This is a genomic window from Neglectibacter timonensis (genome assembly GCF_900048895.1).
Taxonomy (GTDB): Bacteria; Bacillota; Clostridia; order Oscillospirales; family Acutalibacteraceae; genus Acutalibacter; species Acutalibacter timonensis.
The window spans coordinates 524,043-639,385 of record NZ_LT160639.1 but is presented as its reverse complement, the minus strand read 5'-3'; the positions used below and the strand labels follow the sequence as shown (position 1 = coordinate 639,385).

At 53.1% G+C, this 115,343-nt stretch carries 86 protein-coding genes, 2 tRNA genes and 1 pseudogene (2 of these 89 cut by a window edge); 56 read left to right on the top strand and 33 right to left on the bottom strand.

All coding sequences use genetic code 11. The annotated features are described in order from the left end of the window. The 4 genes in view from BN3911_RS07905 to BN3911_RS07890 are tightly spaced (at most 17 nt apart) and all read left to right on the top strand, a layout consistent with a single transcriptional unit that may run on beyond the window. A protein-coding gene (locus tag BN3911_RS07905) for a CocE/NonD family hydrolase (protein WP_066863710.1) crosses the window boundary here: on the top strand, positions 1-630 show its 3' portion. 1,017 nt of this gene lie to the left of the window's left edge; the window shows 630 of its 1,647 coding nt (coding positions 1,018-1,647); the start codon falls outside the window, past its left edge; its stop codon occupies positions 628-630. Between the two features lies 1 nt (position 631). Next, a complete protein-coding gene (locus tag BN3911_RS07900) occupies positions 632-1,975 on the top strand; it encodes an acyclic terpene utilization AtuA family protein (protein WP_066863707.1) in 1,344 nt (447 codons plus the stop codon). A gap of 17 nt (positions 1,976-1,992) precedes the next feature. Further along, the gene (locus BN3911_RS07895; RefSeq protein ID WP_066863702.1) at positions 1,993-2,298 is read left to right on the top strand and encodes an AtuA-related protein; all 306 of its coding nucleotides are present in this window, start codon (positions 1,993-1,995) and stop codon (positions 2,296-2,298) included. Continuing rightward, on the top strand, positions 2,295-3,239 hold the full coding sequence (locus tag BN3911_RS07890; RefSeq protein WP_074039126.1) for a 3-hydroxyacyl-CoA dehydrogenase family protein: 945 nt from the start codon (positions 2,295-2,297) through the stop codon (positions 3,237-3,239). Before BN3911_RS07895 ends, BN3911_RS07890 begins: the two co-directional genes overlap by 4 nt. Before the next feature lie 141 nt (positions 3,240-3,380). Here the strand turns inward: BN3911_RS07890 and BN3911_RS07885 are convergent, their stop codons facing one another. The 4 genes from BN3911_RS07885 to BN3911_RS07870 form a co-directional block, all read right to left on the bottom strand. After that, positions 3,381-5,252, bottom strand: a complete 1,872-nt coding sequence (locus tag BN3911_RS07885) for a DUF6259 domain-containing protein (protein WP_066863700.1) — start codon at positions 5,250-5,252, stop codon at positions 3,381-3,383. A gap of 108 nt (positions 5,253-5,360) precedes the next feature. Beyond that, the gene (locus tag BN3911_RS07880; RefSeq protein ID WP_187127707.1) at positions 5,361-6,914 is read right to left on the bottom strand and encodes an extracellular solute-binding protein; all 1,554 of its coding nucleotides are present in this window, start codon (positions 6,912-6,914) and stop codon (positions 5,361-5,363) included. A 58-nt stretch (positions 6,915-6,972) separates the two neighbouring features. Next, positions 6,973-7,671 carry a carbohydrate ABC transporter permease gene (locus BN3911_RS07875; protein WP_242871091.1) on the bottom strand — a complete coding sequence of 233 codons (699 nt, stop codon included), beginning with the start codon at positions 7,669-7,671 and terminating at the stop codon, positions 6,973-6,975. A 215-nt stretch (positions 7,672-7,886) separates the two neighbouring features. After that, the gene (locus BN3911_RS07870; RefSeq protein ID WP_207644508.1) at positions 7,887-8,816 is read right to left on the bottom strand and encodes an ABC transporter permease; all 930 of its coding nucleotides are present in this window, start codon (positions 8,814-8,816) and stop codon (positions 7,887-7,889) included. A gap of 238 nt (positions 8,817-9,054) precedes the next feature. Here BN3911_RS07870 and BN3911_RS07865 point away from each other — a divergent pair, with 238 nt between their 5' ends. The 3 genes from BN3911_RS07865 to BN3911_RS07855 all read left to right on the top strand — a co-directional run bounded on the left by BN3911_RS07865 (position 9,055) and on the right by BN3911_RS07855 (position 13,125). Continuing rightward, positions 9,055-11,376, top strand: a complete 2,322-nt coding sequence (locus tag BN3911_RS07865) for an AraC family transcriptional regulator (protein WP_066863696.1) — start codon at positions 9,055-9,057, stop codon at positions 11,374-11,376. 107 nt (positions 11,377-11,483) lie between these two features. Beyond that, the gene (locus BN3911_RS07860; protein WP_082942165.1) at positions 11,484-12,005 is read left to right on the top strand and encodes a GNAT family N-acetyltransferase; all 522 of its coding nucleotides are present in this window, start codon (positions 11,484-11,486) and stop codon (positions 12,003-12,005) included. After that, on the top strand, positions 11,998-13,125 hold the full coding sequence (locus BN3911_RS07855; RefSeq protein ID WP_066863691.1) for a Gfo/Idh/MocA family protein: 1,128 nt from the start codon (positions 11,998-12,000) through the stop codon (positions 13,123-13,125). Before BN3911_RS07860 ends, BN3911_RS07855 begins: the two co-directional genes overlap by 8 nt. Positions 13,126-13,416: 291 nt before the next feature. Here BN3911_RS07855 and BN3911_RS07850 read toward each other — a convergent pair whose 3' ends face one another. The 6 genes from BN3911_RS07850 to BN3911_RS07825 form a co-directional block, all read right to left on the bottom strand. Continuing rightward, on the bottom strand, positions 13,417-14,529 hold the full coding sequence (locus tag BN3911_RS07850) for an amidohydrolase family protein (RefSeq protein ID WP_066863689.1): 1,113 nt from the start codon (positions 14,527-14,529) through the stop codon (positions 13,417-13,419). A gap of 93 nt (positions 14,530-14,622) precedes the next feature. Then, positions 14,623-15,810: an MFS transporter gene (locus tag BN3911_RS07845; protein WP_066863685.1), complete on the bottom strand. Its 1,188-nt coding sequence runs from the start codon at positions 15,808-15,810 to the stop codon at positions 14,623-14,625. 28 nt (positions 15,811-15,838) lie between these two features. After that, on the bottom strand, positions 15,839-17,398 hold the full coding sequence (locus BN3911_RS07840; RefSeq protein ID WP_066863682.1) for a carboxylesterase/lipase family protein: 1,560 nt from the start codon (positions 17,396-17,398) through the stop codon (positions 15,839-15,841). 76 nt (positions 17,399-17,474) lie between these two features. Further along, positions 17,475-19,172 carry an extracellular solute-binding protein gene (locus BN3911_RS07835; protein WP_066863679.1) on the bottom strand — a complete coding sequence of 566 codons (1,698 nt, stop codon included), beginning with the start codon at positions 19,170-19,172 and terminating at the stop codon, positions 17,475-17,477. Positions 19,173-19,194: 22 nt separating this feature from the next. Next, positions 19,195-20,091 (bottom strand): carbohydrate ABC transporter permease, encoded by an 897-nt coding sequence (locus BN3911_RS07830; RefSeq protein ID WP_066863674.1) that lies wholly within the window; start codon positions 20,089-20,091, stop codon positions 19,195-19,197. A gap of 15 nt (positions 20,092-20,106) precedes the next feature. Next, a complete protein-coding gene (locus BN3911_RS07825) occupies positions 20,107-21,093 on the bottom strand; it encodes an ABC transporter permease (protein WP_082942163.1) in 987 nt (328 codons plus the stop codon). 227 nt (positions 21,094-21,320) lie between these two features. On the opposite strand from BN3911_RS07825, the gene BN3911_RS07820 reads away from it, so the two are divergent. Together BN3911_RS07820 and BN3911_RS07815 are read left to right on the top strand one after the other, a co-directional pair. Beyond that, the gene (locus tag BN3911_RS07820) at positions 21,321-22,964 is read left to right on the top strand and encodes a histidine kinase (RefSeq protein ID WP_066863671.1); all 1,644 of its coding nucleotides are present in this window, start codon (positions 21,321-21,323) and stop codon (positions 22,962-22,964) included. Then, positions 22,942-24,207, top strand: coding sequence for a response regulator transcription factor (locus BN3911_RS07815; RefSeq protein ID WP_066863668.1), 1,266 nt, complete (start codon positions 22,942-22,944; stop codon positions 24,205-24,207). The genes BN3911_RS07820 and BN3911_RS07815 overlap by 23 nt, the downstream gene beginning before the upstream one ends. A 40-nt stretch (positions 24,208-24,247) precedes the next feature. Here the strand turns inward: BN3911_RS07815 and BN3911_RS07810 are convergent, their stop codons facing one another. Together BN3911_RS07810 and BN3911_RS07805 are read right to left on the bottom strand one after the other, a co-directional pair. Continuing rightward, positions 24,248-25,117, bottom strand: coding sequence for an alpha/beta hydrolase (locus BN3911_RS07810; protein ID WP_066863665.1), 870 nt, complete (start codon positions 25,115-25,117; stop codon positions 24,248-24,250). A 303-nt stretch (positions 25,118-25,420) separates the two neighbouring features. Beyond that, positions 25,421-25,497, bottom strand: a tRNA-Val gene (locus BN3911_RS07805). Between the two features lie 354 nt (positions 25,498-25,851). Between BN3911_RS07805 and BN3911_RS07800 the strand changes: the two genes are divergently transcribed. The 4 genes from BN3911_RS07800 to BN3911_RS07785 all read left to right on the top strand — a co-directional run bounded on the left by BN3911_RS07800 (position 25,852) and on the right by BN3911_RS07785 (position 33,237). Further along, on the top strand, positions 25,852-27,114 hold the full coding sequence (locus BN3911_RS07800) for a glycosyltransferase family 2 protein (RefSeq protein ID WP_066863662.1): 1,263 nt from the start codon (positions 25,852-25,854) through the stop codon (positions 27,112-27,114). Between the two features lie 310 nt (positions 27,115-27,424). Beyond that, entirely contained in the window at positions 27,425-31,174 is a 3,750-nt protein-coding gene (locus tag BN3911_RS07795) for a phosphoribosylformylglycinamidine synthase (RefSeq protein WP_066863659.1), read from the top strand. A 347-nt stretch (positions 31,175-31,521) separates the two neighbouring features. Beyond that, positions 31,522-32,730 carry an alanine racemase gene (gene alr / locus BN3911_RS07790; RefSeq protein ID WP_066863656.1) on the top strand — a complete coding sequence of 403 codons (1,209 nt, stop codon included), beginning with the start codon at positions 31,522-31,524 and terminating at the stop codon, positions 32,728-32,730. Between the two features lie 33 nt (positions 32,731-32,763). After that, entirely contained in the window at positions 32,764-33,237 is a 474-nt protein-coding gene (locus BN3911_RS07785; protein ID WP_066863653.1) for a cupin domain-containing protein, read from the top strand. A 493-nt stretch (positions 33,238-33,730) separates the two neighbouring features. Here the strand turns inward: BN3911_RS07785 and rhaD are convergent, their stop codons facing one another. The 3 genes from rhaD to BN3911_RS07770 are packed head-to-tail and all read right to left on the bottom strand — an operon-like array spanning position 33,731 to position 38,574. Further along, on the bottom strand, positions 33,731-34,558 hold the full coding sequence (rhaD, locus tag BN3911_RS07780) for a rhamnulose-1-phosphate aldolase (RefSeq protein ID WP_066863650.1): 828 nt from the start codon (positions 34,556-34,558) through the stop codon (positions 33,731-33,733). Between the two features lie 51 nt (positions 34,559-34,609). Next, the gene (locus BN3911_RS07775; protein ID WP_066863648.1) at positions 34,610-35,434 is read right to left on the bottom strand and encodes a YhfC family glutamic-type intramembrane protease; all 825 of its coding nucleotides are present in this window, start codon (positions 35,432-35,434) and stop codon (positions 34,610-34,612) included. Positions 35,435-35,469: 35 nt separating this feature from the next. Then, the gene (locus BN3911_RS07770) at positions 35,470-38,574 is read right to left on the bottom strand and encodes a glycoside hydrolase family 2 TIM barrel-domain containing protein (protein ID WP_066863643.1); all 3,105 of its coding nucleotides are present in this window, start codon (positions 38,572-38,574) and stop codon (positions 35,470-35,472) included. Positions 38,575-38,750: 176 nt separating this feature from the next. On the opposite strand from BN3911_RS07770, the gene BN3911_RS07765 reads away from it, so the two are divergent. After that, positions 38,751-41,840, top strand: coding sequence for a glycosyltransferase family 39 protein (locus BN3911_RS07765; RefSeq protein WP_187127706.1), 3,090 nt, complete (start codon positions 38,751-38,753; stop codon positions 41,838-41,840). Between the two features lie 254 nt (positions 41,841-42,094). Here the strand turns inward: BN3911_RS07765 and BN3911_RS07760 are convergent, their stop codons facing one another. Continuing rightward, positions 42,095-42,835 (bottom strand): LytR/AlgR family response regulator transcription factor, encoded by a 741-nt coding sequence (locus BN3911_RS07760; protein WP_066863637.1) that lies wholly within the window; start codon positions 42,833-42,835, stop codon positions 42,095-42,097. Between the two features lie 268 nt (positions 42,836-43,103). Between BN3911_RS07760 and BN3911_RS07755 the strand changes: the two genes are divergently transcribed. From BN3911_RS07755 to BN3911_RS07740, 4 genes are all read left to right on the top strand, one after another. Next, positions 43,104-43,826 carry a LytR/AlgR family response regulator transcription factor gene (locus BN3911_RS07755; protein WP_066863634.1) on the top strand — a complete coding sequence of 241 codons (723 nt, stop codon included), beginning with the start codon at positions 43,104-43,106 and terminating at the stop codon, positions 43,824-43,826. A 114-nt stretch (positions 43,827-43,940) separates the two neighbouring features. Continuing rightward, positions 43,941-44,726, top strand: coding sequence for a nucleoside phosphorylase (locus BN3911_RS07750; protein ID WP_066863631.1), 786 nt, complete (start codon positions 43,941-43,943; stop codon positions 44,724-44,726). A 30-nt stretch (positions 44,727-44,756) separates the two neighbouring features. Next, positions 44,757-45,575, top strand: a complete 819-nt coding sequence (locus BN3911_RS07745) for a sugar phosphate isomerase/epimerase family protein (protein WP_066863628.1) — start codon at positions 44,757-44,759, stop codon at positions 45,573-45,575. A 145-nt stretch (positions 45,576-45,720) separates the two neighbouring features. Next, on the top strand, positions 45,721-47,106 hold the full coding sequence (locus BN3911_RS07740; protein WP_066863625.1) for an MATE family efflux transporter: 1,386 nt from the start codon (positions 45,721-45,723) through the stop codon (positions 47,104-47,106). A 9-nt stretch (positions 47,107-47,115) separates the two neighbouring features. Here BN3911_RS07740 and BN3911_RS07735 read toward each other — a convergent pair whose 3' ends face one another. From BN3911_RS07735 to BN3911_RS07715, 5 genes are all read right to left on the bottom strand, one after another. After that, complete coding sequence (locus tag BN3911_RS07735) at positions 47,116-47,709, bottom strand: GNAT family N-acetyltransferase (protein ID WP_066863622.1); 594 nt, start codon at positions 47,707-47,709, stop codon at positions 47,116-47,118. 263 nt (positions 47,710-47,972) lie between these two features. Beyond that, positions 47,973-48,647 carry an MIP/aquaporin family protein gene (locus tag BN3911_RS07730; protein ID WP_338086351.1) on the bottom strand — a complete coding sequence of 225 codons (675 nt, stop codon included), beginning with the start codon at positions 48,645-48,647 and terminating at the stop codon, positions 47,973-47,975. Between the two features lie 187 nt (positions 48,648-48,834). Continuing rightward, a complete protein-coding gene (locus BN3911_RS07725; RefSeq protein ID WP_066863619.1) occupies positions 48,835-49,422 on the bottom strand; it encodes a sortase in 588 nt (195 codons plus the stop codon). Then, complete coding sequence (locus BN3911_RS07720; RefSeq protein ID WP_066863616.1) at positions 49,412-53,974, bottom strand: SpaA isopeptide-forming pilin-related protein; 4,563 nt, start codon at positions 53,972-53,974, stop codon at positions 49,412-49,414. The genes BN3911_RS07725 and BN3911_RS07720 overlap by 11 nt, the downstream gene beginning before the upstream one ends. 259 nt (positions 53,975-54,233) lie before the next feature. Continuing rightward, positions 54,234-55,613, bottom strand: coding sequence for an MATE family efflux transporter (locus BN3911_RS07715; protein WP_066863613.1), 1,380 nt, complete (start codon positions 55,611-55,613; stop codon positions 54,234-54,236). A 458-nt stretch (positions 55,614-56,071) separates the two neighbouring features. On the opposite strand from BN3911_RS07715, the gene secA reads away from it, so the two are divergent. The 12 genes from secA (at position 56,072) to BN3911_RS07650 (ending at position 69,755) form a co-directional block, all read left to right on the top strand. Further along, a complete protein-coding gene (gene secA / locus BN3911_RS07705; RefSeq protein ID WP_066863607.1) occupies positions 56,072-58,822 on the top strand; it encodes a preprotein translocase subunit SecA in 2,751 nt (916 codons plus the stop codon). A gap of 24 nt (positions 58,823-58,846) precedes the next feature. Further along, positions 58,847-59,686 carry a hypothetical protein gene (locus tag BN3911_RS07700; protein WP_147578548.1) on the top strand — a complete coding sequence of 280 codons (840 nt, stop codon included), beginning with the start codon at positions 58,847-58,849 and terminating at the stop codon, positions 59,684-59,686. A gap of 169 nt (positions 59,687-59,855) precedes the next feature. Beyond that, complete coding sequence (locus BN3911_RS07695) at positions 59,856-60,527, top strand: acyltransferase (protein ID WP_066863601.1); 672 nt, start codon at positions 59,856-59,858, stop codon at positions 60,525-60,527. Positions 60,528-60,633: 106 nt separating this feature from the next. Beyond that, entirely contained in the window at positions 60,634-62,424 is a 1,791-nt protein-coding gene (locus BN3911_RS07690) for an FtsW/RodA/SpoVE family cell cycle protein (RefSeq protein ID WP_242871090.1), read from the top strand. After that, entirely contained in the window at positions 62,421-63,782 is a 1,362-nt protein-coding gene (locus BN3911_RS07685; protein WP_066863596.1) for a penicillin-binding transpeptidase domain-containing protein, read from the top strand. Before BN3911_RS07690 ends, BN3911_RS07685 begins: the two co-directional genes overlap by 4 nt. 409 nt (positions 63,783-64,191) lie before the next feature. Further along, entirely contained in the window at positions 64,192-65,157 is a 966-nt protein-coding gene (locus BN3911_RS07680; protein WP_066864320.1) for a type I phosphomannose isomerase catalytic subunit, read from the top strand. Between the two features lie 4 nt (positions 65,158-65,161). After that, on the top strand, positions 65,162-65,695 hold the full coding sequence (locus tag BN3911_RS07675; RefSeq protein WP_066863594.1) for a hypothetical protein: 534 nt from the start codon (positions 65,162-65,164) through the stop codon (positions 65,693-65,695). After that, on the top strand, positions 65,692-66,636 hold the full coding sequence (locus tag BN3911_RS07670; protein WP_066863591.1) for a sugar kinase: 945 nt from the start codon (positions 65,692-65,694) through the stop codon (positions 66,634-66,636). The genes BN3911_RS07675 and BN3911_RS07670 overlap by 4 nt, the downstream gene beginning before the upstream one ends. Before the next feature lie 96 nt (positions 66,637-66,732). Then, complete coding sequence (gene deoC, locus BN3911_RS17560; protein ID WP_066863588.1) at positions 66,733-67,401, top strand: deoxyribose-phosphate aldolase; 669 nt, start codon at positions 66,733-66,735, stop codon at positions 67,399-67,401. Between the two features lie 33 nt (positions 67,402-67,434). Continuing rightward, positions 67,435-67,866 carry a cytidine deaminase gene (locus BN3911_RS17555; protein WP_066863586.1) on the top strand — a complete coding sequence of 144 codons (432 nt, stop codon included), beginning with the start codon at positions 67,435-67,437 and terminating at the stop codon, positions 67,864-67,866. Then, entirely contained in the window at positions 67,863-68,414 is a 552-nt protein-coding gene (locus tag BN3911_RS07655) for a GNAT family N-acetyltransferase (protein ID WP_082942158.1), read from the top strand. Before BN3911_RS17555 ends, BN3911_RS07655 begins: the two co-directional genes overlap by 4 nt. A 33-nt stretch (positions 68,415-68,447) precedes the next feature. Then, entirely contained in the window at positions 68,448-69,755 is a 1,308-nt protein-coding gene (locus tag BN3911_RS07650) for a pyrimidine-nucleoside phosphorylase (protein WP_066863583.1), read from the top strand. 114 nt (positions 69,756-69,869) lie between these two features. Here BN3911_RS07650 and BN3911_RS07645 read toward each other — a convergent pair whose 3' ends face one another. Beyond that, positions 69,870-70,397: a peptidylprolyl isomerase gene (locus tag BN3911_RS07645; protein WP_066863581.1), complete on the bottom strand. Its 528-nt coding sequence runs from the start codon at positions 70,395-70,397 to the stop codon at positions 69,870-69,872. 200 nt (positions 70,398-70,597) lie between these two features. On the opposite strand from BN3911_RS07645, the gene BN3911_RS07640 reads away from it, so the two are divergent. The 9 genes from BN3911_RS07640 to BN3911_RS07605 all read left to right on the top strand — a co-directional run bounded on the left by BN3911_RS07640 (position 70,598) and on the right by BN3911_RS07605 (position 77,827). Then, the gene (locus BN3911_RS07640; protein WP_066864314.1) at positions 70,598-71,362 is read left to right on the top strand and encodes an exodeoxyribonuclease III; all 765 of its coding nucleotides are present in this window, start codon (positions 70,598-70,600) and stop codon (positions 71,360-71,362) included. Positions 71,363-71,375: 13 nt separating this feature from the next. Next, positions 71,376-72,104, top strand: coding sequence for an NAD-dependent protein deacylase (locus BN3911_RS07635; RefSeq protein WP_066863578.1), 729 nt, complete (start codon positions 71,376-71,378; stop codon positions 72,102-72,104). Positions 72,105-72,313: 209 nt separating this feature from the next. Next, positions 72,314-72,430 carry a ribbon-helix-helix protein, CopG family gene (locus BN3911_RS16810; RefSeq protein WP_308211524.1) on the top strand — a complete coding sequence of 39 codons (117 nt, stop codon included), beginning with the start codon at positions 72,314-72,316 and terminating at the stop codon, positions 72,428-72,430. A 143-nt stretch (positions 72,431-72,573) separates the two neighbouring features. Beyond that, positions 72,574-72,873 (top strand): DUF6809 family protein, encoded by a 300-nt coding sequence (locus tag BN3911_RS07630; protein WP_066863575.1) that lies wholly within the window; start codon positions 72,574-72,576, stop codon positions 72,871-72,873. After that, positions 72,874-73,143, top strand: a complete 270-nt coding sequence (locus BN3911_RS07625) for a DUF6809 family protein (RefSeq protein WP_066863572.1) — start codon at positions 72,874-72,876, stop codon at positions 73,141-73,143. A 477-nt stretch (positions 73,144-73,620) separates the two neighbouring features. Further along, positions 73,621-74,808, top strand: coding sequence for a DNA polymerase IV (gene dinB, locus BN3911_RS07620; RefSeq protein ID WP_066863569.1), 1,188 nt, complete (start codon positions 73,621-73,623; stop codon positions 74,806-74,808). 5 nt (positions 74,809-74,813) lie between these two features. Next, positions 74,814-76,112, top strand: a complete 1,299-nt coding sequence (locus BN3911_RS07615) for a putative DNA modification/repair radical SAM protein (protein ID WP_066863566.1) — start codon at positions 74,814-74,816, stop codon at positions 76,110-76,112. After that, positions 76,091-76,948: a TIGR03915 family putative DNA repair protein gene (locus BN3911_RS07610; RefSeq protein WP_066863563.1), complete on the top strand. Its 858-nt coding sequence runs from the start codon at positions 76,091-76,093 to the stop codon at positions 76,946-76,948. Before BN3911_RS07615 ends, BN3911_RS07610 begins: the two co-directional genes overlap by 22 nt. A 216-nt stretch (positions 76,949-77,164) precedes the next feature. Continuing rightward, entirely contained in the window at positions 77,165-77,827 is a 663-nt protein-coding gene (locus BN3911_RS07605; protein WP_066863560.1) for a TVP38/TMEM64 family protein, read from the top strand. Positions 77,828-77,980: 153 nt separating this feature from the next. Here the strand turns inward: BN3911_RS07605 and BN3911_RS07600 are convergent, their stop codons facing one another. The 5 genes from BN3911_RS07600 to BN3911_RS07580 form a co-directional block, all read right to left on the bottom strand. Then, on the bottom strand, positions 77,981-78,715 hold the full coding sequence (locus BN3911_RS07600) for an ABC transporter ATP-binding protein (RefSeq protein WP_066863557.1): 735 nt from the start codon (positions 78,713-78,715) through the stop codon (positions 77,981-77,983). A 33-nt stretch (positions 78,716-78,748) separates the two neighbouring features. Then, positions 78,749-81,475: an ABC transporter permease gene (locus BN3911_RS07595; protein ID WP_066863555.1), complete on the bottom strand. Its 2,727-nt coding sequence runs from the start codon at positions 81,473-81,475 to the stop codon at positions 78,749-78,751. A gap of 237 nt (positions 81,476-81,712) precedes the next feature. Beyond that, the gene (locus BN3911_RS07590; protein WP_066863552.1) at positions 81,713-83,458 is read right to left on the bottom strand and encodes an ABC transporter ATP-binding protein; all 1,746 of its coding nucleotides are present in this window, start codon (positions 83,456-83,458) and stop codon (positions 81,713-81,715) included. Between the two features lie 228 nt (positions 83,459-83,686). Continuing rightward, a complete protein-coding gene (locus BN3911_RS07585; protein WP_066863549.1) occupies positions 83,687-85,267 on the bottom strand; it encodes a response regulator transcription factor in 1,581 nt (526 codons plus the stop codon). Then, entirely contained in the window at positions 85,264-87,069 is a 1,806-nt protein-coding gene (locus BN3911_RS07580) for a sensor histidine kinase (RefSeq protein WP_066863546.1), read from the bottom strand. Before BN3911_RS07580 ends, BN3911_RS07585 begins: the two co-directional genes overlap by 4 nt. A gap of 292 nt (positions 87,070-87,361) precedes the next feature. On the opposite strand from BN3911_RS07580, the gene BN3911_RS07575 reads away from it, so the two are divergent. From BN3911_RS07575 to BN3911_RS07540, 8 genes are all read left to right on the top strand, one after another. Next, positions 87,362-88,732, top strand: coding sequence for an ABC transporter substrate-binding protein (locus BN3911_RS07575; RefSeq protein WP_066863543.1), 1,371 nt, complete (start codon positions 87,362-87,364; stop codon positions 88,730-88,732). A 130-nt stretch (positions 88,733-88,862) separates the two neighbouring features. Then, entirely contained in the window at positions 88,863-89,759 is an 897-nt protein-coding gene (locus BN3911_RS07570; RefSeq protein WP_066863540.1) for a carbohydrate ABC transporter permease, read from the top strand. Positions 89,760-89,773: 14 nt separating this feature from the next. Next, a complete protein-coding gene (locus tag BN3911_RS07565) occupies positions 89,774-90,640 on the top strand; it encodes a carbohydrate ABC transporter permease (protein ID WP_066863538.1) in 867 nt (288 codons plus the stop codon). 235 nt (positions 90,641-90,875) lie between these two features. After that, positions 90,876-92,009, top strand: a complete 1,134-nt coding sequence (locus BN3911_RS07560) for a glucosidase family protein (RefSeq protein WP_147578547.1) — start codon at positions 90,876-90,878, stop codon at positions 92,007-92,009. Between the two features lie 145 nt (positions 92,010-92,154). Then, positions 92,155-94,176: a TIM-barrel domain-containing protein gene (locus BN3911_RS07555; protein WP_066863532.1), complete on the top strand. Its 2,022-nt coding sequence runs from the start codon at positions 92,155-92,157 to the stop codon at positions 94,174-94,176. A gap of 196 nt (positions 94,177-94,372) precedes the next feature. After that, on the top strand, positions 94,373-95,446 hold the full coding sequence (locus tag BN3911_RS07550) for a Gfo/Idh/MocA family protein (protein WP_066863529.1): 1,074 nt from the start codon (positions 94,373-94,375) through the stop codon (positions 95,444-95,446). Between the two features lie 447 nt (positions 95,447-95,893). After that, positions 95,894-96,490 (top strand): ThuA domain-containing protein, encoded by a 597-nt coding sequence (locus tag BN3911_RS07545; protein WP_242871089.1) that lies wholly within the window; start codon positions 95,894-95,896, stop codon positions 96,488-96,490. Positions 96,491-96,794: 304 nt separating this feature from the next. Then, positions 96,795-98,774, top strand: coding sequence for a glycoside hydrolase family 31 protein (locus BN3911_RS07540; RefSeq protein WP_066864311.1), 1,980 nt, complete (start codon positions 96,795-96,797; stop codon positions 98,772-98,774). Positions 98,775-99,106: 332 nt separating this feature from the next. Here BN3911_RS07540 and BN3911_RS07535 read toward each other — a convergent pair whose 3' ends face one another. After that, positions 99,107-99,979 (bottom strand): LysR family transcriptional regulator, encoded by an 873-nt coding sequence (locus BN3911_RS07535; protein WP_066863526.1) that lies wholly within the window; start codon positions 99,977-99,979, stop codon positions 99,107-99,109. A gap of 430 nt (positions 99,980-100,409) precedes the next feature. Between BN3911_RS07535 and BN3911_RS07530 the strand changes: the two genes are divergently transcribed. Next, positions 100,410-100,646 carry a MerR family transcriptional regulator gene (locus tag BN3911_RS07530; protein WP_066863524.1) on the top strand — a complete coding sequence of 79 codons (237 nt, stop codon included), beginning with the start codon at positions 100,410-100,412 and terminating at the stop codon, positions 100,644-100,646. A 111-nt stretch (positions 100,647-100,757) separates the two neighbouring features. Here the strand turns inward: BN3911_RS07530 and BN3911_RS07525 are convergent, their stop codons facing one another. Then, a complete protein-coding gene (locus BN3911_RS07525; protein ID WP_066863521.1) occupies positions 100,758-102,122 on the bottom strand; it encodes a mandelate racemase/muconate lactonizing enzyme family protein in 1,365 nt (454 codons plus the stop codon). A 306-nt stretch (positions 102,123-102,428) separates the two neighbouring features. On the opposite strand from BN3911_RS07525, the gene BN3911_RS07520 reads away from it, so the two are divergent. The 3 genes and pseudogenes from BN3911_RS07520 to BN3911_RS07510 form a co-directional block, all read left to right on the top strand. Further along, on the top strand, positions 102,429-103,340 hold the full coding sequence (locus tag BN3911_RS07520; protein ID WP_066863518.1) for an RraA family protein: 912 nt from the start codon (positions 102,429-102,431) through the stop codon (positions 103,338-103,340). Between the two features lie 152 nt (positions 103,341-103,492). Next, entirely contained in the window at positions 103,493-105,367 is a 1,875-nt protein-coding gene (locus BN3911_RS07515) for an LTA synthase family protein (RefSeq protein ID WP_066863515.1), read from the top strand. A gap of 80 nt (positions 105,368-105,447) precedes the next feature. Continuing rightward, positions 105,448-105,639 (top strand): annotated as a pseudogene (locus BN3911_RS07510) (methionine aminopeptidase); the annotation flags it as partial. 78 nt (positions 105,640-105,717) lie between these two features. On the opposite strand, the gene BN3911_RS07505 reads toward BN3911_RS07510, so the two are convergent. The 3 genes from BN3911_RS07505 to BN3911_RS07495 are packed head-to-tail and all read right to left on the bottom strand — an operon-like array spanning position 105,718 to position 110,397. After that, a complete protein-coding gene (locus BN3911_RS07505; protein WP_066863509.1) occupies positions 105,718-108,255 on the bottom strand; it encodes a transglutaminase-like domain-containing protein in 2,538 nt (845 codons plus the stop codon). A 42-nt stretch (positions 108,256-108,297) separates the two neighbouring features. Next, positions 108,298-109,455, bottom strand: a complete 1,158-nt coding sequence (locus tag BN3911_RS07500) for a DUF58 domain-containing protein (protein ID WP_066863506.1) — start codon at positions 109,453-109,455, stop codon at positions 108,298-108,300. A gap of 9 nt (positions 109,456-109,464) precedes the next feature. Continuing rightward, positions 109,465-110,397, bottom strand: a complete 933-nt coding sequence (locus BN3911_RS07495) for an AAA family ATPase (RefSeq protein ID WP_066863503.1) — start codon at positions 110,395-110,397, stop codon at positions 109,465-109,467. Positions 110,398-110,590: 193 nt separating this feature from the next. Between BN3911_RS07495 and BN3911_RS07490 the strand changes: the two genes are divergently transcribed. From BN3911_RS07490 to BN3911_RS07470, 5 genes are all read left to right on the top strand, one after another. After that, a complete protein-coding gene (locus tag BN3911_RS07490; protein WP_066864308.1) occupies positions 110,591-111,589 on the top strand; it encodes an alpha/beta hydrolase in 999 nt (332 codons plus the stop codon). Next, positions 111,549-112,883: a hypothetical protein gene (locus tag BN3911_RS07485; protein ID WP_066863500.1), complete on the top strand. Its 1,335-nt coding sequence runs from the start codon at positions 111,549-111,551 to the stop codon at positions 112,881-112,883. Before BN3911_RS07490 ends, BN3911_RS07485 begins: the two co-directional genes overlap by 41 nt. Before the next feature lie 129 nt (positions 112,884-113,012). After that, complete coding sequence (locus BN3911_RS07480; protein ID WP_066863498.1) at positions 113,013-113,678, top strand: DUF6320 domain-containing protein; 666 nt, start codon at positions 113,013-113,015, stop codon at positions 113,676-113,678. Positions 113,679-114,101: 423 nt separating this feature from the next. Then, the gene (locus BN3911_RS07475; protein ID WP_147578546.1) at positions 114,102-114,311 is read left to right on the top strand and encodes a cold-shock protein; all 210 of its coding nucleotides are present in this window, start codon (positions 114,102-114,104) and stop codon (positions 114,309-114,311) included. Between the two features lie 136 nt (positions 114,312-114,447). Beyond that, positions 114,448-114,523 (top strand) — tRNA-Gly (locus tag BN3911_RS07470). A gap of 126 nt (positions 114,524-114,649) precedes the next feature. Here the strand turns inward: BN3911_RS07470 and BN3911_RS07465 are convergent. Further along, positions 114,650-115,343: the 3' portion of a Gfo/Idh/MocA family protein gene (locus tag BN3911_RS07465; RefSeq protein WP_066863495.1), read on the bottom strand. The gene runs 527 nt beyond the window's last position; 694 of the gene's 1,221 nt are visible here — the last part of the coding sequence; its start codon lies off the right edge, out of view — the gene reads right to left on this strand; it ends in the stop codon at positions 114,650-114,652.

Genomic DNA, 115,343 nt, shown 5'->3' with positions numbered 1-115,343 from the left:
CTCCCGAAGGGACAGGAAACTGAAAGTTTTTATCTGGATACGGAAGGGTTTTCTCTGATCCAGGAGCCCGGCAGGGAGGGCTCTCATTCTTATGTGTATGATCCGGAAAACCCCGTGCCTTCCCATGGAGCGGAATCCCTCTTTTCCACCTTTCAGGAGGTGGGCAGCCTGCTGCAGCCGGAGCCGGGATACCGGGAGGACGTGCTCAGCTTCCTCTCCGATCCGCTGCCGGAGGATCTCACAGTGCTGGGACAGGTGACGGCGGAGCTCTATGTGAAGAGCGAGGCAGAGGACACCGCCTTTACGGCCAAGCTGATGGAGGTTACGCCGGAGGGAAAATCCTATAATATCCGGGGGTCCATTGCGACGCTTGCTTATGAAGCTCCCTACCACCCCGGAGAGGTGAGAAAGCTCTGCATCCCCATGTGGGATGTGGCCTATCGGGTGAAAAAGGGTTCCCGCCTGCGTCTGGATATCTCCTCTTCGGATTTTCCCCAGTATGCGGTGCACAGCAATTTTCCTGGGATTTGGTCGGAACAGGAGCATACCCAAAAAGCGCGGCAGACGATATTGACTGGGGAGAACTGCCCCACGCGGATTGTACTGCCGGTGGAAAGAGGAGGGAATTGAAATGAAAACCATTCGAATCGGTTCCGGCGCGGGCTACGGCGGCGACCGTATTGAGCCTGCCATTGACCTTATCCGAAAAGGAAACCTGGATTATATTATTTTTGAATGTCTGGCGGAACGCACCATTGCCCTGGCCCAGCTGGAGCGGCTCGCCTGTCCCGAACAGGGATATAATCCGCTCTTTACCTACCGGATGGAGAGAATTCTGGACGCGCTGCGGGAAAACAGGGTCAGAGTGGTTACCAACATGGGTGCGGCCAATCCGGTGTCAGCGGCAAAAAAAGCCAGAGAAATGGCAGACGCTTTAGGTCTGCAGGAGCTGAAAATTGCGGCGGTGACCGGCGACGATGTGCTGGAAAAGCTTCCGGAATTTTTGGACTATCCCGTCATGGAGACAGGCAGGCCGCTGGGGGAACTTCAGGAGGATATTATTTCCGCCAATGCCTATATCGGCTGCGCGGGAATTGTTGAGGCACTGCAGCAGGGTGCGGATATTGTGATTACAGGGAGGGTTGCTGACCCTGCCTTGGTTCTGGGTCCCCTGGTTTATGAGTTCGGCTGGTCCATGGAGGACAGCGCCCTGCTGGGAAAGGGAACCATTGCCGGGCATCTGCTGGAATGTGCAGGCCAGGTGACCGGGGGTTATTTCTGTGATCCCGGCCGGAAGGACGTGCCAGACCTGTGGGATCTGGGCTTTCCCATTGCTGAGGTGAGTGAGGATGGCGGACTGGTGATTACCAAGCTTCCGGATAAGGGAGGGCTTGTGAGTGAGCAGACCTGCAAAGAACAGATACTTTATGAACTGCAGGATCCAGCCAATTATTTTACGCCGGACTGCACCGCGGATTTTCAAATGGTGAGCGTGCAGCAGGAAGGAAGGGACCGAGTGCGGGTGAGCGGAGCCTCCGGCAAGCCGGGAAATGGAAAACTGAAGGTCAGCGTGGGGTATCAGGATTGTTACATCGGAGAGGGGCAGATCAGCTACGGCGGCCACAACGCTCTGGGTCGGGCCCGTCTGGCGGGGGAGATCGTCAAAAAGCGCTTGGAACTCTGCGGTTGTGAATTTGAGGAACTGCGGGTGGACTGCATGGGTGTGGACTCCCTGTACCGGGAGGGAATTTCCCAGAGGCTTGGCTGCGGAGAACCGGTGGAGGTGCGCCTGCGGGTGGCGGCAAGAACCAGGGACAGGCACAATGCCGAACTGGTGGGCAATGAAGTGGAGGCCTTGTACACCAACGGCCCGGCAGGAGGCGGCGGCGTGGTGAAATCCACCCGGAAAATTGTGTCGGTGGCGTCGGTCCTGATTCCCAACACCTGGGCGCAGCCCCGTGTGGAATTGGTTTGAGAGAGGAGAGTGGCATATTGAAACTGTATGAAATCGCCCATTCCCGTACAGGGGATAAGGGAAACATCTCCGTAATCTCCCTGATCCCATTCCGGGAGGAGGATTATGAAATGCTGAAGAAGCAGGTCACCGCAGAGCGTGTAAAGGAGCATTTTTCAGAAATTGTGAAGGGAGGGGTAACCCGTTATGAGCTGCCGAACCTGCACGCCTTTAATTTCGTTCTGGAGGATGCCTTGGGGGGAGGCGTCACCCGCTCTTTGGCAGTGGATATGCACGGGAAAACTTTGGGATTTGCCCTTTTGGAAATGGAGGTGGAGATGTGAAGCCTGAAGCATTACAGAGTATCGTCATAGGTGGGGCCGGCCTGATGGGCGCCTCCATGGCTCAAGCCTTCGCACACTTTGGCTTTTCGGTGACTTTGTATGATATTTCAGAGGCCGCTTTGGAAAAGGGAAAAAAGCTTATTGCGCTCAATCAGAAAGATTGGGTGGAGCTGGGATTGATTGGGGAAGAGGCGTCGGGACAGCTGCAGGAAAGCCTGCGGTTTACAACGGATCGGTCCGCATTCCGGAACTGCGGGCTGGTGGTGGAATCCATCGTGGAGAGGCTGGAAGTCAAGCAGAGTTTTTGGCGGGAGGTTTCCGAGCTGGCGGGAAAGGACTGCGTTTTTGCCACCAACACTTCGGGGCTGTCCATCACGGCCATCGCCGAAGCGGTGAAAGGCCCGGAACGTTTTGCCGGTATGCACTGGTTCAATCCCTCTCATATTGTACCGCTGGTGGAGGTGATTCAGGGGGAGAAAACGGCGCCGGAAACGGCGGATTTCCTCTATGACCTGGCTCTCCGCATCGGAAAGAAGCCGGTGCGGGTCAATAAAGACGCAAAGGGTTTTTTGGCAAACCGGCTGCAGCTGGCCGTTCTGCGGGAGGCGCTGCACATCGTGGAGAGCGGCATTGGCTCTCCGGAAGATGTGGATGCCTGCATGAAGTATGGCCTGGGACTTCGCTATGCCGGCTTCGGCCCCTTTGAGGTTTGTGATTTTGGCGGGCTCGATACGTTTTATCATATCTCCGAATACCTGTTTCCAGACCTCAGCGATGCCAAGGAACCCTTTGGCCTGCTGCAGGACCGCTTTGAACGGGGGGAGTATGGCGTGAAAACCCAAAGGGGTTTCTACGTTTATGAGGACGGAAAAGCGGAGGCTGCCATTGCCCGCCGGGACAAGCTGCTGGCCGGAATTTCAGCTGCGGCAGAGCAGGGTTGAAAAGACTTCCAAAGATCACTGCGGGAGTCTATATGGAACAGGGGAGCCTGCCGGGACAAACTGCCCGACAGGCTCCTCTGTTCGTTCTTTTCAGGAAATTGGCAACATGATTTTACATGGCATGATTACGGTGCGGATGCGTTACTCCAAAATGAAATAGGTCAGTGCGCCCGTCCATGTTACCTCTGCCCAGCCGTTTTCATAGGTAAATTCGGTTTTGGAAAACGGAAGCGGCGAGAGCTGATGAACGCCGTCCGGCAGATATACTTTTGCACGGCATGACGTCTCTTCTGCCGCGCCGGGTTTCCAAAGGCATACCGCTGTGCTCCCGTTTCTTGCCCGCACGGCAAACAACCGGATTCCCTTTTCGTAGAGGAATCCTTCATCGTCCAAAAATTCTGCTTGGAAAAAATAGTCCGGATATTTTTTTCGTAAGGAAATATAACGTTTGACGAGAGGATGGTTGGAAGGGTCTGCCCGGCATTCCGACTTGATATCCAACGCTTTAAACTGCGCCATGGCATGGTACAACTGCTGCTTGTCGCCGCATATACCGGTGACGATCCGGTTTGGATAGGTATAGAGGAACTGTTCCGGCAAGGATCTGCCGATCTGCCAGGTGTATTCTTCTCCATGCCCTTGATTGACGTCGTAGAACTGTCCGAGCCGCTCGTGACAGCCCTCAGCAAAGGTATGAAAAGCTGGGTTTCTTTTGCGGGCAGCCCGGGTTAAGCCGGTCAGCTCTGTTTCTACCCCCGGTAAAAAATTATTGCTGGGCTTGGTGTGGCCATGGTCCGGGTTATAACAGAAGGGATCGAGATTACAGCTGATTTGGTCCACAAACATGCCGTCCGCTCCGTATTCCCCGCTGATACGTTCCGCGATCTCGGCCATGTGTTGGGCATATTCCGGGCAGCCGGGACAGGATACGGCATACAGGGATTCGGTATGATAATCTTCGTGATACTCCTTTCCGGTTTCGTCCAGGGAAACAGCGTTCTTCCCGCCCTCGCGGTAGAAATCTCCATAGATATCGATCAACCGTGCATTGGTGTAGAGAGAGACCCGGCCGCCGCGGCGATGGATGCTTTCAATCCCGGCACGGAGTTCCTCTGCAGTTCCCACCTGCTCACAGGGCAGATATCGGGGGAACTGCGTATCGTGCCCGTTGTCGTGCCATCCAACCAAAAACAGGTGGTTCATTCCCAGCGCTTCGCATTCCTTCTGATAGATCTCTTCCAGTTGGCTGAATTGTGCACGGGGGGCTTCTTTCTCATATTTTATTCCATATTCACACCAACCATGATATTCGCCGTCCAGCCATTCCGGAGTGTCCGGCGCCAGAAAACATTCGGCCATATGGCTGCGGTAAAGATCCGCTGCGCAGTGCCAGCCGCCCTCCAGGTTGGCTCTGCCACATTCCGGACTGACCCAGCGTTCTTTTTTCAAAAAAGGATAATGAGTTACGAATAACTCCAAACTGTATTTCCCCGTGGATTTTGCATGAAAGGTCATTGTTTCGTCAGCAGTGCTGTATGTAGCCAAGTAGCGGGTGCGTGCAGGATTGTACACCGTCATGTACTGCATGGCCATGATAGAGGGATAAAAGTAGATAATTTCATCCGGCCGGTAGCGGATGTAATCCTGATCGAAACGAATAGACGTACTGGTGGAAACATCGTGGATCGTTTTCGATGGTCGGGGAATGTCGTCCCCCCATGCGCTGGACATCAGCAGCCGGTCGAATGTGGCAAGCTCCCGATACTCCTCGATAGGGTACTGTACACTCCTCACACTGCCGGAACCATTATGCTGCACAGAGATGGTGGAAAGTGTTTCCGCTCCCTGAATCCGCTGTCTGATTTCCACAGAAAGGTCATGGCCATCCTGAATATGACAATATCGGATAAAGTTTTCGCTTTCCTCTGATATTGAGAAGTCAGCGGCGGTCAGCCAGATTGTTTGGGCCTCCTGCATCAACTCCAGGCGAAATTGCTTGACGGAATGCTCCATAGAGCAGCCTCCTTTATTAAAAATTGGGCGATGAACGCTTTCTTAGAACACGTTCACCGCCGATGTGTCTGTTCCTTTGGTCTGTTGATTTATCAGGTGGTCGAGCTGTTACTTATTGTTCTGCTTGCGCCATGCTTCGAACTGCGTTCTGTACTCTTCCACAACTTTGTCATAACCTGCAACTTTCATGGCTTCCAGGGATTTCTCGTATCCGTCCTCGTAGGGAACGACTCCATAACGAATGGGATATACGGAAGACTGGATTTCTGCAATGCAGGCAGCGTACTCGGCGGAAACAGAATCAGGATCGAATTTGAAGCCCACTACATTGGATACCCATGCGTCGGCGTTCATCTCCAGAGCCAGAGGAGCAAGCTCGGCGGGAGATCCAATAGGAAGCCGCACCAAATCCTTATGTCCCATTTCCCAATCTCCGAAGGTGTACGCGGAAAGCCCGTCCTCGTCGGTAATTGCCTCGTAGCGCCTGTCGCCGGCGTCCTTCCAATGTTTTCCTTCGATGCCGAAATTGAGCAGGTCGGAATTTGCTTGGTCAGAGTACAGCCAGTTGAAGAAAATCACGCCCGCTTCCGGGTTAGGACTGGTGGAAGAAATGCCGTTTGCGTTCATGATGGGATAATCTCCGGCGGAAAGGGGTTTTTCCGGTTCGATGGCATACATCTCGATTTCGTAATCCGGCTGGGTCTTGCGGATGGACTCCAATGCGTACAGATCCGCTACGAGATTCTTACCATTTTCCGTAAACTGGGAAATTTTTTCGTGGGGATAGGTGAGAATGTCGGGATGGATGACACCCTTTTCGTAAGCGTAGCGGAAAATTTTGCACTCTTCCTGAAATTCTTCCGTTTCCAGCCAAGGACGGACGTCTCCCTCATTGGAAACGTAGAACAGATTATCGACTACGGTAAAAGGCCAGCTGTCCAAATGACGCAAATGCATATAGCTGGTTGAATTGTTGACTTTTTCCCACAAGCGAAGGTCCGGATCGTTTTCATTCTCGAGAATGGTGGCAAAAGAATCGATCAATTCATAGCTGTCCTTAGGATCTGTGGAAAGGTTGTATTTTTCAAAGAGATGCTTGGGGAAGGAGACCTTGGAAGAGGAGGCGGCAAAATCTCTGTAATAGACGGGTACACTGTAATTCTTGCCGTTGACCGCTACAGCCTGCCAGATGTTTTCCGGGATGATCTTTTTCAGAGTATCTCCGTACTGGTCCAAATAATCGTTGATGGGAGCCAGCCCGCCCTTTGCCACATAAGAACTGGTAGAGGCCACATCCTCCATAATATGGATCAGTTCGAACTCGTCGCCAGTGGTCATCTTCAGGTTGACTTTTTGATCCCAGGCATCCCAGGGAATATAGATGCGCTCGAATTTCATGTTGATTCCGTCGGCTTTCAGCTTTTCCGTAATGGCCGCATCGACCTCGGCGGAATCGTCGGGCTCTGTTCCGGGAACCACATAGCGGCACAGCATTTCTTCATCGTTCACGGGTTCAGAAACCGGTTGGGATTCTGTACTGGAAGCAGGCGTTGAGCTGCTGTTTCCGGGAGCCTGGCTTTCACCGGCACCGCTGCATCCGGCGAAAGCGGCTGCGGTCAGCGCCAAGGCGAGGAACAGGGCTGCTGTTTTTTTCAATTTCATAACCATTACCTCTACTCTTTTTATTTTTCTTTTGACTTGGAAAGATGTACCGGAATTTTCAGCCTTTCACCCCCCCAATGACCAATCCTTTTACAAAATACTTTTGTAAGAACGGATATAAAAAGATGATGGGGCCGATTGTGACAATGACAGTCGCCATTTTCACAGATTCGCTGGGCAGAGTTACACCCGCGGAGGCCGATTGCATCTGCAGGTCTCTCAGCATTTTGATTTCCGACTGAAGCTTGAACAGGAAATACTGAAGGGGATACAGCTTATTGTTGTCGATCAACATGATGGCATTCCACCAATCGTTCCAATACCCCAGCGCATAGAACAGGGTCACCGCAGCTAAAACAGGAATGCTCAGTGGAAAATAGATGCGAAACGCGATGACGATTTCGTTGGCTCCGTCCAGTTTTGCAGATTCCAGAAGAGAATCGGGAATCCCATTCATAAAATTCCGAACTAAAAACAGGTTGAAAGCGTTGAACATCAGCCCGGGTACGATCAGAGAAGCCAAATTGTCCACGAGGCCCAGTGTCCGGCAGACCATATACCAGGGAACGATTCCCGCGTTGAAGATCATGGTAAAGAAGAAGAAGAAGGAGAGACCTTTCCTGCATTGTACGCTTTTATTGGCAAGTGTAAAAGCAGCCATGGAGGTGATGCACACGGCTAAAACTGTGCCGACTACCGTAATTAATATAGAAATTCCATAGCTTTGAAATATGGCGCCTCCGTTTTTAAATACCATGGTATAGGCCTTGAGACTGAATGTTTCAGGAAAAAAACTGTATCCGTTTTTGACAATGGAAGCTTCATCCGTGAAAGAAACTATGAGAATCAGAAAAAATGGCAGGACACAGAAAAGTGAAAATATCAGGATGGATACGTAAATGACAAAATCTAGTGGGGTGAAACGTTGCAGTTTCTGTCTTCTGCGTGGAATTCGCCCGCTTTTTGAACCGATCAAAAGAGCGCACCTCCGTCCGTTTTTTTACTGGCGATCCAGTTGCTTCCGAACACGAAGAGGAAACCCATCAGGGACTGGTAAAGGCCGACCGCCATCGCCTGTGAAGGGTCGCCTGTTTTCCGCATGGCCCGGAAAACATAGGTATCAATCACGTCGGTAGTGGGATACAGTACCCCGTTATCGCCGATGATACCGTAAATCATTCCAAAGTCCCCATAGAAAATTTTTCCGATGGAAAGAAGAGCCAAAATTGATACGGTGGGGATCATCAAAGGGAAAATAATATGCCGTATCGTCTGCAAACGGCTGGCGCCGTCCACTTTTGCAGCTTCGGATAAAGAAGTATCGATTCCCGTGATGGCAGCCAGATAGATCACAACCTGCATGCCGGTGTCTTTCCAGACCTTGATCAAGACCAGGATGACCCGCCAGGGCCCTGGCGAAGAGTACCAGGAGACGGGGGATGCGCCGATGCTTTTCAAAAAAACGTTAACAATCCCATAGTCGCTGGCAAAGAGTGCGTATACGATATAACTGACCACCACCCATGACATAAAATTCGGAAGAAGCAAAGTGGACTGCGTCACTTTGCGGAAAATTTTCCCCCGTGCCTCGTTGAGCATCAGGGAGAAAATCAAGGCGAAAATAATGACGAAACCAATGAACATAAAGTTCAGGAAAACTGTATTAAAGGTGACTTCCAGAAACTTGGGGGATTTAAAAAAGAATTCGAAATTTTTCAGCCCCACAAATTCACTGTGAAAAATGCCTTGCTTGTAGTTGAATTTTTGAAATGCAATTACAAGGTAAGGCAGCGTACAGTAACCAAAGAGAAAGACATAAATCGTTGCCGGAAGAATCAGCAGATAGCTGAATGGGTTTTTCCGGATATCCCGAATCAACCCTCCTCCTTTCTTCATGCGCATTCGTTCACCAACCCCTTTTTCCAAAAATATCGTCCAGAACTTCGTTTTGCCTGCCCTTATTTTATACGGTATTTTTTCTCACTGTAAATTGTAAATAGATGGTTTATGTTTCAAAATGTGGTTCCCCAGGTTTTCAAATTCAGCAAATGATTACAAGAAACGGACATTGCAACCGTATCCTATAGGATATTGGACTGTTTTCTGTTATACTGTTGAAAACAGGGGAGGGGAAATACGCATGAAAAAAGAGAAGGCAAAGCGGTATTATCTGACGAAAATGCTGACGTCTTATATCTTGATTGTATTTATCCTGTTGATCTGCGCCTTTTCCAGTTTTTTTTATTTTACGATTCGCACCAAAACGGCAGAGATCGAAAAGAGTTCGCAGAAGGCGATGGAGCAAATCGGATTTACGGCTAAAATTTTATATGACCAGGTATCTCAGGTGGGGGCGGGGCTTTTAAGCGACCTGTCCGTGGAGAGATTCTTTTCCCTTTCCGTTTCGGAACCGGTTTTCGAATACAGCCTCTACAATAAAATGAGGACGCTCCGCGTGAGCTATCCCTTCATTCATTCCATCCTGCTGTACCGGCAGGAAAGCCAAAAACTGCTTTCCGACGTCTATGGCGGTACTTTGTCGGATGATTCCGATTTTTTGCGGGAAATGGACGAGGCTGTTTCAAAGCATGCCGGCTTCGCACAAATGAATTTGACTGCTTTATCCACTACGGAAATCAAACGGAAAGACGGAGTGCTGGCCTTTTTCTTTTATCCGTTTCAGGAAATGTCGGCCAATTCCTCCCGCGCCATTGTGGTTTTTGTGAAAGAGGAATATTTTATAGAGTTGATCAACAGTATTTCCATCAGTCCCATCAATCAAGTTGTTCTGCTGGACAGCTCCGGAAACGGAATCCTTTCCACGGATCCAAGTATCCTTTCGGACGAGTGGGATCTCTCGTTTTTTCAGGAAAATCTTTTGTCGTCATCTGATGAAAGCGGACGGATGCGTCGGACGCTGGACGGAAAAAGCTACAATATTACCTATTCGAAGACGGATATTTTAGGCTGGACTTTCCTCAGCATTTCCAATCCTGAGAATGATTTGAACTCTTTACAGCAGCTGCTGGTTCTATTAAGCTTTACCAGCTTTCTCCTGTTGATACTCGGGGTGGTCACTACTGTTATTGTCACGCGCCAAATGTATTCGCCTGTGGAATCCTTGATGGAGCAGGCCATGCATATCGCCCCGCCCTCGTCGGAATCGCCCGCCTATTTGAATGAATATGACTTGATCAGGCGTTCCCTGAATACGCTTTCCAAGCATTCCCGCGACATGGAAAACCAGTATAAAATTGCAGAACCGTTTCTTCAGGAAGCTCTGATTCAGAAAATTTTGACTGGCACGTATTCAGAGGGCGAGTGGGACGCTGTCCGGCAGCTGGATCTGTGCCGCTTTCCGTTCCACTGTGTGATTCTTGTAAAATTGGATCGTTACTTTCTGCTTGCCGGAGATTCCGAAAGAAGGACGGCGGATATTTTGACTTACGCCATTGAAAACATGCTTCTCGAGGTTCTGGGGAAAAATGGGAAATCAGTCTTGATCATAAAAAAACCGGGGGAGCTTACCCTGCTGCTATCCTATCGGGAAAGGATACAGGGAGGCAGTGTGGAGAAAGAGATACAGAATATCCAAACAATTTTTCATGAGAATTTCCTGCAGACCTTTACCGCCGTAATCGGCCCTGAAAAAGGTTTTTCCGAAGTCTATCAGTCGCAGGAAGCTGCCCTGTCTTTTCTGGAATACCGGTTTGTTCTCGATAACGGTTCCCTGATTACCGGCCCTCTGGTTCAGGAACTGTCCGCCGCATTTGAAAGAAGAGAGAATCCTGTCGTGTCTGCTGAAGGTATTTTTGCAAAGCTGCGTACCGAACAAGAATTCCTGGAGGATTTATCCCGCTTCCTTACCTCGCTGAAACAGAATGCTCCGGGCGCGGCTTTGACTGAGTTGAAAACGTTTCTGTTTCGCTTTCAAGATGCGCTGCCCCTTGGAGATTTGATGGCTGCAAAAGAAGACGCTTGTTTTGCTCTTTTATTTGATGTCCCGGAAGAGCTGGAAAGCCTGCAGAATGTTTTTGAACAGCTGAAACGGCTGGCGGATTGGCTTCAGGTGCGTTGGGTCCAAAAAGCGAACAGCAAGAACCGGGAGACCGTGGACAGCGTAAAACAATATATCGTTTCCCATTATTCGGAGCCGGAACTCAGCACAGAATGGATTGCGGAAGAGATGAAGCTTTCTCCGGGGTACTTGAGAAAGTTATTTCGGGCTTCAGAGGGTACGGGAATTTCGGAATTTATCATGGATACGAGACTGAACGCCGCGAGGGATCTGCTTCTTTCCACCAGCCTTACGGCAACCGCTATTTGTGAAAAAATAGGAATCTACAGCAATACTTACTTTTCCACCCTGTTTAAAAAGCGTTTTGGAACCACGCCGATTCTGTACCGGCAGTCCATTTTGTCTGCACAAGCTGACTTGGAATCCAAGCGTCCCGGTTCCTAAGCGAGTGCTCAATCCGCGGTTGCTGAAAGGAACTGTGGATACCATGCGGCGGAATTCCTTGCCGCATTCCAGTAAAGATAAGAAAACTAACATAAGGAGGAACTGCTATGGAACAACTTAGTATGAAATGGGAGAACGGGGAGGTCCCCTGCATTGTCTGTGATGAGGATATCCAAATCAGGAGTTATTCCCCAAAAGACCGGGAACCGCTCAAAACCGCGCTACTCCCTCTCACAGAAAAACGGTTCAGCGATGCAGAATTGGAGAGCTGTATCCTGAAACACTCCGGCGTAAAAGAGGAGGGCATATTTTTAGCGGAGATCGACGGCGAAGTGGTGGGGACGGCAACCGGATACTTCAACGGCGACGGCAAAAGCGGAACCGTGCACATGGTCAGCGTTTTGGATAAGGCCCGCGGGAGAAAGCTGGGCAGGGCGGTGTGCGGACGCGTCCTGCAGTACCTGAAAGAAAACGGCTGTACGCAAATCGTGCTGACTACCGATGATTTTCGGATACCGGCCATTAAAACCTATTTGTCTCTGGGGTTTCAGCCTGTTCAAAACAACGAGGAAATGCGGCGCCGCTGGGGCGCTATTTTGAGTCGACTGGGGGAAGAAAACGATGCTTAAAATAGGAATAGCCGGGGCGCGGGGATTGAGCGCCATGACGGGTTTTCAAAGCCTGCCTGAAGTTGAGGTTGCAGCGTTATGCGATCTCAATGAGGAGCTTCTCGACCGGGAGTCGAAAAAATACGGCATCAAAAAAGCCTTTCGGGTTTTTGAGGATATGCTGGCTGACGACATCGACGCCGTGGTAATAGCCACACCCATGCAACTGCATGTCGCCCAGGCGATCGCCGCGCTGCAGGCGGGAAAACACGTACTTTCCGAAGTGACAGCCGGCGTCAGTATGGAAGAGCTGTGGTGGCTGGTGGAGACCGTGGAGCAAAGCGGGAAAGTTTACATGATGGCGGAAAATTATTGTTACATTCCCCAGGTTCAGCTTATTCAGAATATGGTCGATCAAGGTCTGTTCGGCGAAGTCTATTTTGGCGAGGGGGAGTATTTGCACGAGCTCAAGGACCTTGCTTTCTATCAGGATGGAAGAGTATCCTGGCGCAGTTACTGGCAGCTGGGACGAAGGGGGAATTTTTATCCCACGCACAGCATTGGACCTGTGATGAACTGGATGAAAAACGAACGCATTAAATCCGTGATCTGCCAGGGCAGCGGCTGGCACACAGCACCGCAGTTCCGTCAGGAGGACACTTCCATCACCCTGTGCACGACGGAAAGCGGAAAGCTGATCAAGCTGCGGCTGGACTGCCTTTCGGAACGCCCTCATAATTTGAGTTACTACAGCCTGCAGGGGACGAAGGGCTGTTATGAAGCGCCCCGTGGATGCGGAGATAATCACAAATTGTGGCTCAAAGGAATGGACGCTGCCACTGAACAGGCGCGCTGGCGTTCCCTGACCGATTTTTATGACCAATACCTCCCCGAGAGGTATAAGAACGCCACAGAAGAACAAAAAGCGGCCGGACACTGGGGCGGCGATTTCTTTATCATAGAGGATTTTGTAAATGCCGTAACGCAAAAAGCTGCAAATCCGATCGATGTTTACAAAGCCTGCGAGTGGACCGCCGTGGCGTTGCTCTCTGAGCTTTCAGCCATGAACGGAGGAAGGGCGTTTGATATGCCGGATTTCCATAAATGGCAAAGAAAAGAACAACAGATTACAAAAGTGTAAGAGTCTGTAGTACCGTTTCCACAGCTGTTTGTCTTTAGAAAATGCTTCTGAATCAGGTATGCTTCATTACCTCTCTCAGGGGCTTTTGTATCAGGTAAAACACCTTTCTCCAGTTCTGTAAACAAAAAGGAACATACCGAATCTTTTAATCCGGTATGTTCCTTTTTCAGTATGGTAAGGGAAGAGAACGCCTGCTGTGTCCGGGAATCGAAAAACAGGGCAAAATCTGTGAAAACGCGGTAAGAGAGCCCTGTTAAGAAGGGAGTCAGTGCTTTTGAGGCGCTTGCATGTTCAGGATCCCCGCATGGCTTGAAAGCGCCGGGCAACTTCAAGCACCTCTAAGGCGTTTTCTTTGGGCATTTCTGCAAATTCCTTCACAGTTTCATATAGGTATTCGCAATAAGACGCGGCCTTTTTTGCATTTACAGCAGTGCCTGGAACCATTTTGCGGAAATTGTCACAATAGATTTTTTTCAGAGTTTCTTTCTGCAAAGGGGCGATTCCAGTGATATCAAAGCCGTATTTCACGGAGAAGAAGGTTTCGTCTGTCTCCAGGAATTGGCGGATCAGGGATATTTGCAGTACGGGATCAAGCTCCATCTCATTATCGGTACCGAAGATCAGCCTGTCGGAATAGGTTTCAAAGAAATCCCGGGAACGCTTGGGGGTTTGGGAAAGGTGATAGTAGAGATCGCTGCAGGGGGTGATGTCAATGCGAATATTGGGATAGCGGTTCAGAAAATCAGCCATGCCGTCCAGGTCGTCCGCCTTAAAAAAGAAATGGGCAAAGGTCACTCGGGCGTTTGGATGACGGCTGAGCAGATTGTCTATCTGCTGATGCCTTTCGGCAAGATTTTCCCGGGAGATGCGGGAGGTTGCCTCCTGGTCATCGTCCTGCTTTCCGGTATAAACCATCCAGGGCGGACCTGCCACCGGATATTTGTTTTTCTGAAAATATCTCCGCGCCGGGATATAGGGCGCCGCGCCTACATGAAACAGGGCAGGCAGATCTGTTTTCTCCAGAGCGCTGAAAATCGCGTCGTAAAGAGGAGAATCCAGATTAACATTCTCCCCGGCTTCGCCATCCCCCAGTTTTACACCGTCTGCGCCGGCCTCTGCAAATCCCAGGATCTGCTTGAAAAGTCCTTCGGCATCGCTGCCGAATTCCTCAATCTGAAAAGCGGGATTGCAGTAGACGGTGAATCGGCCGGGCAGAAGCGCTTTCAGAAGAAGAGCTTCTGCGTCGGAAATGCAGGCGGATCTTCCGTGCCGGACGCAAAGCAGGTTCATGCCGTCCAGACCGGAGGCGCTCAGGTTGTCCCGCCCATTACGCAGGTAGCCGTCCACCGTGCATCCGCCGTGGGTATGTACATGAGCGTCCCAAATTCCTTGATTATGTCTCATGAAGTTCATCCTTTCCTTTCAGTCTGCGTTTGCTGTTCCTTTTGAGAAATGTGCGTCAGGTTTTGAGTAGCGCAGCAATGCGCAGGGATAAGTTTATTTTGCAGCGGTCTTTTTTTCACGATGCGCCTGCAAAAACAGGAACAGAAACCCTGCGGCCAGGATGATTCCGCCAAAGCCGCAGAACATGGTCTGGTATCCGAAGGGTTCTACCAGGAAGCTTCCCAATACAGGAGCGATGGAATTTCCCAGGCTCTGGCCGATCTGTATGGTGGAGACCGCCACGCCGGACTGAGATTGATCCAGCATTTTAACGGCGTGGGCCTGTATGGTTGGTGTACCCGCTCCCTGACCGAGGGCTTTGCAGACCGCGGCGATCAACATTATCCACAGCGAGGAGGCAATTCCCACAAAGAACATGCCGAGAGCGGCAAAAACCACGGCGGGGATAATCACAAAATACATGCCCCTGGTATCCAGCAGCTTGCCGGTCAAAGGCTTGAAAATGATAAGAACCACTGAATAGACGGTGAAAAAAATGGAGATATTTGCGATAGAACGTTCGCTGGCAAGAATATCGAGATAAGTGGAGATCAAACCGTTTGCCGAACTGAACAATGCTGTCAGCAGCATGAGCCAAAGGAATCTTGCGGCAAAAATATCGTTGAATTTCAACGATTTTTTTTGGCCGCTGGATGCCGGCGCCTCATAGGGCAAGGCGACCACACAGAGCAGAGCGGCTGCAGCGGCGATGGCAGCGCCGATAAATGCCGCTCCATACCCCATGCTGTCGCGCAGTCCCAGCCCGATAGACGGGCCCGCCGCCTGTACCAGTGGTGTTACCAGGCCGAAATACCCAAGACCTTCGCCCATTTTGCTTTTGGGAATATAGCTGCTGGCGTAGGCAACGGTAAGCACGTTGGAGATAGAGAAAAAAATTCCAGTAACAGCCCGCAGCAACAGCAGCGCGATGAGACTGCCGGCAAATGCATGGAGCCCCAGGCAGAGAGCGTAGGCGGCTTCCGTGATCAGCAGCAGCTTTTTTTTATTCATTCTGTCGGATAAAACTCCGGCCACGGGGCACATGAACATGGCTACCAGAGACAAGATGCCTGATACAGCTGAGGCCGCAGTGATATCCGCTCCAAAGGTCATGACGTACTTAGTCACCAGAGGCACCGTCATAAAACCTGCCGCGCCATTTCCAAAATTAATGGCGATCAGCATCAGGAATTTCCATGTCCACAGCCGTTCCGCGGAAGAATTATTCTGCATTTTACTCATATCGTGTCACTTTCTGCTTCCCAAAGTTTTATTCGGGTTTCCGGGCCATGCCCTTTAAGATCCCGTCCACCATTCCGTCCAGAAATTCCCTGCTCAGTGCTTTGACGAGCTTACGGTCAAAATTGGTTCTGACTCCAGTCTTCCTGTCAAAAACCATCGTGTTGAATTCTTCCGGACTGTCGTGCTTCCACTGGGGGATAGAAGGATTGTTGGGGTTGCCTGTTTTCACAAAAGCCATCACCGTATCGAATATCTCCTTTTCCACCCGTTCGGTGACACCGGCCTCCTGGGTAGAAGGAACCAGCTCTGTGTTATGGAAGACGAAGGGGATATCTGCACAGTGGGGCGGAAGCTGTCCGCCGTACATGGGGCCGTCCAGATTAAAAATATAATCCCAGGTACAGCTGTTATAACCGCAGCGGCGTTCCAGGTAGCTGAAAGTATAATCCCGGAACATATAGTCCATCCCCAGAAGATCAATGAGGTTTCTTTCAGGATAAGCCTGACGGAACAGAGGGATAGCCTCGTCTGCAAGGGCCTTTCCGAATTTTTCTTCAATGGCTTTTTGGGCTTCCTGATCGGTGATCTTCTTTCTGTCATAGCCCATAACGCCAAATCCGCTGAACTCGCTGAAAGTGCTGCCAACCAGGATGGGGATATCAATGGTCTCCTTCCGAAAGGGCACCTCCAACGGGTCGCCCAGATAAAACGCGTTCCGGCAGGGCGTTTCTCCGCTGTTAATCTTTTGGGGGCGGAGCTGATACCGCATATCCTTGAAAGCGCGTACCAAATCCTGATAGGGCGCCTCCTCCAATTCTTTCGCTGTTTTTACTCCCAGGGATTCCATCATGAGCTCACCCATCTGCCTGCCGGAGCCTACGCAGTCGAACAGGGCGCCGCCCTGAACGCCGCTCATGATGATGCCTTTGTGGTAAAGCCCATCCGCAGCGGGCGTTTGCAGAAGGGCGGTCACCTTCATTCCGCCTCCGGATTGGCCGAAGATGGTCACATTTCCAGGATCTCCGCCAAAAGCTGCAATGTTGCGGTGAATCCATTGCAGCGCGGCTACCATATCACTGGTACCTGCGTTGCCGGAGTTTTTGTACTCTTCGCCGAATTCGGACAGATCGCAGTAGCCCAGCACATTCAGCCTGTGATTGATGGAAACAAACACAATTTGCCCGTGTTTGCAGAGGTTTTCTCCTTCATAAGCCACCTGCTCAATGGATGAGCCGCCGGAGAACGCGCCGCCGTGAAGCCAAACCATCACAGGGCGTTTTTTGTCGTCGCAGGCAGGCGTCCACACGTTGAGATTTTGGCAGTTTTCATTCTGTACGCCGATCCTGTGGGGGGCGCCCAAAGAGCTGTCCAGCCTTTCTTCATCCAGGAGGGGGCATACATAGCCATAGCCAGTGGCTTCCCGCAGGCCGTCCCAGGGCTCCACCGGTTCGGGGTCGTGAAAACGCTTGGACCTGGCGTAAGGGATCCCCTTGAAAATGCTCATGCCGTCGTATTCGTAACCGTGAACCAGGCCTTTATCAGTTTCTACAACAGCAGTTTGAAAATCATATCGAAACTGTTTTTCCATAGTGCACTCACTCCTTTTTTGATGGAAGACAGCGCGGACAGTGATGTCCGCGCTGTCTTCGCAGGTTTGATTTTGATTACCGGGCGTTATATCGGTCGACGGCAGCCTGCCAGCGAGCGGTACATTCTTCGATTTGAGAAGCTTTCAGCTTCTCACGGAATTCATCATGGGAAGAAGTGTCTGTGCCAAGTATATACTTGGTCATACGCTCTTGCAGCATGGTTTGAATATCTGTGATATAGGTGTTGATAAATTCGCTTTCTTCCTGGCTCAGGGTTGCAGGCGGCACGTGAATCGTCACGTCGGCGCTGCTCCAGACCTGGGAGGCTTCGATGAGGGAAACAGAACCTCCTTCAGCCGCAGCGATGGCGGCGGAATTTTCAGCGGTTTCAGACTGATAACCAAAGTAACTGCGCATGGCGTACTTGCCCAGAGCGTCCCCGATGGACAGTCCGTTGGGGTCGTTGAGAACAGCGTCGGTATAAGTGACCTCGCCGCTGCTGTCCAGCGTGTAGGACTCGCCCTCGATGCCATAGTATTTATAGCGGAGGCCCTCTGTGGTATAGTGATAGTCGATCCATTTGCTGACGACATCGATCTTGTCTTCCGCTTCGGTGGTGACATAAATTTCCTGGCTCACATAGGATTCGTTGCCGCACCAAATGGTGGGGTCGCCGGGGTGGAGCACAATCCCGGTCAGCGGCACCAGATTTACGTTTTCATTGGAAATATAACCCTGTTTATAAATCTCGTTGCCCATCAGGAAATTGAACCAGGTGTCAATAAACATGCTTTGATCGTTCTCATAATTGGAATAGTCGCCGGACATGACAGGAGAGCCAACAGTGAAATTCTTGTCGATCAATCCTTCCGCATACCAGTCGCGCATGGTATCCAGATAGGCATCCCAGTTTTCTGCGAAAGGAGCGTAGTATACCTTGCCGGTTTTCTCATCGTACTGCCAGAAATTGGTGGACCAGTCGGTGTTGACGCCCCAGGCCAGGGACAAAGAGGTGCCGCCGTCCCCCTGAAGCGTCATGGGGGCAGCCATACCCGCTTCTTTGCATTTGACAAGCAGGGTATGAAGCTGGTCTACGGTTTCAGGAACGTCCTCGCCCATTTTTTCCAGAAGATCTGCGCGGATGGCGGGGCCCAGGAAGGCGCCGGGAACCTTCAGGTTTTCATCGGTGCCTCTGAGCACTCTGACGGAGTGCATGAGGCCGTCGTCATAGGCAGCCTGTTTTTTTGCTTCGGGATTTGACTCCAGCAAGGCCATATAATTTGGCATATATTTCTTGATATAGGGGTCCATATCGATCAGGACGCCGTCTTCAATGCCCTGTTGGTAGCCTCCGGAGTAGGAAGAGGTGCCTCCGGGGAACATGACGTCGAAAAACTCGCCGGTAGCCATCATCTGGTTAAACTTCTCCATCATTTCGGTTTGACCGTAGAACATCCAGTTCACATGGACGTTGGTGGCTTCCTCCATGGCTTGCACGCCGGCAATTTCGTTTGGATCCTCTACCACGTTGGATTCAAAAACCATCAGGACGCTGATCTCTGTCTTTTCAGGAGTGATGGGCAGAGTCAGCCCGTTGATGTCCCTAGTTCCATCGTTCTCCGGGGCAGACGTTTTGGAAGAAGGCTCATCAGCGCCGGACTGCGAGGAAGGCTCGTTGGAGACGGCGCTGCTTTCCTTGTTCCCGCCGCAAGCCGCCAGGCAGCCGATCAGCATTGCCGTGGCCAGGATGCATGCGATCAGTCTTTTCTTCATTTTGTTTTCCTCCTTTTTATATTCAGCTCTTTACCGCACCCATGGTAATACCCGTAACGAAATATTTTTGAACGAACGGGTAAATGCAGAGGATAGGAAGAGTCGAAACTACGATGCAGGCGTACTCAATGGCCTTTTTATACACAGTAGAACTCTCCGATAAATCTAATAGGTTGGACGAAGAAGATACGTCCGCAGTGGCGGTGATAACAATCTCCCGCAGGGCCATCTGGAGCGGGTACAAATCCCGTCTGGTGGGCAGATACAACAGGGCGGAAAAATAATCATTCCATTTTGCCACGGCTGCAAAGAGCATGATCACAGCGAAGGTGGCCTTGCATAGCGGCAGAATCACGCTCCAAAGAATGCGAAGGTCTGTGGCACCGTCTATCCTGGCAGCCTCCTCAAGCTCTGTGGGGACGTTTTCCATGGAAGTCCGCATGATGATGATATTGAAGACACTCAAGACCCCGGGAATGATCATCACTAGAGGAGTATCGGTCAGATGCAGGCTTTTCATTACAATATAGTTGGGAATCATCCCGCCGTTGAACAGCATGGTAAAGGAAATAATGATCATAAAACTGTTGCGGTAATAGAATCTCTTTCGGGAAAAAATATATCCTGCAATCGTGGTGAGCACTGCCGTAAGCACACAGGTACAGAGGATATAAAGGATGGTATTGCCGTATGCTGACCACAGCTTTTTGTACTGAAGAATGATCTTGTAGGCGTTGAAGTCCACGTTTTTCAGCGGGAAATAGACGATCCCGGGATGGGTGTTCAGAGAGGTGGGGTTGCTGATGGACGCCATCACCATATGCCAGATAGGCATTAGGCAGGCGTAGGTGATCAGCAGCAAAGCGATGACGTCAATCAAAAGGAATAAAATGCGGCTGGGCTTTTCCTTAATCTTCATTTTTTTCTTCCTTTCTCAGAACATGGAAGTGCCGGAAAGCTTTTTCAGCACCGAGTTGGAGGTAAGGAGCAAAATAGTTCCGATGACGGAGTTGAACAGGCCGACCGCTGTAGATAAGCCGAAATTCATGTCCTGCATTCCGATGCGATAGACATAAGTGTTGATCACATCGGCCGTATCATAGGTGGAAGGATTGTAAAGCAGCAAAATCTTATCGGCGCCTACTGAAAATACTGTGCCCATCCGCATAATGAACATCATTACGATCATGGCGCTGATGCCGGGAAGAGTGATATGCCACATCTGCTTCCAATAGCCGGCGCCGTCTACCTTGGCGGCGTCATAGAGTTCCTGATCCACATTGCTTAAAGCCGCCAGATAGATAATAGACCCGTATCCCATGCCTTGCCAAGTGCCCATTAAAATGTAAATAGGCTTGAACCAGGAAGGCAGATTCAGAAGATTTTCACTGGATCCGCCGGTCATGAATTTAAGGGACTCCGATATAGCGCCGCCTGATTTTGTAAAATTGATCACCAGACTGGCCGCCACCACAGTGGAGACAAAATAAGGCATATAGCTGATCGTCTGCACGGTTTTTTTGAAGTGATTTTGGCGTATTTCGTTGAGCAGCAAGGCAAAGATAATAGGGGCCGGGAAATTGATGAGCAGATCCAGCACGCCGATGAGGGCGGTGTTTTTGATCAGCCGGCCGGCATAGGGGCCGGAAAAAAAGACAATAAAATTGTCGAAGCCGATCCATTTGCTTCCCAAAATCCCCTTTACCGGAGAGAATTTCTCGAAGGACATCAGGATGCCGAACATGGGCAAATAGTGAAAAAGAATAAAGTATGTGAGAATAACGGTTAAAAACAGGTAAAGCGCTTTATTCCGCCTCAGGTCCAGCCCAAAATTGTGCGGCAGGTTCCTCAGTCCGCCTCCCACCCGAAAACCTTGAAGCGCCGGTTCCGGCTTTTTATGCAGTCTGTCTTCTCGTTTCACAGGGATCCCTCCTTGTTTTCTCTTACACTAATTTTACTTCTCAAAGACCAAAAATTTCTATCAAATGTGCTGATAAAAATTGAAGAAATGAAGATTTTTTTACAAAAATTATTAAAAAACCGTATGGAATTATAAAAAAAGCGCAGTGTAAGACCGGGCAATATGGATTTATTTGTCGGTACATGCTATATTTGTAGGCAGATAGAGGAAGATTAGAGGATATTCCTATGAAATTTTTGAAGCATATCAAGCTGAACAATATCTTCAACTATGTGACGGTATTCCTGCTTATCCCATTCGCCGTCACGTTAATCCTTCTGTTCGCTTATACCGCTTATACGACCAGGATCCACCAGCAGGGAATATTCCATACCGCGGCGGACGACATTGCGGAAAACGTCGAGGCTTCGCTGGTCGGCGTCATGAATGAGACCCGTATGGCCACCTACTCCAATGACTTTATCTATTTTTGTAACAGCAGCTCCTATGAAAGCGTAGACCGCTATGGCCAGACAGTGATGGCAGAAAGTCAAACCGGTATATTTTCCTATCCGGAGGTGGTCTGCATGGTTCTGAATAATACCAGCTGCGGCTATTATCTTCCATCCTTTCGCTCTTTTGACGCCCTTTTTTTGAGACAGGAGATGGAGGACATCGTCGGCACACTCTCTGCGGAAGGGACGGCGGCTGTCTTGACGGTGCGGGAGGTGAACAGGCTGCCTTACATTTTTTGCTCAATCGCCGATCGGTACGGTTCTATTACTACCGTGGTGGACCCTCGGAAGAATCCGGTCTATGCCAATTACTGTTCCATCTATAAAGAAAACGCCGCTTTTGATTTTTCCGTAAGCGTACCAGAAGACCGCAGAGTCTTTTCAAAGGCTTTGCCGCTTGTTGAGCTGAATCTTTTCTACTCTTATCCCGCTCGCTATCCCTTGTCCGGGATACAAATTACTTTGTTGGCGGTAATCCTCTTTCTGCTGGTGCTGATTCCCTTGTCTTTATGGGCGCTGACCCGTTCCATTTCAAAGCCGCTGAACCTTATCTCCCGTTCGATGGAGGCGATTACTGCCGGTGACTTTGATCAGAGAATACCGCCTGTGAATTCCATAGATGATATCTGCGCCTATGCCAAGGGAATCAATATGATGCTCGACGCCGTCAAACGCTCCAAGGAAGAGGAGATCGACAGCTGTATGGCGGCCGTGCAGGCTCAATTGCAGTATTTCCAGCTGCAGATACGCCCGCATTTTTATCTCAACTGCATGAAGAATCTGAATTCATTAATAGACCTCAAGGAATACGATAAAGCGCAGCTGCTGATTTACGCGCTTTCCAAGTACATCTCTCATGCTTTTTCGGATGCAAAAACCTTTATCACGATTCGGGATGAGTTGGAAGCGATACAAAACTATGTGGAGCTCTGCAACAGCCTGGCTTACGAAATCCACTTGGAATTCAAGCTGAGCGGCGAATGTGCGGGCATGAACTGCATTCCGATGTCGCTGCTTACCTTTGTGGAGAACAGTATTAAGCATACGCAGACAGGCTCCGCCCTGACAGTCTCCATTTCCATAGAGACCTTTTATGCGGGTAACAGTGAGAAAAAACTGAAGTTTACCATACGGGATTCGGGAGGAGGCTTTCCGGAGGAGGTTTTGGAACAGCAGAACCATGTTGACTTGAAAAAGCCAATGTACCGGCGCAGCCATATCGGTATTTTCAATGTACGCTACAGGCTTTTTCTGGTGTTCGGGGACAAAGCCTTCTTGACTTTGAAGAACGACGGCCCCAGCGCTGTTGTAGAAATCGTCACCCCCTGTGAGCAAAGCTCGGAAAGGCAGCTGTATGAATATACTAATCGTGGATGATCAGCCCAGCGTGATTGCGTCGCTGACTTCGACCATAGACTGGCACGCCGCTGGAATTGACCGGGTGTATTCCGCCAGCTCGGCAATTTTGGCCAAAAGTATCCTGCAGACAGAGAATATCCAAATCCTCCTTACAGATATCGAGATGCCGGTGGAAAATGGATTGGAACTGATCCGTTGGGTACGCCGGCAGAAGCGTGAAATCGAATGTATTCTGCTTACGTCCCATGCTGATTTTGCCTATGCGAAACAGGGGATTGAGTTGGGGGTGATGGACTATGTGATACAGCCTGCCAGCAACGCCAGTATCGTGGCTTCCGTGAAAAAGGTAGCCGACAAAATTTCTTTTCAAAATAACAGCGCCCGGATGCATAGCGCAGGTGAGTTTTCCAATTACGAAATCAATCATGCGGCAAAGCATTTTTTCAAAACTTGGCCTGATCTTCAGGATAGCGAAAACTTTGAAGCGCTGCTTGCAGAAAAAATCCGGCGTCTTAACGAGCTTGGCTGCCCCTGCAGAGAAGAAGACAGCTGTGTCTTTTTCCTCACTGTAATTCGGGAATGGTATGCGCTGCCTCTGCCGGAGCTGTCCTGCAGGAGCCGGTACGCAGAAGTGATGCAGTCGGTGTTTTCTTTTGCAAACGGATATACCACCACCTACTCCAAGGATGATTCCCACTTTTTTACAATGTTGTTTATGCCCTCCTATGATGATATCAAGGACTATTTCGAAATACTTGAAGAGCAGGTGAAGGAGACGCTGAGCTGCTCAATTGGTATTTTCTACTGTCCCGCAAGCTTCCGGGAGCTGCGGTCGGCCGTCCGGTATGTGACTGCTATGGAGTATTTGGAGTACAAAAATACGGACAATAATGTGACAAAGCTTTATCCCACTGCTGAACATAGGAATTTAGACGCGGCTTCGCAGAACTACCGGGATTACTACCAGCAGATTAAACAGTATATCCGGGATAACGTCGCCATGCAGATCACCCGGCAGGCCATTTCTGACCATATCCATATTTCTCCGGACTATATTTCTCACATCGTGCGCACGATTGCCGAATGCTCGTGTAAGGAATTAATTGTTCGGGAAAAGATGCGGTATGCCCGTGCGCTTATTCAGACTACCTCGAAATCCATCGGAGATATTGCCGTGGAATGCGGATTCGATTCTTTTGCCTATTTCAGTAAAGTTTACAAATCGATTTACGGGATCAGCCCAAAGTCTACCAGAAAATGAAAAAGACAGGAGGGGAAGCACCCTCCTGTCTTTTTTATTTTTAGGGGTAAAGATAGTGGCGTTTTAAGGGAAGAAGCTCATCGAGGCCCTCTTTCATGTACTTCTCCCACATTATCCAATCGTGGTCATAGCCTTCGGCACAGATATATGTCACAGGATGTCCCAGTTCCTGCAATGCAGCGACGTCGCCCTCCACGCGCTTGCGGATGAATTCTTTGCTGCCGCAGGCTATGATCACATCGGTCAGCTCAACACCTTCCTCCTTGTTTTTCTTGGCAGCCGGATACAAGTCCCACCTGGAACCGGGAAAATTCTCCGGTTCGCCAAACGCGACCTGATAGGAAGGCATAAATTTACGGAAATGATCGCTCGCCATCTCTTCTACCATGGTTTGTGTGACCAAAGTCATGCCGATACCGCCGGAAATGTCCAAACAGGAGCGATAGAGGTCCGGGCGCAGAACAGCCATGCCCAAAGCTACGTTGGCACCCATGGCATAGCCCATAATGAAGTTGTCTTCCCGTTTGGGAGAAGAGGGAAAGATCGTCTGAATGATTCTGGGAAGCTCTTCTGTCAGGTAAGTAAAATAATTGCCGCCGGCGCAGTCTGTGCCGAAAAATTGGAAATCTGGACAGACCAGCATAACCTTGTTTGCCTGGGCATAGCGTTCGAGCGCGACATAACGGGCTGATACAGATTGATCCTCGCCGCCTCCGTGCATGACATAGACGGTCTGAAATTTCATTCCAGGCTCGTAAACATAGGTTTTGCGCCGGCCGATGGGGTTTTGTCCCCGGGCCTCAAATTCTTCAGGTTTGAAAAAGCTGAGATCGTCTGTGGGAAGGATTGCGGTGAAAGGAACGTTTCTGGAAATGGACTGGCTTTTGTAATTGTACTGGATCAATGCCATAGTAAGTTCCCCTTTCATAAGATTATATTTAACATACCCCGTTGCTTTTTATTTTTCTATAACATTTCCGGTGTGATTTTTAAAAAACGAGTACTTGTCTGCAGAGGGATAGCCTTCTAACCGGCATGGAGAGCGACTGCCTGTTTCGCAGCGAATGCATCTTTCAAATCTCTCTCCTCCTTATCGACTGCACTTTTCTTTGGAGGAGAATGTATCAGCATTCAGCTTCTAAAAGGAGCTTATAGCGTGGGAAGTAGCTTGAAAACAAAAAATCTGCGGTCCGCAAAATGCGAACCGCAGATTTGGTGGGCGCTAACGGACTTGAACCGCTGACCCCCTGCACGTCAAGCAGGTGCTCTAGCCAGCTGAGCTAAGCGCCCGGGTTTTGTTGCTGTATTATCTTACAGCATTCGCTGAGAAATTGCAACCCCTAATTTCAAGATATCCAAAAAAAATTCATTTCTCTCTGCGCCGTTATGAATTTGTAAGAAAATCATCGTGTTGTTTTTAATTTGTTCACAATATAGTTTTATTAAGCTTCTGGCTGTGCTATAATAGCCCGGCGAAAGAGAATGCACTTTGCGCAGGAAGCGTCGGGAGAGAGCAAGGCTTCCCCCATATAATGACATGAACCGTAAGGTAATAGCTTGTGAGGATTCCGGCCTGTTGAGAGAAAGTTGAGATTTGTTTGAGACAATGAGGGCCCGGGATGGAAAGAAAGGCAGGGTATCAGCATGAAGACACTATCCTATTTGAATTTTATTTTGGCGGCGCTGTTTGCCGCCTGTTATTGCTATCAGTTTGTTTTTTTGGTCGTTCGCCTGCTGCGGAAAAGGCGGACTTTTCAGGCGCAGAAGCTGTGCCGCTATGCGGTGCTGATAGCGGCGCGCAATGAAGCCGAAGTGATCGGTCAGCTGCTGGACAGCGTCCGGGGTCAGGATTATCCGGCCGAGCTGATAGACGTCTATGTCGTGGCGGATAACTGCACCGACGAAACGGCGAAGATAGCCGCCGCTCACGGCGCAGTGGTTTTCGAGCGAAAAAACAGGGAACAGGTTGGAAAGGGCTATGCATTAAACTTTCTCCTCTCAAAGCTTAAAAATGAACTTCCTGAAAAGACCTACGATGGCTATTTTGTATTTGATGCAGACAATTTGCTGGATTCCCACTATGTCACAGAAATGAATAAGGTGTTCTCCAACGGCAATAAAGCTGTAACCAGCTATCGGAATACGAAGAACTTTGGGGACAACTGGATTACGGCAGGCTATGGAATGTATTTTCTGAGAGAGTCGGAATATCTTAACCGTCCCAGGGATTACCTGCATACCAGCTGCGCCGTTTCCGGCACCGGTTTTCTGTTTGCAGATGATCTCTTGGAGGACTGCGGAGGCTGGAACTATTTTCTGCTCACAGAGGATTTGGAGTTCTCTGCAGATCTGATTGCCAGGGGTGAAAAAATCGCTTACTGCGGCGACGCCATTATTTACGACGAGCAGCCCCGGGGCTTCAAACAGTCGATTATCCAGCGTTCCCGCTGGATAAAAGGATACTTACAGGTAGTGGCGAAGCGGGGAGGCGCCCTGGTGAAAACCATGGCCAATACCGGAAATTTTGGCTGCTACGACATGCTGATGAATACCATCCCCGTGGTGGTGCTTACAGTGCTGGGCATCGTGCTCAACACGGTTATGTTCATCCTGGGAATTACCCAGGCAAGACAGGAAATGGGCATTTTCTTTGGCTCTGTGCTGATTGGTAGCATAAATTCCTATCTTCTGATGTATGTCATGGGAGCGATGACGCTGGCCACCGAGTGGAAGCGTATCCACTGCAGCCGGGCGAAGAAACTGAAATATTCCTTCACCTTCCCGTTTTTCATGTTCTCCTTTGGCATTGCCATGCTGGTTGCTGTTTTCGGCAGTACCGAATGGAAGCCGATCAAACACACGGTTGCCCTCTCCATTGGAGATATCGGAGGGGATACCCGCAAGTGATTTTGGAAGTTTCATAGAACTTTCTTAAAAAATGCAAGAACTGTATTTATAAAAAAACGCTCTTGTGGTACAATGAGGTGAATCCGAATTGTCCGCGGGAGCGGTTCTTTTTTATTGGGATAACGGATGGAAAGAATCTTCTTCGCAGCCCTGTTACATCCCTTGGGTTGGCGGGAAACCGAGACGTTTCGGGATTATCATGTGTTCTCTGCAGCGGGAGCTGCCGTCTTACAGGAAAGAGACAGCGGTGGTTCCTGCAAAAATTCATTTGATAACAGGAATGACAAAGGGAAAGGACGGTCGTTCGACTATGGTAACGCGCGTTTTTGTGGAAAAGAGGAAAGGGTTTGATGTTGAGGCCAACCAGATGAAGGCTGATCTCAAGAAAAACCTGGGCATTTCCGGTATTGAGGAAGTACGTATTCTCAACCGGTACGATGTTTCGGGCCTGAGCGAGGAGCAGTTTCAGGCGGCGGCCCGGACTATTTTTTCCGAGCCCAACATGGACAGCGTCTATGGGGAGGAGTACCGCCTGCCCTTGGAATACCGGGCCTTTGCCACGGAATACCTGCCCGGCCAATATGACCAGCGGGCCGATTCCGCCGCACAGTGCATTCAGCTGCTGACGCAGGGGGAGCGTCCCGCCGTACTTACCGCCAAGGTGATCGGCGTGAAAGGAAATGTGACCGAGGAAGAGTTTGAAAAGATCAAAACATATCTGGTAAACCCTGTGGAATCCCGTGTGGCCTCTATGGAGAAGCCAGAATCCCTGGAACTGCAGTCGGAGCGTCCTGCGGATGTTGCCAGGGTGACAGGCTTTATCTCCTGGGATGAGGCTGAGATGAAGCGTTATTTTGATTCTATGGGATTTGCCATGACCCTTTCCGATCTGCTGTTCTGCCGGGATTATTTCCGGGACGAGGAAAAGAGAGATCCCACGGTGACGGAGCTGCGGGTGATCGATACCTATTGGAGCGATCACTGCCGCCATACCACTTTCCTGACCCGGCTCGACAGGATCGAAGTGGAGGAGGGCAAGCTCAGCAAGGCGGTGGAGCGTGCCTTGAAGGAATACCTTTCTGTGCGGGAGGAGCTGTATGCCGGAAGGGAAAAACCTGTTTCCCTGATGGATATGGCCACTATCGGCGGGAAATATCTACGGAAAAAGGGCCTGGTACCTGATCTTGATGTGAGCGATGAGATCAACGCCTGCTCCGTCGAAGCGCCCGTCACCATCGACGGGAAAACGGAGACCTGGCTGATTCAATTTAAGAATGAGACCCACAACCATCCAACAGAGATTGAACCCTTCGGCGGCGCCGCCACCTGCCTGGGCGGTGCAATCCGTGACCCTCTGTCCGGCCGGGCCTATGTGTACCAGGCCATGCGCGTGACGGGCAGCGGAGATCCTACCCTCCCCTTTGAAAAGACTTTGCACGGCAAGTTGCCTACCCGGAAAATTACCACTGGGGCAGCGTCCGGCTATTCCTCCTATGGAAACCAGATAGGGCTTGCCACTGGGCAGGTCACCGAGCTTTACGATCCCGGCTATGTGGCAAAGCGGATGGAAATCGGAGCAGTGATCGGCGCCTCTCCCAAGGCCAATGTAAAGCGGGAAGAGCCGGAGCCGGGCGACATCATTGTGCTGCTGGGCGGGGCCACCGGCCGCGACGGCATCGGCGGAGCCACCGGCTCCAGCAAGGCCCACACGGAGAAATCGGTGGAGGTCTGCGGCGCTGAAGTACAGAAGGGCAATCCGCCTACAGAGCGGAAAATTCAGCGGTTGTTCCGAAACGCGGAAGCCGCAGCCCTGATCAAGCGCTGCAATGATTTCGGCGCGGGCGGCGTCTGTGTGGCCATCGGTGAGCTGGCTCCCGGTTTGAAGATCGATCTCAACAAAGTGCCGAAAAAATACGAGGGCCTAGACGGTACCGAGCTGGCTATCTCGGAATCCCAGGAGCGTATGGCCGTAGTTCTGGATCCCGGCGATGTGGAGAAGTTCTGCGCAATGGCGGCGGAGGAAAACCTGGACGCCCAGGTTGTTGCCATTGTGACGGAGCAGCCCAGGCTGAAAATGGAGTGGCGGGGCGACCAGGTTGTAAATCTTTCCCGTGCTTTTCTGGATACCAACGGCGTTACACAGAACGCCGATGCCTACATCTCTTCGCCTGCGTCGGAGAATTACAGGGAATCCGTGCCGGAGAGTTTGAAGGAGAAAGAGGGTGTCGACGCCCTCAAGGCAGATCTGGCCCGGCTGGAGGTCTGCGGTCAGAAGGGGCTTTCCGAGCGGTTTGATTCCAGTATCGGCGCAGCCACGGTGCTGATGCCCTTTGCCGGGGAATACCAGCTGACGCCGGAGGAGGCCATGGTGGCGAAGATCCCGGTGCTCGACGGCGAGACGGACGACGCCACCGCCATGGGTTACGGTTATGTTCCGGGAATCGCCCGGTATTCTCCTTTCCTGGGGGCTGCCTATGCCGTGGTGGAGAGTCTTTCCAAGCTGGCGGCGGTGGGCGCAGACCCGCTGAAGGCACGGCTTACCTTCCAGGAATATTTTGAACGCCTGCATGAGGACCCAAAGCGCTGGGGCAAGCCCGCAGCCGCCCTGCTGGGGGCTTTGTCCGCCCAGCTGGGATTGGGGCTGCCCGCCATTGGCGGAAAGGACAGCATGTCCGGTTCCTTCGAACAGCTGGATGTCCCTCCCACGCTGGTGAGCTTTGCGGTGGCCATGACGAAGGCCAGCAGCACCATCTCTGCCGTTATGAAAAACGCCGGTTCCCGTGTGGTGTTGCTTCAGATTCCCCAGACAGAGGACGGCATGCCTGATTGGGAGCGCCTGAAGCATTATTACCGCAGTCTGAAACGGCATATTGAGATCGGCGATGTGATTTCCGCCGGGGTAGTGCGGGAAGGCGGTGCGGCGGCCTGCGTTGCAAAAATGTGCTTTGGAAACAAGATGGGCTTTAAATTTGAAGAGGGACTCTCCAAAGAAATCCTCTTTGCGCCCAAGGCCGGCGCCATTGTGGCGGAGCTTTCCAGCGAAGCCGAGGTGCGCAGCGACCGGGTGGTCACGCTTGGACATACTGTCTGCTGCGATACCGTGGAACTGGGTGGGCAGAAGTGTAGCATCGATGAATTGATTGACGCCTGGAACGGCACGCTGGAAAAAATCTTTCCGAATTACGCGCCGGAGGTAGAGATCACGGCGGATATTCCGCTGTGCAGCGAGAGGAACCGCAGGGCTCCGGCTATTAAGGCTGCGCGCCCCAGGGTCTTTATTCCTGCGTTCCCGGGTACCAACTGCGAGGTGGATACTGCCCGCGCCTTTGAAAAAGCGGGTGCTGAGACAGAGATCCTGGTGGTGAAAAACCTTTCCGTACACGACATTGAAGAAACCATTGACCGGATGGAAAAGGCGATCCGCTCGGCGCAGATTGTCATGCTTCCCGGCGGTTTCTCCGGGGGCGACGAGCCGGAGGGTTCCGGTAAGTTCATCGCCACAACCTTCCGCAATCCCAAGATTGCCCAGGCGGTCACAGACCTTCTGGAGACAAGGGACGGCCTGATGCTGGGTATCTGCAACGGCTTCCAAGCGCTGATCAAGCTGGGTCTGGTACCCTATGGAAAGATTACGGAGCCTAAGGAAGACGATCCCACTCTGACCTTCAACAGCTTGGGCCGTCATGTTTCAAGAATGGTCTATACCAGGGTGACCAGCACCAAATCTCCCTGGCTGGCTGGAACCAGGGCTGGGGAGGTCTATACAATACCTGTCTCCCACGGCGAGGGGCGGTTTGTGGCTGACAGCAAAGCGCTGCGCAGCTTGATTGAAAACGGCCAGGTCGCCACCCAGTATGTGGATCCCAACGGTACCGTCAGCGGGGATATTCATTGGAATCCCAACGGTTCGGTCTGCGCCATCGAAGGCATCACCAGCCCTGACGGCAGGATTTTTGGCAAGATGGGCCATTCAGAGCGCAAGGGCGAAAACCTCTATAAAAATGTGCCTGGAAAGAAAGATCAGCTTCTATTTGAATCGGGCGTGAAATACTTTAAGTGATAGGGCAGCAGATGCGTGGCTTTATCGAGGGAGGAGAGGCTTTTTCCTCCCTCTGCTTTATGAAAGGGTATCGTGAGAGAGCGTGGCATAAAAGTCTTGGGCCGTCTTTCTTTTCAGAAAGACGGGTCCATCGGGAGCATCCTGGAAAATTGTGGGAGGGAGTTCTTCAATCCCATGCGAACGAGGGCGCGAAATAAAAGTCTTGGGCCTTCTTTCTTCAGAAAGACGCATCCATCGGGAGTATCCCACAAAAACGCGGAAGCGAGTTCTCCAATTCCATGCGAGCGAGGGCGCGAAATAAAAGTCTTTGGCCGTCTTTCTTCAGAAAGACGGGAAGGTGGCAGCAGATGAAAGAAATATTGAGGCGGACCTGGGCAGAGATCGATCTTGATGCCCTGGCCCGGAATTATGAACAGGTACGAAAATGTATGGACCCTAAAGCGAAGCTTTGCTGTGTGGTAAAGGCGGATGCCTATGGCCACGGAGCAGTTCGTATGGTCCAAGAATTCGAACTTCTGGGAGCGGACTGGTTTGCCGTTTCCAATCTGGAGGAGGCCCTGCAGCTCCGGCTGGCAGGAATTCGGAAGCCGGTGCTCATTTTGGGTTATACGCCTGCGGAGGAGGCGGCTTCCCTTGCGAAATATGAGATTTCTCAGTGCGTGTATTCTACGGAATATGCCAAAGAGCTTTCCAACTGTGCGCAGACGGCAGGCTGTACCGTGAAAATCCATGTGAAGATCGACACGGGAATGAGCCGCCTGGGTTTCTACTTTCAGGACATCAACCGGGACGCCGGCGCAGTGGAGGAGGTCAAGGCGGTTTGCGGGCTGCCGGGACTCTATCCCGAAGGCATCTTCACCCATTTTGCCGTTTCCGACGAAGGCCGTGAGGGCGATATTTTCACCATGCGGCAGTACGGTTGCTTCAAAGAGATGATTGAGGCTCTTCTCAGAGAAGACGTATCTTTTGAGGTGCGTCACTGCGCCAACTCGGCCGCGGTGTTCGACCATCCGCTCTGCCATCTGGACATGGTGCGGGCAGGAATCGTTCTCTATGGACTCTATCCCTCTGAAGATGTGCGGAATAGGCCCAAGCTGACGCCGGTGCTATCCCTGAAATCTGTGGTTTCCCATGTGAAGACCATTCGGGAAGGAGCCACGGTCAGTTACGGCAGGGATTTCCGGGCGGGCGAAGACCGAAGGGTTGCCACAGTTCCCATCGGCTATGCGGACGGCTACCCCAGAATCCTGTCTCCGGAAGGGGCGCAGGTGCTCATCCGGGGAAAGCGCTGTCCCATTTTGGGCCGCATCTGTATGGATCAGCTGATGGCGGACGTCACCCATTTGGAGGAAGTACAGGAGGGCGACATAGTGACGCTGATCGGCAGAGACGGGGATCAATGCATCATCGCTGACGAATTGGCCAAATGTGAGCACAGTATCAATTACGAGGTGGTCTGCGGCATTTCCAAGCGAGTGCCCCGCGTCTATCTGAAGGGCGGAAAGACGTCCAGCATCTATAACCAGCTGCTGGACGTGCCGGAAGTGAAAAGCTGAAGCGCGGCTTGGAAGGAGAAAGGCGGTATCGGAATGAGAAAAGAGATTTTGCTGACCAGCCGGGATATGCTGCCCGTGCGGGAAAAGGCGGAGCATGAACTCTATGAGTACCGGAAACAGGAAATCACAAGCCGGGCGGAGTTTGATACCTGCTATGCGGCGTTTTATGAGATATCTCCCGGAAAGGCCAACTACCCCTATCATTATCACACGGCAAGCACAGAACTTTTCTATATCATAGGCGGCGAAGGCGTTCTGGAAACGCCGGAGGGTGAGAAAAGAGTGAAGGCGGGCGACGTCATTGTGTGTCCTCCGGGGGAAAGGGCGGCACATCTGCTGCGGAATCCTTCTGAGACGGAGACGCTTTCCTACCTGGATGTGGATACCGTGCAGTCTCCGGAGGTGGTGCGCTATCCGCGTTCCGGCAAAACGGGAGTCATCGTGCATAACGTCTCCGCAGGCTTCTTCCGGGATGCTGACAGTGTGGACTATTATGAGGGGGAATAACAGAAAACTGGCTTTCCATACCTGGTCCCACTTCTGTGTGGACTTTGCCTGTTTCTGCATTTTGTATGGCGCCTTTGTTCGGCGAAGTAACCGTTGGGATAGGTCTGTCTGTTTTTTAGTCCTTTGGGCCGTGGTGCTTGCGGCAATCCGCCTCCTGCGGATATATCGGAACAAGAAATCGGAGAAAAGCGAAAACGGTGAATGCTTTTTTTATTGTTCTGTTGAATTTCTTACTCACAGCTTTCTTAGAGGGAATCGGGATATTTTGTATCATCAGGAGGAAGAAATTCATCTGCTACAGCTTTCTTTGCAACCTGCTGACAAATCCTCTGCTGAACCTGCTGGTCAGCCAGGTCTCGTTTGCTAAATAGAAGTAATACAAACAGGAAAGGCAGGAAAAGCTTCCTTCCTTCATAAAATCTATGGGTAAAAAGGAACGCCGCTCTGCCTGGAAATGGGTTTCCAGGCAGAGCGGCGAATTAAATTAAAATGATTACAGCTCCAGGTAGCCGGGACGGGGCGTCAGGCCAAAGGCTTTTGCCAGCTCAGCCAGCTCGGCATCGGTGATAGACTGTTTGATAGGACGGTCCCCGATCTTCATATATACCTCAGCCGCCTTTTCCACGGTCTCTACCAGGCCGAAGGCTTCGTCGATGCTGCTGCCTACGCCGAAAATACCGTGGGCAGCCCAAATGACCACCCGCACGTCCTGGATTTTTGCAGCGGTGGCCCTGCCGATATCCAGAGTTCCGCATACCATCCAGGGGATCACGCCAACGCCTTCCGGGAACACTACCATGCATTCGGTAATCATCCGCCAGAGAGTGCGGGTGAATGAGCGCTCGTCCAGATCGTGCACAAAAGTCATGGCCAGGGTGTTGCCGGGATGGCAGTGGAGTACCACCCGCTGCTCCGGATCGATCTTCATCCGTTCGGCGTGGTTGAGCAGGTGGGTGGGGAGCTCGCTGGTGGGTTTGCCGCCATCCTCATAGCCCCATAAAAGCTCGATTTCACTGCCGTTTTCCGCCACCCGGAAAATCCCCAGATTTTGAGCGGGACAGGCAGCCACATTCTTAAAGTATTTTCCCGTTCCCGTCACCAGGAACAGCTCTCCGCGAAGTGCGGAAGCGTCAAAACCGATGTCGATCCGGCGCTTGACGGCGGTAAGGTCCAAATACTGGGAGGTCAGCTCCGGATCCAGACGGTAGCTGAGATTGCCGCCGTTGCGCTCGTCCCAGCCCAGCCGGTACATGTTGGAGATTACATCCACCACTTCTCGAAGAAAAGGCGCCTCTTCGATGGGATACATCTTTTTGAGCATAGTATTTACCTCGATTCAATTACTTTTACAGCAGCCGAAAAACAGGAAGGGCTAGGAGGTTCCGGCCCCTCCTGTTTCTGCGTTGGGAAACCAGCTCCGGCTTTTCCGAAAGAGAAAACCGCACAGCAAAGCCAGGGCAAATAGAAGCAGCTCAATAGGCCAAATGCCCAGGGGCAGCAGCGCCACACAGTTGAATACCGTGTGAGCCAGTATCGCTGCCGGGTACAGTATCCATTTCCGTCTGGCTGCTGCCAGGAACACCAGCGAGGTGGCAAACAGATGAAACAGTACGGCGGAAAGCCGTTCCAGCAATCCTGCAAGGATATCCGGAACCCGGACCGCAGACAGCTGGGCGGTAACCAGCTCCAGCTGTCCCGCCGGCAGCAGCTGGGCCAGAAGCTGGGAACTGCCGCTGCTGACCAGAAAACAGAAGATGAGGTTGTTGATATGGGTGAGCCCGGCGAGCAGAATCACTTCACAAAAAGCGTGGCCCAGACCGAAAGAGAGCGCGCCCTCAAAAGTGCGGTAACCCGGCCTTGCCGGCCCTCCCGGGAATGCGGGCTTTCTGGGGCCCAGCAGTGCCGAGCCCCCCAGCCGGGCTGTCTCCTCAAACAGCCCGGCGGTAAAGGCCAGCAGCAACCCCAATACAACGGGGTGAAGGACGGCGAAATTTTGATACCATTCCTGTGTGGAGAAAGCCTGAAGCAGAGGAATGCGCGTGAGCACCTGAGAGAGCAGAAAGGAGAGAAAACCAAAGCCCAGGGGCAGCAGGCTGATTTTTTTCTTCCATGCCAGGATCAGGATCAACATGATGGGGAACAGCAGCGTCAGGAAAAGGGCCAGTGCAAAGGTCAGGATCACAGGTACAGAAATCATGGAAGCCTCCCTGAGTCAGTAATGTACGGTACAGATCATTCCGGCAGAAGGGTAAAACAGAAGGAGAAAGCCTCTTCTCTGAGCTGGTACTGGGGCAGCAACGCAGGGCCGCAGCTGTTGGAACCGACGCCGCTCATCTTGTAGTCCAGACAGAGCACTGTGCTGCCATCCGGCTCTAGCTCATAATTGTGCTTCTTCTCCCGCAGCTCTTCCTGGGTGTAGGGGGAGGCGTTGAAAGAGAAAGGCGTGGGCGAAAGTGCTGTCAGAGCGGAAGCGCCGTCAGTGAGGGTCACATACCGGCAGCCGCAGTGCGAGCCGTTTTCCTGAGGCCGGATATAATCCTCATGCAGGGAGGAAACCTCTCCGGCGAATACGCCCAGCCTGGAAGCCCTGTGTTTGTCCAAGTAGCTTTCGCAGGGGCCGTAGCCCAGATATTCCGCGGTAGAGAAGGCTTTTGGCAGGAACAGGCGTACGCCGAACCGGGGCAGGAAGGGGAATCTGGGATCGCGGTTGCAGGCAAACTCCGCACGGATCATGCCGCTGCCGTCAATTTCCCAGCGGGCGGTGATGTCCAGGAATTTTCGGATGGAAATTGCTGCCAGGCCGAGCCGGCAGGTGATGACCGCTGTACCCGCATTGGTGAGGGAGGCGCTGCTCTCATATACCTTGACAGTGGATCGGTCATAGCCGGCCTGACGCCACGCAAGGTCGATGTTCCGGTCATTGTCGGTGGGGGCGCGGTAAATGTTCCACTCCATGGGCTTTTCCAGGAAGGAGCGGTTTTTGAGCACCATCGAGGAGAAAAGGCCGCTGCTGCGGTCGAATTCATAGCGGAAGCTGCCGCCGCTGACCATGATGCGGCGGGGATCTTCTTCCAGAGTGAGAACGCCGGGAGTCAGGGCAGGCTGCGGCAGAGGCTCCTCGCTGAGCACAATATCATCAAATCCCAGCAGATGGCCTGCCTCCCAGAAGGGGTTGTCCTGGCTGGCGGTATAGAAGAAGGTAATTGTGGAGAGTCCGGAGTCCGGCAGTCCGGAAATTTGTACCTCAGTTTCCCCATGGGGCGGGATGGAGGGCAGTTCCAGAACGCCGCCGAGAAGAGTCTCGCCGTTCTGAGAAGCCTCCCAGGAAATTTCCAGGAATTCGCCAGTGGCGGTGAAATCCAGGAAATTGTGAAACCGGAAGGCGTCGGGCCGGCTGCTCCGGCAGGCGCGGACCGGGCGGATACAGTTTTTATACTCCAGCAGGCCGGTGTGGGGCGTACGGTCCGGATAGACCAAGCCGTCCATGCAGAAATTCCCATCGTGAGGGAATTCTCCGAAATCGCCGCCGTACCGGTAGATAGGCCGGTTTGCAGGGGTCTGGCCGCCGTATACGGCGTGGTCGCACCACTCCCAGACAAACCCGCCACAGAAGCCGTCGTAGTCCATAATCCGCTGCTGATAATCCTCTGCGTCTCCGGGGCCGTTGCCCATGGCGTGGATGTATTCGCATTGAATAAACGGTTTTTTATGGACGCCGTCCTCACAGTAGAAGGCAGAGCGATCCACCTTCTGCAGCCGTTCCAACTGCCACCGGAGAGACTCCGGGATGCTTTCGGAATTGGCGAACTGGCCGAACGGTTTTCCCTCCGGCCAGGGGGCAAAATAGGCGTCGACAAAATCAACCGAGGCATACATACAGCTGAACAGATCAATCATGGAGAAATCGGGTTTTCTGTCGCTGTGGTAGGTGAGGAAATTTTCGTAGTGTACCGGACGGGAGGGATCAAATTCTTTGACCCAACGGCCGGCGTTCTCAAAGTTTTCTCCAAAGCCGCTTTCGTTTCCCAGAGACCAGATCAGGGCCGAGGCATTGTTTTTATCCCGCAGCACGCTGCGCTTCACGCGGTCCAGAATGGCATCACGGAACCGGGGGTCGTCCGCCAGGTCGGCATAGGCCTCCATACTGTGAGCGCCGTAGGCCTGGGCTACGCCGTGGCATTCCACGTCCGCTTCAGCGATTACATAGAAACCGTACTCTGAGCAGAGCTGGAGAAACCAGGGCGCGTTGGGATAATGGCTGGTACGGATGGCGTTGATATTGTGCCGCTTCATCAAAGCCAGGTCTGTCAGGGCCTGCTCACGGCTGATGGTGTAGCCGGTGACAGGGTCGCTGTCATGCCTGTTGACGCCCCGGAATTTAATGGGCGTACCGTTGAGAAGCACTATGCCGTCACGGATCTCGATTTTTCGCAGCCCCACTTTCTGCAGGATCGCTTCCTCCCCTGTTTCCAGAAGCAGCGTGTATTGAGCCGGCTCCTCTGCGTTCCACAGGACCGGAGCTTCGATCTGGAAAGAGAGCGCGGACCCGGAAACGGCTCTGCCCAGTTCGGTTCCGTCTGGACCGTACAAGACGCCGGCAACCCGGACGTCCCCTTCCGGCGTGAGGTCCACTGTAAGTGCGGCGGAGGAATAGTCTGCCGCGAAGCTTTCCTTGATAAAATAATCCCGCAGGAAATTTTGCGGCCTGGAAATCAAGGTGACGTCCCGGAAAATCCCGCTCATCCGCAGTTTGTCCTGATCCTCCAGATAGCTGCCGTCACACCATTTGAGCACCAGCGCAATCAAGGTGTTGTCTCCAGTTTGAAGCAAATCGGTAATCTCAAACTCCGAAGTGGAATGGGAGACCTGGCTGTAGCCGGCGAAGATGCCGTTGACCCACAGGTAGAGGCAGGAGTCCACGCCCTCGAAGTTCAGGAATTGACGCAGGGCCAGATCCTCTGCGGTCCGTTCAAAATGCCGCACATAGAGCCCGCAGGGGTTTTCATCCGGCACATAGGGCGGGTCACAGGGGAAGGGGTAATTCACATTGGTATACTGGTGAGTTCCGTATCCGTGGTTCTGCCAGCAGGAGGGCACAGGGATCACATCCATCTCCTCTTCATCGAAGCAGAGGAAGTCTTCGCCTCCAGCGCCCATGGCGTCCAAAAAAGAATCGTAATACCGGAAGGCCCAGTCTCCGTTCAGGGAAAGTATCCGGGAAGAGGTTCCTTCAAGAGCTTCGGCGGCGTTCCGGCAGGGGAGGTAGTAGCTCCGTTCCGGAGCACATCCCACGTGGAGAACTGACGGGTCCTCATGAAAAATGGTTTGGCTGCTCATATCCATTATCCTTTCAATTTGACTTTTCCCTGGGGAAAAGGGTATACTGGGACACAAACTTAGATTACTATGCCGGAGGAAAATAGTCAATGCAAATTTGGCTTATTTTCCCGGCACTCCATATGTTTTTTGCGTTTCTCCAGGCCTTTGCCGGAGAGGACGGGAAAGGGGTTTTCATGGCGTCATCCGTACTGCTGGCCGCGGTGTACAGCGGTGTGATACTCTTGCTGGCAAAAAGGAAGTTCCGGGGGGAAGAACTGGGAAAAACAGGATTTGCCGCCGCCGCGGCTGCTGTGTTTCTCACGGGCCTTATCCTTAGGCTTTGGCTGGGCCTGACATCCGAAGGCTTTTCTTCCGATTTGGATACCTTCAAGGCTTGGGCCCGTATCACCAACGAGGTGGGGTTTGGGCGCATTTACCGGGAGGATATTTATTTGGATTATCCGCCCGGCTACCTATACATACTTACCGGGCTGGAAAAGCTGAGGCTCCTTTGGGGGTTGGAGTCAACGTCATCCGCCTTTACCCTGATGATGAAGCTGCCTTCCATCCTGACAGACATGGCCTGCGCGGGAATGCTGCTGGTTCTGGCAAGGCCCCGGCTGGGTGAAAAATCCGCCCTGTTTTTATCGGCGGCTTACCTGTTCTGCCCTGCCGTGTTTCTCAATTCCGCCCAATGGGGCCAGGCGGATTCCTTTTGTACGGCTATCCTGCTGGGGTCCGTGCTGCTGTTGTACCGTGAACATTATTTTCCCTCGGCCATTCTCTACGGAGTTGCTATTGCCTGCAAGCCGCAGATGCTGATTTTTGCACCGCTGTACCTGTTCTTTGCCGTTAAACAGAGGAAATTCTGGTCACTGCTTCTGGGAATCGTCAGCGCGGTGGCCGCCCTGCTTTTGATTGCGACTCCCTTTACTCAGGATTTCAACTATCTGTGGCTGGTGGAAAAATACCGTACCACCATGGATTATTATCATTACTACTCCATCAACGCCTACAATTTCTGGGCGTTGATCCGTTGGAACTGGAAAAGCCTTCCGCAGGGTGTGGCAGGTTCGCTGCTGAACCTGGTGGGACCCGTTTTGGCCACCGCGCTTTGCGCCGTGCTCCTGGGTTTTTCAAAGCGGAAGGACGCAGTGTTTGCCTGCCCTGTGCTGCTGATGTCCGCCATGTATCTGTTCAGTGTAAAAATGCATGAACGCTATCTGTTCCCAGCCCTGCTGTTCCTGCTGCTCTCCTACCTCTTTGTCCGGGATAAGCGGCTGCTCTACGCCTTTTCCGGCATGGCTTTTTCCCACTATTTGAATGTGGCCTATGTGCTGTGGCAGGCGCAGGAGAAGGGGTCTTCCTACGATCCCAATACAGGCCTTACCGTATTTCTTTCCCTCCTGCAGCTGCTTGCTTTCGGATACCTGCTGTTTGTTGCCTGGTCCGTCTACATTAGGGGAACAGTGAGAGAGGGCAGGGAACCGCTGGAACGCCCTCTGTTGGACACAAGGCCCATACAAAGCCGTTTTACCCGTGTGGACGTCTGCTGCGTGCTGGCGGTTATACTGCTTTACGGTGTTGTGGGATTCTGGCATTTGGGCTCCACAAAGACGGCGGTCACTTCCTGGACGCCTGCAGAGGGGGAATGCATTACCCTTCGGACGGAAGAACCCTGCGACGTCCTCTATTACCTGCCTGGGATTGCGGCTGACAGCCAGCATTACAGCTACCGGGTTGGGGTAAATTTGAAGGTGGAGTCCAGTCTGGACGGAAAGGTCTGGAACGACTGCGGTGAGCTTACGGATGGAAGCGTGTTCGCTTGGAAACAGTACCGGCTTGCGTCTCCGGGCCGCTATGTGCGCCTGACGCCTCTGGACGGCAGCGTCACCGTCAATGAGGCCGCACTGAAGCTTAGCGGCCGGGAGGCGTTTGCCCCTGTCACCGTGGGGACAGGGGGTGAGGCGCTGACAGATGAACAGGGGGTGGTACCTCTTTATATCAGCTATGAAAATTCCACTTACTTTGATGAGATTTACCATGCGCGTACCGCCTACGAACATATCCTGCAGCTGGAACCCTATGAGAACACGCATCCCACCTTGGGAAAACTGATCATCTCTGTGGGTATCCGGATTTTCGGCATGAATCCTTTTGGATGGCGCTTCATGGGGGCGCTGTTCGGTGTGCTGATGCTGCCGGTGCTCTATCATCTTCTTAAGCAGTTGTTCGGGAAGACGCTGCTGTGCACGGCAGGCGTGGTTTTGTTTGCCTTTGATTTCATGCATTTCACCCAGACGCGTATCGCCACCATCGACACCTACGCTGTGTTTTTTCTGCTGCTGATGTACGACGCCATGGTGTTGTTTTTGCGAAAGGATCTGACGGTGGCTCCTTTGAAAAAGCTGCTGCCGCCGCTGCTCGCCTGCGGCGTCTTCACCGGATTGGGTATTGCTTCCAAATGGACGGCCGCTTATGGAGCTCTGGGACTTGCCGTACTGTTCTTCGGAAAGCTGGCTTTTACGTTGCTTGCGGAAAAGCGTGAGGGGAGAGAGCTGCGTCCGCTCTGGAAGAAATGCGGCCTGCTCTGCCTGTGGTGCTGCCTTTTCTTTCTGGTGATCCCCTTCGGTATCTATTTTGCGGCATTTCTGCCGCTGACTACCCTGCCTCACAATGTGGAAAGGCTTTGGGATACCTTTGTAAACTACCAGACGACCATGTTCAACTACCACTCCCAGCTCAAGGCTGAGCATTATTTTGCCTCGCCCTGGTATGAATGGCCCTTTGACATACGGCCGATCTGGTATTTTGCCAGCGACGCCTGCAATGCGGCGGGAGAGTACAGCACCATTGCGGCGCTGGGCAATCCTCTTTTGTGGATCGTCTCCTTCCTGGCCCTGATAGCCGCCGTCCGGCAGCTATGGCACGGGATCCGGCGTCCGGCTGCCGTAGCTGCGGTAGGCTTCCTTTCGGTCTATCTGCCCTGGACCCTGGTGCCGCGCCTCACCTTTATCTACCATTATTTTACGGCGGTGCCGTTTTTGATCATCGCCCTGCTGGCAGTTTTTGATCGGCTGCAGGAGACGCCTTTTCTTCAGAAAAGGCTGGTGTTTGGAGAGGGAGAGGGCGCGCTGAACCTGTCGGTTGGTTCCATGGCACTTGTCCTCTTTGTGGCGGTCAACCTGGTGTTGTTCGCCGTGTATTTCCCTGTGATATCCGGAGCGCCCACTGTGAAAAGCTACACCGACGGCCTTCGGCTGCTGCCTACCTGGTATTTTTAAAAGGGAGTAGAGGCCTGGAGTCCTTTTGTCTAAAGAAGAAGCTATAAATTAGTTTAAAATAACTGCAGAAAACACCCTTGAATCTGGTGGAGAAATCCAGATTCAAGGGTGTTTTTTTGCATCAAATTGTTTTAGGAAAGGGACTGCCGCTAAGTATATACATTTGACACCAGTCTCTTGACGGCTACAGAATCAATGAAGCGCAGAAGTGTGCAGGAAACGCGGCAAACCAAAAGGTTTCAGGTACCGTTCTGCTAATTGCCGGGAGACAGATCAAAATACTGCAGGTATTTGGAACGTGCCTGAGCATACCGGCTTTTGGTAATGGGAACTTCAAACCCGCCCGCCATCAGAAAGGTCTGGGCCGTCAAGCGTTCCACATAATCCGCATTGATAATAAAGGATTTGTGAGGATGGATAAAATTGCGCTCGGCCAGAAGAACCCCCATAGCCACCTCGAAGGAGGTTCGGATGGTACGCCCAGTAAGGGCGCGCCCGTCGGATAAATGGTAAGAAAGAATGTGATTGCGGCATTCTACAAATACAATGGAGGAGAGGGGGATCCTCTCTTTCCCCTGCACCGTGTTGATCAGGATGGTTTTTGGCGCCCGGCGTTCAGCAAGGGTGAGGGCACGGTCCAGAACCGCAAACAGTTCCTCTTTTTCTATGGGCTTTACCAGATACTGCAAGGCGCCCACGCGGAAAGCTTCCAGAGCAAAATCCTCTGAAAAGGTGAGAAATACAATAAAGCTCTCCTGCGATTTGGCACGAAGGCGCTGTGCCACTTCGATTCCGGTCAAATCCGGCATCAGGATATCCAGCAGGTAAACATCAAACCCCATTTTGTTTTCAACTACATCCAAAAGCTCTGTAGGGGAAGAAAAAGATTGAAATCCGGAAACAATCCCTGGGTGGCTTTCGCAATAGTTTTCTATCAGGCCAGAAAGCTTTTCATTTTCTTTTAAATTGTCGTCGCATAGTGCAATTGTGAACATACTGCAATTATCTGGGTGCACAGATGCCCAGACTTTCCTCCTTTTTCCAACCAAAAAGGTATCAAAACCGTTTAGAATGTCTTTATTATAACAAACTCTTTCCCAGCAAGCAAAACTCCCGTGTGAAGATTGAGAGGTATTTTGTGCAGATCTTGAATTTGCTTGGAAATACACGAAATTGGCCTGAATTTGCTCGAAATCTGACGAAAGATAATCCTGCTTTTGTAGTAAAATAAAAGCGTTGAGTAAGCAGAGGGAGAGAGATGGAATGCTGCATATTGCTGTGTGTGACGGAGAATGTGACGGCCTCAGAAAAAGTGCCCAATGGATTCAGCGCTATCTGGATCTTCGTTCAGGAGTCCATGCAAGATTGTTCTTTTTTACCCAATTGCAGGAACTGCTGGCGGACATCCGCAGGTATGATATCTGCCTTTTGAGCGATCATGCGTCCGGAGCAGACAGCCTAAAGGCTGCTTGGCAGCTAAAGGAGAAAAATCCCGGCATGGCGCTGGCGTTCTTTGCAGGAACGGTAAATCCGGAGGCAGCTATGGAGGCATACCGGTTGGGGGCGGTGCAGTATCTGGTGCGGCCTAAAGAGGAAAGTGAGATGTTCCGGCTGCTGGACCGGATGCTGGAAGAGGGAGACTGGAAGTCGGCAAAGCATATCCCTTTCAATTCTACAGAGGGGGTGGTGAACCTGCGTCTTTCCGATGTCCTTTATGGCAAAAGCAATGGCCATAGGGTGAGTTTTTTCCTCCGGGGAGGGCAGGTGTCCCGAAGCAAGTGCCTGCGCATTTCCTTCAGCGACATTGTGGAACCGTTGCTGCAAAACGGCTTTTTGCGGTGCCATGATTCCTATGTGGTGAATTCCGCCTATGCGGTAAGGCTGACGCCGGAGGGGCTGCTGCTGGTTGACGGAACGGTCGTTCCCGTGTCAACGAAGAAGCGGGCGGCCATACGGGAGGAATTCCGAAATGCAGAGTGCTGCTGAAACTGGGGAGGGCGTGACTTCGCCCTCCCTTTTTTGCGTTTATTTTAGGGTTTCATCTTTACAAAATACTGGTTTGCGCTTAGAATGAGATCAATTCGGGAAGGAGGAACAACCATGCTCTGCAATGAATTCGACCCCTGCCGGGAAGCGGTGATCAATCCGGCGGATCACTATGCTCCCATTGAAGGCTTTCCGAAGCTCTGCATCGGCATTTTTTCTCATGTCATTGTGGAGGAAATGGTGGAGAAATATCACGGGGAGGTCATAGCGCAGATCAAATTTTGCACAGGGACTGTCCCGGTCTACCGCCTTGAGGCGGGAGGGCTAGAGGCCGCCTTGTTTCTGCCCCATGTGGGAGCTGCGTCAGCCGGCAGCTTCATTGAAAATCTGGTTGCCTGGGGCGGCAGGCATTTTGTGTTCTGCGGCTCCTGCGGGGTGCTGAGACACGACATTGCGGACGGCCATCTCATCCTTCCTACTGCCGCGGTGCGGGACGAGGGGCTGTCCTATCACTATCTGCCGCCGTCGGACGAGGTGGAGCTGAGTCCGGCTTGTGTGGAGGCGGCCCGGCAGGCAATGGAAGCGCTGGGGCTGCCCTATGTGGAGGGGAAAACCTGGACCACTGACGGCTTTTTCCGGGAGACCAGGGGAAAGATGGAACGCCGGAAAGAACAGGGCTGCGTCTGCGTGGAGATGGAGTGCGCAGCACTGGCGGCTGTGGCGCAGTTCCGAAAGGTGGATTTTGCGGCGTTTTTCTATGCAGCAGACAATTTGGACGCCCCGGAATGGGATGTGAGAAACCTTTCTCAGAAGGGGGCTTCCATTTCGGAAAAGTGTTTTACCGCCTCTCTGGAGACAGGCAGGCGGCTGTTGGAAAAAACTGCGGAAATGCAGAAATAATTGCGGCCTAAAGAAAGGATGAGGAGTGAAATGGCAGTACTGGCAACCTTTTATGACCATATCAAGGAGATTGCTAAACAGGAAAACATTCCTGTGGTGGAGGCGATGAAGGAGGCCAAAGCCCTGGGAATTGAGAAGCTGGAAATATCAGGGAACAATATTCTGGGACGGGAGGATGAGCTGGGACAGGAGCTGGCCTATACGGAGCTGGGTATTTCCGGCATTCCGGCCTATTTTGATTTCGGCAGGGATTTAGACGTGAAAAAACAGAGCGAGCCCATACTGGAAGCGGCCCGCTATCTGGGTGCGGATAAGCTGCTGGTCATTCCCGGGTTCCTGCAGGAACAGGATAGCAGGGAGGTTCAGGAAAAGCAAATCCAAAATATGGTGGACTCTGTCAATGCTTTGGCGGAGCTGGCGGCAGGGTACGGCGTAGCCCTTGTGATGGAAGAGTACGACAGTTTCGACTCTCCCTTCTCCACTATTGCAGGAGTGCGCAGGTTTTTAGACGGCTGTCCCCGGCTTTCCTGCGCGTTTGACACGGGAAATTTCCGCTTCATGGCGGAGGATGAACTGGAAGCCTACGAAGGCCTCCGCGACAGAATCACCCATGTGCATCTGAAGGACCGGGCCTATACCCAGGCAAACGGGGAGAACGGGAAGACCGCCCGGGACGGCGTTGTCATTTATCCTGCGCCGGTGGGTTTTGGCGACCTGAAAATTGAGGAGCTGATTTCTAGGCTGAAGCGGGACGGGTACGACGGCGTCTATACCATTGAGCACTATGATACCAACCGGATGCTGGACTATCTCAGGCAATCAGCCGCCTGGGTGAAGGCGCGCATCTGACTTTTGATACGGCAGGGCGGGAAGCGCCTGTATCGGGATTTTTGGAAAAAAGCTGGCATTGCGGATTTTGGGTAATGCCAGCTTCCCTTTGTGCAATTTTACGGGGCGGGAGACTGCGGCCCGAGGGAAAGGAACAGAGAGAAGAATGGCAGTGGAAAATGATCTTGGGCGGGACGAAGTCAAAAAGCTGGTGTGGCGCATCGCCATCCCCAGTATGCTGGGACAGTTTGTCAGTGTACTTTACAGCATCGTAGACCGCATCTACATCGGAAATATCCCGGAGGTGGGGGATCTGGCGCTGGCCGGTGTGGGCGTCTGCGGCCCGGTGGTGACAATGGTGGGTTCCGTGGCGTTTTTGATCGGCGTGGGAGGCGCTCCGATGGTGAGTATCCGCATGGGGGAAAGAAACTTTGCGGAGGCGCGCAAAGTTCTGGCCAATTGTTTCCTGATGCTGTGCGTGTTCTCCGTGCTGCTGGTGGGCGGGATACTGCCGTTTCAGGAGCCTATGCTGCGGCTGTTCGGCGCCAGCGACGCCACCTATCCCTATGCTCAGCGGTATTTTACGGCCTACCTGTGCGGTACCTTTTTTGCATTGGCTGCCACGGGCCTGAACCAGTTTGTCATCTGCCAGGGCTTTGCCAAGGCGGGGATGAAATCCGTGATACTGGGGGCGGCGCTCAATATTATTCTGGATCCCGTCTTTATCTTTGTGCTGGATCTGGGTGTCACCGGGGCGGCGGTGGCAACCGTGATCAGTCAGGCGGCGGGGGCCGGCTATGTGCTGCGGTTCCTGTTTGGAAAAAAGGCCATGGTACCCATCACCTTCGGGGGCTATGACCTGCGCATCATGGGCAGGGTGATGGTTTTAGGCTTTACTCCCTTTTTGATTATCGCCATCGACAATGTGATGATCATCGCCATGAACGCAGTGCTGCAGCAGTTCGGCGGCCCTGAGCGGGGGGACTTCCTCGTCACCTGCAATACGATTGTACAGAGCTTCATGCTAGTGGTCACCATGCCCCTGGGAGGCATCAGCGGAGGGACGCAGGGAATTTTGGGGTACAACTACGGGGCAAGGCGCTCCGACCGGGTTTTGAAGGCGCAGAAATATATCGTAGGCCTGTGCGTGGGTTACACGGCGGCGCTGTTTGTGCTGGCAAGGCTGTGCGGCCCTCTCTTTGTGCGGCTGTTCACACAGGACGCCTCTCTGGCGGGGCAGGCGTTTGAGGCCATCAAAATCTGCACGCTGGCCATCATTCCCCTGGGGGTGCAGTACGAGCTGGTGGACGGCTTCACCGGCATTGGGCAGGTCCGGCTCTCCCTGCCGCTGTCCTTCTGGAGAAAACTCTGCTACTTCGCGGCAATTTTTGCCCTGCCTGCCGCTTTCGGCGCGGAGGCCGTGTTCTATGCCGAGCCCATTTCCGACGTGCTGGGACCGCTGGTCACCGTGGTTGTCTATTTCCTTTTTATGAAGAAAATATTGGCCCGCCGGGAAGCTGCCCCTCCAGAGCAGATATCCGCTGGAAAGTAGGGAGAGGGCCTACCTGATCTCGAGAAGGGGCCGTACCTCCTCAAAGGGCTTTACCGGCGGCTGGTTCTCCAAATGGCAGCCGATGTGCTTTTCCATCCATACCATGTTGTACCAGCGGTGAAATTTGTATCCGCACTGCCGGAACTCCCCCACAAACCTGTAGCCCAGTCGCTTGTGAAATTCCACGCTGTCCCGGGTAAGGTATTCATCCTCCTGCTGCGGGTAGGCGATGCAGGCGTTGAGGTTCAGGATTTTCTGGGCGGAGAGGGCTGTCTCCAGGGCATCGTACAGCTTTCTGCCGATGCCCATGCATCTTCTTTCCTGCTTGACATAGATGCTGGTCTCCGCCGCCCAGCGGTAGGCTTCCCTTGTGTGAAAGGGGCCTGCATAGGCGTAGCCCAGCAGCTCGCCGCCAGCTTCGGCTGCAAAGTAGGGATAGCTTTCCAACGTGCGGATGATTCTGCTGGTAAACTCTGTCACGGAAGGCACGTTGTATTCAAAAGTGACGGCGGTCCGGCGCACGTAAGGCGCATAGATTGCCAGAAGTTCTTCCGCGTCGTCTGTCGACGCGAGGCGGATGTTTACGCCGCTGTTCTCCTTCATCGGGAGTCCCCCATTTCCATACCTGTTTCAGGTGTGTTGTTCAGAAATATAGTACTATGGATTTGTGCCGGTGTCAAAGAGGTTTGGATCAGCCTTGGATTGTCCCTATCAAAAAGGGATTAGGAGCGGACTTTCAGGTCCTGATTCATGGAAGGGGATGCGCAGCAACACCTGTGGACACAAAAAGCAGAGAGTCAGACAGCCCCGAGTTCACCGGAGGTGTTTGACTCTCTGTTTTTTATCACTCTGTTGGTTTTAAAAAATCAGGCTTCCTTTTTGGAGGAAAGGAACTTCCATACCAGGGCAGCCAATACGCCGCCAACCAGTGGCGCCACAATAAATACCCATACGTTTGCCAAAGCGTCCCCGCCCATGAACAGCGCCGGTCCGAAGCTTCTGGCAGGGTTTACGGAGGTGCCGGTAAAGTGGATGCCAATGATATGTACCAGCGTCAGAGAGAAGCCGATTACCAGGCCTGCCACCTTGCTGAATTCGGGCTTAGAGGTAACGCCCAAAATCGCCAGAACAAAGACAAAGGTCAGAATGATCTCCACGATCAGGGAACGCACAATACTGCCCTCAAACAGGCCGTTCTGGCCAAGGCCCAGCTCTGTTCCGCCCAGAATGCCCATGAGAATGGCGGCGCCGGCGATAGCGCCCAGGAACTGGGCGACAACGTAACCCACAAAATCCTTAACGCTCATCTTGCCGGAAACCAGCATGGCAATGGATACGGCTGGATTGATGTGGCAGCCGGAAATATTGCCGATGGAATAGGCCATGGCAACAATCACCAGTCCGAAAGCGAGGGCTGTCATCAGGTAGGCGGCGTTGGGATCTGCGCCGTTACAGCCGACTACGGCAGCTGTGCCGCAGGCAAACAGAACCAAAACCAGGGTGCCGATAAACTCGGCTACATACTTCTTCATATTCTCCATAAAAGAGCCTCCTCTATTTTTGGGAATTCAGCGGAAAGCAGAACTTCGACTAAATCCTCTATATTGTCACAACAGTAACACTTTGTTCATAAATTATCAAGTGGCCCATCTTGTTTACACGAAAAATCCCTTTTCCTGCACTTTTATAAAGGTTTCTGACGGGTTTCCGGGCATACGCCTGCCTGATTTATGTACGTTTGCACCGTATCAGCAGGCGGTCAGAGCCATCAAAGCTGCAGGTGAACAGGGTCAGATCCCAGTCCTCTGCCTGCAGTTCTTCCGGAGCATTCCCGGAAATATAGGCCAACTCCGCCACAGAATACTGGAGCTCCGTGCCGTCACGGAGATAAAACACGACCGAATTTCCCTCGGCGAGACGGGAAAGCATCCCGAAATGCTCTTCATAACTGTGCCCGGCAATGACAAACCCTGGAAGGGATGGATCTGTGCCGGCATAGCGGCAGACCGAGCGCTCCAAAAGTTCCTCGCTGCAATCGTCAAGTACCGGCAGCTCCAGGGAGAGAGAGGGAATTTCCAGAATCCCCAGGGCGTCTGACGCCAACTCCTGTACGGTGGGCTGGCTGGAGGATTCCGATGGTGGAGCAGAGGGCGAGGGCCTTGGGGCGGCAGGACGTCCCATCTCGGCAAGTATCTGCCGGGCGGAGACAGCCGCCTTTTGGCCGGCGTTCGCATTGCTGCCAAGCCATAGGCCGCCGCAGAGCAGCAGAACAGCGCCTAAGCTCAGCAGGATGACGGCGGGCTTTTTATTTGGCATGGCGTCCTCTCTTCTTCCGTTTTCCAGCCAACGTAATTCCGCCTGCCGCGGCAAGAATACCTCCTGCGCCCAGCATCAGCAGAGGGGCCAGTCGGTTTCGCCCTGTCTGGGGCAGCTTACTGCCAGAGCTGCCTCCGGAAGAAGTTCCGCCGGAGCCGCTCCCAGTGCCGCCCGGTGTGGGGGAAGGCGAGACACTGGGTGAGGGAGACGGGGATGGGGACGGACTGGGTGAAGGTGTGACCTCCGGCTTGGGGGTGTTCTCCCAGCGGATGGAATACTCCTTTTCCTCGGAAAGGGTGAGCGTCCGGTCCGGGGAATCCAGGTAGCCCTCCGGGGTGGTCTCGTGGATGGTATAGGTCTTGCCCGCGGGAAGCTCTTCAAAGGTGAGTTTTCCGTCGCTGTCGGTCTTTCCCCAGCCCCAGCTCAGGTTTTCTTCGTCAAAGAGTTCAAAGACAACGCCAGCAAGGGCTTTTCCAGTGGAAGCGTCCACCTTGGTGAGGGTGATGCTGCCCAGCGGAGTGGAGGGGGTGGGAACGTTTTCCCACTTCACTTCATAAACTTGGGCTTCATACTCCGCGGAAAGCTCGATTTTTTTGTCCGCTGCGGGCTGATATCCAGACACCCGGTCTTCATGGAGCGTATAGGTCTCTCCCAGCATCAGGCCGGTAAAGGTGAGCTCGCCGTTTTCACCGGTCGTGCCGGTACCGCGCACCACCCCCGTGCTGTCCTTGAGAGTGAAGGTGACGTCCTTCATGGGCTTTCCGGTGCTCTTGTCGGTCTTCGTGATGTGGATGGAGCCTTCTTTGAATTCATTTTCGATGGAAGTCTCTTTGGTGACGGGTTCATCATTGAGCGTTACCGTGCCGTTTTCGTCCACCTTTACCGTGAAGCTGGCGGTATTCAGAGAATGATTCTCCGGGGCCACGGTCTCCTTCAGCGTATAGGTCCCGTAGGGGATCCCCTTAAAAAGGACAATTCCGTTTTCGTTGCTGACGGCGGTTTTCACCGCGTCGGGATATTTCGTGAGATCAGCGCCGGGTGTGGAACCCGTGGGTGTCAAGGTAAACGTCGCCCCGGTAAGCTTACGGTTCCAGGAATTTGTCTTTGTAAAGGAGAGATCGCCGGTTACGCGGGTGTTGGTGAGTTCCAGCTTATAGACGCCTGCGGCGGCTGAACGCTCTACAAGAACTTCCCACGTTGTTTTTTCTTCCGATTCTCCGGACAGAATTCCAGTCTTATTATAGCCAGTGATGGAAGCGACCTCTTCTACTACATAGGTGTGATTGATAGGCAGGGCGGAAAAGGAAAGCCTCCCCTCCTTATCTGTTACACCGTAGTCAAGGATGCGCGCAGGGGCGTCCTTGTCATAGACGCAGAACGCTACGCCTTCCACGGGAGATCCTACATGGTAGTCCCGCTTGAGAATGTCGATGCAGCCCTTGCGGTTGCGCAGGGAAAGAATACCGCCGCCGCCTCCGCCGCTGGCCAAGAATGAAACACTGGAGTTTTGACTCTCACTGAGTTCTTCGCCTTCAAAGGCGATTTTATTGGTAAACCCGGAAACATTCCAGCTGACGATATCGGCGCTGTACGTAAGCAAATATGCCTTTTTCTCCTTGGGCAGGGTAACGGTCAGCTTCCGGTTTTGCGCGTCGTATTCCCAAGCCCAGGAATCTGAATTGCATGGATCCCCTTTGGCTAAGTTTCCTTTCTCATCAACTGTCGCGGCAGAAAGCTCCACTGTGCTTTGATCCAACAGAAGGCCGGAAGATAATTGATCCACAATTCTGTTGCAGCCTTCCGCCAGTCTCAGCTCATTTGGGTTGATGACGACGGTATAATCGATGTGTTCCTCTTCTGCGTTTTTTATTCCGCTTTTGGTTAAAAGCTTATTGGGAATTTTAGCGGTGCTGGAAGCAGATACGTCATCATAGTTCTTGCGGGTCAGCTTAACTGAATTTTTGGATTCTATCGAAATACTAGGGAATACATTTTCGATTTTGTCGGCATCCAGTATGGTTACGTAGATGACCTCCACCTTCGTATTCAGGCTGCCAAGCTCTATTTTTAAGGCTCGCGTGGTCTCGTCGAAGGAATTTTGGACTGTTATCTCTTCCGCATTGTCGGAGGTTACTGTGATTTTTTCCAAAACCGGCGTTTGTTCAGCGGGAAGCGTATCCGTTAAAACCACGTTTTCCAGTGGCATTTTATTCTCATTAACCGTGAGCTTCCAGGTGATTTCGTGAGTGGCATAATCATAGGACACGAAAGCCTTTTTCAAAACGTTGCTTACGACCTTAACCTCGCCAAGGGCGGAGGTGGGCACTTCCATTTCAGAGCCGTTTTCCAGCACGATGGTGGCCTCCATGTCGGCACGGTTCTTATAGGTGGTGGTCTTGTTGTTGGCAAAATCCTCGGGCTCGTCTACGGTGGTTTTGAAAGTAAACGTGGAAGAATCAGTCCCTAACTCGCCAACTGTAATCGTGAGAAATTTATTGGTTGAATCATTAATGTCCAACTGAATCAGTCCACTATCCTCAGCAGAAAAACTATTATCGACATAGGTTTGGCCGAGATCGCTCAAGTCGTCTGTAATGGTGCCGGACTTAAAATTCACCTTTTCTGGATTTACGGTCACGGTCCATGTGATTTCATGAGTAGCGGGGTCGTATTCGCCTTCTTTTTGAAGCAGATCATCCGGTACGTCCGGATACTTGGAAACAGAGGGATACATCGGCTCATCAGTACCGTCGATTCCGCCGCCTATCCAGGTGAAAGACAGCCAGGCTTCATTTTCCAACATTTCATCGGGCCGTCCGTCCGGTTTGTCTACACTGGTAGTATATTGAATGGTGTAGGTTTGAACGGCGGGTTCAAGCGCGGTTGTAAACAACTGATAGGAAAAGGTATAATCTTTTCCTGTGAGATCCTCGCCACTCGAATCGGGAGCAGCGGAGACATCATTGACCAAAAAGGTACCAGGGATCAAGGTTAGGCCCTCGGGGATGCTGTCATAGAGAATCAGATCTCGTAATCTGCGGTCGTTTGTGTTGACCTCGATGATCCAGTCTATTTGTTTTTGAACGGAATTGTAGACGCCGGTTTTCATGATCCAGGGCTTTGCTTTCCCTGTCGCCGTAGCGTCGGCGGTAATTTTATTCACAGGCGAGGAAGAATCGGAAAGGGAAGCGGAATTTTTTGCGGTCACTTCGGTTCCGGTCCGTACCGCGTCATTGGTGAGGGTGGTTTGATAGGAAAACGTATGAGCCACCGTTGGGTCGAAGCCGGTTTGGGGTCCTCCTTCCGGTTCGGAATAGGCAGGTAGCTTGTAGGCAATTCCTTCAGGAGTTACAGTCAGGTCCTCATCATTGACCGGAGTGTTGTCCAATGAAAAAGTACCCGGAACATAGGTGTGGCTGCCGGTAAAGGAATCTGTAAAGGTGATAGGGCCGGAGAATACTTTGTCCCCATCGCTGTAAGTATAGGTGACAGTCCAGTCAAACCGGTTTTCGGTGTCACTGAAAGATCCGGTTTTTCCCAAAGCGGGGTTCGATTTGGCGTTATCCTCTATGTAAATTTTATATTCCTTATCTCCTATCTGGATGACGATAGATTCCTTGTCGCCCACGGCTTCTTCGTTCAAAGAGCAGTCCAGATATACGTATCCGCCGGTAAGGTCTCCAAAAGCAAAATGGTCATCTTCATCTCCTACGAATTGAATATAAGCGTTTTTGCTGTCGCCAGGCGTTGCTTGGTGGTAGAACAGATAGGCAAAGACCACATTTGAACCCTGGGCTGTCAGCGGCTTGCCTTCCGTCGGGCTGTCGCCGACCCATTTGAGATTTTCCGGAAGAGTCAAATAGTACCTGGCTGCTGGGTCAATCGAGTTGGCTTCCTCTTGAGTGAGGTCAAACTCGTACCACATTTGGAATTCTGTGTCCAAGGGCAGTGTGACCGGGGAGGATAGCTCTTGGTCTTCAGAAAGGCGAAGACTACCTGTCAATCCAAATTCATCCATGTTATGCTCCTGCCCATCCCCCTTCAGCAGCGCGATTCCTGCCAGCAGGCCCTGCAGTGCGTTTTCCGCCGCAGGCTGAACGGGGGACGGGGAAACTTCGGGTGAGGGCGTCACGGCTGCGTCCGGCGTGGGAGAAGGGGCGGCCGAACCCTCCGGAGAAACCGAGGGCGAAGCGCCGGGCGTTCCTTCCGGCGCGGCGGAGGGATTGGGCGAAGCCCCGTCGGGCGCCGGGGAGGGGCTGGCCGTTTCGGATGGCGTATCGCCATCCGGTTCCGGCGTCGCGGAGGACGCCGGAACCAGAGAAACTTCAGGGTAAGGGGTGGGCAGCGGGGCGCCCTCCGGGCTGTCTGTCGGGCCGGCTTCCGGCTCCGCAGGGGAGGAAACCCCGGAGAACGTGCCTGCCGGGGCCGAGTCCGCCCCCAGGGCGGAAAATAAGCTGCCGGGCAGCAGGAGAAGCGCCGCCAGCAAACAGACCAGAAGTTTTTGAGAACCGCGCAGGCTCTTTTTTTCAAATCGGTGCAGTCGCTTTTTCATAGTTTCGGGTACCCTTTCTCAATCGTGCAAATCCATAGTTTGACAAAATTCTATCATGTGAACATTCTATAACTTTTTCAAGGCAGAATCGAGAGAGCGCATGTGAGAGAAAGGTCAAATTTCGTGCGAAAGCCGGGCTTCCAAGGGGAAAATTATGTCGCCGGATAACATAGATCTACAATTTGTAAAATGAACAAAAAATCAACAAAAATGCCCTCTCCGGCGATTGTCCGGAGAGGGCGGGCGGCAGGAAGAACGTTCAGCGTTCTCTCGCCGTTTCCAAAACGCGGATTTCCTTTCGGTAAAGCCGCAGGAACAGGAAGATGCTGGCGATCAGGGAAAAGACCTCCGCGATGGGGAAGGCCCACCAGACGGCGTTTACTTCTCCTGTGATTCTGGCCAGCACCCATGCGGCGGGCACTAGAACCACCAGCTGGCGCATCAGGGAGACGATCAGGCTGTATACGCCTCTGCCAACCGCTTGGAACAGGGTGGAACTCACAATGCCCAGCGCGGCGAAGAGGAAGCAGGAGGCGATAATGCGCAGCGCGGGGACGCCGATTTCCAACAGCTCCCGGGAGGCGTTGAAAATGCCCAGCAGCTGGGCGGGGAACAGCAGGAAAACCAGCAGGCCCAGCGTCATAATGATAAGGGCGATGACGCAGCCCTGCTTCAGGGCGGAGAGCAGGCGCTTCTTGTTCCGTGCGCCGTAGTTGTAGCCCATGATGGGCATCAGGCCCTGGGTCAAACCGAATACCGGCATAAAGACGAAGGACTGCAGCTTGAAGTAGAGACCGAACACCGTATAGGCGGCCGTGGAGAAGGCGGAGAGAATCCCGTTGAGGGCCATGGTCATCACTGTGCCGATGGACTGCATGACAATAGCGGGCAGACCCACGGTGTAGATATCCCTGACGGTGCGCCAATGCGGCCGGAAGCCCCGGAAGGTGATGCGGACGGCGTGCTCCCGAAGGACCACCACCACGATGCTGAAAATCATGGCAATGATCTGCCCGCCCACCGTAGCAATCGCTGCGCCTGCCACGCCCATGGCAGGCATGCCGAACATGCCGAAGATGAGGATGGGGTCCAGAATGATGTTGCTCACCGCTCCCACCAGTTGGAAGATCATGGGCCAGATCATATTGCCGGTGGCCTGAAGGATCTTTTCCAGCGAAATTTCCACAAAAAGCCCGAAGGAGAAAATACAGCAGATGGAGATGTAAGTGTCTCCCATCTGCACAATTTCCGGATCAGATTCGAACATCCGGAAGAAGGGCGTTGTGAAAAAGGCGCCGTACAGGGCGAATAATACATAAGTGCACAGGCTCAGAAGGATGCCGTGCGTTGCAGCGCTATCGGCCTCGTCCTGCCTGCCCTGGCCCAGCCTGCGGGAGATGAGGGAGGTGACGCCCACTGCGGTGCCTACGCCGAAAGCGATCAGCAGGTTCTGGATGGGAAAGGCCAAAGAGATGGCGGCTAACCCCTTTTCGCTGACCTGGGAGACGAAATAGCTGTCCACAATATTATACAGGGCCTGTACCAGCATGGAAAACATAGCGGGTACAGCCATGGACAGGATGAGGGGAAACATGCGTGCGGTTCCCATTTTGTTTTGGCTCAGTTCTCTTTCTTCCATTGAATCCTTCCTGTTCTGTCAGAATCTCGATTCCCAATCCGGCCAACACAGAAAGAATGACATTCTGAAAGGGGAATGCGTTCTTTCCGGAGACAGAGGCTGCCCCGTCCGGAATCGGAAAACCGACGGGGCTCATATCTTGTTTTAAGCTTCCGATGGAAAAGAAGGGAACACTTCCCGCTTTCTCCACGGTCCGGATCAAAGCTTTCAAACATGGCCCGCCGTGCGGGCATTAGCATAGTATAGCAGATTTCAGAGAAAATGGGAAGATAGGAGAGGAAAAGAGGGCCGTGCATTTGTAAACAAAATGTGGCTCTTCTTGCAATCGGACGGGAAAACGTGCTATAATACAGCATATTTATGCGCGGAGCTGCTCCGGGCTGAAAAACTACAGCCTCATAGGACGGAAAGAAACCGGAAACGGCCGAATCTAAATAGAGGGAAAGGCGAGTATCCAAATGGCGAACAACATTCTGAGCAGATTTTTCGGAAATTACAGCAAGAGGGAACTCAAGCGCATCCAATCTCAGGTGGATGCAGTTTTGGGCCTGGAGGACAAGTACCGGGCCATGAGCGACGAAGAGCTCAAGAGACAGACCCCCTTGCTCAGGGAACGTCTCGAAAAAGGGGAGACGCTGGACAATATTTTGCCCGACGCTTTCGCGGCCTGCCGTGAGGCGATGGACCGGGTGCTCTCTATCCGTTTGTTTCCGGTACAGATTCAGGGCGGCATCATCCTCCATCAGGGCCGGATTGCCGAGATGAAGACCGGTGAAGGAAAAACCTTTACGCTGGCCCAGCCCGTCTATCTCAACGCCTTGACTGGCAAGGGCGTGCACGTGGTCACGGTCAACGAATACTTGGCCAAATACCAGGGCGAAATGATGGCCCGCGTGTTCAACTTTTTGGGAATGTCTGTGGGCCTGGCGCTCACCGGGATGGATTCCAAGGAAAAGAAGGAAGCCTACGCCTGCGATATCACCTACGGTACCAACAATGAGATGGGCTTCGATTACCTGCGCGACAACATGGTAATCTATAAGGAGAACAAGGTGCAGCGGGGCCACCATTACGCCGTGGTGGACGAGGTGGACTCCATCCTCATCGACGAGGCCCGTACGCCGCTGATTATTTCCGGCCAGGGAGACAAGTCCACCGACCTGTATGGCCGGGCCAATGCTTTTGCCAGAACCCTGAAGCCCATCCGGGTCAAGGAAACCGACGACAAGGAAGACAACGACGAGCTCTATAAGGAATATGATTATATTGTCAATGAAAAGCTGAAGACCTGCTCCCTCACCCGCAGGGGTGTGAAGAAAGCAGAGGAATTTTTCGGCATTGAAAACCTGACGGATTCCGACAACATCACCATCCAGCACCATGTGAACCAGGCGATCCGCGCCTGGGGCATCATGCACCGGGACCAGGATTACGTGGTCAAGGACGGCGAGGTGATCATTGTCGACGAGTTCACCGGCCGTCTGATGTACGGCCGCCGGTATAACGAGGGCCTGCACCAGGCGATCGAGGCCAAGGAGGGCGTGGAGGTAGCCAGGGAGAGCAAAACCCTTGCCACCATCACCTTCCAGAATTATTTCCGCCTTTACGATAAACTCTCCGGTATGACCGGCACGGCCATGACCGAGCAGGAGGAATTCTCCGAAATTTACAAGCTGGATGTGGTGGAAATCCCCACCAACCGTCCCATGATCCGTGAGGACTGCGCAGACATGGTCTACAAGACCCAGAAGGCCAAGTTCGACGCCGTAATCGAGGACATTGTGGAGCATCATCAGAAGGGGCAGCCCGTGCTGGTGGGCACCATCACCATTGAAAAATCAGAAATGCTCAGCAAGATGCTGAAGCAAAAGGGCGTCAAGCACGAAGTGCTCAATGCCAAATACCACGAAAAAGAAGCCCAGATCATCGCGCAGGCGGGCCGCAAGGGGGCTGTAACCATCGCCACCAACATGGCTGGACGCGGCACCGATATTCTGCTGGGCGGCAACGCGGAATTTATGGCCAAGGCGGAGATGCGCAAGCAGGGCTTCGATGAGGAAATGCTGGTGGAGGCCACCGCCTACAGCCATATGGACAATGAGGAAATCCTGAACGCCAGGGAAACTTTCGCCGCGCTTAACCAGAAATACAAGAAAGAAATTGCTCCGGAAGCCGAAGAGGTGAAAAAACTGGGCGGCCTCTACATCATCGGCACAGAGCGGCACGAATCCCGCCGGATTGACAACCAGCTGCGCGGCCGTGCGGGCCGTCAGGGAGATCCCGGTAAGAGCCGGTTCTACATTTCCCTGGAGGACGACTTGATGCGCCTGTTCGGCGGCGAGAAAATTCAGGCCCTGATGGACCGCATGAAGATTGAGGACGATGTGCCCATCGAGGCCGGCATGGTTTCTAATTCCATCGAAAGCGCCCAGCGTAAGGTGGAAAGCCGCAACTTCGGCATCCGGAAGAACGTGCTGCAGTATGACGATGTAATGAACATGCAGCGTGAGAAGATTTACAGCCAGCGCGACCAGGTGCTCAATGGGGAGAACATGAAGGATTCGATCATGAAAATGATCGAGGGAGCCATCGAAAAGAACGTGAGCATTTTCCTGCCTGCCGACGTGCCCCATGACGACTGGGATCTCAACGGCCTGCGGGAGCACTATATGGGCTGGCTCATCGATGAGGATGACCTGAAATTCACCAGGGCAGAAATCGAAGATCTGGAACCTGACTATGTGGTGGAAGAATTGAAAAAGGACGCCGCCGCGCTCTATGAGAAGCGGGAGCAGGAATTCACCTCCCCCATTATGAGGGAAGTGGAGCGCGTGGTGCTGCTGCGCAACGTGGACCAGGAATGGATGGACCATATCGACGCTATGGAGCAGCTTCAGGATGGAATCCGCCTGCGTGCCTATGGCCAGCGGGATCCTGTGGTGGAGTACCGCATCGAGGGTTCCGACATGTTTGACAGTATGATCGAGACCATCCGGGAAAACACGGCGAAGATGATCCTGACCGTACGGCTTCGTACCAAGGAACCGCCGAAACGGGAAAAGGTGGCGAAAGAGACCGGCGCCAGTACCGGCGGAGATGAAACGGTGAAGAAGCAGCCGGTTCACAAGCAGAAAAAGCCGGGCCGGAATGATCCCTGTCCCTGTGGCAGCGGGCTCAAGTACAAAAAGTGCTGCGGCCGGGATGAGTGACGGGCATGACAAAGGCTTGAGGATGTGAGATTTGGAGTGGAGCATATGACCTTACGAAAAAGGCTGCCGGCGCTTTTGCTGGCCGTAGTTCTGGCTGTGAGCCTTTCGGGCTGCGCAATTCCGATACCTGGCTTTGCGGATTATGATGTATCGGGATATGTGAAAGCGCTGCTTGACAGCAGCTATCATCAGGAAAATGAGGAATTTATGTCCATCACGGGCGCTACAAAAACAGCTGCTCAGCAGAATAATACAGATACCGTAGAAAATGCGGCGGTGTTGTTTTGCAATACCTATGGCCTATACCCCAATGAAGAACAGCTGCAGGAACTGCAGGAGGTTATGCGCACGGTGTATCGGCAGACCCAGTATACCGTGAAGGAAGAGCAGAAGACCGATAAGGGTTATTATATTGAAGTGGAAATCCGCCCCATCATCAATTTTCAAAACAGGACCGCTGAGCTTGCGAAGTTGAAGACTGAGGCCCAGGACGAAGCCATTGCGCAAAACCGCAGCAACACTTCCTCGGAGGATAGTTCGGAGGATTCCGGAGAGTCTGACGGCTACGGGGATGATTACGACGGCTACGGCGAGGACGAAGAAAGCTGGGAAGAGGAGACGGAGTCTTCTGAATCCTCTGCGGAAAGCTCTCAGCCTCCGGCAAAAACTGTGGATCCAAATGAGCTGTATGTGGAAAAAGCCATTGCCTTCTGTAAGACGGAGACGGATAAAATCTCCTATGCAGACGCCGATAAAACAATCACCATCTCTCTGGAAATTCTGCAGACGGAGGCCGGTGAGCTCCAGCTCGATATGAATCAGATCGGCATGATTGACAAGACCGTGGTCTACCTGACCAAATAGAGGCGAAAAGAGGGCGGACGCAGTCCGCCCTCTGTTTTTTTCGGGACAGGAAAACGTAAGAAAATATTCTGTTTTTTTCCTCTCCCGTATGCTATAATAACCGCAGATTCCGGCTTTGAAACGGCGGCTGCAACCTGCCCGAAGCCGGCCAGTTTGGAGGAAACTAGCGATGGAACAGATGGAGCTGCGTACGGCAAATCTTTATGACCTCACCCATACGGCGGCGCGGCCGCTGCTGGAGAAGACGGAATACCCCTGGGAAGCCCTGCCGAAAATAGGGGGATTTATCCGGGAACTGGGCAAAGCCCTGCCGCCGGAGGAATATGAACAGCGGGGAGACGAGGTATGGGTTGCAAAATCCGCCAAAATTTACCCTAACAACTATATTGCAGGTCCTGCTATTATCGGGCCTGAAACCGAGGTGCGTCCGGGTGCGTTTATCAGAGGCAATGCCCTGGTGGGAGCTCACTGTGTGGTGGGAAATTCCACAGAGCTGAAGAACGTCATCCTGTTTGACAATGTTCAGGTGCCCCATTACAACTATGTGGGGGATTCTATCTTGGGGTTCAAATCCCATATGGGCGCTGGGGCGGTTACTTCTAATGTCAAGCAGGATAAAACCCTTGTCACTGTGGCGGCGGGTTTCCGCAGGGTAGAGACCGGTCTGAAAAAATTCGGCGCCATGCTGGGAGACAATGTGGAGGTGGGCTGCAACAGCGTGCTGAACCCGGGCACAGTGATTGGCAGAGGCTCCCGGGTCTATCCGCTTTCCATGGTGCGGGGTCTGGTGCCAGCCGGGATGATTTATAAGCGGGACCGCGACATGGTACCCTTAAAATAGGATTGCGGGCCTTTGTCCGCAGAAAACGGAAGTCTGAATCTGCCAGGCGCAGCGGCCGGTCTATTCCGTGTAGGTCCAGCGCCGGCCAGAGGGGATGGTAAAAGGTTTGGAGATCATACTGGAATTCTTGCAGTCTGGGCTTTTGCCTGCGGTACTGCTCATCATCAGGATTATCGTGCCGGTGCTGGCGCTCTATGTGGTATGGCGCAGCTATACCTCTTTTAAAAAGGGTCAGCGCAGGCGAGATCCTGTCATCATGCTGTGGGACGAGGCGTCGGGCACGCGTTTTCCCGTGCTCTATTGGGAAAACTCCATCGGCCGCAGCAAAAGCTGCGACATCTACCTGCCGGACGCCACCGCCTCCCGGGACCACGCGGTGCTCATGAGGCGGGACGAGGGCTGGGTGATCTGCGATACGGGGTCCAAATCCGGCGTTCTGGTCAACGGCAGACAGATTGACGGAAAAAAGGTGGTCAATATCGGGGACAGCGTCACCATGGGCTCCACCACGCTGACCTTGTGGAACACGGACGCGGAGCCGGTGAAGAGGCGGGTATTCACCGGCTTTTCCCGGGAGGCCGCCTCCCCATTCAAGCTGATGTTCGTGGCCACAATGGTCCACCTGCTGATGGCGGTGCAGGGCTGTTTCCAGGACGGGGGCTTCGCCCCGGTGCAGTTTGTGCCCTTTGGCGCGGTGCTAATCATGGGCTGGGGGCTTTACATCTTCTCCATGAGGATTCTGCACCGGGTCAGCTTTGAAATTGAGACCGTGGCCTACCTGCTTTCCGGTATCGGAATTAACCTGCTGGCGGCCAACGATATCGACCAGGTGAAAACCCAGCTCGCCGCCATGCTCATCGGCATTGTGCTGTTCTGTTTTCTCATCTGGTTTATGAACGATATGGACCGGGTGGCAAAGTTCCGCCTGTATATCGGCATTGGGGCCATCCTGCTGTTTGCGGTGAACCTGCTGATCGGCAAGGATATTAATGGCTCCAGGAACTGGATTATCATCGGACCGCTCAGTTTTCAGCCCTCGGAATTCATCAAGATTGCGTTTGTGTTTGTGGGTACCTCCACGCTGGACAGGCTGCAAACCAAAAAGAACATCACGGAATTCCTGATTTTTGCTGCAGCCTGTATGGGCTGCCTGTTCCTCATGCGGGACTTCGGTACGGCGGTGATCTTCTTTGCCTGCTTCCTTATAATCGCCTTTATGCGTTCCGGCAGCGTGCGCACCATTGCGTTGATTTTGGTGGGCGCGGCTCTGGGCGTATTCCTGATTTTGAAATTTAAGCCCTACGTGGCCCAGCGGTTTATGGGCTGGGGCCATGTGTGGGAGCATGTACAGGACAGCATGGGCTTCCAGCAAACCCGGGTGCTCACCTATATTGCCAGCGGGGGCATGTTCGGCCTGGGTCTGGGCGAGGGCTGCCTGACCGATGTGTTCGCAGCGGACAGTGACCTGGTCTTTGGGCTGCTCTGTGAGGAGCAGGGCCTGCTGCTGGGTCTGGTGGTGCTGATGGCCATCGCTATGTTTACGCTTTATGCCCGCAGCGATGTGACCCGCAGCCGTTCCACGTTTTTCTCCATTGCCTCCTGCGCGGTGGCGGGAATGCTGCTGTTTCAAACCTGCCTCAATGTGTTCGGCGCCACGGATGTGCTGCCCATGACCGGTGTGACGCTGCCTTTTATCAGCGCGGGCGGTTCCAGCATGATGTCCGTCTGGGGGCTGATGGCGTTTCTGAAGGCTTCGGATGAACGGACCTACGCGGCCCGTCGGGCTTCGAAGCACGGCTCGCGGAGCGGCGGAAATCCGCCGCCCACATCCCGGGGCCGTTCCCGGGCTTCCGATCCGGGCCGCAGAAGGGAAGAAATGGAGGACATTTACTCATGAAAACCGTGGGATTTCGCTCCATTGTGCTCTATCTTCTCCTGTTCGCTTTTTTGGGCGGAACGGGTTATCTGGTGGTGAATTTGTTTCTCCATGGGAACCAGTGGGCTATGCAGCCCTATAACGGACATATTTACGCGGAAAGCTCCACCGTAAAAATGGGGGATATCAAGGACAGAAACGGAAATCTGCTGGCTACCACCGAGGACGGCCGGCGGCTGTACAGCGAGAGCGAGACGGTCCGCCGTGCGCTGATGCATACCATCGGCGACCCCTACGGCTATGTGAGCACCAGCGTGGAATACACCATGCGTTCGAAGCTGGCGGGCTACAATGTTATCACGGGCCTCAACGATACGTTTTTGAACAGCCTGGGGAAAAATATGGAATTAACTGTGGACCAGAATGCCTGCGTGGCGGCCTACAACGCTCTGGACGGACACAACGGCGCGGTGATTGTCTACAACTACAAAACGGGGGATATCCTGTGCAAGGTAAGCGCCCCCACGTTCGATCCCTCCAACGTGCCGGAGGATATCGAAACCAACGATGCCTATAAGGGCGCGTATCTGGACAATACCCTGGCCAGCTCCTTTACGCCGGGCAGTATTTTTAAGATTGTCACCGCAGCGGCAGCCATGGAAAAATGGCCGGATTCCTGGATGGACCGCACCTATGATTGCGAGGGTTTTACGGAGATCGGCGGGGATACCATCGACTGCCTGAACGATGAGGCCCACGGCAGTCAGAACCTTACCAGTGCTTTGGGAAATTCCTGTAATGTCTACTTTGCCCATCTGGCCACTGACATCGGCGCACAGGCCCTGCAGAAAAAGGCGGAGGAGATGGGTTTCAATCAGGAATTCACCTTTGGCACGGTGCCTGTTTCAAAGAGTGAGATCGATCTCTCCAAGGCGAATGCCAACGAGCTGGGTTGGGCCGGAGTGGGCCAGTATACGCTGACGGCCAATCCCTATCATATGATGGTGCTCATGGGTGCAATTGCCAACGGCGGGGAATATGTTCAGCCCAAACTTACGAACGACCTGAACTTGTTTGGCTCCCTCGGGAAAGACAACAGGACCCTGGTTTCAGCCTCTGAAGCCGCGCAGCTGGAAAGCCTGCTGCGCAACGACGTGGAAAGCTATTACGGCGACTACCTGTTTCCGGACGGCATGAATGTGTGCGCCAAAACCGGGACGGGTGAGGTAGGAGAAGATAAGGCCCCCAATAGCTGGATGGTGGGCTTTTGCAGCTCTGACGCAACTCCTTATGCCTTTGCAGTGCTGGTGGAGGAGGGGTTGGGCGGCATTGAGAGCGCGGGAACCGTAGCGGCAGCCGTACTGTCGGCCTTGGCCTGACTGCGTGCCGCCTGGGCATCGTGAGGCGGGCTTTCGCTCATCACGAGTCCGAAGCCGGATTAAAAGTTTTTGGCATACCTTTTTTCAAAAAGGTATGGAAAGAGAAAGCCTGGGCATCGTGAGGCGGGCTTTCGGTCATCATGAGTCCGAAGCCGGAAAAAAAGTTTTTGGCATACCCTTTTTTCAAAAAGGTATGGAAAGAGAAAGCCTGGGCATCGTGAGGCGGGTTTTCGCTTATCACGAGTCCGAAGCCGGAATAAAAGTTTTTGGCATACCTTTTTTTCAAAAAGGTATGGAAAGAGAAAGCTTGGGCATCGTGAGGCGTGCTTCCGCTTATCACGAGTCCGAAGCCGGAATAAAAGTTTTTGGCATACCTTTTTTCAAAAAGGTATGGAAAGGGAGGTCTCTTGTGAAAATTGAAAAATTGTCTCCTGCCTTCAAGGATTATCTTTGGGGAGGCACAAAGCTGCGCGACGTATACGGAAAGCACTGTGATTACGACAAGGTGGCGGAGAGCTGGGAGCTTTCCACCCATCCAGACGGACAGAGCACGATTTCCGGCGGTCAATTCGACGGTATGACCCTGGGGGAATACCTGAATTCCGTTTGGGAAGGGAGGGCAGTGCTGGGAAAAAACTGTGAAGCTTTCGGACAGTTTCCCGTGCTCATCAAATTTATCGACGCCAAGGACCCTCTCTCCATCCAGGTCCACCCCAGCGACGAGTATGCCCTGCGGGTGGAGGGCGAGTACGGCAAGACAGAAATGTGGTACGTTATGGACTGCGAACCGGGCGCTTACCTCTATTTCGGAGTCAACCGTGAGGTGACAAAGGAGGAATTCCGGCAGAGAATCGAAAATAACACTGTGCTGGAGGTTTTAAGCCGGGTGGATGTACATCCGGGCGATGTGTTTTTCATCGAAGCGGGTACTCTCCATGCCATCGGCGCGGGGATATTGATCTGCGAAATCCAGCAAAATTCCAATACCACTTACCGGGTATATGATTACGACCGGCGTGGTGCGGACGGAAAGCCCAGGGAACTGCATGTGGATAAGGCTTTGGAGGTGTCCCGCTTTATCCCTTCGGACACAGAGGACAAACAGGGCGGTGAAGAAAGAATTCCCGGCGGCAGCAAAAAGAGACTGGCCTCCTGTAAATATTTTACCACTGAGAAATACAGTGTGGACGGCACGGCAGAGCTGGACGTTACGGACGATTCCTTTGTCTCTCTCATCATCCTCGAGGGTTCCGGCAAGGCGGAGGGGCCGGAAAACACAGTGGAGTTCCAGATGGGTGACAGTCTCTTTGTCCCGGCGGGCTTGGGGAAGCTGAAAGTCAGCGGAACCTGCACCTTCATCAAAACCAGTGTGTAGAGATATGGATATAAAGAAACAGCAAGAATGCATTCGTTCGTTTTTAGCGGCGCTGGGGGAAGACACCCAGCCTCTTTATCTGGATATCATCACGTGTCTGACAGATCTGGGATACTATCCGGCTAAGGTAAGAGCGAACTTATCCTTCAAGCACGGTCTGCACAACAAACAAATCGCCAAGATCGGATTTTTGAAGAATCTCCCGAATGTCCCGTTTTTGGCCTTGCGGTTTTCAGCCTGCAGAAATTATTCTGAGAAGATCGCCGCCATAACAGCGGCTTATATGGAGAAGTATCCAAAACGAATCGCTCTCTGTATGGATGGAGGCTGTAGCTTTTGCAAAGGCGAGCCAGAAACGCACGTGTATTATATGCAATCCGGGGATACGGACAGAGCTCATTGCGGCGCATATGCCATAGAACTGCGGGGAGTGTCAGCGGACGACGCGGATGAGATTAAACGCTTGATTCAGGAAGAGCATGCGTACTTATTGGAGCACGAAGCAATTTTTACGTCAATTGGAGGGGTAAGGAAATGAAAATCGTACTGATGGGGGAGCCTATGGGGCTCTTCATGGCCAACGAACCGGGAGAATTGAACGAGGTGAAAACCTTTACGTCCTCCATTGCGGGGGCGGAGTACAATGTGGCGGTGGGCCTTTCGCGGCTAGGGCATTCCCCCGTTTATTGTACAAGGCTGGGCTTTGACCCGTTTGGGGAAAAAATTCTGGACGGCCTGCGGAAAAACGGCATTTCCACCGATTTGGTGATACAGGCGGAAGGGGAGCTGACGGGCTTTATGATGAAGAGCTCCACCGATAGGGGAGACCCCAAAATCGCCTATTATCGGAAAAATTCAGCGGCCTCCCGGATCGGTCCCCATGAAATTGACGCGCTGGATTTGTATGGTTGTGAACGTGCTCATATCACCGGCATCACTGCGGCGATTTCGGATTCCGCTCTGGCGGCGGTCAAGCGGCTGATTGCCCGAGCCCAGGCGTTGGATATGCCCATCTCTTTCGATCCCAACCTGCGTCCTCAGCTTTGGGAGAGCGAAAAGAAAATGGTCTCCACCCTCAATTTCCTGGCGGAATCGGCGGAAACTGTATTACCCGGCCTGGGAGAGGGAAAAATACTCACCGGAAGGGATACGCCGGAGGGTGTGGCGGATTTTTACCATGCTATGGGCGTGAAAAACGTGGTGGTAAAGCTGGGAAAAGATGGGGCCTTTTTCTCGGAAAAGGATGGGGAATCCGGCTATGCGCCGGAATTCCCAGTGCGGAAAAAAGTGGACACCGTGGGAGCGGGCGACGGCTTTGCCGCCGGCGTGATCAGCGCTCTGGCAGAGGGCCTGCCTCTCTGCGAGGCGGCGAAGCGCGGCAATGTGATCGGTGCTATCCAAATCACCAATAAGAGCGATAACGAGGGCCTGCCCACCAGCGCTGAGCTGGAGGCGGTAATACGCGCAGGAATCGCATAAAAATCAGTTTCCCCGGGATATGGCGTTCCGGGGAAACGTCATACCAAGCCGCGCTGGGGAAAGCGGACGAAATCTGCGGAAAGGAAGAGGATATTCATGGAGCTTCATGAAATTTTGGCCCATGTGGACCACACGCTGTTAAAGCAGGACGCCACCTGGGAACAGATTCAAACGATTGTGGATGAGGGAATGGAGTATCAGACCGCCTCGGTCTGTATTCCCGCCTCCTATGTGAAGCGGGCGGCGGATTATATCGCCGGCTGCGGACCGGAGGGCAGGGTGAAAATCTGCACGGTCATTGGCTTTCCCAACGGATATTCCACCACCGCCGCCAAGTGCTTCGAAACCGCCGAAGCGGTGAAAAACGGCGCGGATGAAATCGACATGGTGGTGAACATCGGATGGGTCAAGGATGAAAAATATGACGAGGTGCTGGAGGAAATCAAGGCTGTAAAAGAGGCCTGCGGGGGAAAGCTGTTAAAGGTCATCATCGAGACCTGTCTGCTGACGGAGGAGGAGAAAATCGAGCTTTGCCAGGTGGTATCGGAGTCCGGCGCGGAGTTCATCAAGACCTCCACCGGCTTCGCGGGCGGCGGGGCTACGTTTGAGGACGTGGAGCTGATGCGGAAGCATTGCCCGCCCCGGATGCAGGTGAAAGCGGCGGGAGGCATTTCCACCCTGGCGGACGCGGAACGGTTTTTGGAGCTGGGCGCGTCCCGGCTGGGTACCAGCCGCATCGTGAAATTGGCCCAGGAAGCAACATAAGAAGCGGAATTTTCTGAAAAGGAGGCCATCAACATGGCGGAACAGGATAGAATGGAGGGCCTGTACCAGGCTCTTGTTCAGAGGGCTCTGGAGGCCCGGGAAAGCTCTTACAGCCCCTACTCCGGCTTTGCGGTGGGCGCGGCCCTGCTGTGCGCGGACGGCACCGTATATCCCGGCTGTAACATCGAGTGCGCGTCCAGCTCGCCCACGAATTGCGCGGAGCGCACCGCTTTTTTTCGGGCGGTCAGCGAGGGCAAGCGGGAATTTTTAGCCATTGCCGTGGCGGGAGGCCCGGCTGGGAAATCGCCGGAGGAGTTTTGCCCGCCCTGCGGAGTCTGCCGCCAGGTGATGGCGGAATTCTGCGGCCCGGATTTTGAAGTTCTCCTCACCGATGGGAAATCGATCCAAAAGCTGACGCTCAAAGAGCTTTTCCCCTATTCCTTTGGAAAGAACAATTTGGGATGAAAGGAAAATTTTTCCCGGTAGAAATGCGACGGAAAGACGGCGGCAGTCTTCTTCTACGGGAAGCGGAGGAGGGGGACGCCGGGGCGGTTCTTGCCTATCTGAATCAGGTGGGCGGGGAGAGCGACAACCTGCTGTTCGGCAGAGACGAGTTCGCCATGCCTTTGGAGCAGGAGCGGCAGTGGATCGCCTCGCTGCGAAAACAGGAAAAGTCCATTTTGCTGCTGGGCATCTGCGAGGATGAGCTTTCCAGTGTGGCCTCCGTCAGCGCCTTTGACCGCAGGGAGCGCATCGCCCACCGGGCGGAGGTGGCGGTCTCCGTAAAAAAGGCCTGCTGGGGCCTGGGAATCGGCCGGGCCGTCATGGAGGCACTCATTCGTTTTGCTCGCGGACAGGGGCTGGAGATACTTCAGCTGGATGTGCGGGCGGACAACGGGAGGGCCATCGCGCTGTACGAATCCTTGGGCTTCGAAACGCTGGGCCGCTACCGGAACTTTTTGAAAGTGCAGGGAGAATATTTCGACGCGTACTGCATGAATCTGTACCTGTGAAACCCGCCGGACCGGCAGAAAGGAAGACGCGCCATGCGTATGTACGATATCATTCACAAAAAACGGGAGGGCGGCGAGCTGACGCAAGAGGAGCTGGCCTTTTTTGTCCAGGGGTATACGGCCGGGGAAATCCCGGATTACCAGGCCTCCGCTCTGATGATGGCTGTGTTTTTCCGGGGCATGACCCAGCGTGAAACGGCGGCCCTGACGCTGGAAATGGCGCGTTCGGGAGATACGGTGGACCTTTCCTCTATTCCCGGCATCAAGGTGGACAAGCATTCCACCGGTGGCGTGGGGGATAAGACCTCGCTGATTCTGGGGCCCATCGCGGCGGCCTGCGGCGCGAAGATTGCCAAAATGAGCGGGCGGGGGCTGGGTCATACCGGCGGAACGGTGGACAAGCTGGAAAGCATTCCCGGCCTGCGCACGGATATTCCCCGGGACGAATTTTTTGAAATCGTGAAGCGGACCGGGCTCAGCATCATCGGGCAGTCGGGGAACCTGTGCCCGGCGGATAAAAAGCTGTACGCCCTGCGGGATGTGACCGCCACCGTGGAAAGCCTGCCCCTGATTGCTTCCAGCATCATGTCAAAAAAGATTGCCGCCGGGGCGGACGCCATTCTGCTGGATGTGAAAGTGGGAAGCGGTGCGTTTATGAAAACCCTTGAGGACTCCAGAGCACTGGCACAGGAAATGGTGGGCATCGGCGCAGGCGTGGGGAGAAAAACCGTGGCCCTCATCACGGATATGGATATGCCTCTGGGCAGGAATATCGGCAACGCTCTGGAGGTGATGGAGGCATGCAAAGTGCTGCAGGGCGGCGGGGACAAACGCCTGCGCAGCCTCTGTATGGAGCTTGCCGCTAATATGATCTACCTGGCAGAGCAGGCGCCAACGATGGAAAAAGCTCGGGAAAAAGCCGCGCAGGCATTGACCTCCGGCACGGCCTTTGAAAAGCTTTGCCAGATGGTGCAGGCCCAGGGCGGCGATGCTTCCTATCTGCGGGAACAGGAAAAGTTCCGACTGTCTCCGGTATGCCGGGAGGTGAGGATGCCTGAGAGCGGGTTCCTCACCCGTCTCAATGCGGAGGAATGCGGCCTGGCCGCTGTGGAGCTGGGGGCGGGACGGGAGACCAAGGAAAGTGCAATTGATCCCGACGCCGGGATTGTCCTGATGAAAAACAAGGGGGACTATGCTGAAGCCGGAGAGTGTATTGCCCGGCTGTACGCGGATAATGAAGAGAAGTGCGCCCGGGGCGCGGAACGCTTTTTAAACGCCCTGTCAGTGGGCCCGGAGAAGCCGGAAATCGGCCCGCTGCTTTTGGAAAGGATTGAAGAATAGGCAGACCATTTTTGGAAGCTTTATATTCCTGGACCTGGAGAAAAAAGACAAAAAGGAGCGTTCTGTAAAACTACAGAACGCTCCTGAGACCAGAACAATTACATAAGCGCAAGTTCAGCCGTGCTCCGGACCGGTGACGGGTTCGCCGTATTCTGCGCCGAAGGTTTCCACAGTCACCTTTTCCATGATCTGATCCTCGTGAGGCCTGTCGGCGCGGTCGCGGGGAGAGGAGACAATGGCTTGCGCCACGTCAATGCCCTCGATCACCTTGCCGAACGCAGCGTACTGGCCGTCCAGATAGGGTGCATTGTCCACCATGATGAAGAACTGGGAACCGGCGCTGTTGGGACGCTGGGAACGGGCCATGGAGAGCACACCGGTGGTATGCTTTAGATTGTTTTCAAAGCCGTTGGCTGCGAACTCGCCGTGAATGCCGTAGCCGGGACCGCCCATACCGGTGCCCTCAGGGTCGCCGCCCTGAATCATAAAGCCGGGGATCACGCGGTGGAAGATAGTGCCGTCATAAAAGCCCCTGCTTACCAGGGAGATGAAATTGTTTACGGTGTTGGGCGCAATTTCGGGATAGAGTTCAGCCTTGATGACGCCCTTCGTGGTTTCAAATGTGACGATAGGATTCTGCATGTGTCATTCCCCCATATTTTTAATTTGTTGAACCGGATACCTCTGCACCTGCGGTGGGCCTGTCGCGCCTCTTGGCTCCTGCGGTCTTTTGGCCAATCCCGCGTTGTATGTTTCTGCAGTCATTATATCATAGTTTTCTTGAAATTGTCTGGAAAAGCGGTATATTTTAAAAATTATTCATATGTTTGGAGGCGGTTTCCATGAAGCTGGTGTCCTGGAATGTAAATGGCCTGCGGGCCTGTATGGGAAAGGGGTTCCCCGAATTTTTGAAGGCGGAAGCCCCGGATATGATCTGCCTGCAGGAGACGAAGATGCAGCAGGAACAGGCGGATTTCGAATTTCCCGGCTATTACGAATACTGGAATTCTTCCATAGTCAAGAAGGGATACTCCGGCACGGCGCTCTTTTCCAGAGAAGAGCCGCAATCGGTGACCTTTGGGATTGGGCACGAAGCCTTTGACGGGGAAGGCCGGGTCATCACCGCGGAATACCCGGATTTTTATCTGGTTACTGTGTACACTCCCAATTCCCAGCGGGAGCTTACGCGTATCCAGTTCCGTATGGAATTTGAGGACGCGTTCCGCGCCTATCTTGTCACCCTGAAGGAAAAAAAGCCGGTGATTGTGTGCGGTGACATGAATGTGGCCCACAAGTTCATCGATTTAAAAAATCCGAAAAGCAATATCGGAAACGCGGGTTTCTCCTATGAAGAACGGGGCAAGTTCAGCGAGCTTCTGGCCTGTGGTTTTTTGGACACCTTTCGCCATCTCTATCCGGAAAGGGCTTCCGCCTATTCCTGGTGGAGTTATATGTACAATTCCAGAGCCAACAATACGGGATGGCGCATTGACTATTTTTTGGCGGACGAACGCCTGGAAAACCGGATTGAAGACAGCCGTATTCTGTCCGAGGTGATGGGCAGCGACCACTGCCCGGTGGAGTTGGTTCTGAAGGATGAAGAATAGGGAGGCGTTATGAATGGATGCGGTGAAGCAGCTGAAAACCTGGATTGGGGAGAGCGGGAACACCATTTTTCTTGGCGGGGCAGGGGTTTCTACCGCCAGCGGCATTCCCGATTTCCGCAGTGCTCATGGACTTTACATGCAGAAAAAGCAGGGGATTTCCTATGAGGAAATGCTTTCCCACCATTATTTTGAGCGCCACACGGAAGAATTCTATGAGTTTCTCCGCCATGTGATGCTCTACCCGGAAGCAAAACCCAACAAAGCCCACTATGCTTTGGCAAAGCTGGAACAGCGTGGAAAACTGAGAGCAATAATCACCCAGAACATCGACGGCCTCCATCAAATGGCTGGTAGCAGGAACGTCATCGAGCTTCACGGCAATGAAAATCGGTATTTCTGCCTTTCCTGCGGGAAAAGGTATGATATGCAGTGGGTACTTGGGTATGAGGGGGTTCCCCGCTGTTCCTGCGGCGGACTGGTGCGGCCCGACGTGGTGCTTTACGGGGAGACGCTCAACGAGCAGGATTTAGCCCGGGCGGTTCGGTACGCGGAGGAAGCGGAGCTGATGGTTGTGGGAGGCACTTCCTTGGTGGTGTATCCGGTGGCCGGTCTGGTCAATTACCTTTCTCCCCAGGCCAAGCTTGTGATTCTGAACCGGGAGGAAACTCCCTACGACGGGAAGGCGAATCTTGTCATCCGGGGCGACCTGTGCGAGGCGCTGGCTGCGGTTTCAAAAGAGTAGATGTTCTGAGGCATATTGAAGGTTGGAGATGGGTCACTGGATGGTAGATAAAGAAAAAAATGCTTTATGTTATCCCTTATAAAAAAGGTTGACTTTTTGGAACTCATAAAGTACAATGAATTTGTGGAACGCAAAAAGTGAGGTGATATTTTCTGAGTCCACGTACAGGACGGCCAAAAGTCGACAACCCTAAAATCCACGATATTAAGGTGCGAATTGACGATAAAACCAATGAGAAACTTATCCGTTACGCTGATAAGTATGGCGTAACAAGAACAGAAGCAATTCGCAGGGCGATTGATTTACTTTTGTCCGAAGAAAAATGATAGAGACGGCGCCTCCCTAGCAGGTAAATACGCCGCCTCTAACCACACAACCACCCAAAAGGCAGCTGCATAAATAGTATACACTGTGCGGCGGGGTCTTTCAAGGTGTTGTGTAAAAACAATACTGAAAGGACATGAAATACATGGGAAACATACTCAGGGCATTTGCGTTCAATGAGCTGGAACTGGAGCCAGCCACGGAATATGACAGCGAGGAAACCAAGGCGGCCCGGGAAAAGGCCGACAGGCTGGAGGATCTCTTTCTGGAGACGCTTCAGGCAGAACAGCGCGGGGCCTATGAACAGTTTAGGGATGCGCAGCTTGAGGAAGAATACCTCTACAATATTGACCGGCTGATCCTCGGGTACCGTCTGGGCGTGCTTATGACGATGGAGGTATTTACGGACAGGGAAAGGCTGAGCATCCGCGGGGAGGGGCATTGAATGGATACGGTGATGGAACTGCTGTACCGGGCCACCCGGACGGACAATCCTCTGGAAGCCCACGGGCCGGATTCCGCTTATGCCAGAGAACACGCGATCAGGCGGGAGATCATAAGATCGCTTCTGGAGAGCATGACAATGGAGCAGAAGGTAAAATTCGATGAATACGGCCTTGCGGATAATAGGGCCAGGGAAATCCTGAACTTAGAAAGCTTCTGCCAGGCTTTTCACCTGGGTGCACAGCTCACGGCGGAACTGCTGCAAAGCTAGGAAGAGGCTTTTTCAAGGAGGGAGAGTCCTGAGACAGAAATGCCCTAAGCAGTCACGAAAAAATAAAATGACGCGCTGCACAAGAAAATAAAGATACCACCCAGCATGGCCTGTTGCAAAATGTAAGATTTTGCAGCAGGCTTCTGTTCTATACAGAAACCTGCTGCCTGGAATTATCATTGTAAGCAGCAGGTGAATCGACTTTCCTGTTGTTGCACTTTCCTGCTCTTTTGCTGGATTTTTGGTCACGATGTTTGAATAAATATTTCGAACCGTTTTAACATGCTGACAGCCAGGAGACCGTGGTGCACTTCAAATTTTAATAAAACTGCATTTTTTCTTTTTCTCCAAAAATTACCCCTTGACTTTTCAAACAAATGTTCTATAATAAAAGTGCATAATCGAACGCATGTTTGAAATATATGTGAGTTCTGCTTGTGGCATGGACTTTGGCCGGAAGAGAGGATGGGGGACAGAATGGAAAACGGAATTCTGCATGTAGATATGAATAATTTCTACGCCTCTGTGGAAACTCTGTATGCACCGGAATACCGGAATGTACCCATGGCCGTGGCGGGGGATAAGGAGAGCCGCCATGGGATTATTCTGGCAAAAAATATGCTGGCGAAACGCTATGGCGTGAAAACAGCCGAACCCATCTGGCAGGCCAGGCGGAAATGTCCCGAGCTGTGGCTGCTGCCGCCCCATCCGGAGCGCTATGCGGAGTTTTCAGCCCGTGCCAAGCAAATTTACTGTAGTTATACCGACCGGGTGGAGAGCTTCAGCCTGGATGAATGCTGGCTGGACGTCTACGGCAGCGAGAAGCTGTTTGGGGACGGCAGGGAGATTGCTGAACAGATCCGAGAGAGGGTCAAAGAGGAACTGGGCCTTACGGTCTCCATCGGGGTGTCCTTCAATAAAGTATTTGCGAAGCTGGGCAGTGATTACAAGAAACCGGACGCTGTGACGGTGTTCGGCAGGGAAGAGATGGAATCCGTCATCTGGAAGCTGCCCTGTGAAGCGCTGCTGTTTGTGGGACCCCATACGGAAAAGACGCTGCGGAAATTCGGTGTGCGCACCATCGGGGATATCGCAAAAATGGAGCTTCCTGCGCTGCGCAGGCTGCTGGGCAGAACTGGGGAGACGCTCTGGACCTACGCCAATGGGCTGGATCAATCCCCAGTTGAGACCGTGAACGGAGGGGAACCGGTGAAAACCATCGGCAACAGCACTACGCTGCCCCGGGATGTGACTACAGAGGAAGAGATCAAATGCACGCTGTTGTCGCTGGCGGAATCCGTTTCATTCCGGCTGCGCAGGCAGGATTTAAAGGCCGGGGAAATACAGCTGACGGTGAAAAATGCGGAATTCGAGGAATTTCAACGGCAGTGCCGTATAGACCCTCCTGTGTGCGATTCCCAGTCCATCTACCGGGCGGCGCTGAATTTGTACCGCAGGGAAAATAAAAAATGGGCGGTGCGCCTGTTGGGGGTGCGGGCCGGAAAACTGACGGATGCAGGGCAGGCTCAGCTGAGCCTGTTTGGCCAGTCGGATGGCCGGGAAAAGCAGGAGCGTCTGGAAAGTGCAATGGACCGGGTGCGGGAAAAGTATGGAAAGGCAAGCGTGGCCCGCGCCTTTTCCATGCCTGGAAAGGAAAGGGAATAAACGGTATGGATCTCTTTACCAAATTGGAAATCCTCACCGACGCCGCCAAGTACGACGTGGCCTGTACCTCCAGCGGCGTGGACCGTTCCGGGGAGAAGGGAAAGCTGGGCAGCGCCGTGGCCTGCGGCATCTGCCACAGCTTTGCAGCGGACGGCAGATGCATTTCCCTGCTGAAGGTGCTCATGAGCAATGACTGCGCTTTTGACTGCAGTTACTGCGTGAACCGGCGAACCTCCGACACCCGCCGCGCCACCTTTACACCGGAGGAGCTCTGCTCCCTCACCATGAACTTTTACCGCCGCAATTATATCGAGGGTCTGTTTCTCAGTTCCGCCGTGGTAAAGAACCCGGATTATACCTGTGAGCTGATGCTTGGAACGCTGCGCAGGCTGCGGGAGGAGGAAGGCTTCCGGGGCTACATCCATGTAAAGGCCATTCCCGGGGCCAGTCCGGCTCTTTTGGAACAGTTGGGCGGACTGGCGGACCGCATGAGCGTGAATATCGAGCTGCCCTCTCAAAAGAGCCTCGCCCTTCTGGCACCGCAGAAAAGCCGGGAAAAGATTTTGGGTCCCATGGCCCAGATCCGGGACGGCATCCGGGAAAATGGGAAGGAGCTGGTGAAGTACAGACATGCCCCCAAATTCGTACCGGCGGGACAGTCTACCCAGATGATTATCGGGGCAACACCGGAATCCGACCGGCAGATCCTGCTGCTCACGGAAGGGCTTTACCGGAAGTACACGCTGAAGCGGGTGTTTTTTTCCGCCTATATCCCTATGGTAAACCACAGAAACTTGCCTGCCAGGAACACACCGCCTCCTCTGCTGCGGGAGCACAGGCTCTACCAGGCAGACTGGCTGCTGCGGTTTTACGGGTTCCGCGCCGGAGAAATCCTGGACGAAAATCATCCGGATTTTGACCCTTTGCTGGACCCGAAATGCAATTGGGCGCTGAACCATATGGAACAGTTTCCGGTAGAGGTAAACCGTGCGCCCTATGAAATGCTGCTGCGGGTACCGGGCGTCGGCGTGCGCAGCGCAAAACGGATTCTTTCAGCCAGAAGATATGCTGCACTGGATTTCGAGGGCCTGAAAAAGCTGGGCGTGGTGCTTAAGAGAGCCCGCTTTTTTCTGACCTGCAAGGGGAAAAGCGCTTCCCCGCTGCCCACGGATAATCCCCTGGTGATCAAGGGGACCATCTGCGAACGGGGAATTTCACAGCGGCAGATCGGTGCGCCGGAGCAGCTTTCCCTGTTTGCGCCCACCAAGGAGGATCAGGTACAATGTCTTACCGGACAAATCTAGTATACCGATATGACGGCAGCTTCAGTGGGTTTCTCTGCTGTGTGTTTCAATGCTTTCAGAACAGGGAACTTCCCGGCGCAATCGAACCCTGGGACGCTCCTCAGGAGACGCTGTTTCCCATCCGGGAGATCGAGACGATTCCGGAGCAGGCCCAGCGGGTGGACCGCTCCATCCCGCGCAAAATCTCCGCGGAGGCCTATGCGCTGGTGCGGGATGCATTTCTCACCTGCCTGGAAGAAAAGGAGTTAAAAATGCTGCGTTTCCTGCTGCTGGGGTACCGCGTGGGGCCCCAAGTGATGCAGCTTCTGACGGATGAGCGGGTGCATGTGCTGGACCGGGCCGTGTTTCACGCCAGGCATGAGGCCCACATGCTTACGGGCTTTTTGCGTTTCTCCGATTACGGCGGGTTTCTCGCGGCGGAAATCGGCCCTAAAAACAATGTGATGCCGCTGCTGGCTCCCCATTTCTGCGAACGCTTTTCCTGTGAGGACTTCCTGATTTGGGACAGCGTGCACCACACGGGGCTTCTCCACCAGAAGAGCGGAGAATACCGGTTTTTTGAGGCGGATCGGGTGGAACTGCCCCAGCCCGATGAAAACGAACAGCAGTATCGGGAACTGTGGAAGCGTTTCTATCAAACCATCGCTGTGGAGGGAAGGGAAAACCCCAGGCAGAGGCGCACCATGATGGCCAAGCGCTATTGGCCCTGGATCACTGAGATGCAGGAGGATCCCTTTGTGCTGCGGCAGAAGAACAGGGAAAGGGCCGGAAGCCAGGATATTTTGAAAGGAACGGTGGGCGCAGGTACTCAATCGCTTCCAAATGTGGTAGAATAATCGTAAAAGCCTGCAGCGCGTGGGGCGGGCTGAAAAACCGCTGAAGTCTGCGGAACGCGGCTTGCCCACCGCAGGTGTGGTAAAATAATCGCGGGAGCCCGCAGCGCGTTCCGGTCAATTGTTCCGGCGTTTTGCTGAGGCCGTTTGACGGCCTGACGCTGACGTCGCCCAGGCCGTGCTGCAGGCGGAAATTTACAGGAAAAGGAAGAGGATCTCTTGCCTAAGAAAAAATGGCTTCAGCTGCTGCGGCTGCTGCCCCTATGCCTGATGCTCTTTCTGCTGTGCTGGCTGTTGTTCAGTTCGGCGGATTTAAGTACCGATGCCATCGTGGCGGTGCTGCCGAAGAACACGGTGGGCGCCATTGCCGTGATGATGGCGCTGTTTGTGCTGAAGTCTTTGGCAGTTACCTTTCCCATCGCAGTATTCTGGGTGGTTTCCGGGCTGATGTTCCCGCTGCCTCTGGCTCTCTCCGTAAGTCTGGCGGGAACTGTGCTGGGGCTCACTCTGCCCTTCTGGATCGGCAGATTTTCCGGCTTTGGCCTGATGGACCGGTTGACCAAAAAGTATCCAAAGGCCAAAGCCCTGATGAGGCTCTATGAGAACCGGGAATTTTTCTTCTCCTATATCGTCCGTTATCTGCCCCTTCCCATGGATATCGCCAGTATGCTGGTGGGGTCCCTGCAGATTCCCTACCGGAAGTTTTTGACTGGCGGCCTGCTGGGACTTATGCCGCAGATGATTGCCCACACCGTGCTGGGCAGCGCGATTTTCGAGCCGGGTTCTCCGGCTTTTATCGGTTCCCTAGCCGCTATGCTGCTGATAGGGGCCGTCTCCCTGTTCTTCTATGCGCACGAGCTGCGAAAGCAGCCTCGGGATTAGACGTTTCCGCAATGATTTTACGAAACAGTTTGACGTAACTGGTGCGGCATCTTTGTCAAAGCGATAAAGCACAGTTGAAACCCAAGAGGGGGAATTTTATAGAAAACGAGATTGATACTGTGTTTCCCTGTTGTATCAATCTCGTTTTTTGACTTATTCCTTATATGGCATTGCCCCACTGTCGAAATCAAAGTGTGAGGCGGATTCAGCATTTTGGGTATCGTCCACAATGCGGCCATCCTCGATATGGATTCTTCGGTCCGCCAGGCCGATGTATTCTACATCGTGGGTAACAAGGAGAATCGTTTGCTGAAACCGCTCCCTTGACAAGCGAAGCATCTGCATGACTTCTGAACCGGAGCGATGATCGAGATTCCCCGTGGGCTCGTCGGCCAGCAAAATTGCAGGGTGATTCGCCATTGCCCGGGCAATGGCGACCCGCTGCTGCTGGCCGCCAGACAGCTGAGCCGGGTAAGAGTCGCGGCGTTCCCAAAGTCCGAAAGTATTTAACAGCTCTTCCAGATAGGTTCTGTCTGGTTTTGCCCCATCCAAATAGAAGGATAGACAGACGTTGTCCCAAACAGAATACTCGTTGAGCAGATTGAAAGCTTGAAAAACAAAGCCAATACGCCGTCTCCTGAGTTCGGACAGGGACTTATCAGGTAAAATGGAAATATCTTTCCCTTCTAAAAAAATTTTCCCTTTTGTTGGCTTGTCCAAAGTACCGATTAAATTGAGAAGCGTGGTTTTTCCGCTGCCGCTTCGTCCTGTAACAAAGCAGAAAGTACCGGATTCAAAGCTGACAGAAATGTTTCTGAGTGCATGGAACGCTGTTTCCCCCAGCTTATATGTTTTACTGATATGTTCCAGACGGATGAAAGAATTCATAGAATCCCTCTTTTCCTGTTGATTTCTTTCCGGTTATGTTTTCATTTGTTCTATCGGGCTTTTTTTCAGAAGACGCCGCAGGGGGGCAACGGAAAAGAATTCGGTCATGACAAAAGTCAGGATGACAAAAAAACTGAAGCTGCCCCATTGAAATTGAAATGCAGAGGTGGGGAATAAATAATACCGCAGAGGATAAACAAAACCCATCAGTTGTATCTCTTCCGTGATCCAGATGGAATACAGGAGCAGGAGTGCGAAGACGCTGGCGATTGCCCAATATAGAAAACCTTCTAACCAGAAACTGAGCTTGACCTTTTTATCATTGGCTCCCAGCATCTTATAAACTGCAATGCGGCTGCGGTTTTCTTCTATCGTTGCGGAAGATAATGTGCTTAACAGCACTAAAACCATAGCGGAATAAAGGATCAGGAAAAGAAAGGCGAGCGAGATTCCTGTAGCTAAGTTCAGCTTTGTCTCTTCATACTCGATACGAAAATTAAGAAACCTTACGCCCTTGCCCAGTTCTGTCTTGATTCGGCTTATCTGTTTATCTGTTGAAGAATAGTCCGCATTGGCCGAACATTTCACGGTAAGAAAATTATAGCTTTCATCCTCCATGCCGCCGGAAAAGCGATGATAAAACTTGGTTCCGGTAATGATGTCATAGGGGGATTGGGGATAAGGGAAATTGGCGTTTTCCATGGTGAAGCCGCGCAGTATTCCGGCAACCTGAAGGCTGATGGTCTGCCCATGATAAGAAAACTGCAATGTTTGGCCGCATGTTATTGCGGATTCGTCTCTGCGCTTTTTTCCCTGCAAATTCCACTCGGCTGCACTTTCTTTCACACCTTGGGGGAGAATTTCAAATGTTGTCCCTAGGAGACGCTGGGGGTCAAAGCCATAGGAAGTGTCGGCCGCGCTTTTTCCCAGCAGAGAATCCTCCGTATACAGAGGCTGTTGATACAGCGGCGGCAAAAAAATGATGCAGGAACGCCCTTCCAATAGAGCGTCCATGTCAACGCTGTCCTGGCATTCTGCTTCTCTAATAAACCGATCTGCCTCTTCGGCGCCGGCCAGCCCAATTATCCCAATTTCTACCGCACGTGGATCCAGTTTGTATTCCTCCCTTGGTTCTGCGTTTTGATCGGGCTGAATTCCGGCGAGGCCGGACATTTGCTCCTGCAATAACGCCGATTTTCTGCGGTAGGTAAAATCCACCCATTCGTAATAATCGTCTCTTTTTGACTCCAAATTTACGGTGAACTGTTTCCCCTCGGGTGCGCTTAGGTTTGCAGTGGATATTCTGTATTTATAAACCTGGTCCACGCCGTAAATCCCCTGCAATCTATTTGCTTCCTCTTTCTCAAACAGCTTTACCTGGTCGGGTCCTGCCGTTTCGCTTGTGTCAAAAATATAATCGGAGTTGTGCGCAAAACGTTGGGACGCACGATAGGATGCCGTTTGGTTTGACAACCCTTCAAACAGCAAAGCAGAGAAAACCAGCGCGCCGCAGACCGCCAAAATGCTGCATAGAGCGGTGATTGGATGATAAAGGATTCTTGACCACAGCATCTCCTTTATGCCGATACGCCGAATTTTTCTCCTGGATTTGCGCTTCCGGGCCTTCCGCGTTTTTGCTGGACCAGAAGGCAAGAGGCTTATTCGGCTGGCTGTGATTCCTGCAATTGACGCGCCGGCGGCTGCGCACACAAACGAAAGCACAATAGCCGCAAGCATATGCTTCAAAGATAAAGCAAATGCAATTTGATCCTGCAGGAAGCCGGAAGCGAGCCGTACAGCGCCCCATGCGCTAAAAACGCCCAATAGAAAACCCAAGGGAAGGGAAACCAGGGATAAAAGAAGCTCTTCAAAAAATATAACTGCTATGATTATCCTTCGCGATCCTCCGGTCTGCCTTATGGTTCTCCAGGTCACCGAACGGCGGTGTACAGAAGCGTTTATCGCGGTAAGAAACAGGCTGGAACATACCACACAAACAATGAGAATTAAATACATCATCAGCGAATCCAACTGGTCCAATCCACCGTCTGGAAAAGCAGCCCAGTTTTCCTGTAAAGTTGTTTGCCGCAGTTCCCCGTCGTTCAATTTGTCTGCGTCAATCAGTTTTACTTTTAAAAGTTGGATTTTGCCGCCGCTGTTTTTCAGTTCCAACAATTTTTTGCCGCCGGAATCACTTAAGAAAATGGAAGGGAGCTTCGCGGACCAGGAAGAAGATCTGTCCTGAATTGTCCCGCAAAGAGTATACCGTTTTGTCACTGGTTCAGGCGCGATGCCATCTTCTGTGAATAGCGACACGGCAAGCTCCAACTCCTGATTCAGATCATAGGCGTAGCCCATGGAAGAAAGCGCGCCGATTTCCACGGCTGCTTCATTTTCATTTTGGGGCAGCCTCCCCTCAAGGCATACGATGCGTCCAAGCCTGACCGCTTCCAGGTCCGCTGTGCCGACCGTTCCGCCGCTGAGTTCTTCTCCCAATAAGGTCAGAGTCCCCACTGAGCGTATTTTTTCCTGTACGGCAGATCCCGCTGCCCCGCCGCCCTCTGCACTGTCCTCGTAATAGCGGAAAGAGCCATAGGCGTTAAACCTTTGCTCTCTGACGGTTGCCGCAATACAATCGCCCAGGGAAAACACCAGCGCCAGTATCAGAGATACAAATACCATGAGGAAAAAAGAAAGTCGAAAAATTTTTCTGTTGTGCCGTAACTCACGGCAGGCAAAATGCAGCGCAAAACATTTCATGGAAAACCACCTTTCGGAAATAGAAAAGGAGGAGGAAAGTTTGACCGGCCTTAAGTTTTTATTATCATGAAGGAGAGCTGTTTGTCAAGTAGTATAGAAAGTGTTTAAGAGATAAATTTTTATTCAGTGGCTTATTTATTCAATAATGCAATAAATATTACTGTAGTCTCGTTGAACCTTACTTCGATGGAAAGGAAGCCGGAGCTGGAACCTTTTTGGTTCCAGCTCCGGCTTCCTTTATTCCGTTTTTGTCTCCGCCAGATTCGCCCGGTAAAGCCGGGCATAAATGCCGTTTTGGGCCATCAGGTCCTCATGGGCGCCCTCTTCGCAGATGCCGGTTCCATCCAGCACCAGGATACGCTTCGCTCCGCGCACAGTGGAGAGCCTGTGGGCAATCACAAGGGAGGTGCGGTTTTCCGCCAGCTGTTCCAGGGAACGCTGCACCACCCGTTCGCTCTCGTTGTCCAGAGCACTGGTAGCTTCGTCAAAGATCAGCACCGGCGGATCTTTGAGAAAGACTCTGGCAATGGAGAGCCGTTGTTGTTGGCCGCCGGAAAGCTTCACGCCGTGGCTGCCGATATCCGTGTCATAGCCCTGGGGCAGGGCGGTGATGAAGTCGTGGGCATTGGCCCGTTTTGCAGCCTCCACAATTTCCTCCCGGGAGGCATTGGGCCTGCCATAGCCGATATTTTCAGCCACAGTGCCGGAAAAGAGATACACGCTCTGCTGCACTACGCCGATGTTCTGCCGGAGGGAATGCAAGGTAAACTGCTTTACAGAGATTCCGTCCAACCTGATTTCTCCTGCAGTAACGTCATAAAACCGGGGAAGCAGGGAACAGAGGGTGGTTTTGCCCACGCCGGACGCACCTACCAGAGCCACGTATTCCCCAGCGCGGATGCGCAGGTTCAGATCCTGGAGCACAGTGCCTCCGCCCTGATAGCGAAAGTCCACATGGGAAAATTCGATTTCTCCCCGGCATCTGCCCAGCTCCCGTGCACCGGGCTGGTCTTTGATTTCCGGCTCTGTGTCCAGAATCTGCAGAAACCGGTGAAAGCTGGCCATGCCCTCCTGGAATTGCTGGGTCATATGGATTAGTTGCTTGATGGGGTCTGTAAAATAGCTGACATACAGCAGGAATACCACAAGGTCCGCAAGATCCAGGCTGCCCTGCAGAATGGATAGCCCGCCGAAGACCACTACAGCCACAGGAATGAGATTTGCGAAAGCATCCGCGCCGCCGTAACAGACGGCCTCACTGCGGTAGATTTCCTTCCGGCTTTTACAGAAGCGTTGGTTTTCCTCTGCAAATTTTTCTGTTTCCAGCGCTTCGTTCCCAAAGGACTGCACCACCCGAATACCCGAAAGGGAGTCCTCCGTCCGGGCGTTGACGTCGCTCATCCGTTCCCGGCTTCTGCGCATGGCCCGGCCCATCTTTCGGTTAAAAATCAGGGTATAGACTGTCATAACGGGCAGGAATGCCAAAATAAGCAGGGTCAGCTTCCAGTGAATGGTGAAAAGGATGAGGGATGCCCCCACAAATTTGATGAGGTTCACCACAATGTCCTCGGGGCAGTGATGGAAAAATTCTGTAAGCGAGAGGGAGTCGCCGGTGATGCGGGCCATGAGGTCGCCCACGCTGTGGTCGTCGTAATAGGAGAAGGAGAGACGCTGGCAATGTTCGAAGAGCTCGGCGCGCATATCCCGCTCCATCATAGCCCCCATGGCATGGCCCTTGTAGTCGGTAAAGTAGGCGCAGCCCGCCTGCAGCAAGATGAGCAGGAGCATGATCAGGCCTGCCTGAAGGATTTTACCCGCGGCCAGGGTGAGGTCGCCCTCCAGCACATTTTTGGTGATGTAGCGCGCTCCCAGCGGGAGCAGCAGGGCGATGCCGGAAACGGCGCCTGCGCAGAGCAGGTCCGCGCAGAAAAGGCCCAGATAGGGCCAGTAGAATGATACAAATTTATGGAACTTACCGTTCAAAATCGATTCCTCCGTAATATTGGGAGGAGAAAATCAGAGGATTCTGCTCCTCCCGGTCTTTTGATTGCCTATTTTCGTAGTGATGGTTTTCATTCAGTAATCTTCCTTTCTTCCCGGCGCAGCCGGGTCATTTGCGGTTACTGTAGCACATTTTCCGAAAAAAAGCAATCAGGAGGATAAGAACGGCGCTGGATGCTTTAAAAAATTTTGGAGATTCGGCGCGAAACATCAGTCAAACGCGGCGCTGAAACTCCTGTAATCATTGGCGGACATGTTCATGGTGGCCTTAAAGACGCGGTTGAAATAACGGACGTTCACATACCCCACCCGCTCGGCGATTTCTCCCACCTTCAGGCTTGTGTCCTTCAGCAGGTGCTTTGCCTCATGGATACGCTTGTCCGTGAGCAGCTGGGTAAAGTTTTTCCCTGTGTATTCTTTGATCAGCCGGCTGACATAGGAGGGATTCCGGCCCACATGACGGGAGGCCTCACTGAGGCCGATAGGCTCGCTATAGTGGGTATTGATGAACTCCCGTACGCTGGTAACAACCACGTTGCTGCGGCTCTGAAATTCCGTGGAGATTAGCTCGCAGACCTGTGAGAGCCAGGAGCGAAGCTCTTCGGTGCAGCCCTCCAGCTTGTCCCCGTGCAGCCGTGGCAGGATTTCATTGGTCAGGGAAAGCACCTTGCTGGCCTCCAGTTCCAGCTCATGAAGCAGGAAGGAGACGTTGGAGACGAGCAGCAGGTATGAGGTAAGAATATATTCGGCAGGGTTTCCCTGAAGGCCCCTGGCAAGCTGGTCGAATTGGCGCAGCACAGCCCGGGAATTGCCGGAGCGCACCGTGGAGGAAAGCTCCTGAATGGCGCTTTCCGTCTCCCAGCGTTCCTGATCCGATTCCATGATGTCCTCGAAGAAGACAAATTCCGTCCGGCCACTCTCCTGCAGGTATTCCAGGCACTCTGAGGTCTGCCTGCGCAGGTTTTGAATATTGGACAGGGTGGAGGATACCTGACTGATTCCGGCGGACATGATGCCAAGAAAATTCTTGCGCGCATAGGAGTGTACCCCGCTGAGCAGGGCAAGCAGGGCCTCGCTGTCCGCAAAGCGGTCCGTTTCCCTGACTTCCCACAGGAAAAATACCAGGTTCCCGAACACATAGGTGACCGTTTTCGGCAACAATTCCTGGATGTATTTTTCCACCAGATAGGTACAGTAATACTGTCCCTCCATCCGGCTGCCGTCAATGGCGGTACCGCAGCTGACAGCTACCAGCCGGTAGGCGTCGAAATCGAACTGAAACAGCTCCCGCTGTTCGTCCGCGTCCTTGACGGAGGTGCGGCGGAACAGCAGGCTTTCGATATACTGTTTTCGGATGGTCTCCAGATTGCTGGAGAAATATTCCTGGAACACGGCGTAAAGACGTTCGTGTTTCTCATGCAGCTCCAGTTTTTTCTGGGCCCGCAGGACGGAGGCTACCAGCTTATCAGCCTCCACAGGCTTGAGAATATAATCGAACACCCGGCTTTTGATGGCTGCCTGGGCGTATTCGAAATCGGAATAACCGGTGATCAGAATCACCGGCGTATTGGGGTGAGCCTCGTTGATATAGGCTGCCAGCTCCAAGCCTGTTTTGGTGGGCATACGGATGTCGCTAAGAACGATGTCGGGTTCCTTTTCATCCACGATTTTCATAGCGTCGATGGCATTAGCTGCCAAATAGTATTCCCGTACCGGCAGATGGGCGTTCTCCAGCACGGAACGGATTTTGTCCCGGAGCAGTGCCTCGTCGTCTACAATGAGAATGGTCAAGGTGCTATGCCTCCTTTTTGGATATCGTCATTTGTGAGCTTGGGCAGGCGGATTGTGACACTGGAGCCGCCCGCGGGAATATTTTTGATGGCGAGCCCATACTCTTTGCCATACATCAGCTGAATGCGGGACTGGATGTTCTGAAGGCCGATGCTTTCCCGGCTGAACTGTTCCTCAGCCTCCTGAGAAGACTGCCTGCTTTCAATGAGATCGATCACGTTTTGGGGAATCCCCTTGCCGTTATCCTTAACGGTAAAGGTGATTGCGTCCTCTTCCTCTCTGCCGAAAAGGCCAATCATCCCTTTTCCCAGCAGCTCGGAGATGCCGTGAACGATGGAGTTCTCCAGCAGCGGCTGGATAATGAGCTTTGGCATATAGTAATCCATCATGCTCTCAGGAATTTCACTGAGGAAAAGCAGTTTGTCCCCATAGCGGATTTTCTCGATATACATATATTGTTCCGTGTAGGACAAATTCTCCCGCACGGTGAGGATTTCCGCGCCCTTAATACTCATGCGCATGATGCTGGCCAGGGCCGTCACAGTCTTTTTGATGTCATCGGGCCGGTTCATTTCCACCAGGCCGTTGATGCAGTCGAGAGTGTTGTAGAGAAAATGGGGGTTGATCTGAGCCTGAAAAGCCTTAATTTCCGCACTCTTAAGCAGCAGCTCCTTGGAATATACAGTGTCGATCAGATTGTCGATACGCCCCATCATTTCATTATAGACCTCAGCCAGGTCCCTGAATTCATCGTTGCTGTCCACCCGGATGAGGGCGTGCTGTTTGGGATCGCTCGTACGGCTGATCTTTTTCTGAAAGCGCTCAAACTGTCGTGAAATGGTCAGAGAAACGCCGAAGATTACCAGCACTACCAGGATGATGGAGAACAACACCAGCCCCACCTGCAGGAAGGTGAGCCGATAGATGTTGCGGTAGAGCTTGCTCTCGTTGATCACCAGGAACACTTCCCAGTCGTTGGTGCCGGAGGAGGTGTGTCGGATGCGGAAATTGCTGCCGCTCACCTTGAGCTTTTCGGTACCGGGCGTCACGGCCTCGATGATCTCCTTGTCGAAGGGGGAAGAGTTGAAGACGATGCTGCCCTCTGTGTTGACGATCACCAGGGTTGGCTCCGCGCCCCTGTCCCAGGAGGCAGAAGAGGAAAGATTGTCGAGAAAGCCCAGGTTAAAATCGATCATCAGGGTACCCAGCTCATCGTCGGCCACCGGGTCCTTAATCAGCCGGGTAAGGGTGACAAGGCCCTTCTGCAGCTTTTCATAAGTAAACAGCATTCCGCCGTCCAGCTCGCGGGCTATATCCTCATGCTGGTTGATGCGGCCTGTAAAGTCGCCGTGGATCAGGCGGCTGTCCATTTTCCAGACATAATAATCGTCGTTGATGGTTTTGACGGAGATGCTCTCCACATTCACATCATAGTTGATGATCATGCTGTACATATCACGGCGGACATCGGTTTCCATCTCGTCCAGCTTCGTGTCGTCCAGCGTGTTTTTGGGAACCTTCAGTTTTTTCTGTACATTGGAATCAAACATGAAAATCTCCGTTTCCATACGCAGCTTATCCAGATAGGTATCCACCAGCTGTACCTTCTGGTTCATGCTGATATCGGCCTGCTGGTTGACGATGGACTGCGTCTCCCGGAAGGAGATGAAATATACTGTGAGCAAAAAGATCAAAAAGGTGAGCAGGATAACCGGTACCAAGGTGACTAAAAGCTTATTCTTAATGGTAAACCGGTTCAAAAAGCGGATCCAAAAACCTGGAGTTTTTTTTTCTTTTTTCACGCCGGAACTTCCTTTCCCGGACACCGCCCACGGCAGGTTCCGCCCTGACATACGCGGTCCCTTATACCTGAAAAGCAGGTTGGCCTTACTCGCTAGGGACGGATTGTTCAAATGTACTAATTAATCATATAGGGGGATGGGGAAAATGTCAAGACAAGTCAAAGGTAAAAAAAAGTGCATCGAACCTCAAATTTTATGCCCTAGGCAAAAACACTATAAGAGACTAAAATAACATTGTAGAGTTTGTCATTTTGGACAATAAAACAAGAAAGCAGAAAGGATGAGGACAATTATGAAAGCAAGAAAGCTCTTTGCGCTGGTACTTGCAGGCGCGCTGATGGTAAGTTCGTTTGCCGCTTGCGGCAACAGCAATTCCAGCAGCACGGCAAGCAAGACCGAGTCCAAAACGGAATCCAGCAAAGCGGAGTCCAGTTCGGCTGAGTCCACTCCGGCCAGCACCGGCGGGGAGAAGGAAAAGTCCGACGCAAAGCTCAACATCTGGGTGTATGGCTGGGAGAAAGCCAGCGCCGACAAGATCAAGGAAGACACGGCTGCCTATAAGGAAGAGACCGGCGTTGAGGTCACTGTAACACCCATCGCTTCCGATTCCTACAGCACCAAGATTCAGGCTACCATAGCCGGCGGTAATAACCCCGACTTGGCGTTTGTGGATGCCGGCGTACAGAGCACGCAGCTGGCTGCCAAAGGCAAGCTGCTGGGACTCAATCAGTTCGGCGTGGAAGAGTACAAGGATAAGTTCTACGATTCCGTATGGGATACCATGGTCTATAAAGACGACGTTTACGGCCTGCGTATCACTTCCAACAACCTGGCTCTGTTCTATAACAAGGAGCTCTTTGAGAAGGCCGGTTTGGAAGAGCCCAAGGATTGGACTTGGGATGATCTGCGCGAAGCCGCCAAGAAGCTGACTGATCCTGACAACGGCATCTTTGGACTGGATCTGCCTGTCTATGACAAAAAGGGCGGTTACACCTGGAACTGGCTTCCCTTCCTGTGGCAGAATGGCGGTGAGCTTCTGAATGAAGACCGCACCGAGGCCGTGTTCAATTCTCCGGAAGGCGTGGAAGCACTGAAATTCTGGAAGACCATGGTTCAGGAAGACAAGAGTGTGCCGCTGCAGGCTGCTCCCACAGGCGTCAACCGTTTTACCTCCGGTATCACCGCTATGGTAATCGATGGCCCCTGGAACCTCAATCCGTTCCTCAGCGATCCCAATTTCAAGGATAAGTTTGGCGTAGCTCCCCTGCCGAAGCAGAAGACCCAGGCAACCGTTGTCGGCGGCGAAGGCGTGGTTGCGTTCAGCAACACCAAGTATCCGCAGGAGGCTTATGACTATCTGGTTCACCTGACCTGCTCCGACTTCGTACATACTTTCTGGGAAAACTGGATCACCATTCCTCCCCAGCCGGCAGAAAAGGATTTCTATGCCGACGACGAGACGTACGGCAAGTATCTCCAGGTCTTCTCCGATCAGATGGAGTACTCCAGAACCCGTCCCTTCACTCCCTCTTGGCCTCAGATCGAGGATACTCTCGGTATTGACCTGCAGGGTTATATGTTCAACAAGACCGACGACGCTCAGGCCTCTCTCGACAAGGCTGTAGAGGACGTCAATAAGATCTTGGCCGAAGAGGACAAATAAAAGCCGTTTTACGGCTTGAGTCCGGAAAGTTTTGAAAAGAAAAGCGGGCGGCGGCTTCTCCCTCAGTCGGGACGCCGCGGCCCCTTCTTTTTTTGAAACGGAATACTGAAAGAGAGGGAGGCAGGACTTTATGGAACAGGCCAAAACTTCGAGCCGTCTGCAGCGCAGATGGAATTTCTGGGGATATCTCTTCATCCTCCCCAATTTTCTCGGATTTCTGCTGTTCATGCTGGTGCCCATCATTATGGCGCTGGTTTTCAGCTTTACGAACTATGACGTTATCTCCCAAATGGACTTCGTCGGCATCAACAACTATGTGGGTTTGTTTACAGACGACCAGTTCATCACTTCGCTGCTCAACACCCTTTGGTTTGCTGTGCTTACCGTGCCCACCGGCGTGATTCTGGCCCTGCTGCTGGCAGTGCTGTTTAACCGCCAGATCAGGGGCATCAGCATTTTCCGTACCTTTGTGTTTATCCCGGTCATCACCTCCATGGTAGCAGTCTCTCTGGTTTGGAGCATGCTGTATGAGGATAATGCCGGCCTGCTCAACACACTTCTGGGATATGTGGGGCTGGGTCCCGTGCACTGGCTGACCGACACCAACATAGCCATGATCTCCATTGCGATTATGAGCGTCTGGAAGGGCCTGGGCTACAACATGACCATTTTCCTGGCAGGCCTGCAGGGCGTGCCGGGCGAACTGTATGAGGCGGCCACCATCGACGGCGCTACCGCAAGGCAGAAGTTCATGAAGATCACTGTTCCGATGATCGCGCCCACCACCTATTTCGTCACATTGATGGCCCTGATCGGTTCGCTGCAGGTGTTCGATCAGGTGTGGATTATGACTCAGGGCGGGCCTGTGGACGCCACCAAGACGGTTGCCATGTACCTGTACCAGTATGGCTTCCAGTTCTACAAAATGGGCTATGCCTGCGCGGCTGCCTATGTCCTGTTTATCCTGGTGTTTATTGTTTCTCTGATTCAGAACATCAGCTCGAAAAAATGGGGAGATCTAGCATAAAGGAGGGAAAAGTGATGGCTAAGGTTCAGACCGACGCTTTGATTCAAAAGAAAAAAACGCCCGGTTTTATTGTGCGGCGTGTTTTGCTCTATGTCGTGCTAATTGTGATTGGGCTGACCATGCTGGTTCCTTTCCTCTGGATGATCTCCACCTCTTTGAAGGAACAGTATGACGCAGTGAAAATCCCGCCCGTGTGGATTCCCCCGGTACCCCGGTGGCAGAACTATGTGGATATCTTCACGGAGCAGCCCATGTTCCAGTTCATGCTCAACACCATTAAGATTGTGTTCTTTGTGGTGCTCGGCCAATTGTTTTTCAGCAGCCTGGCGGCATATTCCTTCGCCCGTATCAGATTTAAGGGCCGCACGGTGATGTTCTTCTTCTACATTGCCACGCTGATGGTACCCGGACAGGTCACCATGATTCCTACTTACCTGATGTTTGCGAAGGTTGGCCTTGTGGATAACCACATTGCCCTGATCCTGCCGGCGTTCTTCTCCGCTTTCGGTGTGTTCCTGCTGCGGCAGTTCTTCATGTCCCTGCCGAAAGAGCTGGAGGAGGCCGCGGAGATAGACGGCTGCAACCCCTTCACCACCTATTGGCGCATTATGCTGCCGCTGATCGTTCCCGCCATGCTGACGCTGGGCGTATTTACCCTGATGAATACCTGGAACGATTACATGGGACCGTTGATTTACCTCACCACTCCGGAAAAATACACGATGACCTTGGGAATTGCGTATTTCAAGGGTGTGTATACCACGCAGTGGAACCTGGTGATGGCGGGATCAGTGCTCTCCGTGATCCCAATCCTGGTCGCGTATCTGTGCGCACAGAAATATTTTGTGGAAGGCATTGCGTTCAGCGGTGTGAAAGGCTGAGTTTTCAGCCTTCTCCTCCGGTTCCGGCCGGGACATGAACGGGCTGGAACACGCAGGGCAGGTCCGAAAAATGGTTACCGTTTTTCGGACCTGTTTTTCAGACTGCGGGGAAACCTTGACCGGAAAACGCGTTCTCTTCTATCCGGTGAAGAAAATTTATTTGGGAAGAAAAGGCGGGCCTTCCCGCGGGCATGACAGTTGCCGGCCGCTTCCCACAGGAAAGAGAGGTTCCTATATGAGTGAAGAACTCAAACAGCTGACTGAGCTTTCCCGAGAACTGCTGGAAGGCTGCAAAAAGACTGCGTCGGACGGCACAGTACTCTTTACCCCGGACGGCGTGGGAAATTACGATGCCCTCTGGGTGAGGGATCTCGGCTATATGGCGGAATACTGCGGAGATCTGATGGGCGCGAAAGCGCTGGAGGCCTGCATCGAATTTGTTCTGACAGGTCAAAGGGAGGACGGTTGGTTCCCGGACCGGGTGGAATCCAGCGGTGAACCGGTCTACGCAGCGGGGGCAAAAGGCGCGCCGGTAGGGGAGGCAAACTTGGACAATACCCCCTTCCTGGTGTTTGCCGTGTACAGCTATCTGCGGCTTCCGGAGGTGGAAGCCTCTGGTGAGGGAAAGCGGAAATTTTTCCGCTGGGCTGAAGCGTTGGACAGAGGGATGGACTGTATTCCCTTGAGCGGGGAAGGGCTTTTGTGGAACGATCCCACCCGTCCTCATTCCCCCTATGGCTTTACCGACACTGTCTGCAAGACCGGCCGGCTGTTCTTTGAATCCTTGCTCTATTGGAGGGCCTGCCGCCAACTTGCCGAGCTCTGCCGCGGGTTTGGAGACTTAAAGGATCGAGCAGGAGAATACGATTTACGTGCTGAACGCATCGAGCGGGAAATTGTCCGTCTTTATGATGAAGAGAGCGGACTGTTCTTTGCAGCGGAGCAGGACTGCCGCCAGTTGGACGTGTGGGGTGCGGCCTATCTGCTCTATATCGGGTTCCCTGTGGAGGAACAGGTGAAAAAAGGCCTGGAAGACTGGCTTGCAACACATCGGGACCGCTATCTCTATCATGGACAGGTCTGCCACCTGCCGGATGGGGAACCCTGGGAAAAGCTGCTGATCTATGTGGCTCCCGGAGAGTACCAAAACGGGGCCTATTGGGCCACGGCAAGCGGGTGGATCTGGTATGTACTGAAAGGATTGGACCCTGAAGCGGCAGAAAACATGCTGCGGGAGCTGCTTACAGATTTTCAGGAGGGCGGCATCTGCGAATGCGTAAACTGTGGATACCGAAAACTTCCGGAATTTGTGGTGAGCGCCGTAAATGTGCGGGGCGCTGTGCTCCGCTGGGAACAGGAAAATGGCTAGGTAAGCGCTGATACACTCCTGCGGATGGATTTTAGGATTTTTGACACTGCGGCGGTGTTTTTTGATAAAACCACCGCCGGTCCGTCAGGCGTGGGTGATTTAGTGGTTATCCGGACAATATTATAGGAAATGCGAGGTGTCACAAGTGCTGCGTGTAGAAGATCAAAGGATTATCTATGAATACGACGGCGAATCGATGTGGCTGGAACCCTGGGGGAAGAACAGCCTAAGGGTGCGTGCGGCCAAGCTGCGCCCCATCGATGAGTCCATGGCCTGGGCGCTGCTGCCCCGGAAAGAGACACAGGCAAAAGCAGAGGTGGGGGAATGGGAAGGAGAGCCTGCTGCATTTATGGAGAACGGATCGATCTGTGCCAGAGTGCAGAAAAACGGGCGCATCACCATCACCGACAGAGACGGTAAGGTGCTTTTGCAGGAATTTGTGCGTAACCGCAGCGTCAAAGGGACGAATTTCAGCCCCATGATGCTTTCCGGGCGTGAATTTCTGCCTATGCGCGGTCCGGACCGTGCAATCACGGTTCGTTTTGAGTCTGACCCGGAGGAGAAGCTCTATGGCATGGGGCAATACCAGCAGGAGCTTCTCAATCTGAAGGGAGCAGTTCTGGAACTTGCCCACCGCAATTCCCAGGTAAGCATTCCTTTTGTACTTTCCGATAAGAACTATGGCTTCTTCTGGAACAGCCCAGCTGTGGGCACTGCTTCCTTCGGCACCAACCGCACCGAATGGAAGGCTGAATCCGCGCCGCAGGTCGATTATTGGGTGACTGCCGGGGAAAACCCCAGACAGATTATGCACCAATATGCCGTGGCCACCGGTATGCCCTCCATGATGCCTGACTTTGCCATGGGCTTCTGGCAGTGTAAGATGCGCTACCGCACGCAGGAAGAGCTGCTGAATGTGGCGCGGGAGTATAAGCGTCGGAAGCTGCCGATCTCTGTCATTATTATCGATTTCTTCCATTGGCCCAACCAGGGCGTGTGGGATTTTGATGAGCGGTATTGGCCGGACCCCGTAGCCATGGTCAAGGAGCTGGAGGAGATGGGCATCAAGCTGTTTGTCTCTGTTTGGCCCACGGTGGACCCCAAGAGCCCCAACTACCCGGAAATGCTGGAAAAGGGTTACCTGATCCATACCGACCGGGGAAACCGCACCCAACTGGAATGCGGCGGGTATGAGGTGTTTTACGACGCCACCAACCCCGGCGCCAGGGAGTTTGTATGGGAAAAGATCAAGCAGAACTATTACGACAGGGGAATCAAATACTATTGGCTGGACGCTGCGGAGCCGGAAACCATTCCCTATCATTTTGACAATCTGCGTTATCGTATGGGTTCTGCCCTTGAGGTGGCAAATATCTACCCCTATTATTATGAAAAGACCGTATATGACGGGCTTATTGCACAGGGCGAAACCGAGCTCATCAACCTGGAACGCTGCGCCTGGGCGGGCAGTCAGAGCATAGCCACTCTGGTGTGGTCCGGCGATATTGTTTCCAGTTTCCACAGCATGCGCCGTCAGATCGTGGCCGGGCTGCACATGGCGGTGGCCGGTATTCCCTGGTGGACTACAGACATCGGCGGCTTTGATTTCGGCGATCCCAACGACCCGGCATTCCGGGAGCTGCTGGTGCGCTGGTTCCAGTATGGCGTATTCTGCCCCGTGTTCCGCCTGCACGGCGCTAGGGTCAACTCCGGGGATGCCCTGGAAGGAATGGGTTACGGCGGTGCGCCGTCCGGTGCGGACAACGAGGTTTGGAGTTACGGCGAGGAAGCCTATGAAATCCTTTCCAAGTACTTGTTCCTTCGGGAGCGTATCCGTCCCTATATAAAGGAGCAGATGCAAAAATGTCATGAGGAAGGAATTCCTCCCATGCGTCCGCTGTTTACCGATTATCCCGGGGATAAGAAGGCCTGGGAGGTTAAGGATCAGTTCCTGTTCGGGCCGGATATCCTGGTGTCGCCCATCACGCACGCGGGACAGACAACCAGAGAAGTTGTGCTGCCGGCAGGCACCCGCTGGACTGAGGTGACAACTGGAATTACCTATGACGGCGGTCAGACTGTAACCTGCGAAGCGCCTCTTTCTGTGATTCCACTGTTTGTGCGCGAGGGCGGCAGCTTGGAAGCAGGACTTTTGAAGATACAGTGAAGCAGCGGCAGTGGGCAGGTCGAAATTGTGAAAGAGAAATCAATATTCTCCATTCCTTGTCCCACAATGGAGTGATATACTGAAAACGATTTCAGAAACCTGCTTCAGATTGTCCGGACGAGTCTTCCGGTCAGTCTGAAAGCCGGACAGGGCAGAAACAGCCCTGTGTAATTTTACTTTACAGGAGGAGTTTATTATGTCAGTGATCAGAGTGGGAAGCGTAGGCATCGGCGGAATTTCTCGCGGCGTTCACCTTCCCGGAATTGAAAAAAGCCCGGACCTGCAGTTAGTGGCGGTCTGCGATATTGATCCGGACGCTCTGCGCTATGCCCGTGAGACTTATGGTATCGATGAAGCCCACTGTTTTACCGATTATCACGACCTGATCAATTGCCCAGACGTGGACGCTGTGGATATTTCTACTCCCAATAACGTGCACTATGAGGTGGCTCTGGCCGCTGCCGAGGCCGGCAAGCCCTACGCTGTGGAAAAGCCCCTTACCCTCACTTCAGAAGAGGCGGATCACCTGGCAAAGGTGACAAAGGAAAAAGGTGTAAAGAGCATGGTTTGCTTCTCCTACCGGTTTAAGGCCTCAGCGCGTTACGCCAAGGACCTGATCGACCGCGGGATGATCGGAAAGGTCTACCATGTGGATATGCAGTATTACCAGGCTTGGGGCCTGCCCTTCTTTGAGACGCCGCTTCGCTGGCGTTTTCAGAAGGAACTGACCGGTTCCGGCGCTCTGGGCGATCTGGGCAGCCATGCTTTGGACTTGGTGCGGTTTGTCACCGGCAAGGAATACAAGCGCCTGGTCAGCCACACGGGTACATTTGTCCACGAACGCCAAAAGCTGGACGGCAGCGGCATGGGCAAGGTGGACGTGGACGATTTCTCCAACTATATGGCAGAGATGGAAGACGGCGCCGCCTGTACCTTCCGTATTACCCGTTTTGGCTATGGCCGCGGGAACTATCAGACCATGGAGATTTATGGCAGCGAGGGCGCCATTCAGTATGAGCTGGACCATGTGGCCCCGGATACCGACGAAATTTCCATCTGCATTGGCCGTGCCAACGCAGAGGCTCATGTGTTCTCAAAACTTCCCATCCCGAAAAAGTACAAGGTGGATCAGATGCAGTCTTTTGCCGACCTTATCAACGGAAAGGGCGACGGTATGGCAGCCGATATCTTTGACGGTCAGATCAACCAGCATGCTGTGGACGCTGTGCTTCAGTCCGGCGAAACAGGCGTTTGGGTCGACGTGAAGTAACAGGCAGCGTGACGCTGCAGCCAAGACGCGGGGCTTGCGGCGTACCGCCGCTGCGTTGGGAGTAAGAGGTTAGCCCGGATCACGCGAGAAGGAAGCAGGCACAGGCATCGGGGAGCGGGTGACCGGGATCATCAGGACTTCTCCGCTCCGGTCGGTTCTGGGTGCGTGCCGCTGGCACGCAGAACCCAGCAGAAGAAAAGTCTGGAATGCTTTCCTGAGGAAAGCGTTCAGAGTACCTTTCTTCAGAAAGGTACAGAAAGGAGAGAAAGAGAATGGCAATCAGAGTAACAGTGTGGAACGAATACCTGCATGAGGTACAGTTTCCGGAGATCGCTGAGGTGTACCCGAAGGGGATACACGGGTGCATCGCGGACTTTTTGAGGGAAGCGGGGATGGAGGTAAAGACGGCGACCTTANAAGGAGCCGGAGCACGGTCTGACGCAGGAAGTGCTGGACAACACGGACGTGCTGATCTGGTGGGGGCATATGGCTCACGACCAGGTACAGGATGAGATAGTGGACCGAGTGCACCAGAGAATCCAGGACGGAATGGGTCTGATCGTGCTGCATTCAGGTCATGCATCGAAGATCTTCAGGAAGGTGTGCGGAACCAATTCCGGGTACCTAAAATGGAGAGAGGACGGAGAGAAGGAGATCCTGTGGGTGATCGACCCAAGCCATCCGATCGTGGAGGGGTTGGACGAGAAGATCAGCATCCCGCACGAGGAGATGTACGGAGAGCGGTTCAACATCCCGCAGCCCGACGAGCTGGTGTTCATCAGCTGGTTTGAGGGAGGGGAAGTGTTCCGAAGCGGCTGCTGCTACCACAGAGGGAAGGGGAAAGTGTTCTACTTCCGTCCCGGCCATGAGGTATTCCCGATCTACCATCAGCCGGAGATCCAGAAGGTGATCACGAATGCGGTGAAGTGGGCCGCGCCCATCAACTTCCCCAATGTCACCTATGGCAATCCCCCGCCGGTCGTGGAGATCAAGGCTCAGCTGGAGCACAGCATTCAGGGCCTGCATGAGAAAAAAGAGGGCTGATTCCCTCAGATGATAACAACCCGTGCTGGCAGAAGTTCTCTGTCTGCACGGGCTGTTTCGTTATTATAGGGTAGAGGCTGGTAATCAGGTGTGTTGTTGAAAGAGAAGGGCAGATACGCGGTACGGTAATTTGGTAAGAAATACAACAAAACTGACTTTCTGGAGAACGATTCCAACATGTTTCCGGAAAGGAAATGCAATTTTCTGTACAGTGTGCTATGATGAAGTCATAAGAAATCGGAGTTATGGCTCCAGAAAATAAAAGGGAGGAATTTACGTGTCCATCATCAAGGCGGAGCAGGGGATGCTAACCATCCGCTGCAATAACGAGATTGTTTGGATTGAGCCCTGGGGAAGAGACGCCCTGCGGGTGAGGGCCTGTAAGCAGAGCCAAATGCCGGAAGAGGCTTGGGCTTTGGAAAACAAGGGGGAATTTGCGGCTGAGATAGAGGCTGGCCCGGAGGGCGGTTATATCCGTAACGGCAAGCTCACCGCGAAGGTTTCCCGGGCGGGCGCGCTGAGTTTTGTCAATCAGAAGGGGGAGCTTCTCCTGGAGGAGTACTTCCGCAACCGGAGAGATATCACTTCTCCGAAATGCAGCGCTTTGGATGTGGATGCCAGAGAGTTCAAGCCGATTCTTGGCGGGGATTATACCCTTGCCGCCCATTTTGAATCCGATCCCGGGGAAAAGCTGTATGGTATGGGCCAGTACCAGCAGCCCTATCTGGATCTGAAAGGCTGTGAACTGGAGCTTGCACAGCGGAACTCTCAGGCGAGTGTGCCCTTTTTGCTTTCCTCCAAGGGCTATGGCTTCCTGTGGAACAATCCGGCGGTGGGCAGCGTGACGTTCGGTAAAAACGTGACAACCTGGCGGGCGCAGTCCACAAAAGTCCTGGATTACTGGATTACCGCCGGGGATACGCCTGCTGAGATTGAAGAGAGCTATGCTTCCGTCACTGGAACCGTGCCTATGATGCCGGATTACGGCATGGGCTTCTGGCAGTGCAAGCTGCGTTATCAGACCCAGGACGAGCTGCTGAACATTGCGCGGGAATACAAGAAACGCGGTCTTCCCATCTCAGTGATTGTGGTGGATTTCTTCCACTGGCCTTATGAAGGTGAATGGAAGTTTGATCCGGAGTATTGGCCGGATCCGGACGCCATGGTCAGGGAGCTTAAGGAGATGGGCATTGAGCTGATGGTGTCCATTTGGCCCACCGTGGATTATGAGAGCGAGAATTTCAAAGAGATGAAGGAAAACGGCTATCTGATCAACACGGAGCGGGGCTTCCCTGTAGGACTGCGCTGCTTTACCGATACCCTGCATTTCGACGCTACAAATCCGGAAGCCCGGAGCTATGTGTGGAACAAGGTGAAACAGAATTATTATGATAAGGGGATCAAAGTTTTCTGGCTGGACGAGGCAGAGCCGGAATACAGCTTCTACGATTTCGACCACTACCGCTATCACCTTGGACCCAATGTACAGATCGGAAATATCTACCCCAGATGCTATGCCCAGACCTTCTACGAGGGTATGGAGGCAGAGGGTCAGCAGAACATTGTAAATCTGCTGCGCTGTGCCTGGGCAGGTTCGCAGAAATATGGGGCCCTGGTGTGGTCCGGCGACATTCATTCCAGCTTTGAGAGCCTGCGTAACCAGTTCGCCGCAGGGCTCAATATGGGCATAGCCGGTATTCCCTGGTGGACAACCGATATCGGAGGCTTCCACGGTGGAAACCCTTCAGACCCCGCGTTCCGGGAGGTGCTGGTGCGCTGGTTTGAATACGGCGCTTTTTGCCCGGTCATGCGCCTGCATGGCGACAGGGAACCCCATAAGGCGCCCATGAGCGATGTACGCGGCGGCCGCTGCGCCTCCGGCGCGGACAACGAGGTCTGGTCCTATGGGGATGAAGCCTATGAGATCTGCAAAAAATATATGTTCCTGCGCGAGCGGATGCGTCCCTATACGGAGCAGCTTATGCGGGAGGCCCATGAAAAGGGAAGCCCAGTCATCAGGCCCCTGTTCTACGGGTTCCCGGAGGACAAAAAGGCATGGGAGGTTGAAGACCAGTATCTCTATGGGGCGGATATTCTGGTGGCGCCCATTCTCTATGCGGAGCAGCGGGAGCGCAGGGTGTATCTCCCCGAAGGGGTAAACTGGACAGAGGTTTGGACCGGTAAGGGATATGAGGGCGGCCAGACGATAACCGTCGACGCGCCCATCGACCAGATTCCGCTGTTTGTCAAGGATTCCGCATTGCTGGAAGTTTTGAATCCTTGAGACGCAGGACAGTGAAGGTAAAAAAAGTCATTGGGCCGCTGCAAAATGCAACGGCCCCTCAGCTTGGCGAAAAAGGGCATTTCGCCAAGCTGAACAAGTTTGCAGGGAAGAAAGAGTTTTCTCAGAAAGCCTCTCCCTGTGCAAACTTGTTTCTGAATCAACGCGGGAGAGGAACCCTGACGGTTCCCTCCCACACCCTTCCTCCCTCCGAAAGCGTTGGCTCTTACGTTTATCGACAGACTGAGGGGCCGCTGCATTTTGCAGCGGCCCCTTGTTTTGGCTGGAAGTGGGAAAATACAGAGACACAGCTATCTTGGCGGGCAAAAATTAAGCTAGGCTTTTTTCAGCAATTCCAGAAATTTTCTTGGCGCTTTTGGGAGATTCTGATATTTTTTCCAAATAATCCCCGCTTTGGATTCCACAGCAGGAGATAACGGCCGGAAACACAGGTTGCTTTCTCCGGTAACGTTGATGAGCTTGTCAAAGCACAACGCGTACCCTACGCCTTCGCTGGCCAAAATGGAGGCGTTCATAGCCAAATTATAGGTGGCGATGATGGAGAGTCCCTCCCAATCCTCACCGAACCACTCGGAAAGAGGGTCGTTTCCATTGCTTTGCTGTGAAACAATCAGGGGAAGTCCGACCAAATCCCGTGGCGAAATGGTCTCTTTTACAGCCAACGGTGCATCTTTCCGCATGAGAACGCCCCATCTATCCAGGATAGGCACCTTAAGGGTGTGATATTTTGTTTTGTCCGCTTCCCCATAGATCAGGCCAAAGTCCACCAGGCCCTTATCCAGCTGTTCCCGAACGAACTCTGCGTTGCCGCTGGAAAAATGGTACTGCACCCGTGGGTGCTCCCGGCGCATGGTATCGATTACCTTTGCGAGAAGCCGGATGCCGTCGGTTTCCGCCACGCCGAAGCAGATATCCCCCGCCACGTCTTTGTCCGCCAGGGCAATCTCGTTTTCGGCCTTCCGCACCAATTCTACAATTTCTTCTGCGCGTTTGCGAAGGATCAAGCCTTCCTCCGTCAGTGTGACGCTGTGGCTGCCCCGGATCACCAGCTGTTTGCCCAGCTCTTCCTCCATATCTTTTAACTGCCGGGACAGAGTGGGCTGGGAGAGGTGCAGGGATTCCGCCGCACGTGAAATGTTTTCCTCTCGTGCAATGGCCAAAAAATATTGCAGTACCCGAAGTTCCATGATCCTGGCGCTCCTTTTTCGATTGTCACGAGGACTTGCAGTTTTATCAAAGCCGGATTGTCGGTAATTGAAAGAAGAAAAGCCGCAAAGAAGTCGTTTTCTTTCCAGTATAACGGCCAAAGATATGCAAGTCAAGCATGCCTTTCCATTAAAAATAAGCATTTGCTATTTCAGGTGTGAGTGGATACAATCTTGTCGGGAGAACAGAAGGAAGAGCTTGACGGGGGGAACTTGTCCGGCTGAAAAACGTCATGGGATGGTTTCTGGCCGACTGGCGTTTCAGGAACCGACGGCGCGGCAAACGTTGCCCTTCCTTCTATTTTACAGAGCTTTCAGCCCTGCCGCCGTAATTTAATCTTTACCGGCAATGTGGAAAGGAAGATACCTATGGGAATACAGAATCAAAGGCACGAGAGGAGGAAGCAGCCATATGGGGTCGAAATCTCAAAATTGGGAAGAGCTGGTTCAGAATTTGAAGGATTCCGGGTGCGGTTCGGATATCATCAAAAGGTATTTGGACTGCTACGGCTGCGGCGACAGCAAGGGTAAAAAAAGGATTTTGGAAAATCACAGGAGGCAGCTTTTGGAGGAGCTGCACCAGTGTCAGAGTAAAATAGATTGTTTGGATTACCTGCGCTATCAAAATCAGAAAAAAGAAGAGAAGTAGAGGTATGGGATACGGGCTGTTTTGGAGCGGCGTGCCTGCTTTTTTACAAACAAACATAGAAACCGTACAGTCTCCTTTCCGGGGGACTGTACGGTTTCTCCTTGTTTTTGATCAGCTCCAAAGCATATCGTTGGAATGCTCGTTGTCCCACTCTTCGGTGGAAGCCCAAAGTTCGGGGAACGCGGGGTTCAGATGCTCGCGGAGCACCTCGTCATTCAAGTCGTCGATTCCCAGGCCAGGCTTGTCGGGCACCTGAATGAATCCGTTCTGGACGATCTTTTTCGGCGTGCCGATGGTGATATCATCCCACCAGGGCACGTCCACCGAGTGGTTCTCGCAAACCAGGAAGTTTTCCGTGGCTGCCAGAGAATGGGCCGCCGCATAGGCGGTGACAGGGGTTTCCGCCATATGTACCGCCATGGCAACGCCATATTCCTGAGCCAGGTCGCCGATTTTTTTGTTCTCCAGGATGCCGCCGCTGGAAAGCAGGTCGGGATGAATCACCGATACGCCTCCTGCCTGGAACAGGGGCAGGAATCCTTCCTTCAGGAAAATGTCCTCGCCGGTGCAGATGGGCACGGTTGTGCTGTGGGACAGGCGTACATACTGGTTTGTCAGCTGCCAGGGGATCATATCCTCCGCCCAGGCGATATTGTATTTCTCGATACGGCGGCACAGCTTGATGCAGTCCTCCACGCCGATATGGCCGAAATGGTCGATGGCCAGGGGGATTTCATAACCGATTACCTCACGGACCTCGCGCACGTAGTTTTCCAGGAGGTCGAAGCCCTTTTCCGTAATGTGGACACAGGTGAAAGGATGGGCGATATTCTGCCGGTCGTAGCAGCGGTTCCGCCAGTAGCGGCGTTCTTCAGGGGTCTCCGCCTCCCGTGCTTTCCGGTGCAGCTCTTCTGTCTCCTCCAAATACCCCAGAGGCGCATTGACCGCGCCCGCCTCGCCGTGGAGGACGCCGAGGCCCAGATCCATCTTCAAAAAAGTAAAGCCCATTTCCATACGCTTTTTGAGCGCTGCGCCCATATCCCTGCCGGTGTGCTTGCCGTTGACGTCGGTATCGCAATAGATGCGGATACTGTCGCGGAATTTACCGCCCAGCAGCTGATAGACGGGGACCCCGTAGGCCTTGCCCGCCAAATCCCACAGGGCAACTTCAACGCCGCATACGCCGCCTGCCTGCCTGGATACGCCGCCGAACTGTTTGATGCGCCGGAACAGTTTGTCCACATTGCAGGGATTTTCCCCCAGCAGCCGGCTTTTCAGCAGAGAAGCGTAAGTGCGGCTGGCGCCGTCCCGGACTTCGCCCAGGCCGACCAGGCCCTGGTTGGTATAGATTTTCATGAGCGTACAGTCCATCGGCGCTCCCACAATATTTGTAAAGCGGATGTCTGTAATCTTGAGATCGCTGGGGCAGGAGCAGGTGTTGACCCTGTTCAGGGCCGCTTCATATTGGTTTTCCATTGTCAAAACTCCTCCGGAATTTATTGCCGTGCGAACCACGGTTTTCCTTGCATCAATATACCCCCATACCAGTTGGTTTGCAAGAGGAAATCTATACTTTTTCTAATATTATATTGCGCTTCTGCCTGAGGAAGCTTGACAAACTGGGACGGAGGGCTATACTGATAGCGAACGGAAGCCCCCTGGGCAAGCAATGATTCCATCCAGCCCGTGCATTGTCGGTCCGGCTTGATTCGGGGGGCGCCGGAGACTGAATGAAACAATAGGAACAGGAGAAGCCTGTTCCCGGAAAGGGAGGAACGACAAATGAAATTTGACAACCGCGAGGACATTCTGCAAATCACACCGCTTTGGAAGGGGGAGCGCTTTCCAGATGGCAGGCCGAAGGTGCCGGACGACATTCTGCAGCGGATGCGGAATATCACGCTGGAAGAGGCCTGGGGCCCGCTGTGGTCGGAGGGTTATAAATTCCAGTTTGAGGGCGACCTGAAGTGTACCCATGAAAAGGCTAAACTGGTGGGCCGCGCTGTGACCAGCGTGATGGTGCCCATGCGCCCTGACCTGAACCAGGCGTTGTTGGAATACGGTCAGAAGGAAGAGGGCAGAAAAGGCTTTTTCAACCAGTGGGTGATTGACAGCCTTGTGGAGGACGACGTGGTAGTGGTTGACTTGTTTGACAAGGTTTATGAGGGCACCTACGTGGGCGGAAATCTTTCCACGGCTATCGCGGCCCGGACCAAACGGGGCGGCGCAGTAATTTGGGGCGGTATCCGAGACAACGAGCAGATTGTGGAAATCCCCAATATTCAGGTGTACTACCGCGGCGTAGACCCCACTGCCATCGCCAACGTGACCATGACGGGATTCAACGTTCCTACCCGCATCGGCAAGGCCATCTGCCTGCCGGGCGACGTGGTGCTGGGCACTATTTCCGGCGTTATTTTCGTGCCTGCCCATTTGGCTGAGAAGGTTGTGGTGCATGCCGAAAAATCCCATATCAAGGATGTATTTGGTTTCCGGCGTCTGTCCGAGAAAAAATACACTACGGCGCAGATCGATTCCCGCTGGTCCATGGAGATGTTTGAGGATTTCATGGAGTGGTTTAAAACCGATCCGGAGGCGCAGGAATACGCCCATCTCGACTGGACGGAGGACAGGGAGGAACTAATGAAATGGCATGAGGAACATCCGGAGGGAAAGACGGAGGTAACCTTATAAAGTGTGTCAGAAGCGGCTTCCGCAAATTGCGGAGGCCGTTTCTTGTCAGACCCGGCAGATAAGATACGGAGGGTGCGGCGGTTGACTTTCTAAAAGAGGAGATGTATCATAACGAAGTATGTTCAGTTAAATTTTGGTAAAGAAGTGTGTCTATGATCCATAAGCTGCCGCTAAGGCGTCTGTCTCTTGTCTGGTGTCTTTTACTTACTGTACCGTTAAGCGCGCTTGCCACTGCGGTGACGCTTTATATTCAGCCCTGCTCCTTTTTGGGGCTGCTCTCAGGTTTCTCCTGTCAGCCTCTGCTTTTCTGGCTGAATTTTCTGCCGGTTTGGCTGCTGGTTCTCATCGGTCTCTTTCTTCTGAATAACCCTTTTTTCTCAGCTGCGCTAATGGGCGGGCTGTGTGGGGTGCTCTCCTTGGTCAACCGCACAATGATCGAGAAGCGGGATGAGCCTTTTAGTCCTAAGGATTTCGCTCTGATTAAGGAAGCGGCCAACGCCGTACAGAGCTACGATATGAGCATCAGCCTATCCTCGGTGGCGGTGCTTTTGGGGTTTGTGGCGCTGATGGTGGCGCTGGGGATACTATTTGGCTGCAGGATTCCGCTGAAGGAGAGATGGGCAAGGGGGCTCCTGAGAGTTTTTTGCGGCTGCTCCTGTGCTATCGTGCTGGCAGCCTGTGTCAATTTTGTGTACAGTTCCCCGGAACTTTACAATTCTTTTCAGGTAAAAAGCCGGTATCATATTACAAGCGTCTATGAGGAGCTGGGGTTTCCCTATTGTTTCTGCTACAATTTTAACACTTATCTTGTTGTTAAGCCAGAAAACTTTACAACATCAAAGGCAGAGGCTTACATCGAGCAGACGCAGCCGGTGGAGCAGGAGGGCAAGAAGGTCAATGTAATTATGGTGATGAACGAGGCCTTTTGTGATGTCACCAACAATGAGAATTTTATCTATCCGCCAGGAGAAGAGCCGCTGAAAAATTTCAACCGGATCAAAACAGGGGAAAACTGTATTTCCGGCCATATTGTAGTGCCGAACTACGGGGCGGGTACCGCCAATACGGAATTCGATGTGATTACCGGTATGCAGACGAACCTGCTTAGCCCTGGGGGAACTTCGGCGTTCCGCGTGCTGAACCGGGATATTGACAGTATCTTTCGGGTTTTTGATAAGGAGGGCTATCATACCGAATTCATCCATCCCGGCCAGGACTGGTTTTATAACCGCCAGAATGTATACCGGTATTTCGGCGCACAGGAGCTGTTGTTTTCGGAAAGCTTCGAGGAGGCTGAACGCAAGGGTGGCTGGGTGACGGACGATGCGGTATTCCAGGTGATGAAGCAGGAATTCGAAGAGGCTGTAGAGGCCGGCGAGAACTATTTTAACTATACGGTGACCATTCAAAATCATATGTCTTATACAGCCGACAAGTATAAAGGCTTTACAATCCCTTCGGTAGAGACCGAGGTGCCCCTGTCTGACAGTGCTAAAACCATTCTTTCTGTTTACGCGGAGGGGGCCAGGGATGCGGACGCCATGCTGGGCAACCTGACGGAGTATTTTTCAGCTGCCGAGGAACCTGTGCTGCTGGCGTTTTTTGGAGACCACCTGCCGTTGCTGGGCGACGACTATCTCTGTTACAGGGAGCTGGGAATTCCGGTAGGCGCTGTGGACAAGGCGGAGGATCTCCTGCTTACCTATGAGACGCCTTTTGTGCTTTGGGCCAATGAGGCCGCTGCCAGAGAACTGGAGTTTTCCAAATGCAAGGAAGAGATACAGCTGCCGGAAAACGGTCTGATCAGTGCCAATTACTTGGGAGCGCTGGTGCTGGAATTGACCGGCCGCGGGCAAAAGGATCCTTTCTTTTCCTATCTCAACGAGCTGCGCAGAAAACTGCCTGTGCTGCATGACGGCACGGGTCTTACAGGAGACGGCGAACTGTTTACAAGTTTGCCGGCCGAGTACGCAGAGGCTGTGCAGAAGCTGCATTTCTGGCAGTATTACCGGTTAAAGGTGGAATAAGGGAAGGCGGAAGGGATGTTCGTATCTGTAGGGCGTGCGCTGCAGCAGATGGGAAGCAAAGAAAAAATATTTGCCGGGCACAAACCGCAGGTATGCTGGTTGTGCCCGGCATGGTGTTGACCATAGAGCCTATGGTCAACATGGGGCGTGATGATATTCTTATCGACGGGGAGGACGGCTGGACGGTGACCACTACAGACGGACTGCCCTCTGCGCAATGGGAAATTCAGGTGTTGGTTACGGAAACCGGATATGAAGTGTTGGCATATTAAAGAAGGGGAGCTGCAGTGTTTTTCGCAGCTCCCCTTTTTTCAGATAGACTTTTCTGCCCCACAAATGAAAATTCCGGATCAAAACAGTACAAGGATATATTTGCAATAGAGGCACAGCGGCGGAAACAACCTTTCCTCCAACAGATTTTCCAACTGTTTTTCAAAATCCGCGATAGCACCCAGCTCCTCTGACGTGAGCATGTGCTGACTGAAGCGGGCTTTCATCACCAATTCTTCCAGCTCCTCGGAAAGACCGGAAACATGGGTCAGAAACTTGTTCCCATAGAGAATCAATTTTTTGATATGGGCGTACCGATGCAGAGCGGCCCGGTTTCTGTCGCGCAGGGAACAGCGCTTTCTGCGGATAGAAAGACGGATTTTCCGCTGAAGAAACAGCAGGAGGAACAATACAAAGGGAACCGAAAGAATTCCCAGGAAGAGAAGAAGGCCGCTGCTGCCTGTTTTGGCAAGGGCAGATGGCTCAACGCTGTTCCGGCCCGGAGTAGACGATCCCCTTTCCGGATCTGCCGGATCCGGAGCGGAGGTTGCGGAAGGGGCGGAGGAAGCAGGCTGAGAGGGGGAGGATTCTTCCGAAGAAGAGGGCATGCTGCTTTCTGGAGAAGGACTGGGAGAGACGGCAGAAAGCTCCGGCTGTGATTCGTGGAGGGAAAAGTTTTGGCCCGGTGTGGCCTCTATGGGCACCCAGCCCGCGCCTGTCAGATAAAGTTCCGTCCAGGCATGCGCATTGGAGTCCGGAATATCAATCCAGCCCTCCTGGGTATAGCCTGGAGGAATGACATAGCCCTCCGCATAACGCGCTGGCACGCCGGCGGCCCGCAGCAGGACGGTGACTGTCGTGGCAAAATGCACACAGTAGCCCTCTTTGTTTTCGAAGAGGAAGTATTCTACGAAATCCCTTCCGGCAGGCGGCCTGCCCGGGGTAAGCGTATAGGCGCACTCCGATTGAACCTGTCCGATGATGGCGGAGGCCAGCTCCTGAGTGGAATCAAAATATTCCGGCAGCAGGCCGTGCTCTTCCAGATAGTTCCGCAGCACCGGATAGAGTTCCACGGGCAGCTGGGTATACCGGCTGTAAACAAAATCAGTATACTTCTGAAACGTCTGAGAGAATTCTGAGACAGGCTCGGAAAGCAGTTCCAGCAAGGGGGAGGAAGGGAACCAGGACTCCAGCTCCGAACCCTCCACCCCCGTCGTGTCCGGTATCAGCTCAGGATGGGACTCATGAAGGGCGGCTCCGGGGACGGAAAGGAAAAAGCGGGAATAGAAGGAATCCGGAGCCTCTTCCGTCATAGCCTGCACCTGGTATTCCTTGAGTCCGAAAACAGAATTCCCCGCCTTTGTGAAGGCGTCGTCCACGTCTTTGAATTCCGGATCGGGAGCTTCCCCGGGCAGCAGGCCGTAAGGGAGATAGACGCAGCGGGGATTTGCCCCCACATTCTGTACGGAAAGGCTGTACTCGGCGTAACCGGAGCTGCTGTAGCCCCCCAGAAGCTCATGAAGCCTGCCGGGCAGCACTTGGACCCGTTCTCCTTCCAGCAGGGAGGAGAGCTGCGCCGCATCTTCTTCGGGCAGAAGCGTCCAGCTTTTGCCGTCATAAACGCTGCCTGCAAAGCCCTTAAGATAATCGCTGCCGAGCTTGCTGGTATTCACCCGCAGCATAGTTTTTCCAGTATAGCTTCTGTCTCCGGAAAATTCCAGGCTCACTTGGCTGGTGGAGCCGCCGGGATTGTTGCCCTGAAAAAAGGAGGGAAAATCAAATCCGTTCAACAGACCGGAACGCACCCGGTCCACAGTCTCAGAGCGCTCATATTCTGTTTTTGGGAAAACAGAGGAGAGCAGAACGATCAGAAAAGCGGCAGACACCAGGAGCAGCAGAGAAGAAACCCTGGCGCCGGAGGCGCTGCCGGAAAGAGAAAAACGGCCCTCTTCCTCCGCTATACTGTGGGGGCCGCCTAAAAAGGGACGGTATAGAAGCAGAGCGGCCCAAAAGAGTAAAAGCAGGGCGATGGCCGCCCGGTGCGGCAGTATAGAGAATACCATGGGTATCGCCAGGAAGAATCCGGAAAGAAGAAAAGCGGAGAGAATGCTTCCCTGGCGGATCAGCGACCAGCCCAATGCCCATTGGAATAGCGAGAGCAGAAAAGCGAAGAACACCGAATAGGCAAGCTCCAGCTGCTTCGGGGTGGTTCGTGCGACAGGGATCGTAGTCAGCCCTAGTCCGGTTTTTTCCACATAGGCGGTGATCACTTCATTGATGGCCCGCAGCAAGCCGTAAAATGCGTCCTGATAAAAAAAGAGCAAGAGCCCGCACCAAAGCAGAAGTCCCGCCAGGGTCCAGAGCGGACGGCGCTTTTTCTGCAGATAGAGCAGGGAGAACAGCACAGCGCCTCCCAGGGCGGTCAGAGCGAGGAAACCCAGGGAAACCGGAAAGGAAAAGGCGGTGAGAAAGCAGCCGAAGGTTCCTGCCGTACCCAAAAACAGGAGGACGGTAAAAAACAGAAATTGGGAAAAAAACGGCGCGGCACGCACCAGCATCCGGGGCTTGTCCAGGGAAAGCCCGGAAGAAGGCGCAGGGAGATTGGGTTTTGTTCTCATGGAGGAACCTCCTTTCACAGGCCGGCGGTCCAGCACCTCGGTTTACAGCATAAATCCAGACAGAGATTCCGGCAGTTTCTCCGGATCCAGCCGCAGCAGCTCCGCGCCGAAGACATTCAGTTCCGGAATCGGGAGACAGCCCTGTGGAGCCAGGACGGTGAGCCTGGCGCTGGGCATCGCATCCCGCAGCACGGAGAGAGCCTCCGGCTGCAGCTGGGAGCACAGCAGCACCGCATGGGTGATTCCCGAAGGGAGTGCCTGGCCCGGTTCCAACAGGGGCTGACTGGGCTTCCTGCGGCCTGCGCACAAAAGCTCTTTCCAGAGCAGAGGCAGGTCGTCTTCCCGAAGGATATCCGCGCCGCCCATTCCGCCGGAGCCCCGGTATTGGATTCTGTGAGGGAGTTCCTGTGCGGCCAGAAAGGCGGAGAGCGAAGCGAGGACGTCAAGCAGGCAGTCCAACTCTCCGCTGTCTCCATTAAGATCCAGCAGAAAAAGCAGGCGCGTGGAGATGGGCAGGCTCAATTCTTTTACAAGTGTTTTTCCCGATTTTTCTGAGAGCTTCCAATGAATGCGGGACAGCCGGTCTCCTTCCCGGTAATCCCGCAGGCCGAAAATTTCGGAAGGATCGTCCCCGGAACGGACTGTGGAATAGCGGTCTCCATCCAGATCGGGAAGAGTACTGGGCAAAAGCCCCGGAAAAATTGGGTGGACCTTTGGATAACAGAGCGCTGTGAAACTGTCTCCGCGTTTTTGCCTTTTCCGAAAGGAGAAGAGGCCGAGGTAGTCGTATACACGCAGCTCTGAGATGCGGAAGATAAGCCTGCCGCAGTGTTCAGAGGCAAGCCTGTGCTCAATCCGTACCGGCGCATGGCCTGCCGTGAGAGAAAAGGATTCCCCCGTTTCTTCGCCGGTCAGCGTATTCCGAAGTTGCAGCTGCAGCTTGACCCTGCCTCCGGGCAGAAAAAAGGAGGTGCGTATTTGCAGGCGCAGAGGCAGGGATTCCCCCTTGTGAGTGGAATCTACAGCCGCATGCAGCTCCGCACGAACCCCCAGCATGGCGGGCAGGGAACAGAGCAGGGAAAACAGGGGCAGGATCAGGGTGAGCATGAACACATAAAAGGAGAGATATCCGACAAAACAGATGTAAAACAGGGCGGTGCAAAGCAGAATTAACGCATATTCAAGACGGTTTTTAGCCATGGCGGATCCTCACGGCTTTGGCGCAGGGACGCTCTGCAGCACCTCGGCAAGCAGATCCGTGACGGAAAGCCCTTCCAATTTTACCTGAGGTTCCGGCACAATCCGGTGCTCCAAGACATTGTGGAACAGGGCACGCACGTCGGCTGGAATCAAATAATCACGCCCGTTCATCCAGGCGGAGGCGCGGCTTATGCGCAGCAGGGCGGTTCCCGCCCTGGGGCTGGCTCCCAGGCGAATCAGCGGGTGCTCCCGGGTAGCTGCAACTAGGCGGGCGATATAGACAAAGAGTTCCTCGGCGACGTGGACGCTCTCGACCTCCTCCTGCAGGGCTGTGACATCATTCAGCGACACAACAGGCCGCACGCTGTCCACTGCCCGAGCGCCGCGGGCCTGCTTCAGGATGCGGACCTCATTTTCTAAAGCAGGATATCCGATGGAAATGCGGATCATAAACCGGTCCAGCTGAGATTCCGGCAGCAGCTGGGTACCCGCGGAGCCTACGGGGTTCTGGGTGGCAATCACCGTATAGGGGCGGGGCAAAAGATGGGCAACGCCGTCCACAGTGGCTTGCCCCTCCTCCATCACTTCCAGCAGGGCGCTCTGGGTCTTGGCGCTGGTGCGGTTAATCTCATCGGCCAGCAGCAAATTGCAGAGTGCGGCGCCCGGCCGGTATTCAAATTTTCCTGTGACGCGGCTGTATACAGAGAATCCCACCACATCGGCGGGCATTACCTCTGGGGTGAACTGAATGCGGTTATAGGCAAGATCCATGGCCTTGGAAAAGGCCAGTGCCAGCGTGGTTTTTCCAACGCCGGGGTTGTCCTCCAGAAGGATATGCCCCTGGGCCAGTATGGCCATCAGCACCTTACAAATCACAGGGTCTTTCCCAACAACCGCCTTTCTGACTTCGCTGACAATGGAAAGGGCTTTGGGATGAATCAAAAAGCCTCCTCCTCTCTAATGCGGTAAAGTAGCATTGCAAGTATACCATTTTTCTGAGGGAAATAACAGTAAGGGATACGGAAGATGCAGAAATTTTACAAATGGGTCATGGAGCGTAATTGAAAATATAGAAAATATCGCCTATAATGATAACAGAGGAAAACGCCGGAAACCGGCGGGAAAGAGGTATGGCTTGGAATTGGGAAAACTGGCGCTGGAAGCAGCGCTCAAAGCGATTTCCTATACGCAGCTTGACGTGCGCAAAACCTATAAACTTCAGAGAAAGCTGGACCGTGTGGGACAGCTCTCGTTGACCCGGCTGCATTGCAGAGCGGTGGATATGGAGATCAAACGGGAGGATCATGCCATTCCTGTACGCCTGTTCTTTCCAGGAGGCGAGACGGCGCCTGAGGAGGCCATTCTCTTTTTCCATGGCGGCGGCTGGGTCACGGGAGATGTGGACACCTATAACCGGGTCTGTGCGGTCACGGCCCGCTGTACCGGTCGGTTGGTGGCTTCTGTGGATTACAGACTTGCCCCGGAGCACAAATTTCCCGAGGGGCTGATGGACTGCTATGAGGCGGCGCGTTATCTTTTCTGGAACGCCCCGGATGTGTTGGGGATGGGACCGGAACAGATCAGCCTGATGGGAGACAGTGCCGGGGGAAATCTGGCGGCGGCCGTATCGCTGATGGCCAGAGACCGGGGAGAATTCTCTCCCCGGCAGCAGATTTTGCTGTATCCGGCGGCTTATAACGATCACACGGAGCAGTCTCCCTACCCGTCTGTCCGCGAGAACGGAACAGACTATGTGCTGACTTCAGCCAGAATACGGGAATTTATGGAGCTCTACCAGCGTACTCCCAAGGATTTGCAGAGTCCCTATTTTGCGCCGCTGCTGGCGAAGGATTTCAGCAGGCAGCCCAGAACGCTGGTGGTGACGGCTCAGTTTGATCCCCTCCGGGATGAAGGGGAGGATTACGGGCGGAAGCTTCGGGAGGCGGGAAACGAGGTCTCCATCTACCGGATGAACGGCGCTCTGCACGGTTTCTTTTCCCTGCCTGCAGGAACCTCGCTGGTGAAAAAGAGTTTTGTGATACTAAACGCTTTCCTGCGCGGAGAGGCACAGATATCCGGGGAGGAGGAGGAACATGAAGTCAAAGAAGAACACACCCTGGAGACGGCTCGATAATGCAGCAAAGATATTTCCCCCTACCAGTGGGAAGCGGGATCCCAAGGTGTTCCGGTTTGCCTGCGAGCTCCGGGAGCCTGTGGAACCGGAGATTCTGCAGACGGCGTTGGACGTCACTATGGAACTGTTTCCCGGATACCGCAGCGTGCTGCGGCACGGGTTTTTCTGGTATTATCTGGAAGCGAGCGACTTGAAGCCTCAGGTACGCAAGGAGGCTTCTCCGCTCTGCAGCCCGATTTATGACAGAAATGTGAGCACTCTGCTATTTGACGTAACATATTTTGACAGGCGCATCAGTTTGGAAGTTTACCATGCCCTGGCGGACGGCACAGGAGCTCTCCAGTTTTTGCGGGCTTTGGTCTGCCGGTATCTGGCTTTGAGGCATCGGGAGGAATTGGGGGAAACCCCTCCTCAGCCGGATTATGACGCTTCGGAAACAGAACAGATGGCAGACAGCTTTCAAAAATATTATGACAAAAAGAAGGGGAAAAAGGCTCCGCTGAAATTTGCATACAAGCTTAAGGGCCCCAAACTTCCGGAATACCGGATTAAGGTGATCGAGGGAGTAATGCCCGTGCCGGAAGTGCTGAAGCTGGCGCATTCCTTCCAAACCACAGTCACCGTGCTGTTTACTTCCCTGCTGTTGTGCGCGATTCACGAAGGGATGAGTCGCCGGGAAGAAAAGAAACCGGTGGTGATCAGTGTGCCGGTGAACCTGCGCAATTATTTTGCATCGGAATCCGCCCGGAATTTTTTTGCGCTGATGGCTATCAGCTATGATTTTTCCAGGCAGCCTGCCGAGCTGGAACAGGTGATCCCGGAAGTTGCCCGTGCGTTCCGGGAAAATTTGACGCTGGAAAAGTTAAAGCAGCACATGAATTCCCTCATCGCCATTGAAAAGAATGTGGCAGCGCGTGCGGTGCCACTGCTGATTAAGGACGTGAGCATGCGGGCTGCCTACTGGTTTTCCGCCCAGGCGGAGACCGCCGCCGTCTCCAATGTTGGACAGATTAAGCTTCCGGAGGTCTATGCCCCCTATATCCGCCTGTTCGATGTGTTTACCAGTACGGATAAACTGCAGATCTGCATGTGTTCTTATCGGGAGAATATGGTGGTCAGCTTTACAGATCCTCTTTCCAGCGCAGATATTCAGAAATATTTTTTCCGTTGGTTGGCCTCTCATGGGGTGCCGGTAGAGCTCACCACGAACCCCACGGAAGAGGAAGAGCGGGTGTCGGAGAAAGAACATCCGCCTGGGGATGCCGGCAGGAGAAAAGGCCGTGTTTTCAACTGACGAGACAGGAAAAGTGTCCGGTCAGGCAGCAGGAACAGGGGGCTGGAAAAGGTTTGGGAAATACGGAATTCGGCGATGCTGTTTTGGTTCAGCCTGCGGTTACTTAGAGGAAGGGAGAGGGTCATAGGAATGAAGCGTTGTGAAAAATGTGGGGTAGAGGTTACAGGAAACCGGTTGCGCTGCCCGCTTTGTCAGGGGACACTGCTTCAAACCACCGGTGAGACCAGGGAAATTTTTCCGGTGGTGCCTACGCTTTACCGCCAGTATCATCTGTTGTTCCGGCTGCTGATCTTTGCCTCTGTGGCAGTGGGAGTGGTTGCGGTGGCTGTCAATCTTCTTCTGCCTGAAAGTGGGGCATGGTCTGTCTTTGTAGCGGGAGGAATTATCTGCGTTTGGCTGAGCCTGGCGCTGGCAGTCCGTAAAAGGAAGAATATTCCGAAAGGAATGCTGTATCAGGTAGCTCTGCTCTCCATCATCTGTATGATTTGGGATTTCGCTACCGGATGGAATGGCTGGAGCATCGATTATGTGCTTCCCATCCTTTGTGTGGCCGCCATGGCTGCGTTGGCGGTGTTGTCCCGGGTGTTCAATTGGGAGACGGAAAACCAAATGATTTATTTCTGCATCGACGCCATTTTCGGCATTGTGCCAAGCATCCTCTTTTTTGCAGGCTGTCTGCGGGTGCCTTATCCTTCGGTAATCAGCATGGCGGTGAGTCTGCTCTCTCTGGCTGCGGTTGCGGTGTTCCGGGGGGACAGTATCTGGGCCGAGCTCAAGCGGCGGCTGCATATCTGACATATGCTGCAGTTCTTTTCGGATGATACTTCCTGGGATTCTGCAGTTGGGACAGCCCTGTACGATTTCAGGAGAGGGCGATTTGCTTGAGAAAAACCGCGGGTTTTTGACGTTGTTTTCATAAATGGAAGAGGATGCCCGAAAAACAGTAAAAAAGAGAATTCATTTCCCAAAATAATTTAGGAAAATGAACAAAGTCCTATTGACAAACGAAACTTGAAAGGGTATACTTAGCTTGTATTCTGATAGCACGAAGATGAACTCACAGTTTTTGTAAGTCATTGAACGTCTGATGATTTACACAAGCTGTGAGTTTTTTACAGAGGAAACTTTTCTTCTGTGGTTGGAAGCGCGGTACGTTTTGTCCGGCGCCCCCTGAAGTGGCTATGCCAGATACGATCTTTACTATGGAGGTGCCGAATTATGAACGGTACAGTTAAGTGGTTCAACGCAGAAAAAGGATATGGATTCATCTCTAACGATGACGGCGGCGAGGATGTTTTTGTGCATTTCTCCGCTATCATGGGCGACGGCTTCAAGACTTTGGACGAGGGCCAGAAGGTCACTTTTGAGACAGAGCCTGATCCCAAGAACAGTTCGAAGCTGAGAGCTGTCAACGTCCAGAAGATCTAAGTCTAGATTTTTTTGGAAACAGAAGGCCGTGTCTTTCTCCGGAAAGACGCGGCCTTGTTTTTGTAAAAAAAAGTTAAAATAGGAATTGACAAAACTCTTCTTGTTCGTTATAATAAGTAGCGTCGAAAAAAGAGATGCGGGTGTAGCTCATCTGGTAGAGCGCCACCTTGCCAAGGTGGAGGTAGCGAGTTCGAGCCTCGTCGTCCGCTCCAGGAAAGCCCGAAGACAGCCGATGTCTTCGGGCTTTGTTGTATTCTTCTCAGAACGCAGCGGCATGCTTTGACAAAGGGGATAAAAAAAGCCTGCGGTGCGTACGACGCGCACCGCAGGCTTTTGAATTAGATATTGTCGATAGAGGTTTCAGCCATGGGACCAAAGAAGCCGGGTGCCAGAGGCGCCGGGCGCTCAGGCCGGGACTGCATGGTATGTACCTGATTGTCCTTGCAGGATTTCTCGATGGCATCGATGATTTCCACAGTGTGCAGGGCCAGGTCAGGACTGCTGCGGTGGGGACGGCCTCTCCGGATAGCCCACGCCATGTCGACGACAGCCAGGCCGCGCCAGCTGTTGTGGCAGGGTTCCCGCTTGCCGCTCAGTGCAGGAACATTGGGATCTGTATCGCTGAAGCCGTGGGTGAACGGCACACGGAATACCTCGTTGGGGTTTCCTGTCCGGACCAGGGTGACCTGGTTGTCCCAGCCGCCGAAGAAGTTGGGATCAGGCATGGTCAGGATGCCCTCAGTTCCCAGAATTTCCATCCGGGGAGTTTCAGGGAAGAAGCCCTCGGAGCAAAGGGTCAGGCTGCCGTAAACGCCGTTCTGGAATTCCAGGCTGCCCAGCATTACGGAATCGCCTCTGGGCTCGCCGCCGATTTCCAGATCCACAGGGGATTTATACCGGGGATGGCGGGGGTTCTCATAGACCCTGTCGCTATAGAAGCGAGTGAATCCGGAAACACGGTTGACCGCGCCCAGCATGTTGACCAGGATGTTGATATAGTAGCCGCCCATATCATAGGTGATGGTGGTGCCC

Coding starts and splice junctions, on each gene's coding strand:
- BN3911_RS07515 (WP_066863515.1), top strand. CDS start 103,493: ATGATCCATAAGCTGCCGCTAAGGCGTCTGTCTCTTGTCTGGTGTCTT.
- BN3911_RS07830 (WP_066863674.1), bottom strand. CDS start 20,091: ATGAAGATTAAGGAAAAGCCCAGCCGCATTTTATTCCTTTTGATTGAC.
- BN3911_RS07775 (WP_066863648.1), bottom strand. CDS start 35,434: ATGATTTCTGTACCTGTGATCCTGACCTTTGCACTGGCCCTTTTCCTG.
- BN3911_RS07540 (WP_066864311.1), top strand. CDS start 96,795: ATGCTAACCATCCGCTGCAATAACGAGATTGTTTGGATTGAGCCCTGG.
- BN3911_RS07645 (WP_066863581.1), bottom strand. CDS start 70,397: ATGCAGAATCCTATCGTCACATTTGAAACCACGAAGGGCGTCATCAAG.
- BN3911_RS07615 (WP_066863566.1), top strand. CDS start 74,814: ATGGATCTCTTTACCAAATTGGAAATCCTCACCGACGCCGCCAAGTAC.
- BN3911_RS07595 (WP_066863555.1), bottom strand. CDS start 81,475: ATGAAATGTTTTGCGCTGCATTTTGCCTGCCGTGAGTTACGGCACAAC.
- BN3911_RS07600 (WP_066863557.1), bottom strand. CDS start 78,715: ATGAATTCTTTCATCCGTCTGGAACATATCAGTAAAACATATAAGCTG.
- BN3911_RS07855 (WP_066863691.1), top strand. CDS start 11,998: ATGCTTAAAATAGGAATAGCCGGGGCGCGGGGATTGAGCGCCATGACG.
- BN3911_RS07815 (WP_066863668.1), top strand. CDS start 22,942: ATGAATATACTAATCGTGGATGATCAGCCCAGCGTGATTGCGTCGCTG.
- BN3911_RS07550 (WP_066863529.1), top strand. CDS start 94,373: ATGTCAGTGATCAGAGTGGGAAGCGTAGGCATCGGCGGAATTTCTCGC.
- BN3911_RS07810 (WP_066863665.1), bottom strand. CDS start 25,117: ATGGCATTGATCCAGTACAATTACAAAAGCCAGTCCATTTCCAGAAAC.
- BN3911_RS07800 (WP_066863662.1), top strand. CDS start 25,852: ATGAAGACACTATCCTATTTGAATTTTATTTTGGCGGCGCTGTTTGCC.
- BN3911_RS07630 (WP_066863575.1), top strand. CDS start 72,574: ATGGGAAACATACTCAGGGCATTTGCGTTCAATGAGCTGGAACTGGAG.
- BN3911_RS07785 (WP_066863653.1), top strand. CDS start 32,764: ATGAGAAAAGAGATTTTGCTGACCAGCCGGGATATGCTGCCCGTGCGG.
- BN3911_RS07885 (WP_066863700.1), bottom strand. CDS start 5,252: ATGGAGCATTCCGTCAAGCAATTTCGCCTGGAGTTGATGCAGGAGGCC.
- BN3911_RS07875 (WP_242871091.1), bottom strand. CDS start 7,671: ATGGTATTTAAAAACGGAGGCGCCATATTTCAAAGCTATGGAATTTCT.
- rhaD (WP_066863650.1), bottom strand. CDS start 34,558: ATGCTCAAAAAGATGTATCCCATCGAAGAGGCGCCTTTTCTTCGAGAA.
- BN3911_RS07745 (WP_066863628.1), top strand. CDS start 44,757: ATGGCAGTACTGGCAACCTTTTATGACCATATCAAGGAGATTGCTAAA.
- BN3911_RS07860 (WP_082942165.1), top strand. CDS start 11,484: ATGGAACAACTTAGTATGAAATGGGAGAACGGGGAGGTCCCCTGCATT.
- BN3911_RS07535 (WP_066863526.1), bottom strand. CDS start 99,979: ATGGAACTTCGGGTACTGCAATATTTTTTGGCCATTGCACGAGAGGAA.
- BN3911_RS07625 (WP_066863572.1), top strand. CDS start 72,874: ATGGATACGGTGATGGAACTGCTGTACCGGGCCACCCGGACGGACAAT.
- BN3911_RS07870 (WP_207644508.1), bottom strand. CDS start 8,816: ATGCGCATGAAGAAAGGAGGAGGGTTGATTCGGGATATCCGGAAAAAC.
- BN3911_RS07840 (WP_066863682.1), bottom strand. CDS start 17,398: ATGGAAAAACAGTTTCGATATGATTTTCAAACTGCTGTTGTAGAAACT.
- BN3911_RS07670 (WP_066863591.1), top strand. CDS start 65,692: ATGAAAATCGTACTGATGGGGGAGCCTATGGGGCTCTTCATGGCCAAC.
- BN3911_RS07720 (WP_066863616.1), bottom strand. CDS start 53,974: ATGAAAAAGCGACTGCACCGATTTGAAAAAAAGAGCCTGCGCGGTTCT.
- BN3911_RS07725 (WP_066863619.1), bottom strand. CDS start 49,422: ATGCCAAATAAAAAGCCCGCCGTCATCCTGCTGAGCTTAGGCGCTGTT.
- BN3911_RS07650 (WP_066863583.1), top strand. CDS start 68,448: ATGCGTATGTACGATATCATTCACAAAAAACGGGAGGGCGGCGAGCTG.
- BN3911_RS07760 (WP_066863637.1), bottom strand. CDS start 42,835: ATGTTCACAATTGCACTATGCGACGACAATTTAAAAGAAAATGAAAAG.
- BN3911_RS07730 (WP_338086351.1), bottom strand. CDS start 48,647: ATGGAGAATATGAAGAAGTATGTAGCCGAGTTTATCGGCACCCTGGTT.
- BN3911_RS07820 (WP_066863671.1), top strand. CDS start 21,321: ATGAAATTTTTGAAGCATATCAAGCTGAACAATATCTTCAACTATGTG.
- BN3911_RS07750 (WP_066863631.1), top strand. CDS start 43,941: ATGCTCTGCAATGAATTCGACCCCTGCCGGGAAGCGGTGATCAATCCG.
- BN3911_RS07900 (WP_066863707.1), top strand. CDS start 632: ATGAAAACCATTCGAATCGGTTCCGGCGCGGGCTACGGCGGCGACCGT.
- BN3911_RS07500 (WP_066863506.1), bottom strand. CDS start 109,455: ATGGCTAAAAACCGTCTTGAATATGCGTTAATTCTGCTTTGCACCGCC.
- BN3911_RS07865 (WP_066863696.1), top strand. CDS start 9,055: ATGAAAAAAGAGAAGGCAAAGCGGTATTATCTGACGAAAATGCTGACG.
- BN3911_RS07520 (WP_066863518.1), top strand. CDS start 102,429: ATGAAATTTGACAACCGCGAGGACATTCTGCAAATCACACCGCTTTGG.
- BN3911_RS07755 (WP_066863634.1), top strand. CDS start 43,104: ATGCTGCATATTGCTGTGTGTGACGGAGAATGTGACGGCCTCAGAAAA.
- BN3911_RS07770 (WP_066863643.1), bottom strand. CDS start 38,574: ATGAGCAGCCAAACCATTTTTCATGAGGACCCGTCAGTTCTCCACGTG.
- BN3911_RS07570 (WP_066863540.1), top strand. CDS start 88,863: ATGGAACAGGCCAAAACTTCGAGCCGTCTGCAGCGCAGATGGAATTTC.
- BN3911_RS07530 (WP_066863524.1), top strand. CDS start 100,410: ATGGGGTCGAAATCTCAAAATTGGGAAGAGCTGGTTCAGAATTTGAAG.
- BN3911_RS07560 (WP_147578547.1), top strand. CDS start 90,876: ATGAGTGAAGAACTCAAACAGCTGACTGAGCTTTCCCGAGAACTGCTG.
- BN3911_RS07715 (WP_066863613.1), bottom strand. CDS start 55,613: ATGGAAGAAAGAGAACTGAGCCAAAACAAAATGGGAACCGCACGCATG.
- secA (WP_066863607.1), top strand. CDS start 56,072: ATGGCGAACAACATTCTGAGCAGATTTTTCGGAAATTACAGCAAGAGG.
- BN3911_RS07485 (WP_066863500.1), top strand. CDS start 111,549: ATGAAGTCAAAGAAGAACACACCCTGGAGACGGCTCGATAATGCAGCA.
- BN3911_RS07695 (WP_066863601.1), top strand. CDS start 59,856: ATGGAACAGATGGAGCTGCGTACGGCAAATCTTTATGACCTCACCCAT.
- BN3911_RS07610 (WP_066863563.1), top strand. CDS start 76,091: ATGTCTTACCGGACAAATCTAGTATACCGATATGACGGCAGCTTCAGT.
- BN3911_RS07655 (WP_082942158.1), top strand. CDS start 67,863: ATGAAAGGAAAATTTTTCCCGGTAGAAATGCGACGGAAAGACGGCGGC.
- BN3911_RS07845 (WP_066863685.1), bottom strand. CDS start 15,810: ATGAGTAAAATGCAGAATAATTCTTCCGCGGAACGGCTGTGGACATGG.
- BN3911_RS07880 (WP_187127707.1), bottom strand. CDS start 6,914: ATGAAATTGAAAAAAACAGCAGCCCTGTTCCTCGCCTTGGCGCTGACC.
- dinB (WP_066863569.1), top strand. CDS start 73,621: ATGGAAAACGGAATTCTGCATGTAGATATGAATAATTTCTACGCCTCT.
- BN3911_RS07575 (WP_066863543.1), top strand. CDS start 87,362: ATGAAAGCAAGAAAGCTCTTTGCGCTGGTACTTGCAGGCGCGCTGATG.
- BN3911_RS07740 (WP_066863625.1), top strand. CDS start 45,721: ATGGCAGTGGAAAATGATCTTGGGCGGGACGAAGTCAAAAAGCTGGTG.
- BN3911_RS07675 (WP_066863594.1), top strand. CDS start 65,162: ATGGATATAAAGAAACAGCAAGAATGCATTCGTTCGTTTTTAGCGGCG.
- BN3911_RS07505 (WP_066863509.1), bottom strand. CDS start 108,255: ATGAGAACAAAACCCAATCTCCCTGCGCCTTCTTCCGGGCTTTCCCTG.
- BN3911_RS17555 (WP_066863586.1), top strand. CDS start 67,435: ATGGCGGAACAGGATAGAATGGAGGGCCTGTACCAGGCTCTTGTTCAG.
- BN3911_RS07480 (WP_066863498.1), top strand. CDS start 113,013: ATGAAGCGTTGTGAAAAATGTGGGGTAGAGGTTACAGGAAACCGGTTG.
- BN3911_RS07795 (WP_066863659.1), top strand. CDS start 27,425: ATGGTAACGCGCGTTTTTGTGGAAAAGAGGAAAGGGTTTGATGTTGAG.
- BN3911_RS07835 (WP_066863679.1), bottom strand. CDS start 19,172: ATGAAGAAAAGACTGATCGCATGCATCCTGGCCACGGCAATGCTGATC.
- BN3911_RS07735 (WP_066863622.1), bottom strand. CDS start 47,709: ATGAAGGAGAACAGCGGCGTAAACATCCGCCTCGCGTCGACAGACGAC.
- BN3911_RS07475 (WP_147578546.1), top strand. CDS start 114,102: ATGAACGGTACAGTTAAGTGGTTCAACGCAGAAAAAGGATATGGATTC.
- BN3911_RS07850 (WP_066863689.1), bottom strand. CDS start 14,529: ATGAGACATAATCAAGGAATTTGGGACGCTCATGTACATACCCACGGC.
- BN3911_RS07635 (WP_066863578.1), top strand. CDS start 71,376: ATGGATGCGGTGAAGCAGCTGAAAACCTGGATTGGGGAGAGCGGGAAC.
- BN3911_RS07640 (WP_066864314.1), top strand. CDS start 70,598: ATGAAGCTGGTGTCCTGGAATGTAAATGGCCTGCGGGCCTGTATGGGA.
- alr (WP_066863656.1), top strand. CDS start 31,522: ATGAAAGAAATATTGAGGCGGACCTGGGCAGAGATCGATCTTGATGCC.
- deoC (WP_066863588.1), top strand. CDS start 66,733: ATGGAGCTTCATGAAATTTTGGCCCATGTGGACCACACGCTGTTAAAG.
- BN3911_RS07765 (WP_187127706.1), top strand. CDS start 38,751: ATGGCGTCATCCGTACTGCTGGCCGCGGTGTACAGCGGTGTGATACTC.
- BN3911_RS07525 (WP_066863521.1), bottom strand. CDS start 102,122: ATGGAAAACCAATATGAAGCGGCCCTGAACAGGGTCAACACCTGCTCC.
- BN3911_RS07565 (WP_066863538.1), top strand. CDS start 89,774: ATGGCTAAGGTTCAGACCGACGCTTTGATTCAAAAGAAAAAAACGCCC.
- BN3911_RS07685 (WP_066863596.1), top strand. CDS start 62,421: ATGAAAACCGTGGGATTTCGCTCCATTGTGCTCTATCTTCTCCTGTTC.